This is a genomic window from Paenibacillus septentrionalis, from assembly GCF_042659865.1.
GTDB classification, from domain to species: Bacteria; Bacillota; Bacilli; order Paenibacillales; family Paenibacillaceae; genus Pristimantibacillus; species Pristimantibacillus septentrionalis.
Genome location: NZ_JBHSTE010000003.1, coordinates 485,370 through 600,712 on the forward strand (window position 1 = coordinate 485,370; position 115,343 = coordinate 600,712).

The 115,343-nt window shown below is 40.8% G+C and carries 123 protein-coding genes and 3 pseudogenes (2 of these 126 cut by a window edge); 24 read left to right on the forward strand and 102 right to left on the reverse strand.

Going from position 1 to position 115,343, the window contains the following annotated elements:
* From ACFP56_RS10695 to ACFP56_RS10740, 10 genes and pseudogenes are all read right to left on the reverse strand, one after another.
* Positions 1-387, reverse strand: the 5' portion of a protein-coding gene (locus ACFP56_RS10695; RefSeq protein WP_379234190.1) for a histidine phosphatase family protein. The gene continues 234 nt to the left of window position 1, outside the view; the window shows 387 of its 621 coding nt (coding positions 1-387); the start codon lies at positions 385-387; the stop codon falls past the left edge of the window.
* Between the two features lie 160 nt (positions 388-547).
* Complete coding sequence (locus ACFP56_RS10700; RefSeq protein ID WP_379234192.1) at positions 548-1,015, reverse strand: SRPBCC family protein; 468 nt, start codon at positions 1,013-1,015, stop codon at positions 548-550.
* Positions 1,016-1,204: 189 nt separating this feature from the next.
* A complete protein-coding gene (locus ACFP56_RS10705) occupies positions 1,205-1,768 on the reverse strand; it encodes a 2'-5' RNA ligase family protein (RefSeq protein WP_379234193.1) in 564 nt (187 codons plus the stop codon).
* Between the two features lie 96 nt (positions 1,769-1,864).
* Positions 1,865-2,368 (reverse strand): DinB family protein, encoded by a 504-nt coding sequence (locus ACFP56_RS10710; RefSeq protein ID WP_379234195.1) that lies wholly within the window; start codon positions 2,366-2,368, stop codon positions 1,865-1,867.
* Between the two features lie 238 nt (positions 2,369-2,606).
* On the reverse strand, positions 2,607-3,137 hold the full coding sequence (locus tag ACFP56_RS10715; RefSeq protein WP_379234197.1) for a phosphotransferase-like protein: 531 nt from the start codon (positions 3,135-3,137) through the stop codon (positions 2,607-2,609).
* 129 nt (positions 3,138-3,266) lie between these two features.
* Positions 3,267-3,596 (reverse strand): annotated as a pseudogene (locus ACFP56_RS10720) (NUDIX hydrolase); the annotation flags it as partial.
* A gap of 136 nt (positions 3,597-3,732) precedes the next feature.
* Positions 3,733-4,245, reverse strand: a complete 513-nt coding sequence (locus tag ACFP56_RS10725) for an NUDIX hydrolase (protein ID WP_379234199.1) — start codon at positions 4,243-4,245, stop codon at positions 3,733-3,735.
* 17 nt (positions 4,246-4,262) lie between these two features.
* Positions 4,263-4,685 carry an NUDIX hydrolase gene (locus ACFP56_RS10730; protein ID WP_379234201.1) on the reverse strand — a complete coding sequence of 141 codons (423 nt, stop codon included), beginning with the start codon at positions 4,683-4,685 and terminating at the stop codon, positions 4,263-4,265.
* 432 nt (positions 4,686-5,117) lie between these two features.
* Positions 5,118-5,894 carry a class I SAM-dependent methyltransferase gene (locus ACFP56_RS10735; protein ID WP_379234203.1) on the reverse strand — a complete coding sequence of 259 codons (777 nt, stop codon included), beginning with the start codon at positions 5,892-5,894 and terminating at the stop codon, positions 5,118-5,120.
* A 299-nt stretch (positions 5,895-6,193) separates the two neighbouring features.
* Positions 6,194-6,655 (reverse strand): DinB family protein, encoded by a 462-nt coding sequence (locus ACFP56_RS10740; protein ID WP_379234205.1) that lies wholly within the window; start codon positions 6,653-6,655, stop codon positions 6,194-6,196.
* 204 nt (positions 6,656-6,859) lie between these two features.
* Here ACFP56_RS10740 and ACFP56_RS10745 point away from each other — a divergent pair, with 204 nt between their 5' ends.
* The gene (locus ACFP56_RS10745) at positions 6,860-7,087 is read left to right on the forward strand and encodes a DoxX family protein (protein ID WP_379234207.1); all 228 of its coding nucleotides are present in this window, start codon (positions 6,860-6,862) and stop codon (positions 7,085-7,087) included.
* A 147-nt stretch (positions 7,088-7,234) separates the two neighbouring features.
* Here the strand turns inward: ACFP56_RS10745 and ACFP56_RS10750 are convergent, their stop codons facing one another.
* The 5 genes from ACFP56_RS10750 to ACFP56_RS10770 all read right to left on the reverse strand — a co-directional run bounded on the left by ACFP56_RS10750 (position 7,235) and on the right by ACFP56_RS10770 (position 10,545).
* Positions 7,235-7,630 carry an SRPBCC family protein gene (locus ACFP56_RS10750; RefSeq protein WP_379234209.1) on the reverse strand — a complete coding sequence of 132 codons (396 nt, stop codon included), beginning with the start codon at positions 7,628-7,630 and terminating at the stop codon, positions 7,235-7,237.
* The gene (locus ACFP56_RS10755) at positions 7,627-7,956 is read right to left on the reverse strand and encodes an ArsR/SmtB family transcription factor (protein WP_379234211.1); all 330 of its coding nucleotides are present in this window, start codon (positions 7,954-7,956) and stop codon (positions 7,627-7,629) included. Before ACFP56_RS10755 ends, ACFP56_RS10750 begins: the two co-directional genes overlap by 4 nt.
* 426 nt (positions 7,957-8,382) lie before the next feature.
* Positions 8,383-8,745 (reverse strand): iron chaperone, encoded by a 363-nt coding sequence (locus tag ACFP56_RS10760; RefSeq protein ID WP_379234213.1) that lies wholly within the window; start codon positions 8,743-8,745, stop codon positions 8,383-8,385.
* Positions 8,746-8,822: 77 nt separating this feature from the next.
* Entirely contained in the window at positions 8,823-9,362 is a 540-nt protein-coding gene (locus ACFP56_RS10765; RefSeq protein ID WP_379234215.1) for a DUF4865 family protein, read from the reverse strand.
* A gap of 220 nt (positions 9,363-9,582) precedes the next feature.
* Positions 9,583-10,545 (reverse strand): helix-turn-helix transcriptional regulator, encoded by a 963-nt coding sequence (locus ACFP56_RS10770; protein WP_379234667.1) that lies wholly within the window; start codon positions 10,543-10,545, stop codon positions 9,583-9,585.
* Between the two features lie 162 nt (positions 10,546-10,707).
* Between ACFP56_RS10770 and ACFP56_RS10775 the strand changes: the two genes are divergently transcribed.
* Positions 10,708-11,094, forward strand: a complete 387-nt coding sequence (locus tag ACFP56_RS10775) for an ACT domain-containing protein (protein WP_379234217.1) — start codon at positions 10,708-10,710, stop codon at positions 11,092-11,094.
* A gap of 97 nt (positions 11,095-11,191) precedes the next feature.
* Here ACFP56_RS10775 and ACFP56_RS10780 read toward each other — a convergent pair whose 3' ends face one another.
* The 32 genes and pseudogenes from ACFP56_RS10780 to ACFP56_RS10935 all read right to left on the reverse strand — a co-directional run bounded on the left by ACFP56_RS10780 (position 11,192) and on the right by ACFP56_RS10935 (position 37,510).
* A complete protein-coding gene (locus ACFP56_RS10780; RefSeq protein ID WP_379234218.1) occupies positions 11,192-13,468 on the reverse strand; it encodes an ATP-binding cassette domain-containing protein in 2,277 nt (758 codons plus the stop codon).
* Positions 13,455-14,024, reverse strand: coding sequence for a dihydrofolate reductase family protein (locus ACFP56_RS10785; RefSeq protein WP_379234220.1), 570 nt, complete (start codon positions 14,022-14,024; stop codon positions 13,455-13,457). Before ACFP56_RS10785 ends, ACFP56_RS10780 begins: the two co-directional genes overlap by 14 nt.
* 769 nt (positions 14,025-14,793) lie before the next feature.
* A complete protein-coding gene (locus ACFP56_RS10790) occupies positions 14,794-15,348 on the reverse strand; it encodes a GNAT family N-acetyltransferase (RefSeq protein ID WP_379234222.1) in 555 nt (184 codons plus the stop codon).
* 406 nt (positions 15,349-15,754) lie between these two features.
* A complete protein-coding gene (locus ACFP56_RS10795; protein ID WP_379234224.1) occupies positions 15,755-16,333 on the reverse strand; it encodes a GNAT family N-acetyltransferase in 579 nt (192 codons plus the stop codon).
* 316 nt (positions 16,334-16,649) lie between these two features.
* Positions 16,650-18,143 (reverse strand): serine hydrolase domain-containing protein, encoded by a 1,494-nt coding sequence (locus ACFP56_RS10800; RefSeq protein ID WP_379234226.1) that lies wholly within the window; start codon positions 18,141-18,143, stop codon positions 16,650-16,652.
* A gap of 114 nt (positions 18,144-18,257) precedes the next feature.
* A complete protein-coding gene (locus ACFP56_RS10805; RefSeq protein WP_379234228.1) occupies positions 18,258-18,866 on the reverse strand; it encodes a hypothetical protein in 609 nt (202 codons plus the stop codon).
* A 171-nt stretch (positions 18,867-19,037) separates the two neighbouring features.
* Positions 19,038-20,063: a phosphotransferase enzyme family protein gene (locus ACFP56_RS10810; protein ID WP_379234230.1), complete on the reverse strand. Its 1,026-nt coding sequence runs from the start codon at positions 20,061-20,063 to the stop codon at positions 19,038-19,040.
* Between the two features lie 177 nt (positions 20,064-20,240).
* On the reverse strand, positions 20,241-20,690 hold the full coding sequence (locus ACFP56_RS10815; RefSeq protein ID WP_379234232.1) for a GNAT family N-acetyltransferase: 450 nt from the start codon (positions 20,688-20,690) through the stop codon (positions 20,241-20,243).
* A 47-nt stretch (positions 20,691-20,737) separates the two neighbouring features.
* Positions 20,738-21,160 carry an NUDIX hydrolase gene (locus ACFP56_RS10820; protein ID WP_379234234.1) on the reverse strand — a complete coding sequence of 141 codons (423 nt, stop codon included), beginning with the start codon at positions 21,158-21,160 and terminating at the stop codon, positions 20,738-20,740.
* 178 nt (positions 21,161-21,338) lie between these two features.
* A complete protein-coding gene (locus tag ACFP56_RS10825) occupies positions 21,339-21,518 on the reverse strand; it encodes a GNAT family N-acetyltransferase (protein WP_379234236.1) in 180 nt (59 codons plus the stop codon).
* A 77-nt stretch (positions 21,519-21,595) separates the two neighbouring features.
* On the reverse strand, positions 21,596-22,531 hold the full coding sequence (locus ACFP56_RS10830) for an acetamidase/formamidase family protein (RefSeq protein WP_379234238.1): 936 nt from the start codon (positions 22,529-22,531) through the stop codon (positions 21,596-21,598).
* 64 nt (positions 22,532-22,595) lie between these two features.
* A complete protein-coding gene (locus tag ACFP56_RS10835) occupies positions 22,596-23,051 on the reverse strand; it encodes an NUDIX domain-containing protein (protein WP_379234240.1) in 456 nt (151 codons plus the stop codon).
* 233 nt (positions 23,052-23,284) lie between these two features.
* The gene (locus tag ACFP56_RS10840; RefSeq protein ID WP_379234242.1) at positions 23,285-23,821 is read right to left on the reverse strand and encodes a hypothetical protein; all 537 of its coding nucleotides are present in this window, start codon (positions 23,819-23,821) and stop codon (positions 23,285-23,287) included.
* A gap of 74 nt (positions 23,822-23,895) precedes the next feature.
* Entirely contained in the window at positions 23,896-24,354 is a 459-nt protein-coding gene (locus tag ACFP56_RS10845; RefSeq protein WP_379234244.1) for a GNAT family N-acetyltransferase, read from the reverse strand.
* Positions 24,355-24,544: 190 nt separating this feature from the next.
* Positions 24,545-24,979: a hypothetical protein gene (locus ACFP56_RS10850; protein WP_379234246.1), complete on the reverse strand. Its 435-nt coding sequence runs from the start codon at positions 24,977-24,979 to the stop codon at positions 24,545-24,547.
* Between the two features lie 224 nt (positions 24,980-25,203).
* Positions 25,204-25,827, reverse strand: a complete 624-nt coding sequence (gene yqeK / locus ACFP56_RS10855; protein ID WP_379234248.1) for a bis(5'-nucleosyl)-tetraphosphatase (symmetrical) YqeK — start codon at positions 25,825-25,827, stop codon at positions 25,204-25,206.
* A gap of 226 nt (positions 25,828-26,053) precedes the next feature.
* Positions 26,054-26,431 (reverse strand): hypothetical protein, encoded by a 378-nt coding sequence (locus tag ACFP56_RS10860; protein ID WP_379234251.1) that lies wholly within the window; start codon positions 26,429-26,431, stop codon positions 26,054-26,056.
* 251 nt (positions 26,432-26,682) lie between these two features.
* Positions 26,683-27,111, reverse strand: a complete 429-nt coding sequence (locus ACFP56_RS10865) for a GNAT family N-acetyltransferase (RefSeq protein WP_379234253.1) — start codon at positions 27,109-27,111, stop codon at positions 26,683-26,685.
* Between the two features lie 312 nt (positions 27,112-27,423).
* The gene (locus ACFP56_RS10870) at positions 27,424-27,756 is read right to left on the reverse strand and encodes an NIPSNAP family protein (RefSeq protein WP_379234255.1); all 333 of its coding nucleotides are present in this window, start codon (positions 27,754-27,756) and stop codon (positions 27,424-27,426) included.
* A gap of 672 nt (positions 27,757-28,428) precedes the next feature.
* Positions 28,429-29,019 carry a VOC family protein gene (locus ACFP56_RS10875; RefSeq protein WP_379234257.1) on the reverse strand — a complete coding sequence of 197 codons (591 nt, stop codon included), beginning with the start codon at positions 29,017-29,019 and terminating at the stop codon, positions 28,429-28,431.
* 194 nt (positions 29,020-29,213) lie between these two features.
* Positions 29,214-29,723 (reverse strand): DUF6886 family protein, encoded by a 510-nt coding sequence (locus ACFP56_RS10880; protein ID WP_379234260.1) that lies wholly within the window; start codon positions 29,721-29,723, stop codon positions 29,214-29,216.
* A 156-nt stretch (positions 29,724-29,879) separates the two neighbouring features.
* Positions 29,880-30,401 carry a GNAT family N-acetyltransferase gene (locus ACFP56_RS10885; protein ID WP_379234262.1) on the reverse strand — a complete coding sequence of 174 codons (522 nt, stop codon included), beginning with the start codon at positions 30,399-30,401 and terminating at the stop codon, positions 29,880-29,882.
* Positions 30,402-30,627: 226 nt separating this feature from the next.
* Positions 30,628-31,050: a hypothetical protein gene (locus tag ACFP56_RS10890; RefSeq protein ID WP_379234264.1), complete on the reverse strand. Its 423-nt coding sequence runs from the start codon at positions 31,048-31,050 to the stop codon at positions 30,628-30,630.
* 184 nt (positions 31,051-31,234) lie between these two features.
* Complete coding sequence (locus ACFP56_RS10895) at positions 31,235-32,140, reverse strand: serine hydrolase domain-containing protein (protein WP_379234266.1); 906 nt, start codon at positions 32,138-32,140, stop codon at positions 31,235-31,237.
* 178 nt (positions 32,141-32,318) lie between these two features.
* Complete coding sequence (locus ACFP56_RS10900) at positions 32,319-32,852, reverse strand: VanZ family protein (RefSeq protein WP_379234268.1); 534 nt, start codon at positions 32,850-32,852, stop codon at positions 32,319-32,321.
* 223 nt (positions 32,853-33,075) lie between these two features.
* Positions 33,076-33,534: a hypothetical protein gene (locus tag ACFP56_RS10905; RefSeq protein WP_379234270.1), complete on the reverse strand. Its 459-nt coding sequence runs from the start codon at positions 33,532-33,534 to the stop codon at positions 33,076-33,078.
* A 210-nt stretch (positions 33,535-33,744) separates the two neighbouring features.
* Positions 33,745-34,287 carry a GrpB family protein gene (locus ACFP56_RS10910; RefSeq protein WP_379234272.1) on the reverse strand — a complete coding sequence of 181 codons (543 nt, stop codon included), beginning with the start codon at positions 34,285-34,287 and terminating at the stop codon, positions 33,745-33,747.
* 41 nt (positions 34,288-34,328) lie between these two features.
* Positions 34,329-34,796 carry an NUDIX hydrolase gene (locus ACFP56_RS10915; RefSeq protein ID WP_379234274.1) on the reverse strand — a complete coding sequence of 156 codons (468 nt, stop codon included), beginning with the start codon at positions 34,794-34,796 and terminating at the stop codon, positions 34,329-34,331.
* A 132-nt stretch (positions 34,797-34,928) separates the two neighbouring features.
* Positions 34,929-35,480 (reverse strand): DUF402 domain-containing protein, encoded by a 552-nt coding sequence (locus ACFP56_RS10920; RefSeq protein ID WP_379234276.1) that lies wholly within the window; start codon positions 35,478-35,480, stop codon positions 34,929-34,931.
* A 226-nt stretch (positions 35,481-35,706) separates the two neighbouring features.
* A pseudogene (locus ACFP56_RS10925) lies at positions 35,707-36,201 on the reverse strand (GNAT family N-acetyltransferase); the annotation flags it as partial.
* A 313-nt stretch (positions 36,202-36,514) separates the two neighbouring features.
* Positions 36,515-36,997: a GyrI-like domain-containing protein gene (locus tag ACFP56_RS10930; RefSeq protein WP_379234278.1), complete on the reverse strand. Its 483-nt coding sequence runs from the start codon at positions 36,995-36,997 to the stop codon at positions 36,515-36,517.
* A gap of 81 nt (positions 36,998-37,078) precedes the next feature.
* A complete protein-coding gene (locus ACFP56_RS10935; protein ID WP_379234280.1) occupies positions 37,079-37,510 on the reverse strand; it encodes an NUDIX domain-containing protein in 432 nt (143 codons plus the stop codon).
* 298 nt (positions 37,511-37,808) lie between these two features.
* On the opposite strand from ACFP56_RS10935, the gene ACFP56_RS10940 reads away from it, so the two are divergent.
* Both ACFP56_RS10940 and ACFP56_RS10945 read left to right on the forward strand, forming a co-directional pair.
* Positions 37,809-38,060, forward strand: a complete 252-nt coding sequence (locus tag ACFP56_RS10940) for a hypothetical protein (RefSeq protein ID WP_379234282.1) — start codon at positions 37,809-37,811, stop codon at positions 38,058-38,060.
* Positions 38,057-38,263 (forward strand): IS110 family transposase, encoded by a 207-nt coding sequence (locus tag ACFP56_RS10945; RefSeq protein ID WP_379234284.1) that lies wholly within the window; start codon positions 38,057-38,059, stop codon positions 38,261-38,263. Before ACFP56_RS10940 ends, ACFP56_RS10945 begins: the two co-directional genes overlap by 4 nt.
* 251 nt (positions 38,264-38,514) lie before the next feature.
* Here the strand turns inward: ACFP56_RS10945 and ACFP56_RS10950 are convergent, their stop codons facing one another.
* The 8 genes and pseudogenes from ACFP56_RS10950 to ACFP56_RS10985 all read right to left on the reverse strand — a co-directional run bounded on the left by ACFP56_RS10950 (position 38,515) and on the right by ACFP56_RS10985 (position 43,909).
* On the reverse strand, positions 38,515-38,880 hold the full coding sequence (locus ACFP56_RS10950; protein ID WP_379234286.1) for a DUF4180 domain-containing protein: 366 nt from the start codon (positions 38,878-38,880) through the stop codon (positions 38,515-38,517).
* Between the two features lie 249 nt (positions 38,881-39,129).
* Positions 39,130-39,696 (reverse strand): GNAT family N-acetyltransferase, encoded by a 567-nt coding sequence (locus ACFP56_RS10955; protein WP_379234288.1) that lies wholly within the window; start codon positions 39,694-39,696, stop codon positions 39,130-39,132.
* A gap of 137 nt (positions 39,697-39,833) precedes the next feature.
* Positions 39,834-40,239, reverse strand: a pseudogene (locus tag ACFP56_RS10960) (NUDIX hydrolase).
* A 234-nt stretch (positions 40,240-40,473) separates the two neighbouring features.
* Complete coding sequence (locus tag ACFP56_RS10965; RefSeq protein ID WP_379234290.1) at positions 40,474-41,076, reverse strand: methyltransferase domain-containing protein; 603 nt, start codon at positions 41,074-41,076, stop codon at positions 40,474-40,476.
* Between the two features lie 211 nt (positions 41,077-41,287).
* Positions 41,288-41,731: a hypothetical protein gene (locus tag ACFP56_RS10970; protein ID WP_379234292.1), complete on the reverse strand. Its 444-nt coding sequence runs from the start codon at positions 41,729-41,731 to the stop codon at positions 41,288-41,290.
* A gap of 248 nt (positions 41,732-41,979) precedes the next feature.
* Entirely contained in the window at positions 41,980-42,444 is a 465-nt protein-coding gene (locus ACFP56_RS10975) for a GNAT family N-acetyltransferase (RefSeq protein WP_379234294.1), read from the reverse strand.
* Positions 42,445-42,639: 195 nt separating this feature from the next.
* Complete coding sequence (locus ACFP56_RS10980; protein WP_379234296.1) at positions 42,640-43,149, reverse strand: GNAT family N-acetyltransferase; 510 nt, start codon at positions 43,147-43,149, stop codon at positions 42,640-42,642.
* A gap of 223 nt (positions 43,150-43,372) precedes the next feature.
* Positions 43,373-43,909 (reverse strand): M23 family metallopeptidase, encoded by a 537-nt coding sequence (locus ACFP56_RS10985; RefSeq protein WP_379234298.1) that lies wholly within the window; start codon positions 43,907-43,909, stop codon positions 43,373-43,375.
* 331 nt (positions 43,910-44,240) lie between these two features.
* On the opposite strand from ACFP56_RS10985, the gene ACFP56_RS10990 reads away from it, so the two are divergent.
* Positions 44,241-44,876 (forward strand): DUF4760 domain-containing protein, encoded by a 636-nt coding sequence (locus ACFP56_RS10990; RefSeq protein ID WP_379234300.1) that lies wholly within the window; start codon positions 44,241-44,243, stop codon positions 44,874-44,876.
* A gap of 137 nt (positions 44,877-45,013) precedes the next feature.
* Here ACFP56_RS10990 and ACFP56_RS10995 read toward each other — a convergent pair whose 3' ends face one another.
* From ACFP56_RS10995 to ACFP56_RS11040, 10 genes are all read right to left on the reverse strand, one after another.
* Positions 45,014-45,841 carry a hypothetical protein gene (locus ACFP56_RS10995; protein WP_379234302.1) on the reverse strand — a complete coding sequence of 276 codons (828 nt, stop codon included), beginning with the start codon at positions 45,839-45,841 and terminating at the stop codon, positions 45,014-45,016.
* 259 nt (positions 45,842-46,100) lie between these two features.
* Complete coding sequence (locus tag ACFP56_RS11000) at positions 46,101-46,682, reverse strand: hypothetical protein (protein ID WP_379234304.1); 582 nt, start codon at positions 46,680-46,682, stop codon at positions 46,101-46,103.
* Between the two features lie 182 nt (positions 46,683-46,864).
* A complete protein-coding gene (locus ACFP56_RS11005) occupies positions 46,865-47,461 on the reverse strand; it encodes a hypothetical protein (protein ID WP_379234306.1) in 597 nt (198 codons plus the stop codon).
* 162 nt (positions 47,462-47,623) lie between these two features.
* Positions 47,624-48,151: a DUF4275 family protein gene (locus ACFP56_RS11010; RefSeq protein WP_379234308.1), complete on the reverse strand. Its 528-nt coding sequence runs from the start codon at positions 48,149-48,151 to the stop codon at positions 47,624-47,626.
* A gap of 262 nt (positions 48,152-48,413) precedes the next feature.
* Positions 48,414-49,577 (reverse strand): tyrosine-type recombinase/integrase, encoded by a 1,164-nt coding sequence (locus ACFP56_RS11015; RefSeq protein ID WP_379234310.1) that lies wholly within the window; start codon positions 49,575-49,577, stop codon positions 48,414-48,416.
* A 270-nt stretch (positions 49,578-49,847) separates the two neighbouring features.
* A complete protein-coding gene (locus tag ACFP56_RS11020; RefSeq protein ID WP_379234312.1) occupies positions 49,848-50,249 on the reverse strand; it encodes an RDD family protein in 402 nt (133 codons plus the stop codon).
* Positions 50,250-50,644: 395 nt separating this feature from the next.
* The gene (locus ACFP56_RS11025) at positions 50,645-51,325 is read right to left on the reverse strand and encodes a hypothetical protein (RefSeq protein WP_379234314.1); all 681 of its coding nucleotides are present in this window, start codon (positions 51,323-51,325) and stop codon (positions 50,645-50,647) included.
* A gap of 654 nt (positions 51,326-51,979) precedes the next feature.
* Positions 51,980-53,119, reverse strand: coding sequence for a toxic anion resistance protein (locus ACFP56_RS11030; RefSeq protein ID WP_379234316.1), 1,140 nt, complete (start codon positions 53,117-53,119; stop codon positions 51,980-51,982).
* 53 nt (positions 53,120-53,172) lie between these two features.
* Positions 53,173-54,852 (reverse strand): vWA domain-containing protein, encoded by a 1,680-nt coding sequence (locus ACFP56_RS11035; protein ID WP_379234318.1) that lies wholly within the window; start codon positions 54,850-54,852, stop codon positions 53,173-53,175.
* 12 nt (positions 54,853-54,864) lie between these two features.
* Positions 54,865-55,602: a hypothetical protein gene (locus tag ACFP56_RS11040; RefSeq protein ID WP_379234320.1), complete on the reverse strand. Its 738-nt coding sequence runs from the start codon at positions 55,600-55,602 to the stop codon at positions 54,865-54,867.
* Positions 55,603-55,840: 238 nt separating this feature from the next.
* Here ACFP56_RS11040 and ACFP56_RS11045 point away from each other — a divergent pair, with 238 nt between their 5' ends.
* Both ACFP56_RS11045 and ACFP56_RS11050 read left to right on the forward strand, forming a co-directional pair.
* A complete protein-coding gene (locus tag ACFP56_RS11045; protein ID WP_379234322.1) occupies positions 55,841-56,635 on the forward strand; it encodes a Nif3-like dinuclear metal center hexameric protein in 795 nt (264 codons plus the stop codon).
* Between the two features lie 73 nt (positions 56,636-56,708).
* On the forward strand, positions 56,709-56,894 hold the full coding sequence (locus tag ACFP56_RS11050; RefSeq protein ID WP_379234325.1) for a hypothetical protein: 186 nt from the start codon (positions 56,709-56,711) through the stop codon (positions 56,892-56,894).
* A gap of 83 nt (positions 56,895-56,977) precedes the next feature.
* Here the strand turns inward: ACFP56_RS11050 and ACFP56_RS11055 are convergent, their stop codons facing one another.
* The 8 genes from ACFP56_RS11055 to ACFP56_RS11090 all read right to left on the reverse strand — a co-directional run bounded on the left by ACFP56_RS11055 (position 56,978) and on the right by ACFP56_RS11090 (position 63,811).
* On the reverse strand, positions 56,978-57,715 hold the full coding sequence (locus ACFP56_RS11055) for a LytR/AlgR family response regulator transcription factor (RefSeq protein ID WP_379234327.1): 738 nt from the start codon (positions 57,713-57,715) through the stop codon (positions 56,978-56,980).
* 60 nt (positions 57,716-57,775) lie between these two features.
* Positions 57,776-59,071 (reverse strand): sensor histidine kinase, encoded by a 1,296-nt coding sequence (locus tag ACFP56_RS11060; protein WP_379234329.1) that lies wholly within the window; start codon positions 59,069-59,071, stop codon positions 57,776-57,778.
* A 184-nt stretch (positions 59,072-59,255) separates the two neighbouring features.
* On the reverse strand, positions 59,256-59,426 hold the full coding sequence (locus tag ACFP56_RS11065) for a cyclic lactone autoinducer peptide (protein ID WP_379234331.1): 171 nt from the start codon (positions 59,424-59,426) through the stop codon (positions 59,256-59,258).
* Complete coding sequence (locus ACFP56_RS11070) at positions 59,392-60,033, reverse strand: accessory gene regulator B family protein (RefSeq protein WP_379234333.1); 642 nt, start codon at positions 60,031-60,033, stop codon at positions 59,392-59,394. The genes ACFP56_RS11065 and ACFP56_RS11070 overlap by 35 nt, the downstream gene beginning before the upstream one ends.
* A 148-nt stretch (positions 60,034-60,181) precedes the next feature.
* The gene (locus tag ACFP56_RS11075; protein ID WP_379234335.1) at positions 60,182-61,363 is read right to left on the reverse strand and encodes a hypothetical protein; all 1,182 of its coding nucleotides are present in this window, start codon (positions 61,361-61,363) and stop codon (positions 60,182-60,184) included.
* Positions 61,364-61,416: 53 nt separating this feature from the next.
* Positions 61,417-62,142, reverse strand: coding sequence for an ABC transporter permease (locus tag ACFP56_RS11080; protein WP_379234337.1), 726 nt, complete (start codon positions 62,140-62,142; stop codon positions 61,417-61,419).
* Between the two features lie 27 nt (positions 62,143-62,169).
* Complete coding sequence (locus ACFP56_RS11085; protein ID WP_379234339.1) at positions 62,170-63,096, reverse strand: ABC transporter ATP-binding protein; 927 nt, start codon at positions 63,094-63,096, stop codon at positions 62,170-62,172.
* Between the two features lie 277 nt (positions 63,097-63,373).
* Positions 63,374-63,811 (reverse strand): MarR family winged helix-turn-helix transcriptional regulator, encoded by a 438-nt coding sequence (locus ACFP56_RS11090; RefSeq protein WP_379234342.1) that lies wholly within the window; start codon positions 63,809-63,811, stop codon positions 63,374-63,376.
* Positions 63,812-63,912: 101 nt separating this feature from the next.
* Between ACFP56_RS11090 and ACFP56_RS11095 the strand changes: the two genes are divergently transcribed.
* Positions 63,913-64,500 (forward strand): NAD(P)H-dependent oxidoreductase, encoded by a 588-nt coding sequence (locus ACFP56_RS11095; RefSeq protein ID WP_379234344.1) that lies wholly within the window; start codon positions 63,913-63,915, stop codon positions 64,498-64,500.
* A gap of 218 nt (positions 64,501-64,718) precedes the next feature.
* Here ACFP56_RS11095 and norA read toward each other — a convergent pair whose 3' ends face one another.
* From norA to ACFP56_RS11160, 13 genes are all read right to left on the reverse strand, one after another.
* A complete protein-coding gene (gene norA, locus ACFP56_RS11100) occupies positions 64,719-65,900 on the reverse strand; it encodes a multidrug efflux MFS transporter NorA (RefSeq protein ID WP_379234347.1) in 1,182 nt (393 codons plus the stop codon).
* Between the two features lie 80 nt (positions 65,901-65,980).
* Positions 65,981-66,826, reverse strand: a complete 846-nt coding sequence (locus ACFP56_RS11105) for a MerR family transcriptional regulator (RefSeq protein WP_379234349.1) — start codon at positions 66,824-66,826, stop codon at positions 65,981-65,983.
* Positions 66,827-66,859: 33 nt separating this feature from the next.
* A complete protein-coding gene (rnhA, locus tag ACFP56_RS11110) occupies positions 66,860-67,528 on the reverse strand; it encodes a ribonuclease H (protein WP_379234351.1) in 669 nt (222 codons plus the stop codon).
* A 350-nt stretch (positions 67,529-67,878) separates the two neighbouring features.
* Positions 67,879-69,435: an MFS transporter gene (locus tag ACFP56_RS11115; protein WP_379234353.1), complete on the reverse strand. Its 1,557-nt coding sequence runs from the start codon at positions 69,433-69,435 to the stop codon at positions 67,879-67,881.
* A 25-nt stretch (positions 69,436-69,460) separates the two neighbouring features.
* Complete coding sequence (locus ACFP56_RS11120; protein ID WP_379234355.1) at positions 69,461-70,555, reverse strand: TetR/AcrR family transcriptional regulator; 1,095 nt, start codon at positions 70,553-70,555, stop codon at positions 69,461-69,463.
* Positions 70,556-70,622: 67 nt separating this feature from the next.
* Positions 70,623-71,135, reverse strand: coding sequence for an NAD(P)H-dependent oxidoreductase (locus ACFP56_RS11125; RefSeq protein WP_379234357.1), 513 nt, complete (start codon positions 71,133-71,135; stop codon positions 70,623-70,625).
* Positions 71,132-71,632 (reverse strand): flavin reductase family protein, encoded by a 501-nt coding sequence (locus ACFP56_RS11130; RefSeq protein WP_379234359.1) that lies wholly within the window; start codon positions 71,630-71,632, stop codon positions 71,132-71,134. The genes ACFP56_RS11125 and ACFP56_RS11130 overlap by 4 nt, the downstream gene beginning before the upstream one ends.
* Complete coding sequence (locus ACFP56_RS11135; RefSeq protein ID WP_379234361.1) at positions 71,629-72,945, reverse strand: hypothetical protein; 1,317 nt, start codon at positions 72,943-72,945, stop codon at positions 71,629-71,631. The genes ACFP56_RS11130 and ACFP56_RS11135 overlap by 4 nt, the downstream gene beginning before the upstream one ends.
* A 2-nt stretch (positions 72,946-72,947) precedes the next feature.
* Positions 72,948-73,568 (reverse strand): cysteine hydrolase family protein, encoded by a 621-nt coding sequence (locus tag ACFP56_RS11140; protein ID WP_379234363.1) that lies wholly within the window; start codon positions 73,566-73,568, stop codon positions 72,948-72,950.
* 21 nt (positions 73,569-73,589) lie between these two features.
* Complete coding sequence (locus ACFP56_RS11145; RefSeq protein WP_379234367.1) at positions 73,590-74,666, reverse strand: LLM class flavin-dependent oxidoreductase; 1,077 nt, start codon at positions 74,664-74,666, stop codon at positions 73,590-73,592.
* Positions 74,667-74,689: 23 nt separating this feature from the next.
* On the reverse strand, positions 74,690-75,835 hold the full coding sequence (locus ACFP56_RS11150; RefSeq protein WP_379234369.1) for an ABC transporter substrate-binding protein: 1,146 nt from the start codon (positions 75,833-75,835) through the stop codon (positions 74,690-74,692).
* A 42-nt stretch (positions 75,836-75,877) separates the two neighbouring features.
* Positions 75,878-76,735, reverse strand: coding sequence for an ABC transporter permease (locus tag ACFP56_RS11155; protein ID WP_379234371.1), 858 nt, complete (start codon positions 76,733-76,735; stop codon positions 75,878-75,880).
* A 28-nt stretch (positions 76,736-76,763) separates the two neighbouring features.
* Positions 76,764-77,540: an ABC transporter ATP-binding protein gene (locus tag ACFP56_RS11160; protein WP_379234373.1), complete on the reverse strand. Its 777-nt coding sequence runs from the start codon at positions 77,538-77,540 to the stop codon at positions 76,764-76,766.
* A 426-nt stretch (positions 77,541-77,966) separates the two neighbouring features.
* Between ACFP56_RS11160 and ACFP56_RS11165 the strand changes: the two genes are divergently transcribed.
* Positions 77,967-78,956, forward strand: a complete 990-nt coding sequence (locus ACFP56_RS11165) for a DNA-methyltransferase (protein WP_379234375.1) — start codon at positions 77,967-77,969, stop codon at positions 78,954-78,956.
* Positions 78,957-79,138: 182 nt separating this feature from the next.
* Here ACFP56_RS11165 and ACFP56_RS11170 read toward each other — a convergent pair whose 3' ends face one another.
* The 5 genes from ACFP56_RS11170 to wsfD form a co-directional block, all read right to left on the reverse strand.
* Entirely contained in the window at positions 79,139-80,281 is a 1,143-nt protein-coding gene (locus ACFP56_RS11170) for a hypothetical protein (RefSeq protein ID WP_379234377.1), read from the reverse strand.
* A gap of 35 nt (positions 80,282-80,316) precedes the next feature.
* The gene (locus ACFP56_RS11175) at positions 80,317-80,856 is read right to left on the reverse strand and encodes a hypothetical protein (RefSeq protein ID WP_379234379.1); all 540 of its coding nucleotides are present in this window, start codon (positions 80,854-80,856) and stop codon (positions 80,317-80,319) included.
* Between the two features lies 1 nt (position 80,857).
* Positions 80,858-81,358 carry a hypothetical protein gene (locus ACFP56_RS11180; protein WP_379234381.1) on the reverse strand — a complete coding sequence of 167 codons (501 nt, stop codon included), beginning with the start codon at positions 81,356-81,358 and terminating at the stop codon, positions 80,858-80,860.
* A 28-nt stretch (positions 81,359-81,386) separates the two neighbouring features.
* Positions 81,387-81,509 carry a hypothetical protein gene (locus tag ACFP56_RS11185; RefSeq protein ID WP_379234382.1) on the reverse strand — a complete coding sequence of 41 codons (123 nt, stop codon included), beginning with the start codon at positions 81,507-81,509 and terminating at the stop codon, positions 81,387-81,389.
* Between the two features lie 180 nt (positions 81,510-81,689).
* Positions 81,690-83,111 carry a glycan biosynthesis hexose transferase WsfD gene (wsfD, locus tag ACFP56_RS11190; RefSeq protein WP_379234384.1) on the reverse strand — a complete coding sequence of 474 codons (1,422 nt, stop codon included), beginning with the start codon at positions 83,109-83,111 and terminating at the stop codon, positions 81,690-81,692.
* A 344-nt stretch (positions 83,112-83,455) separates the two neighbouring features.
* On the opposite strand from wsfD, the gene ACFP56_RS11195 reads away from it, so the two are divergent.
* The 3 genes from ACFP56_RS11195 to ACFP56_RS11205 are packed head-to-tail and all read left to right on the forward strand — an operon-like array spanning position 83,456 to position 84,137.
* Positions 83,456-83,797, forward strand: coding sequence for a hypothetical protein (locus ACFP56_RS11195; protein WP_379234386.1), 342 nt, complete (start codon positions 83,456-83,458; stop codon positions 83,795-83,797).
* Entirely contained in the window at positions 83,794-83,973 is a 180-nt protein-coding gene (locus ACFP56_RS11200; protein WP_379234388.1) for a hypothetical protein, read from the forward strand. Before ACFP56_RS11195 ends, ACFP56_RS11200 begins: the two co-directional genes overlap by 4 nt.
* Before the next feature lie 23 nt (positions 83,974-83,996).
* On the forward strand, positions 83,997-84,137 hold the full coding sequence (locus tag ACFP56_RS11205; RefSeq protein WP_379234390.1) for a small acid-soluble spore protein P: 141 nt from the start codon (positions 83,997-83,999) through the stop codon (positions 84,135-84,137).
* Positions 84,138-84,244: 107 nt separating this feature from the next.
* Here ACFP56_RS11205 and arsC read toward each other — a convergent pair whose 3' ends face one another.
* From arsC to chrA, 4 genes are all read right to left on the reverse strand, one after another.
* Positions 84,245-84,670, reverse strand: a complete 426-nt coding sequence (gene arsC / locus ACFP56_RS11210) for an arsenate reductase (thioredoxin) (protein WP_379234392.1) — start codon at positions 84,668-84,670, stop codon at positions 84,245-84,247.
* 1 nt (position 84,671) lies between these two features.
* Positions 84,672-86,084, reverse strand: a complete 1,413-nt coding sequence (locus tag ACFP56_RS11215) for an arsenic transporter (protein WP_379234395.1) — start codon at positions 86,082-86,084, stop codon at positions 84,672-84,674.
* A 19-nt stretch (positions 86,085-86,103) separates the two neighbouring features.
* Positions 86,104-86,463, reverse strand: a complete 360-nt coding sequence (locus ACFP56_RS11220; protein ID WP_379234397.1) for an ArsR/SmtB family transcription factor — start codon at positions 86,461-86,463, stop codon at positions 86,104-86,106.
* 139 nt (positions 86,464-86,602) lie between these two features.
* Positions 86,603-87,817: a chromate efflux transporter gene (gene chrA / locus ACFP56_RS11225; protein WP_379234399.1), complete on the reverse strand. Its 1,215-nt coding sequence runs from the start codon at positions 87,815-87,817 to the stop codon at positions 86,603-86,605.
* A gap of 284 nt (positions 87,818-88,101) precedes the next feature.
* Between chrA and ACFP56_RS11230 the strand changes: the two genes are divergently transcribed.
* From ACFP56_RS11230 to ACFP56_RS11255, 6 genes are all read left to right on the forward strand, one after another.
* Positions 88,102-88,728 carry a TrkA C-terminal domain-containing protein gene (locus tag ACFP56_RS11230; protein ID WP_379234401.1) on the forward strand — a complete coding sequence of 209 codons (627 nt, stop codon included), beginning with the start codon at positions 88,102-88,104 and terminating at the stop codon, positions 88,726-88,728.
* A gap of 352 nt (positions 88,729-89,080) precedes the next feature.
* A complete protein-coding gene (locus tag ACFP56_RS11235) occupies positions 89,081-90,238 on the forward strand; it encodes an ABC transporter ATP-binding protein (RefSeq protein WP_379234403.1) in 1,158 nt (385 codons plus the stop codon).
* A complete protein-coding gene (locus ACFP56_RS11240; RefSeq protein WP_379234405.1) occupies positions 90,225-90,887 on the forward strand; it encodes an ABC transporter permease in 663 nt (220 codons plus the stop codon). Before ACFP56_RS11235 ends, ACFP56_RS11240 begins: the two co-directional genes overlap by 14 nt.
* A gap of 61 nt (positions 90,888-90,948) precedes the next feature.
* Positions 90,949-91,857, forward strand: coding sequence for a glycine betaine ABC transporter substrate-binding protein (locus tag ACFP56_RS11245; protein ID WP_379234408.1), 909 nt, complete (start codon positions 90,949-90,951; stop codon positions 91,855-91,857).
* Positions 91,858-91,870: 13 nt separating this feature from the next.
* Complete coding sequence (locus tag ACFP56_RS11250; protein ID WP_379234410.1) at positions 91,871-92,575, forward strand: ABC transporter permease; 705 nt, start codon at positions 91,871-91,873, stop codon at positions 92,573-92,575.
* A 173-nt stretch (positions 92,576-92,748) separates the two neighbouring features.
* Positions 92,749-93,444 (forward strand): DUF421 domain-containing protein, encoded by a 696-nt coding sequence (locus ACFP56_RS11255; protein ID WP_379234412.1) that lies wholly within the window; start codon positions 92,749-92,751, stop codon positions 93,442-93,444.
* 37 nt (positions 93,445-93,481) lie between these two features.
* On the opposite strand, the gene ACFP56_RS11260 is transcribed toward ACFP56_RS11255, so the two are convergent.
* The 5 genes from ACFP56_RS11260 to ACFP56_RS11280 all read right to left on the reverse strand — a co-directional run bounded on the left by ACFP56_RS11260 (position 93,482) and on the right by ACFP56_RS11280 (position 99,331).
* The gene (locus ACFP56_RS11260; RefSeq protein ID WP_379234415.1) at positions 93,482-94,348 is read right to left on the reverse strand and encodes a carbohydrate ABC transporter permease; all 867 of its coding nucleotides are present in this window, start codon (positions 94,346-94,348) and stop codon (positions 93,482-93,484) included.
* A gap of 12 nt (positions 94,349-94,360) precedes the next feature.
* Complete coding sequence (locus tag ACFP56_RS11265; protein ID WP_379234417.1) at positions 94,361-95,242, reverse strand: carbohydrate ABC transporter permease; 882 nt, start codon at positions 95,240-95,242, stop codon at positions 94,361-94,363.
* A 127-nt stretch (positions 95,243-95,369) separates the two neighbouring features.
* Entirely contained in the window at positions 95,370-96,707 is a 1,338-nt protein-coding gene (locus ACFP56_RS11270) for an extracellular solute-binding protein (protein WP_379234419.1), read from the reverse strand.
* A 99-nt stretch (positions 96,708-96,806) separates the two neighbouring features.
* A complete protein-coding gene (locus tag ACFP56_RS11275) occupies positions 96,807-97,568 on the reverse strand; it encodes a response regulator (RefSeq protein WP_379234421.1) in 762 nt (253 codons plus the stop codon).
* On the reverse strand, positions 97,565-99,331 hold the full coding sequence (locus ACFP56_RS11280) for a sensor histidine kinase (RefSeq protein ID WP_379234423.1): 1,767 nt from the start codon (positions 99,329-99,331) through the stop codon (positions 97,565-97,567). Before ACFP56_RS11280 ends, ACFP56_RS11275 begins: the two co-directional genes overlap by 4 nt.
* A 238-nt stretch (positions 99,332-99,569) precedes the next feature.
* Between ACFP56_RS11280 and ACFP56_RS11285 the strand changes: the two genes are divergently transcribed.
* From ACFP56_RS11285 to ACFP56_RS11300, 4 genes are all read left to right on the forward strand, one after another.
* Complete coding sequence (locus tag ACFP56_RS11285; RefSeq protein ID WP_379234425.1) at positions 99,570-103,706, forward strand: AAA family ATPase; 4,137 nt, start codon at positions 99,570-99,572, stop codon at positions 103,704-103,706.
* Positions 103,707-103,903: 197 nt separating this feature from the next.
* Positions 103,904-104,293 carry a GntR family transcriptional regulator gene (locus ACFP56_RS11290; RefSeq protein ID WP_379234427.1) on the forward strand — a complete coding sequence of 130 codons (390 nt, stop codon included), beginning with the start codon at positions 103,904-103,906 and terminating at the stop codon, positions 104,291-104,293.
* A 6-nt stretch (positions 104,294-104,299) separates the two neighbouring features.
* The gene (locus tag ACFP56_RS11295) at positions 104,300-105,688 is read left to right on the forward strand and encodes a DUF5808 domain-containing protein (protein ID WP_379234429.1); all 1,389 of its coding nucleotides are present in this window, start codon (positions 104,300-104,302) and stop codon (positions 105,686-105,688) included.
* 308 nt (positions 105,689-105,996) lie between these two features.
* Positions 105,997-110,568: an endo-1,4-beta-xylanase gene (locus tag ACFP56_RS11300; RefSeq protein ID WP_379234431.1), complete on the forward strand. Its 4,572-nt coding sequence runs from the start codon at positions 105,997-105,999 to the stop codon at positions 110,566-110,568.
* A gap of 203 nt (positions 110,569-110,771) precedes the next feature.
* Here the strand turns inward: ACFP56_RS11300 and ACFP56_RS11305 are convergent, their stop codons facing one another.
* Positions 110,772-112,148 carry an ABC transporter substrate-binding protein gene (locus ACFP56_RS11305; RefSeq protein WP_379234433.1) on the reverse strand — a complete coding sequence of 459 codons (1,377 nt, stop codon included), beginning with the start codon at positions 112,146-112,148 and terminating at the stop codon, positions 110,772-110,774.
* Between the two features lie 440 nt (positions 112,149-112,588).
* Here ACFP56_RS11305 and ACFP56_RS11310 point away from each other — a divergent pair, with 440 nt between their 5' ends.
* Entirely contained in the window at positions 112,589-113,377 is a 789-nt protein-coding gene (locus ACFP56_RS11310) for an AraC family transcriptional regulator (protein WP_379234435.1), read from the forward strand.
* Between the two features lie 458 nt (positions 113,378-113,835).
* Positions 113,836-114,300, forward strand: coding sequence for an ion transporter (locus tag ACFP56_RS11315; RefSeq protein WP_379234437.1), 465 nt, complete (start codon positions 113,836-113,838; stop codon positions 114,298-114,300).
* A gap of 90 nt (positions 114,301-114,390) precedes the next feature.
* On the opposite strand, the gene ACFP56_RS11320 is transcribed toward ACFP56_RS11315, so the two are convergent.
* Positions 114,391-115,343, reverse strand: partial view of an acyltransferase domain-containing protein gene (locus ACFP56_RS11320; RefSeq protein WP_379234439.1) — the 3' portion only. 199 nt of this gene lie beyond the right edge of the window; the window shows 953 of its 1,152 coding nt (coding positions 200-1,152); its start codon lies off the right edge, out of view; the stop codon is at positions 114,391-114,393.

The following is a 115,343-nucleotide window of genomic DNA, read 5'->3' on the forward strand; positions in this document are numbered from 1 at the left end:
CTTTTCTGCCCTAGCTCTAACCTCGATTTCAGTTTCCGCATCTTGCACTGACTCATGTCGTTTCCAACCATTTGCCGGAACCGGAAACTTAATATTGGCTTCTTCTTTCAACATCCCAGCAATAATTCCATTACTTCTTTCTACAAGATCATTATCAAAAATGATATCCACAATGTTAACCGATTGTATTATCTCTGCAGTTTCTTTTGCTCGTTTCAACGTGCTACTAAAAATTACGTCTGGAGTGTATTGACACTGCACCCACTCTGCCAGTAATTTCGCTTGGCTTTTACCTAGTTTAGTTAATGGATAATCAGCTTGACCTTCAAATCGATTTTCAATGTCTGCAACCGATTGTCCGTGTCTTATGACAACTAACTCTACCAATGTATTCTCCCCTACTATAATGTATTTAAGGTGCTTATGTTTTCTTATATTTTATGAATTCTTTTGGTTTCATTTATCTGATTAATGTGATGCACTATTTCTCGGATGCTCCATTTTCCGGTGTTATAGAATATCTCAGCCTTCGAAGACTTACTTGAAACTATTTATTTACATGGGCATCAGGCGCTTTGTCCATGACAAGATTTAGTTTGATGTTATATTCTAAAAATGCTTTTAGTCCACATAGAACTATCGTATATCCCCCCATTGAGTCCATACATTGATTCAATATTTCATCAGTATTGCCAACGAATCCATAGTTTTCAATGGAAACAAATGTTTCATTATCAGTTATTGGAGTAAAGCTCCATTCAATTTTAGTGCCGTCTGAGGAATCAATGACGATCCGCTTATTATTCTCTATATCTTTCACATAGATTTCATCCGAAACACCATACATCTCCCACTCCCAAAGAACTCGTTTTCCAACTTCTAGTTTTCCGCTGCTTTTTGTGAACCAAAAGTTCGTGGTAATCTCAGGGTTAATAAAGGCTTCAAATACTTCTTCGACAGGTTTTCTAATAAGCATTTCAGATTTTACAACAGGTTCTTGGTTTAACAATTTCATAAAATATTCCCCTTTCTTAGAAAAAGATATTTTAACTCTGATTTCTTTATTGAGATAACGAACCTGCGTTTTGCAGGGTTGTCACTTGAATTTACTTGTGCGGAAAGCTTCACCAGTGACCGAGGAGCGTACGCGACGATGCGTTAATGTTATAGGATGTATCCGCCATCTTCAACGCCCCTACTTACACTACAATCTTTCTTCTAATTCCTTGCTACCAATATTCCTACAAATTACATTCCCATCTATATATTCAATTTCTACTAAAACCAATCTTTTAACTTTTGCCTTCTGCGGATTAAATCGTTCTATTATAAATTCAATTGTTCCCTTTAATTCATCCGATGTATTATTCTTTGCTACTGTAACATGTGGAAACCATCGTTCCGGTGAGTAATACAAGTTAGTTTGGTTCTTAAAATCTTGGAAATACTCATGTACTTGCATCATCAAGTCAGTAAATTCCATTTTTACATTAGGTTGTAAGAAGGTCACGTTTGAAGTCTGAAAAATTCCTACTGCATCGAATACTAATTCGAAACTAAATAGATCCTGATTAATAAATTCATTAAAGCGAGTTTTCACCTTCTCCAAATCAATACTTTCATATACTGCAAGTGCTATATGTGGTTCAGTCCCTTTTACCTGGTTCATAAATGAAGACACATTATTAATATCGCATTGCCTCCATAGATCGCGAACGTATTCATCGAACTCTTGATTAAATAACACTTCAATTGCATAGCTCTTCATTCTTTCACCTCTAATTTTATGTTTTAATGTCTTTGCGAGGATTTCTTATAAACGGCTGTGTTACAGGATGTATCCGCCTTCTTCGAATTTGCAAACTTACTTTAATCCTTTTATTATTTCATTAATTTGTTTAATATGTCTTTGTTCATGTAAGTACAGTGTTTTAACCCAATCAATTAATAACATTTCTTTAAAGACTGGGTGTATATATTGTTTTTTATTCAGTATTGTTGGGTCTTCTATTGAACTTAATATTTCATTTAATTTAGCTCTTGATTTTTTTAGTTTTTCGATTATTTCATTATATTCTATGACTTCATCAGTTGGTTTTGCGATGTCTGGAGCTGCAATCTTTTCACTTCTATCAAGAAGAAATTCTAATGACTTTTTCTCTATAAATGAATCTTCTTTGCTTAATCCTTTTCTAATTGCTAAAACAAATAATTCTTCTGTCTTTATCAGGTGTTGACATATCTGACCAATACTCCAAGTGTCTACATCTTTCTTCATATATAACTGAATTTGATCGACTCTTTTAAGGATTGCTAGTAATTTATCTCTAGTTTCCTTCAAATTGTGATTGATTTCTTGAATCTCCATAACATACTTCCTTTCATTATTTTTTTTGCAGCAATTTCTTATAATGTTTTGCATTAACGAACCCGAAAAGCTTAAGTGAAGCGCATCGCGACTGGTAGAAGATTTAGCCTTGCAGGGTTGTCTGCCTGAATACTCTACTCTTCCTCGAAATGCTTCTGCAGACTTATTGGCGATAGTCGTAAAGCATGGAACACGTTGTTATCCGATGCCCTGCTGTATCGCTGTCAATAATATTCATTTACGATTGTTTATCATTCTTTTTGAATAGGGATGTAGTTATAATTTCTGCACATTCTTCTGGTGTATTCAAACTCGTGTCGACTGAGCAGCTATAGCGAATGTTTTGAGACATTATTTTATTTTGCTCATCCGATTGTCCTTCTCTTCTGTCACCACGTTCAATATTTCGCTTACGACAAAGATCTAGAGGACAGTATACCTCGACTATTTCCAAAGGGTACCCCTTAAAAATATCTTTCACTTTATCATAATGTGGCTTTAACTCAGGCCTTTCAACAAGTATCCCGTCAATTAATACATGCTTTCCACTATCCGAAAATAATTTAGCTGTTTGATACATTATAATTATTACTTCACTTAAATATTTCCAGTAATCTGTCTGCAGATGTTTATCACCTATCGTATTTTCAAAAAGATCATTGGCAACTACATAAAAAAATGGTTCAGAGTAAGATTGCATAGCTTCTACTATTGAAGTTTTACCTGAACTTGTTACGCCATTCAAAAATATAATTCTCCCTTTATCCATATTTCTTATCTTCCTTTGCATGGGTTTATTGTACAAATACTATTCCTTATGTTTAGAATAATTTCGAAAATTTCGGATAACATTCAGGTATTCACGAACTTCCGCAGGAAGTGGCCACTGATGCAACTTCTATGCCAAAAGCATCAAAATTACTTCAATTAATTCATCTGAATCTAACGACTGTGTTGTTCTAGTAATATTATTGTTTGTAAAATATAATGTTAAATCCTCATATGCGTATGTAATTTGGGCAAGCTCATCAATCGAAAACCATGCCACACTGTGTATATCATCATCAGGATCATCTACTCTGACTTTTCCACCAATTAGCCTTACTTCATAATAAAAAGTTTCAACTTCAATTCCGTTGCTTGTTGTTTTTCGTTTCACATAAAGCTGTTTAACAACTTCTACTTGATATCCTGTTTCTTCTTTTGTTTCTCTTATGCAACATTCTTCTGTGGTTTCATTTACTCAACTGATACGTCACTTGTGGGTAATAAGAAAAGTAATTAATGTGTTTTATATGTTTGAGGATTCTTTTGAGGTTTGGTTTTATTCTATCAAATATTACTTTCAAATCTATGCTTCTTAATTATCTTGTTTTTATGTGTGTTATTAATTGTTGATTTAAACTTCCTTGGTCAGCTAAGAACTCTATTAAGCCATCAGGTACTAACTTAATATCTTCTTCTGGTTCAATAAATTCGTGTATTGATTTCCAAATTGCCTTATACTGTTCATTTCCCTCTATTCCTTCAATCTCTCCGCAATGATATACCCTCTTATCCTTAAATTCAGCTTCATAAATAAAATCAATTTCATGACCTATCTCTTCTAATCCAAAAATGTTTTCAATTACAGCTACTAAACTAGGTTCTTCAATTTCTTGATTCAATTCTTCTTTTAATTCTCTTATAAGTGTTGTTTTACTATTTTCCCCCAGTTCGACAGTCCCGCCTATAGGGCGATAATAGATTGTTGAGTGACCAGGAAATGTTATTTTCTGTACAAGTATTTCATCTCTATTTCTTCTTAGAATTGCTAAAGCAACTGAGCGTATTTGCATGGTAACTCCTTTCACTTTTTGATTTTGATATGTCTTCATAGAAATCCTCACAAAGATTACTGGTTTCCTTGATTTGTATATGTTATTTCAATTCCTTCAATTAATTTTCTAAGTCCATCTTTATAATACGGCATCAATTCCTCAGCCTTATTAATATCTATCCAAGAAATATTTGAGATTTCATCAGGTCTAACAATCTCTTCGCGACCTCCGACGATTTCAGCCCTAAAAGTAAAAAATATAGCATGTTCATTTATCTTTTCAAACTTGCATTCATTTAGTGCTACTAATCCAAATATTTTTATATCTAACCCCGTTTCTTCCTTTGCTTCTCTTATAACTGCTTGCTCTAACGTTTCATTGGGTTCAACGGCTCCTCCTGGTAGGGACCAACTATCATGATCTATATTGTGTACCATGAGAACTTTAGATTTTGAGTTATTAGTTATTAAAGAATAAGTAACATCCACTCGTTTCAATTGATAACATCCCTTCTATTTTAAATCTACATGTCTTTCATATAACTTTTTCGGATTAACGAACCTGCCTCTAGCAGGTTGTCACGTGAATCGGCTTCTCATGATTCTTCTGTTGGAGACGTGCGGGAGTATCAAACCCGCCTAAGTAACAACTCTCCCAATCTTCATCCTGAATCGCTCCCAATCTAACGTTGTTATCTTGCAAAAGTAATTATAATAGTCTATCTCTATCATGGTAACCTCCTAGAATATTGATGTTTGGCGCTGATTTCCTATAACGTCCTTGCATGAACGAACCCGAAAGGATTAAGTGTGCGCAAGCAGAACAGGTCGAAAACTTAGCCTCGCGAGGTTATTCGCTCTCCAGCTTAATAATCTCGGGCCCCGCAGCGTGAACACTATGTTATCACATGTAATCGACTCCGAATCAGATTACGTTAATTTCTTTCCTAAAAATAGAGCAACTCTATGATCTTTATAAATATATCCACCAGATCTATCAATTGAATTCTTGATTCTATTTAATAATGAGTATCTGACTGACTCTGAAAGTTGTCTATGCTTTGAATTCGTATTGAGCAGTGAAATATAATCACCACTTGTATACGAGAGAACTTGATTATATTCCTTAACTATTATGTTTGAAAATAAACCTGAATTCTCAGTTAAGGTTCTTCTTTCATTTATTGCTTCTTCAGGTGTTTGAAGTTTTGAGTCATCTAATTGTGGAGCAAGTTCTTTATAATGTGTTCTTATTTCATTATGTATCTCATCATATTTTGGAACGTGTATCGTCCAGAAAAAACCGATAGAACCTGAATCCTCTAGAAGTTCCCACACCCTCCGGTAACCAAATTTCGGATTAATAAAGTGAAATGCGGTACCTGAGACAGCTAATTTGAACGGGCTTCCTTCGCCGTTCCAATCTTCAAAAGATGAATTGATCACTTTAATAGAAGCATAGGATTTAAATTTTTCAGCTGTGAAGTGAGCTAATTTATCACCTAACTCAATACAAGTAATGTTTCGATAATCTTTGCTAACTAAGCCACCCGTCGCTTGTCCAGTTCCACAACCAATCTCAAGAATGCTATCTTTCTTTTCAGCATTTGAATAATAGAAAATATCATCAAACATTTCATCAGGATATGTAGGTCTAAATCTTTCGTATTCATTAGCGATAAAATTAAATGTCTCTTTATTCTCCATTGCATACACTCCCCATTATTATGATCATCAATGTGGAATTCGGCTTCACTACAACCTCATGAACTTATTAAGGATTAGAAACAAAAAAACATGTTCTTCATAGGTTTTTACTAAATGAGATAGCAACCTTACTTTTCGAACATGCTGGGGGATCAATTTTTATTTATTCTATTTTAACACGTGTTTCCATTTTTGGATGCACTTAATTAATCTTTCTCTTTTCTACTTCTCTGCTAAAAAGCATCACCAGTGAAGAAGGAGCGCATGCGACGATGATATACAATAAAATCCAAATCCCTTCAAATTAAATCTCTTCCTATAAAATTACTTGATACTACAGGTATACCAATTTCTTTTGACCATATTGACAGTTGACCAGTATGATGAATTTCATGAACTATAATATGTCTTAATATCTCACCTTTATAATAAGTTCTATCCATCCAGGACGGTGTTACAACTTCAAATTCTAAATTACTAGACCAATTATCAATATACTCCTTTACCTCTATTCTTAGCTCGTCAGATAATACATTTAAAGAATTAATATCTTTATAATCGTTAATATCAAAAATTAAATCCTCTTTATTCTGTAATGCTCTTATCCAACTGTATTCGACATCAATGATATGGAACAATGTTCTAAAAATCGATCCAACTCCAGCATTACGGTCTTTTAACAATTCAGTGATTGGTACTAATTTAAGACATTGAAACCATTCATCTCTGATTTGCCAATTATATTGAAAAAGTGACTTCAATAAGTAGCACCCCCCTACTAAATCAATGATCGATCTTTCATATAACATTTTTGCATAAACGAACTCCTGAAGAGAATTATCGTAGCCTCTGAAGTTCAGTTCTACAATAACTCTATTTTCAAGATCGGCTTTATTCTGTTATTCTCGAATGCATGTCCAAATACCTTTCACCTTACACTTCGTTTTTATCAAGTTTCTAAAATCTTGGGCGTAATGACCATTCTTATTCCAAAATTTCCGCTCCTTAAAGAATGGGCCTATGCAGGTTTTTTCTTTACTTTGGCAGGGGCGCTCATATCCCACATAATATTGGGACAACCCTTTGACAGCATATTGCTTCCCTTGATATTTCTCATTCTAACCGCTGTTTCGTGGTATTTCAGACCTGCCAGCAGAAAAATCGTTTCAAACCGTTCCAATTCGTCATATTAAATTTTACCTTTTATCGATTACCCCACATGGATGATTTACATATCATTCAGTAATTAATGGAGTTAAACTGCACATCTAGAATAACTATGGTTAAGCAAATACAAACCGGCTGCATTTAGCTTGCAGCCGGTTTGTATTTTTCCATATTTAGTCTAGGGCAATTTCGAACTTTCCGAACCATTCACCCCAGCCATATTTGGCGCCTTCGAGACCATGTACATTAGAGAAACCTGTTTGATCGAGATGTAGGTTTACCTTACCTTCACCTAAATCTTCAATAGTCCAAGTCACTGTGTGCCTCTCGTCTCCAGTTGCCCACGAATAAGACAATTTATTTGGCGGTTCTACAGATAGCACTTCGCCGTCAACAATTCCATCCCAATATTCAGACGGTTCATGGCGAAACTGAAAACGATGCCCTACGATGGGCTGAAAATCATTCTCTGTAATCCATTTTGCTAACTTTTTTGAATCAGTTAATGCGGCCCAAGCTTTTTCAATCGTTGTATTGAATTGGAAATCCATTGATAATGATAGACTCATTTTTCTTCCTCCTCTAATAATTGGCTCAAGCGAAACATATTCGCTCTCCAGAACTTGCTGTAAAATACTACCCAGTCTTGAATTTCTTTAAGCGGAGAGGCATTCAGTCGGAATCTAGTTTCTCTGCCGACTTTACGATCAACTACCAAACCAGCCTCTTTCAATATAGTCAAATGTTTTGAAATCGCAGTACGGCCAATCGAAAATTGTGACGTCAATTGATGAAGTGGAAGTTCATCCGCCTCTGACAGCAATCGAATCAGTTTACGCCTCGTCGGATCTGCAATTGCGTCAAACACATCCCGCAAGTTGTTGTTGTCGCTCACGACACCCCCTCCAATAATCATATTTTTACAAAAGTTGTTTCAAATACATGATATAGCGCTTGCTGAGACGACCATACAACTAGACACCTTTTGGTGTCTAGTTAACTATACGACACCAAAAGGTGTCTTGTCAATATGTCAGATGGCTCCACAATTTCATCAAGTTTTTTTTAATATAAATGACTTTTGGCTATCTACCTAAAGCAGATGAACTTTATTTCCAGACGTAGCTTTTTTGTCCTCTATAATAATCAAATCTCCTCTTTCGAAAAATCTGTGACTCAATTATCGTACATGCTATCCCAACGAATAACGGCAGCCGATCATAGGATCGGCTGCCGTCAACAGCTAGTGTAATTAAGTATTTGTGCATGACTCTTATGTACATTTCTTCATCGTCACGAACAGGCGTATCTTTACGTACTTCTATTCTCTCCAAAAAGTGGAACAATCAGCCTTTGACACAATATTGAAATCGATCATTTTCTCAAGTAGTGCGTAATCAATCGGGCTCTTCCATGGGAAACGAACTAACTCTTTAGTATAGTCAAATCCGGCCTTCACAATATCATCCTCTAAATGAGTTATTGTATAACTTTCAGGTGATACTGCTAAATGCTTTTTAGAAGCACTAAATCCAATAATAAAAGTACCGTGATCCGTAAACATCGGCTGTTTCCACTTTATCACTTCGTCTAGTTGGGGGTACTTTTGTCTAATCCAAGTAAACATTTCCTCCATTTTTTCTCTGTGGTTAGGATCATCAATTCCACCTAAAAAATCTTCCATTATGGTTCCTCCTAAAATTTATTGTTGGTGAAAGAAGTTTTGTTATAAACACAATTTAATTCTTAAGCGGTGAGATTTTATGTTGAGACATGAAGCACGGTATACGTTACTCCATTTATTTCTGCAAATTTATTAACGTCTTTATCAAAATAAAACACACTATATTGCCATTTATCTGGGTTATATATTATTGCGTACTCTGTATGATCTAGCATTGGAATTTCGTTTAGAATTTTATTTGTTAAGTTATTTAAACTTTCTTGTGGTTGTATTGTTTTTGAAATTTCACATACGTATTTGCTTTCTTTAATTTTATCAGTAGTTGTGTCGATCAAAGGAATCCCTACATTGACATGTTGCCATCCAAACGATTTTAGTATGTTGTCATAATAACCGTTAAACAAGAATTTATTTAAACCGTTATTACTCTTCCACAGATAGAGCGGGCAATAACTATTTTGTATACAGTTATTGTTTCCTATTTCCGTTATAAGATATAGTTTTGACTTTAAATCCTCAAAACCATCTGTTTTGTAACCATTACTTTGTACTCTATCTCTGATGATCCCCATATCATAATTACTTGGTAATGTGATCTTATATTGAATTGCTATCATCTTTCTTGATCCTCCTTCAATTTTTTCACAAACTTCTCCGTATTTCAAATAACGTTCTTGTATTTTGGTTAAAACTGGACTGAACTTGTCATCCTCTTCCTTAAGGCGTATCTGAAAACTGATTCACGAGCATCTTTTCCCTTGTATTGTTACTACACTTGACGAACCTGTGGTATGCCATCGTAAAAACGTTTTGTGTCATCCGTTCGACTACCGATCGTCACGATTTCGCCGTATAGTTCGCCAAGGTTGCTTTCACTTCGGACACCACTTTCGCCCGTAATTCATCCGGCGCCAGCACTTCCACAAGAGAGCCGTAGCTGAGTAGGATTTCACAAGCAGAGTTGAGAGTCTGAAACTCGATGTCCAGCTCTGACCACTCACTGCCATCACCAGCTTCCTCGGTGCGCAGTATCTTGGCATACCGCTCTTGGTCAATGCGTGAGTGCAACTTCTGATGAACCCTCAGCCGTGCAGGGTACCGGGGCAGATTCTTTTTGAATTGCTGTGTCGATTGTTCCCAATACTGTTCCAGATCGAAGTCTTCGGGTCGCTGGAACGTTTCTTCCAACATACGGGCGCCCGTCAGGCGAGAGATGCGATAGGTACGCATGTCTCCGCTTGATTCTGCGATCAAATACCAGACGTTTCGTTTAGCGACAATACCGAGCGGATTGACGATCCTCTCCACGATCTCTTCTTCCCTGCGGTACTGTATGTTCAGCTGCCGCTCTTCCCAGACCGCTTCCTGAACAATCAACAAATGATCGAACGATTCCTTCGACTGATGCCAACCAGCCCCATCAACAAGCATCCGCTGACGCACCATTTCGGCATTCTTTTTGATTGCCGTTGGGGAGGCAGCCAACAATTTTTGAAATGCGGCATCAAAATGCTCTTTAACGCCCAGATCATCCAGCAAATTGGACGGATTGGTGAGCAGCAGGGATAAGATCTCCTCTGTTTTCATCCCCGTCAAATTAGTTCGGTACCCTTCCGATAACGACCATCCGCCTCCGGAACCGCGCTCGGCGTAGACGGGGATGCCCGCTGCGCTTAACGCCTCCATATCGCGAAAGATGGTGCGCTCCGACACCTCCAGTTTGTCCGCTAGCTCCCGCGATGTCATTCTTCCCTGGTTCTGCAGCAATAACAAAATGGTCAGCAGCCGATCCGCTCTCAGAATGATCCCTCCTTACTGAGTCTGTATCTCATTATAATACCATAAAATGTAAAGTAGTTGTCATATTGCATTTGTAGAACCTCAGCTGAACTTGCATTGGAGCTTCAAAGGTGAGATGCTTAGCGAAATGTAGAAATTAACAGTAAGGAGTAATGATATTAGATGAAACTACATATTCTTTCCCTCAACCTCTCTGTTATCAAGTTAGAGCCGCATCAACCCATACCCGAAGTCCTCAGTTCGCAAGAATGGTTTTCTGTGACTCGTACCCGGGACGAACTATCTATTGTGTGTCCAACGTCAGCAACCCATAACCTGGAAAAGGGCGAATCCGAGCATGGCTGGCGCTGCATTCAGGTGGCAGGTGTGTTGGATTTCGGACTAACAGGGATTCTATATGCCCTGACTAAGCCTTTGGCGGAGCACAAGATCCCTGTTTTTGCAGTCTCTACTTATAACACTGACTATTTGCTGGTCAAAGACGCTCAGCTTGAGAAAGCCCGCGAGGTGTTAACGTTAGCCGGTTATACGTTCGATGACAGTAATTAAATTACAAATCATATTCTCCAGCTATCTTCAAATGAACAAAAAATGACGGCACTCCATCGGTCATTTTACGCAGAATCACGGACAATTCGTTGTACCCTCAGGAAAATGCTTTCTGGCTGGCCTCTGCCTTGCGCAGATACGTCCCCGTTATCGAATGCTCGGCAGTAGCAAGCTGGGCAGGCGTGCCTTCGAATACAATCTGGCCTCCCCGGTGCCCGCCCTCTGGACCTACATCAATGATCCAATCTGCGCTCCTGATCACATCCAGATTGTGTTCGATGACCACCACCGTGTTGCCCCCGTCGACCAAGCGGTTTATAATGTCCATCAGACGAGAGATATCGGACATATGCAGTCCAGTTGTCGGCTCGTCCATGACATAGAGGCTGCCCTCCTTGTGTAGTTCCTCAGCCAGTTTGATGCGTTGGCATTCCCCGCCCGATAATGTGCTCAGAGGCTGGCCAAGCGTTACGTATCCGAGTCCCACATCCTCCAGCGTCTGCAATTGACGAAGCAGTTCCTTCTTGCTGAAGAACTCCGAAGCCTCCCGTACCGTCATGGCGAGGACGTCACTGATAGATTTTCCGTTCAGTTTGTACGCTAACACTTCATCGCTGAACCGCCTGCCCGCACATACTTCACAAGTCGTCCTTATTGGCTCAAGAAAAGCCAAATCCGTGTAGATCATACCAAGACCATGACAGTTGGCACACGCCCCCTTGGAATTGAAGCTGAACAGGGAAGCGCTCACCTTGTTGGCGGCTGCGAACAGCCGGCGGATCTCGTCCATTATCCCCGTGTAGGTAGCAGGAATGGAGCGGATGGATGTGCCCACGGCCGACTGATCAATAACAACCGCTTCCGGATGCGAGGCAAGGAATGCTCCGTTAATCAGCGTACTTTTGCCTGAGCCAGCTACTCCCGTTACCACGGTCAGCACACCGACGGGTATATCGACGGTCACATCCTTAAGATTGTGTAGGCTGGCGCCGGCTACAGTCATCCGACCCTTGGGCACCCGGGTTGATGTTTTCAAAGGCAGACTTTGCTTCAAGTATCGCCCTGTCAACGTATCCGCACGGAGCAAGCCTGCAAAATCGCCTTCATAGACAATTTCACCGCCGCGGATTCCCGCATGGGGTCCAACATCTATGATGTAATCTGCGATCTCCATCACTTCGCGGTCATGTTCCACGACAAGCACGGTATTCCCCTTATCCCGGAGCTGACGCAGCATGCCGTTCAGACGATGGACATCTCGCGGATGCAGTCCAACGCTCGGCTCATCGAAAATATAGATCATATCGGTCAGACTGCTGCTCAGATGACGGACCATCTTGATGCGCTGCGACTCTCCGCCCGACAAAGTTGAAGTTTGTCGGTCAAGACTCAGATACTCCAGCCCGATCGATACCAGATGATTGAGCCGGGTCAGAATCCCGTCGATCATAGGGCCAGCAACGGGATCCTGAATGGCTTCGATCATACGAATAAGCTCGCCAATCTCCATAGCTGCGCATTGGGCGATGTTGTAACCGTTAATCCGGCAGCCCAAGGCCTCTTGATTAAGTCGGCTTCCCTTGCACATGCTGCATTCGCTGTAGGACAAGAACCGGTCAATCGATTCGCGTTTGGCTTCGGACATCTCGCTGCTGTCCCGCTTCAGATACAGGCGGGTGAATTTGGGCAGTAGACCTTCGTAATCTGATTCGATGGCGCCGCCTTTGGTATTGTATACGATCTTGCTTTCTTTGCCGTGCAGGAGGATATCCCACTCTTCCGGCGTGTAATCGGCGAGCCGCTTATCGTTGTCAAATAGCCCGGAATGGGCATATGTATTCCATAACCAGCCCCCCACTTTAAAAGCCGGAAACAGGATCGCGCCTTCATTCAGCGACTTGGACCTGTCAAGCAGCTTCTCCACATCGAACTGCACCACCTGTCCGACTCCGGAGCATTCCGGGCACATACCGGCCGGGTCGTTAAAGGAGAAAACATGCGAATTACCGACGAACGGTTTGCCGATTCTGGAGAACAGCAGCCGAAGCATCGCATAGATATCCGTGATCGTGCCGACCGTCGAACGAGAGTTGCCGCCGAGTCTCTTCTGATCGATGACAACTGCCGTAGATAAGTTCTCGATGAGATCGGCAACCGGTTGACTAAACCGAGGCAACCGGTTGCGGATAAATGCGGAAAACGTCTCATTCAGCTGCCGCTGAGCTTCGACACTGATGGTGTCAAAGACCAGCGAAGATTTGCCAGAACCCGAGACGCCGGTAAAGATCGTGATCTTCCGCTTCGGGATGCGGACATTCACGTTTTTCAGGTTATTCTCACGTGCGCCTTTAATGACGATATCATGGACGTTCATGGCCCCCACCGTCCCAATGGTAAATGAGCTGTACAAGGCCTGAGGAGAACGTTCTTGTATGAGCCAACTTGAGATTCAATCGTTTTTTTATATCTGCAAACAGCGGTTTTCCTTCTCCCAACACAACAGGATGAACGGATAATCTGAATTCATCCACAAGTCCTAATTGGATAAACGTTGTAATCAGACTTGCTCCACCATATAGCCAGATGTCTTTACCAGGCTTCTGCTTGATTTTATTTACTTCCTCAAGGATATAATCGTTTATAAATACGGCCTTATGACCCGTCCCCTGCTGCGACCTGGAAAACACATATTTCTCTTTACTATGCACCAAAGCCCAAAATTGTTTGTCCGCATCTGAATCTTCATGCTTCGGAGTGAATTGTCCCCATTCGTCATAGCTTTTTCTTCCATAAAAGATAGTATCAACTTGATCTAAAAATTGATTGAACTCCAGCTCGGGATCCATAATGCACCAATCCACCTCACCATTTTTCCCCTCAATGAAACCATCCAAAGTAACTGCCAGGTCTAAAATGATTCGTCTGCTCATGATTTATTGCTCCTTTCTTTGATCTAATGTCATTATAAAACTTCATTATGTCACCTTGTGTCATATTTAAAACACACTTGCTAATACAACATTTTAGCTCTGTACTCAAGTTAGAATGATGCTGCAATCATGGCTGTTTCCTTCAAACCAGTCTCAATAATTTATTTCGCTCGAACTGGATACAAAAATTTTGACAGACTTGTTGCGAGTCAGATGAAATAAATTTGGCACCGATGCCTCATCCTGTATATGGAACTATTTCTCAAAAAAATATCGACAAAGGGGAGAAAGGTGAAAAAGCGATATGAAAATCTAAATGGTATAGCCAAGGAGATTAGGCTAAAGAAGATTTGGAAATTGATAAAAGAACGGAGAGGAAAAATCAAGAATTACACAATTACAGCATAGTATTCCCACTCGACCATGAGCTCTAGGCGAAATTTTATTTTAATCATTGTTGGATGAGAACACCATGCTAAAGTCATGGCAGGCCGTCAGAATTCGGAGACATATAGCTCGTCGGACTCCAATTCGCCCGAATAAATAAATCCGTTACACCGATTAGACGAAGCAAAATAACAGGATAAGCATTCGATTCATTGTTCGCGTGTTGCTGCCCAATCGATACTTGGTCGTATTGAGGTTCCCAATTTGAAACTCAAAATGAAAAGGTTAGTAGCAGCTCTTATTTTTAATCTATTAAAAAAGAATGGGGTTTCCCTTCTTCGGGTGGTCTGAATTTATTACGCTTTGCTTTTGGGCGAATTCCTTATCTTTTAGTCATTCTCGCAAACCGCTGACCTGATTGAAACCCTGCTTTCTTATAAAGTAGTTCGGCATAATTACCAACAGTAACGCATAATTTCACAACCTCTGTATAGGTGTTAGCTGCTTCTCTTGTATAATTAAGCATGAATTCTGCAATGCCGTTGTTCCTATATCGAGGAACAACGCATAATTCTCCAATTTCTGCGAATCCTAATGGCATTTTTTCGCTTATACCAGCTATACAAAGACCAACGATTTCTTTATTCTGTTCATTTACAACATATATAGAAAGATTCCTATGTTTATACACTTGCAAAAGATACGATAGATCCTCTATTAATTTCTCATCACTGGGCACACCAAAGATCTCGTAATCAATACCTCCTTGGTATCCTTCCTTCATAACATTTTTAATTTTTGAAATGTCAACAGAATCGTCCAGCAGATGAATGGACAATCCTTCTGGAGTTACTGACTTTTTACTTCCACCAGTAGGACAGCACATTACCTGTCGAATTACATTTACTTGAAAGCCTAATGACAGTAGTATATTCAAATCATCTTGTAGAACTCCGTTGATATTTCTTATATCGTCGCAACAATTTAATACGATCCTCCACATATGTTGTCGATCTGAAAATGGAGGAATTATAAAAGGATACATTATAGTATCATTAAGCTTTACAACTCCGCCAATTCGATCATCGTTACACATTATCCAAAAACACTGATCTGTAAACTTCGTATCATTCAGTCGAGTGTCCCAGTCATACCACATTTAAATATCAGAGTTAGAATATATAACTTGATAAACAGCAAATAAATCTTTTTCTGCCTGCTCTAATCTATATTGGTTCATAATGTTACATACCTCACACATTCAATTTTATTTTACCTTGCATTAACGATTTCGAATGGCTTACGTGATGTATAGGCGGCGATGCGCTAATGCGCGCTTTCAGTCACGACGTCCTTGCTTCAGCAAGAAAACCTTCAAGCCTGCTTTTAATATCTTTCCATTCGATATCAATAATGCTATACACTACATAATCTAAGTTATTGTATTTCTTTCTTAGAATACCTTCTTTGACCGCTCCTAATCGTTCTATGGCTTTCTGAGATCTTATATTTGTTGTGGTAGTTATGATTTCAATCCGATTTACATGTAGACTTTCAAATGCATACTTGATTAATAAATACTTTGTTTCAGTGTTTACTCTTGTACGCCACACGCTAGGCGAATACCATGTTGACCCAATATTTAGATTATTATTTTCTTTTGATATTCTGAGGTATCTTGTCGTTCCTATTATTTCATTAGTTTCTTTGTCTAGAACAACAAACGGGAACTGTTCACGTCGTTCGCGCATTACTAATGCTTTACGGACAAATTGATCCATATCTTCTATAGTTTTTATATGTATCGGATAGTGCTCCCAAATCCCTGGATCCCTAGAGCATTTATAAAGATCACGGCTATGTTCTAGCTCCATCCGTATAAGTTTTACACGTTTGCCTTCCAACTCAACAAATTCATACATAATAATGTTACATCTCCTTCCGATCTTGAGATATGACAGATAACATTGCATGAACGAACCCTTGAGGGGCTAGAGTGAAAGCGGTATTAATTACCCTAGCATTTCTTGTTTTTATCTCAATCCCCCCATATCATATAACGGCGTCGCATTCCTGATGACCAAGCAGCTTAAGTGACTGTAGGAAACGTCAGACTTAGCTGATTGAATGGATTGCTTGAATAAAATCCGTAGCGAATCAGGACGAATACCCGTTGTAGGAATGCAGTGTTATCGGATGTCAGCGATTTCTTGGAAATATAGCTTTCACCTCTAATTTTTATTCACTGCTTCTAATTATTCTTATTTTTTTACTATTAATTATGATCGATAACATGCAATTGATAGCCGTAAGACCCATCCACAGATATACTGAATATGACATCCACACCCCTATCATTGAATAATTATAGTTCAATAGATAAGGCCAGATCATTACTAATACCAAAAGCATAATGCTTAAGATTAGTGCGATACTACTTCCTATTAGTTTTCTGAATCTTGTCTTTTCATCTTTAATATTTAATTTTATTCTAACGAGTTTAATTGCTTGGACACATAAGATAACGATTGCTGTTATTACCAAGAATGAAAATACCAAATCGATTAAGTGATACACGTCATCATAATTAAATTTATTCATGTGATTTCCATTCATATTCTCATATATGTTATTAGCAATTAGAGATGGTGTTGAGGAATTCAAATTAGCCAGGACAAATATGGCCTGCTGCTTTTCTAAATCAATAATAACTTGAGAGGAGTAATTAGGATTAGATCCATTATGACTAACAACTCTTTTTTTCGTATCATTACTCCACCCAAATGAATAGTATTGATTTTCAGCTTCGTATCCCGCCGTTTTGATGTCGACTTGATGAGATTGTTGTATCGCTTTCAATAAATGATCTGGTATGTCGCCTATCCCCATTTGGGCATTGATCCAGCGTTCTAAATCTTTTGAATTCGTTACCAAATATCCTGCAGCGATATTCCCATAATATCTAGGGGCATCATATTCTAAGCTTTTCCCAAAAAATCTACGATATCCTTTGGCAAGTTTATCAGATTCCTTTTCCTGACCTGTTGAAAAATAACTATCAGTCATTCCTAAAGGAATCAGTATGTTTTCAGTTACATAGTCTTGATAACGTTTGCCTGTAACTTTTTCAATAATCAACGCCAAAACATCATAATTAACGGTAGCATAATTATATGCTGTCCCAGGATACGTATCTAATACTATATCTGACACATTATGTATCGTTTTTTCAAGCATATCATCCGTAGTACCTTCAGGAATTAACCGAATACTCCATGGTGGAATTCCACTTGTATGAGCTAATAACTGATGAATCGTAATATTAACTTTCTCACCCTTAATGGTGGGCTCAAACGATGGAATATAATCTGTAATAGAATCAGAAAGAGAGAAGTAGCCCTCATTTTCTAATAAAATAGCAGCCAAAGCCGTAAATGCCTTTGTCGTCGATCCCAACTCAAATAATGACTCTTCAGTTACCCTCTTCTGATTGTTAACATCTGCATATCCGTAATTCTTATATTCCGTCTTTCCCCGCTCTGATACTACCATAGCAACCCCTGGAGTCGCTGATTTGGCCATTATGGTTTCTACCATATTATCCGTACTATCATATTTCCCTACTTTAAACAAAGTTCCAAGTTGATTCAAACAAACAATAGTGGTAATGATCACGATAAACAGGATGGCACATGCTATATATGAACCTGTTTTACTTAGTATTTTCTTCACCTGCTTTGTGCCGATATGGCTTATATAACTATAGTTATTGAAGCTATTTAATCCATAAAATTATCTTCAGTTGGCTATGTAAGTTATTAAGATGATTTAATTTTTTCCTTTAAGTTACTTTCTCGGTTGTATTGTACTTGTTTTTATAAACTTACTTGGAATTATTAATCCAGAACCTTGCCTAACAACCTGAACAAGTGGTGCATGGTGTTGATTGACGTATTCGTTGATATTAAGATAGGAATTTACGTAAGCTTGCGTACACTCTCGGCCATTACTACAATCGTAACCAAATCCGATTCCTGGCCCTTTGCTTTTTTCTATCGTTTTACAATCAAGAATATGAGAGTAATCAGCAATATATATATTAAATTGAGATACTGGAACAGATACCTCTAGTAAAATATTCCCAATATGTTCATTTGTAAGTTCAATACCTAAATCATTAAAATACACACTTGTTGTTAGCCAACTAGGCAATGGTTCAACGAAGCCCTCTACCAGATAACATCCCTTTAATTCTTCAGGAGGAGTCGGGCATGCGACTTCTCTATAAGCCCACAATCCTTTGGTCATTATATCTTTAACCTTATTCTCGTGAGTGTAATGATAAAAAGTGAAATACCTATCTGAATTTATATTAATTTTTGTTTTATCAGTAATAAAATGAAGTTCTTTTAACGATTTTTTTCTGTTATCTAAGAAGTTTTGACCCAATCTCAAACGCTTTCCTCCTTTTTAGTGGATTTCAGCTAACGTTCCCGTATTAGCGAACCTCCGAAGGAGGTTGTAGCAGCAGCCGCTTCTTCAAATCCACGTTTGCGACCGAGGGCATGCGACGATGCGTGAATGCGCTGGTATCATATTAGTGCCTTTCTCGAATTCGCTAACAGACTATAATTCTTCAGGAACTATAGGTTCAATCACTTTAAATAAGAATGACTCGTCATTTATATATTCTGTAATATAAGCCAGAGCATATTTTTGTTCTTCAATTAAACTGGGAGTCTCTCTAACATCCGACGAGTGGTGACAATAGTTTTCTATCATGAACATGATGAAAAAACACTCTAGATCGCGAATATAATCCTTATCAAGTTTGACAATACTCTCATAACCTTGCATTAATAACCATCGGTGTTTTGGATAAAGCTCCAACAATGCCGCTGCCATATCATACAAAAAGTATCCATAACCACATCTTCCAAAATCAATCGGGTATGGGAGTGTGTTGTTAAACACGATGTTCCCGGAATGCAAATCCGCATGAATTAGACCGTAGTTTCGAGCATCAGGTTGCATGCTTCCCAACTGATGGATGATCTTATCTATCGCTTTTTCATATAGCTTCCATGATCCGCTCGATAGAAATCGTGGATAATATTGCCCTAGTTTGGTTACCTCTTGCCTGAAACTAGGAATCCCCCAGCGAGGTCGAACAAAATTATGTGGTACATCTATATTGGCAGAAGCTTTATGAAGTTTCCCCATCATAACGCCAATGTTATATACATGACTATCTGTGAATTCACCTCTCCAGTGCTCTCCCTCGACCCATTTCATTATAGATACGCAGGGATTTCGATACCCCTCCTCCGTTTCACATTCCAAAACATAAGAGCCATTCCGGCTAATAATTCCTTCAGGGACTACTAAATCTTCTATTTTCCTTAATTCATTAAGGAACACAATCTCAGAAATGATCTCTTCTTTATTTACCCTTTCTGAATGTATGCGAAGTAAATAATTTCCCATTGTATTGGTTTCGATTTTGTAAGTAATGGTATCTGACAATTGAATGAAGCGTATACAATTCCAATCAATTTCATACTGTTGAATTGCCCAAAGCGCAACATTCCTTGCTCTCGCGAGTAAACTTTGTCTTGCTTCTTCTGTATCAAAGTGAAAAAAAGGCTTCAAGACGTCACCTCCTTGTTTTTGCTTCTTGCCTCAATTTCTGATGATTCCGTCATTATTCCTTGATTCCAGTAATCCTTTGAAAGATAGTAGGCTATATCAGCCATCGAACTTCTAACAAAGTTAGTACACTCTATTGCACGAGTGACGGCCATCTTCATGCTCCATACGAAATATTAATTAGTTTCTTGGTATCTTAAGAACATAATGAAGTAAATTATTATCTTCCGGATCTTGATTTTGTCTAGTAAATCCTGATTGCTCCAAACACTTAATGCTAGGATAATTATCTGAATCAACCCATGCATCGAAGTATTCTATATACGACAGTTCTTTCAAATTTATCATTTCTCTCAACATTCTTAAACAATAACCCCGGTTTCTCTTACTTGGATTAATGATATAGGAGATAGCAGCTCTCCTATAACTAGTAAGTTCCACACAGAGTTCACCGACTAGCTCACCGTTATCGCTTACAACCCAGATAAAATAATCCAGTCTACTCTTCACATATGAATAAAATTCGTCAATATCATCAATTCCAATTCTCTTGTTTGTTTCCTCATCCTCATGCCAAAGCTTAATGTGGTTTATTAATTCTTGAGTAATATATGTAAAATTGAGTTCCATGAAAATCACACCTTTGTTAATCATTAATCTAACGTTGTTAATGCATGTTATGTAAGGTTCGGGCCTGCTTCGATTTTACTTAACATATCCATTATTGGTTTTGTATAAGTATCAAATTTATCTGAATCATCAAGTGATATCCACCTTACTTCTAAAATGTCTTCATTGTCCCTATTCGTTGTATCAAGTATTACACTGCCCTTAATATTCTTTATTAAATAAGTGTACTTCTCGTCTTGTAAATGAATTAATATAAGATCAGTGACTTCTAACCCTGTTTCCTCTTTGACTTCTCTAATACAAGCTTCTTCTGGGGTTTCATTTTCTTCAATCCCCCCGCCTGGAAAATTCCAGACAATATCTCCTCTTTGAACATATTGACGAACCATCAAAACTTTCTTGTCTTTTATAATTACTGCTTGAGATATGATACCAAACATCTCCCGACTGAAATTATTATGTTCTTGCATTAACGAAACCGAGGCCTTAGTATGTGCAGCGAATGGGGCGGCAGACTTAGCCTTGCAGGGTTGTCACGTGATTCACCTACACTGCCAAGCATCACCAGTGACCAGGGAACGATGCGACGACGCATTAAGCGGTATTATGCTGTTGGGGCTCTCTACGAGTTAGCTTATAAACGTTCAGCTATGTTAAATTATACCAAAATATCTTGTAGTCAAAACTTGAAGACAACCCTATTGTTTTTGCTACTCCAATAGATCCTGTATTATCGGGACTACAATCCCAGTAAGGAGAAATTCCTTTTTCTACACATCTCTTGCACAAATGAATAACCAAGGGAGGTGAGCGCGGCAACTGACTCATTGAAATTGCTTCCTGCGGACCGAGGGCGTAAGCCTGAAGCGTGAATAAGTATTATAAGATGTTGGCGACTTTTCGAGTTACTTAAGAATCCCATGCGGTAAGCATGCATGAACGCCTTTGACGCCATTAACAATTTGAGTAATTCTTAGGTCAACTATTGAACTTCCTAGTGCAATTGCTTCTACTCGATTCAATCCGAATAAATCTCCCATTAAATTAAGCATTCCATCAAGAGCTTGAACTGTTGCTTCGTTCAAGTCTTCGTGGAATCCAAACGTAATCCATCCAGCTGGAGTATTCGCTCTTGGGTTTGACAAACTCATGTTTTCAATTAGATTCACTGTTATATCAACAACTTCCATCGGGCATTCAATAGCTTGGCAGCTCACTTCACCATCGCCTTGCAAGGCATGGCCATCACCAATCGCTAAATATCCACCATCAACCGATATTGGTAAGTACAATTTACTGCCTTTAACTAACTCCTTACAATCTATGTTACCTCCACAATAACGTGGTGGCCATGTCGAATGAACCCCTCCTGACTCTGGCGGCATTCCAATTACGCCCATGAACGGTTTTAAAGATACTGAAAATGTTCTTCCATTTATCTCGCACTTTCCATTCATTAATTTGCTATCAAGTTTCCAGTCCAGAATTATTTCCTGATATTCTGTTAAGTGTAATTTTTGGTTTTGCCAATTAGGGTACTGCCCCGCAGCCGTAAAACCATAATGACCAATAATAATGTCGTTAAATTCTATCTCAAGTACCATTCCCCGCTTTGCATTTTCTACATAAATAGGTCCGATTAACGCATGACCCCCATCTATTTTTTCTCTTCTTGTAAATGGTTTCCTCCGATCAGAGTTATTCGTTCCTGTTCCCCAACCGGCATCCAGCGTTTCAAAACGGATAGAATCCCCCGAATTCACTTTGATAATTGGGGTTACTTCATTAGTAAATGATCCAATTAGATTTTCTTGAACTAATTCAATTTTATGTACTGCCATGAAATCGCCCCCAGTGATTTTTAATTTATGCCAATAAATAATATTCAAAACTTCTTTAATGATATTAATAATATTTTAATAGTTCTTTATCGATCTCATTAATGTATCCTATGTCGTTTGTACCATTCCAAAAAATAATACTATTCGCTTCATTATTCTTTATAAATGGTCTTTCCGTATCAATATCTGCACTAAATAATCCACCGTATTCAGTCTTTCCATTCTTTAAGACAAACTTCATCAACCCTTTAAACTCAATTCTGGCTGGAATCTGGTTTGTTTCTTCTAGCATTTCACGTAAAGCACATTCCCTTAACGTTTCACCAGGCTCAAGTATCCCACCCGTCACTTCCCACTGTTGCCTCCAGCTATTAAACAATAGCAAAAAACCATCCCGACTTTTTGCAACAACTAACGAATGTGTAATTGGAAATTCCAAATCGACTTGATCGACCTGATCCTCGTTAATGTTTATTAACTCTACAAATATATCTCCATTTTTGTTAATACATATCGACATCCTGAAATTACACCTCAATTAATTTTTATTTTTCGTCACTTTCATCTAACTTCTTGTATTCACGACATCGACAATCTTAAGGCCCACGGGTGGCTCCGCCACTTAGGTTCGCAGATGTGTCTGCCTCATTCAGTTCTCCTGGTTACTGCTTACCACTTCGGGCGGACCGGGGGGTAAGCCCCGATGCGTGAATACGGCGGTGTTACACGACGTCATTCGGCCCTCATTTCTGATCACAAGTATTTGTTTATTACTTTATCATCCCAGATTTGCACTTCAATATATCTTTCGGGTCCCATGTTACCATTTCGATTCCAAATTTGAGGCCAACCAATTTCTTTAACTAATTCTATAATTTCATGTTTCAGATAGAGCCTTTCCCTATACGGCTTCCCATCCTTGTATCTCATTGTTGGAAACAGATCTCCATAAGTAAAACTAATAGTCCTTGAATCAAATTCTTCTATAGGTATTCTTAGTTCTTTACCATCCCTATACCATTCTTTCAGCCAGTCACATGCCCCAAAAGTCATATAGTGAGGATAAGCTTTGGTTGGCTTTCCACCCTTGCTGATAAACAGTTCTCTTGCTAATTCTTCTAATTGCCTTCTAACGAGTAAATAATTATCAGACCGCTTACTTGCAAAAACTCCCCCATCTTGCTTCAAGGTATCTTGCACTCTTAGAGCTTCTTCATACGATAAAGAGGAAAGGTTCTTAAAAGGACCTGTCCCTGCTTCATAGTAATGAAATAAATAGTTCTCATCCATGATTATCACCTTCAAACGTTACTTTCGAAAGTTGTCGTCTACGTTCTTGCATTAACGAACCTGCCTAATCAACTTCATAATCTTTTTTCCATACATATGCTTGAAGGACAATCAACATATTCACCAAATCTATCAATCTCGACATATCCATTCTTTCTATAAAAACTAATGGCCTCTACTTGCTGATCTCCAGTTTCTAATTTCATTAAATAATAATTTTGATTTTTTGCTTTCTTTTCTAGGTTTTTTAATATTTCCCCTGCAACTCCCTGATTCCTATAATCATCTCGTACAAAAAAACGCTTTAATTCAATTTCATCTTTATTTATTTCCTTGATAGCCCCACACCCAACTGCTTGCTCATCCAAATAAGCAATTACAAATTGAACATCTCTTATACTGAGAGTTTCTAAATCAATAGTAAATACTTCTTCAGTTGGATATAGTGTATACAAATAGTCATCCAGTTTTTGAAGTAACTTATTCAAATCAGGATGACCTGACTTTACATCCATTAAAATGATAGGATTCATTATCGCTCTCTCTTTCCATATTTTTTTCAGCAGTTTCAGATAACGTTTTTGCATTAACGAACTCAAAAGGCTTAAGTGAAGCGCAGCGCAACGGGTTGAAGACTTGCCTTGCAGGATTGTCACATGGATCGAAAACATCGCCAATGACCGAGGAGCGTATGCGACGAAGCGGTTGCTAGGTGAAGTTGTTTCATCTATGAAAAGCTATCAAACTTTCTAGATCTTTCACAATTTTTCTGAACCTTTGATTAGAGACACCGTAACCACCAGTATTAAGAGTAAGGACACCTAGTTTAACATCAAGTTCTTCCGTTGAATTATCTAATAATGAATAATCTGACAAATCTTCCTCCAATGTAATAAAGATATTAGACAATAATGATCTTTTCATCTCTGTAATTTCATGATCAGATAACTTTCCAGAAAATTCTTTTTTCAACTGTCCCCTGTTACTTATTAATTCAAGAGAATAGTCGCCATTCTGATTCAATATCAATACGGCATGATACCCAGAATACGCATTAAAGACTTCATATTTAAGTTGTGGCTTAACAATCCCAATATAAAAAACAATCATTAAAATCAATATTATTCCAGAAAGCACAACTATTGATCTTTTCTTCATAGTTTGATCCTTCTTTCACTCGCTTCAATCAATTTCGCCTAACGTTTTAGCATTAACTAACCCGAAAGGCTTAAGTGGAGCGCAGCGAAACGCGTCGTAGACTTAGCCTTTCGGGGGTGTCACATGAATTTGCTTCTCTGCCAAAAGCATCACGAGTGACCGAGGAGCGTATGCGATGATACGCTAATGCGGTGTTAGCAGAGGTCAATACCTTCTTCGAGTTACTATACTAATCGTACTTTATCTTTCAACTCCTCATATGCATCTCTTAACCATGGATGAATTACCTTCAATGTATCTTTCCGTTCCCATAAAAAATTGATATAAGCAAATACCCCATGTGTTAAAGATTCCTCAAGATTTCTATTAAGTTCATTAATATAGGGCGGAGCCCCACTCTGATCCCAAGATATCTTATCAGCTACAAACAACACTTGATCAAGTAACGTTGAGCTCGATTTTAATGTAGTGTGGCAGCCAATTGCATTTAATATTTCTTGATCATTAATATTAAAAATTTCTTGTGCCATTACCTTCGATATCTTTTGGTGAATTATCATTGGGAATCTCTCTTCTTCGGGAAGCACCTCGATCTGTAATTCTCTTGCAACCTCTATTCTTTCGTTATTTGGAAATACTGCACTGATATCATGTAGCAGGCCTGCCGTTTCCGCTGCTAATACATTAGCATTGAACAACATAGCAATTCTTCTTGATTCAGACCCAACTTCTATACAATGCTTTGATGTCATAGGACATTCATTCGATATTAAAAACAACGGAACGTCTGTTTTCAACTCACCTGTAAAACTAACATGTTTTGTTAAAGGCTTAAAAATTGAATGCATTATTAGATCCTCCTACAGAATAGACGTTGCATTAATTTCCTATAACGTTTCTGTATTCACCTACCCTCACTCCTTAAGGGCAACAGCCCTGGTCCAACGGACTTAGCCAGTGCAGAGTTGTCCCGCTACTCCTGTCTTCCCGAAATTTCCCTGTCGGACCGAGGGCCGGATGGCCCGATGCATGAATATATTGTTACGCAGTACTCTTCTGCGAACAAGCTATAAGCTATCTGTTATTTAGCTTTTCCAATAATTCTATCTCCTCTTCCTCTGAAAGTTGTTCTTCCGCTCTTATTCTCGTCTCATCTATCTTTCGTACTTTTAATCCTCTTTTTATCAGCCATTCTTCACCAGGTTTCATGGTAGTTGCTGGATGTGGATATACATCTTCACTTATAATTTCCTCATCAATTATGTAAATGTATCCACATAACTTACCATTATGAAATCTTGCGCCATTCTCATCAAAAGCAACAATAGATGGTTTGTGTGAAAAGATTCTTGCTAACTCTCGATCCTGAGTTATTGTGCTTCCGACTAGTAGTTCATTTAGACATAATGGAGAGCCATGGAACCAAGGCTTACTGTAGTCCCATTCTTTCATAATTATCACCTTCAATTAAGTTTTATTATGTTTCTTCTTGTTATTGTTCTTTAGTTTCTTCTTCTTGACTTTAGGGTATTGCGTATAACGTTTTTGCATTAACGAACCCGATAGGCTTGTCGTAGACTTAGCCTTGCAGGGTTGTCACATGAATTTAATTCTTGCCAAAAGCGTCACCATTGACCAAGGAGCGTTATGCGACGATACGTTAATGCGATGTTATATGATGCCTACGTCTACTTCGATTATTCTCAATAATTGCTTAAAGTTTTTTTCAAATAATAATGTGTATGCCCGCCTGCATTGTCAATCAATCCATATACTTCAAAACCATGTTTTCTATAAAAATCTAAAGCTTGAAAGCTTAATGTATCCGTTTTTATAAAATCACACTGTTTCTGCCTAGCAATTCCCTCTACCTCACTTAATAGTTTCGTTCCGTAACCTGACTTTCTAAACTCTTGTTCTATATACAAATAATGTATTTCTAACCAATTCCAACAGATTTCTCCCAATATTCCACCGTAAACTTGTTCCTTATCATCTTTCAGAAAATAATGTACTTCTTGATATCTTCCTATTAAATCCTTTGGAAAGTGTTTCTTATTGTATTCATACATGTTATTTCTAACATAGTTTTTCCACTCATTATTATTATCATCAGTAATCATTAATAACATTTCAATTTCTCCTATTTTATTCGTTTTTTAGTTTGTGTCTTTTCTCTTTGCGTCGGTTTCATATGACGTTCTTGCATTAACGATAAACACCCACCTTAGATCGCTCTTATCTTAGGTGGGTGTCTGTGTTGATGAGCATGCTTCAAATACTTGTTTCAACCAAGGAGCGCATGCGATGATGTGCTAATGCAGTGTAATCCGAAGGATTCGGCTTCTTGATTATACTTACTGCTTTCAAATACATCTTTCCGTACTTGTTTCATAGATTAACTTACAGACCAATGATTTCGTTATTGTACTTGCACTGCAAGGTTATATCGTCGAAATTATTTCTGAATCCTTCACTTGGAAGACGCAATCTTTATATACACGTTCTCTACCACCTTGACTGTCATACCACGCATTGACCTTCTTTGCTTGTTCAGGGGATCGAACATTCCTTTCGATTTCTTCATATTTTTCTTTACTATCATATTCCCAAATTGCAAAAATCTCAGTTGTTGTTTCCGAATACGGAGCCATCCATCTTCCAACTAATCTTGCTCCATTTTTCAATTGATTAGGCAAATTGTTTTCAATGAAATGCTTGTTAAAAACTTCAACAAATTCATTGTTGACTACATAGTACTTCCTTCTATAAAACATGTATATAACCTCCTAAGATCAATATGTTTTTTAATTTATCTGTATTTCGGACTTTTCGGATAACGTTTTTTGCATTAACGGACTTGCATATAGCAGGTTGTCACATGAATCTGCTTCTCTGCCGATTACACGACCAGTGACCGAGGAGCTCATGCAACGATGCTCTCTAATGGTATCCGAAGACTTCAACTCTCAGCATTACTTACTAAAACCATGCTTTTTTCCGAGTGTTGCCATGCTGACTTCTCGAGCTGTTTTCTAAACAATATGTTATGGTTTGTTGAATCTTGTTTGGTTATTCTCGACTAAGAGTTGGATCTCCAACTGGTGTGTCTCTTGTGGGTAATGAGAAAAGTGATTACTGTGTTTTATATGTTGAGGATTCTTTTGAGGTTTGATCTTATTCTATCAGATTTAGATGGTCTTAACTTTTTTTCTTATGTTTTGGATAACATTCCTGCGTTAGCGAACCCGAAAGGCTTAAGTACAGCGTATGCGGAACGGGCCGTGACTGGGCCTTGCAGGGTTTTCACGTGAATTAGCTTCTCTGTCAACTGCTTCACCGTGACCGAGGTACTTGCGACGATACGTTAATGCGGTATTATCTGCTGGTCGTGCCTTCTTCAAGTGACTTTCAAAAGTAACTAGTTTGTAAAATACAACTTATATATCTTATCTAGAACATTTAATCTCTGAAATGATTGAACTAAGGAACCTCTGCTGTTCAACATTAGTTTTCTCACATAATCCCCAAAGTAATTGCTGCTCATGTTCACTCAGATCTCGTTTTAGGGCTGAACTCATTCTTCGTTTTAATTCAAAATATACACCTCTTTCTTCAACTGCCCGAAAGAAATGCCCATCTGGATCAAAGAAGGTGAAATATCCAAACTCTTTAGTAAAAATGGGCCCTTTATCAATTTGAACTCCAGTTTCTTTAATTTTTTCATGCAGAGAAAGAAGATCATTCGTTAACATTTCTATCATTGTTACCTGACCTGTGCTGCTCGTTACGAAGAATGATCGAGGGAAATTGAACTTCATTTGTGTAAAATCATCAGGATTTGTTTCCATTAAAAAAATTCCCGGACCATTTCCGTTTTTCAAGCCAATATGTGCTTCTCCAAACTCATAATCTGCCGAATTCAATTCATAGCCCAATACATTGCAATAAAAATCTACCGACTTTTTTAAATCAGATACTGGAATTCTCATGCAACAGTACCCGATAACATCCGCGTTATTCGTTTTCTTGCTCAACATATTCAACATCCTCCTTTGGTCGAAAGTTTTAAGGTTTCACAAGGTTGTGCACGTATTGCAGATAACGTTCTTGCATTACCGGACCTGCCTAGAATCCGCTTCTCTGTCAACTGCTTCACACCAGTGACCGAGGTGCTTGCGACGATGCGTTAATGCGGTGTTAGACGAAGTTGCTTCTTCATCGCACCTTCTATTTATTTCTTTGCATTATTAAATCTATGTATTCCAAAGTCTTTGAAATCTGAGTTTATAATTGCATCTCTAAGTGGATATAAATTGGGTGTAATTCTTAATTCAATTCCTTTACTTAAAAGTCTTTCTACCAAGTTATCAATTTTTTCTATACTAATGGGTTTCACTGCTTGATACGAGATATAATAACCAGCTGTCTTATCAAAAAGTTCAAAACTATCTTCTTCAAAATGGTATTTATATAATGATTGTCCAATAATCCTTGCATACCACTCACTCTCTACAGTAACAATAATGTCAGCATTAGTGTTTTTGAAAAACATATCAACATTCTTTTCGCTAATATCTTCTGTTCTTCTACATACAATTCGCGGGCAATCTCTAGGAAAGTAATACGTGAATTCATGTTCCTCATCAATTGCCCATACGACTGCTGGAAAATTTGTTCTATTCTGTTTTTCTTTTGGAATAAAGATCTCTATATTACCTTGTTCACTAAAATGAAATAGCATTTTGCACCTCATTTTTCAGATATATTTTTCAAGCAATTTCGTCTAACGTTTCCGTGTTCCCCTGACTTATCTCACGGGACCGAGGTGGCTTGTCCGCCGATGCGTGCACACACATTGTTATACGCTTCCCTTGCCTTCTTGAATACTTTCCATGCACTAGAATTTGTAATACCAAATAATTGCTTTTTCATTTGCATTCGGGAAATTTGTGTACAACAAAGTATCCACTGCACCAATAACAAAATTGTTCTTCGAATAAAATCGGCAAGCTGATAAATTAACATCCTGAGTTTCAAGCATAAGACCTATTTGATTATTCTGCTTTGCCCACTCTTTCGCTTTCAATAATAATTCGGTACCAACACCTCGTTTTCTACTAGTGCTGGCAACAGCGATATCCTCAACTAATGCAAAACCATTCCAATTTGTTCGTAGCCTTATCTGACCGATACAATTATTACCCTCATAATAGAAAAAGACGGCCTTATTCTTATCTTCGATGTAACTTACATCAATATCATCATTATCATATTTTTTTATATATTGTTCTGAGAATATCTCCTCAGTATATGACCAGTTTCCGTTGTCATATCTCGGAATTAATCGTCCGAATACAACTAAACTCTCATTAGATTTGTTATAGTCATTTATGTTCTCATGAGTCATTCTAATAATCATATAAACACCCCCTATTATGGAGTTTCGATTTGTTGGTTGAATGTTTTTATAACTGCAAGGGTTGCATATAACGTTCTTGCATTCACGAAACAGAAAGCCTTAAATTAAGCGTAGCGAAACGGGGCGACAGACTTAGCCTCCCAGGGTTGTCTGTGAGAAATCATCCGAGGAGCGCATGCGACGATGCGTTAACTGAAGTCGAGGTCTCCCTGTAATACTTGATAAATTACTCTATAATGTATATTTCTAATACTTCTATATGATAGTCTGATAAATGATGAGGTTTTATCCAAACTTCTAATCGGTTCGAATTCTCAATATTAATTATTGGAACTTCCTTTCTTTCATTATCATCAAGCTCATATACTTTTGTTCTCTTAGTGATTTCCACGTGTTTGTATGCCTCCTCACTTCCGTGTTGGAATTGATTATGATATACACTGAATACTGTTTCTTTAGGACTAAAGTTTTTCAATTGTAAAGTGTAGTTTATTTTCATCTCTTTACCGAACGGTTCTTTTCGTTGATCTACTAAACTAACAAATTCACCTAAATATCTATAAGCTACTTCATTCTCAGTGTTTTTTTCCTGTTTTGTACATGCTGCACTTAACAGAATTACTACTAATAATATTAATAATTTTTTCATTAAATTGTCCTTTCGATTTGCCTCGATTTCAGATAACGTTCTTGCATTAACGAACCTGCGTATAGCAGGTTGTCACATGAATTCACATCTCTGCCAATTGCATCGCCAGTGACCGAGGAACGAATGTGACGTAGCGTTAATACTGTGTTATATGAAGGTTGACTTCATTAACACTTACAATATCTTATTCTTGAAGGCAACTATAAAATATCTCATTAAATGATTTTTGATCCTCCGTGTAGTTTTCTGTATATCTATTCAACATTCGTACTCCTACCGCATTAAATTCGGGTACAATAATACAGTGACAACCTGCTGCACCTGATGAATAATAGTACTTATCCTGATAGTACCACCCAAATATTCGATTCTTATCTTTGGTATCAGTTCTCAATTGTTCACTGAGCGTAAATACTTCTTCTGGTATTAACTGACTAGTATTAAATAAACCTTTATTGAGATGTACATTTCCCCAATACGCAAGATCTCTCGCACTTGAATACAGATTTCTTTCATGACCTTCATTTGATTCAATTCTAATCGAAGCATAGCCACCTGAAGCTTGAAAATCACAAACCAATTTTTCTTTAGGAACCGAAATCCACTCAGTATCAGTTAACTGCATTGGTTTAAATATTCGTTTTGTGATTAGATCAGCAATATTACATCCAGTAAGTTCTTTAACAAGGTCACATGCTACTTTTTCGCGTTCTATACTATTAGATCCAAAATACTTAGGACCTGTTTTTATAGCTAAATCTCTTATTGTAATATTTCCGAGGTCATATTCAGTTTTAGTTAGAATATTGGAAACATTACAGTCAACAGACAATTTGCTTTCTACTACTGCAATTGCAGTTGCTAATCCTACATAAGTCTTCCTTAATGAATATAAATTAAACATAGAATCGGCTTTAACTTCGAGTGATCCATTCTTAAAGTGATGTTTTCCAGAATACCATTCAGTCAAAATTCTGTTGTCTTGAATTATAACGATAGAGGCAGCCGAAGCCCCATACTTCTCTTTGACTTCTTCTGTATAAGTTTTCAAAGAATTAAATTTATTAGCAGTTAGTGTTAGTGCATCCATGATTTTTTTCACCTCCATTAGATTTTCGGAACTAACGTTTCACATTAACGAACCCGAAAGGCTTAAGTGAAGCACAGGGCAGCGTAGAGTTAGCCTTGCAGGGTTGTCACATGAGTCTACTACTCTGCCGAAACATCACCAGTGACCGAGGTCCGCATGCGAAGATGTTAATGCTGTGTTATGCGTAGCTATTGACTTCTTTGTTCATAACCTTCAGATATAATTTTGACAATATTATCCCAATAACAGCTCCAACTGAATTCAAAATAACATCATTCAAAGTAGTAATTCTTCCCAATGGCAGAACGTATTGGGATACTTCAATTAATAACGAAAATATAACGAAACATAAAACTAAGTAATATTTAGACAAAAACTTTATTCTAAGACTACAGAAATAAGCTAATGGCAAAAATAATAAGAGATTTATAAAACTTTCAGTTCCTTGAGACATCATGCTACTAATTGATAATCTTAGATCTATAATATGATTTTCCTTCATCCCAGTAGGATAAAGCGTGACAAAGCATATACTAATTACATTAAGACTGATTAATAACTCCAATACTGTTCTTTTGAGAATATCTACTTGTTTTTTCTTTATTCTTATGAAAAAGATTAGAATAAATATCAATAATATAATTACAAGACTTATAACTAACATCGGGATTATATGATTATAAATTCTCCAATATTGAATAAGCTGATCCATCTCTTCTTTATTACTCCTTTCTATTCAATAATTAAGCATAACGTTCTTGCATTAACGTACCCGAAAGGTTTAAGTGTGTATCGGGTCGTAGACTTAGCCTTGCAGGGTTGTTACATGGATCAACTTCTCTGTCATATGCATCACCACTGACCGAGGAGCATATGCGGATTCGTTAATGTAGTGTTATGTGATTTCCCTGCCCTCCTGAATGTCACTTAAAGATTTATTTTTCTAATTGTAAAATACTTACTCCATTCTTATCAAAATCTACGAGATAGCTGACGCTTTGACCATATGAATTATAACTTGATTCGATCCTTATTAAATATTTACTAAATTCTATCAGTTTAATTTCATCTGTGATACTTTTCTTAACATATAAATCAACAGCATTGTCCAGTAATTTCTTATTTATTAACTCCTCTTGTGTGTTGTCGATTGTTTTAAAGACGGTATAATTTAGTTTCAAATTATCATGATACTCATAGTTTCTACTTACAGTCATTAACAATTTCAAAGTAGTGCTTTGTTCCTTCACATTAACATCAAAAACGCTTAACCTCGAAGATAATTCAACTGGAAACGGATCTGGAGCTTTTGGTTCGGCCTTTATGCTTGAATTCGAACAGGCAACGACTAAAATTAACATACAAAGGAGTATTAAATATTGAGTTTTTTTCATTATTTGTCCTCTTTTCTCTTATGCAGGGGTTTCACATAACGTCTTTGTATTCACGTCGTCGCTCCCCCTTAGATAGCTCTTATCTTAGGGGAGCGGTGTGTCGCCTGTTCCAACTCCCTTTCAACACTCGGGGCGGACCAAGGCGCGAACGCGCCGCAGCGTGAATACATACAGTGTTATCTGATGCATGCAACTTCTTTGTAAATACCCTCAAAGATCTGTAATACCAGGTTTCCAACCCACTACCTGACTCCACTTACTAGCCTTATTCATGATCTTCCATATGATTGGATCTTTCTCTTCAACATATCGTTCTCGATCATCTCCATATAATCCCATTAGATGATATTTTACTTCCGCATACTCTTTGCAATCTTCAGGGTGAGATCTTAAATAATCTCTAAATAATAAAGCAAACTGTTCTGACCAACTTCCTAATTCTCTTACATGAATATGAGTCCTTCTTATACCACTACTCTCACGAAAATATCTCTTTGTTTTATCTGGGTTTTGATACCGGTAGACATAACCAATACTCTCCAGCATCGATTTATACACCATTGGTTCAAATAATTTTACAGAGATTTGTATATCAATTACCGGTTTTGAATCGAGTCCTGGTACTGATGTCGAGCCAATATGATCAATTCTAATTGCTACCTCACCTAATGCATCTCGAATGCGCTCTCCGATCTGAACAAATTCATATTGCCAAGATGGATTATATGGCACCACAATTATTGGATCTGCCATGTATGACCTCCAGAATGTCTTTAATCAGATGTTGGGGGCTTCTATGAGTTACTCACATAAGATTTAATTAGGTTTCCGTATTGATGAATTTGAGTTTTGATAAATGCATTCGTCTCTTCAGGAAGCTCATTAATTTTAAAGAATCTTGCATCGATTACTTCAATACCATCAGGGTTCAATTCTCCTTCAAAATCATTGCAAATATATCCAATCACGACGTTGTAATACTCGTCTCCGTTTCTTAGCTTTGTATACATTTGCTGCCCTGATACTACATTGATCAGCTTTAGATTCTTCACTTCGATTCCGATTTCTTCTTTCAATTCACGCTTTGCACATTCTTCTACGGACTCACCTAGTTCCATTAGTCCTCCTGGGATTCCCCATGATCTATCTTGGTATTGTACTAACAAGATTTCACCAAATTTATTTATTACAGCAACACTTGGTCTCACCAAAATTAACGGTTGATGACCAATTTCCTTTCTTAGGTTTTCAATATATCCCACAGTTATGACCTCCATGATCAAATTTGTATTTCCCCGATTTCATATAACGTTCTTGCATTTAACGAACCCGAAAGGCTTAAGTGAAGCGCAGCGCACGCATGCGATAATGCGATAATGCGGTGTTATCGGATGTCAATGCCTTCTATGAGATTCGTTCAAAATATAATTAAAGTGCTTCATACTGTTATTAATTATTTTATTCTCTTTATTCTTAATTTCTTTAACTAGTTCACTTGTGATATTTTTTACCAATCTGTAATCTTCTTCTTGGATCTGTCTATTATCCAGAGCTTCTCTCAGTTCATCTTCATCTTTAATATAGAAATCACCGCTGGGTAATACAACTACATCTAAATAAAGATCATCCCAATAAGGAATTCCGTGTTCATTAACTCCAATGCTTTTAGATATATCTAAATACCATTGAACAACTTCAAACTTTTCATTAATCATAGTAGTAACACAATAATTCAAATCTACTGGAAAGTGCTGCATCCAGTAATAACCTACATCGGCTAAACTTATATCTTGTCCTTGTATTGTTATGATTATTGGTTCCTTTATTTTCTCAATACTAATTAATGTGATATATCCCCTAAATTCAACATCATCGTAAACACTACATATAAATTTCCTCTCCAATACCCGATGCCAATCTATACGGTCTGCATGTTTTCTCTTCATTTCACACCCCAGATTTGCTATACAAGATATAAAATCTTTGCATTGATTTCCGATAACGTTCTGGCATTAACGACGGATGCCCACCTTAGATAGCTCTTATCTTAGGTGGGCGTCTGTGTTGGTGAGCTTGCTTTTCTGTAAATGCCTTTCAACCGAGGAGCGCATGCGACGATGAGTTAATGTGGTGTTATGAGATGTGAGGGCCATCGAAGCATTGCTTACGAAATTAGGTATCCTTACTTATCGAATAGAACAATTCCCCGTTATAAAATTCAAATTCTTCCGGCAATTCTGAAACTGTATATTCATAACTAAATCCTAATTTCTTTAGTACTTTCTTAGATGATATGTTTTCTGGCTTCACTACTGCGGTCAGTTTATTCAGTCTAAGATTATTAAAACAAAAATCAATTAGCCCTTGTATTGCTTCTGTCGCATAACCTCGACCCCAGTAATTCTTACCAATTAGATAAAACACTTCTTTATAATTGTGGTTAAAATCTAAGCTTCCGACTCCACACCATCCAATATGACATCCAGTGTCTCTATCCGTAATTACAAATGAATACTTAAACCAATCTGCTGTAAAGTTAACTTCATAGCAACTAATCAACCAACTAAAAAGATCCTTGTATTCTTCCAAAGGCATAACATCCATTGGCAAAAATTGAAATAACTCTTTATCTTGCATCAAGCGAAAGGCTTCCAAGAGATCACTCTCTTGATATGCTCTATAATTAGTCTATCAGTTTGTATATTAGTCTCTTTGATCATGCTTTACTACCTCCTAAAATATTATCAATTCTTGTGGAGGTTATTCTATTGGTTTCAATCGCATTGCCCCCATTTCTTATAACGTTTCTATATTCACGAACCCGAGAAGCCTTAGTAACTGGAGGGAACGGGTTGCCAGACTTAGCCTCGCAGAGTTGTCTGCCTGAATCACTTCTTCGAAATGCCACGGGCAGACCAAGCAGCCTTCAGTTATGACGCGTGAATACAGTGTTAGATGATGTCATCGCCTTCTTCTCAATTTAATCATTCAATTTGCTTATTGGAATTAGTATTTCGACAGGCTCCTCATCTACTTCATCATTAATATAAAATATCTCGATTTGGCAAGCACCATAAAATTTATGTTCATATCTATTTTGTTTCATCCAATCAAATAGCTTATTGTAACCTTCCCCTATTGTTTTATTTGTACATGATACTTTTACATACTCTGTGTCTGGCAGTGTAAAAGCAATCATTCCTTCAGGAACATTATCGACTTCTGTAACCTCTATACACGCAAAATAAGTAGCAAGAATGCCATTACACATTCCAGGACTGAATAGAGTTTCGTAATCCTTTGAGTTTTTGATTTCTTTTCTTCTTTCCCAAAATTCTCTTTGAACAGTGACAGCGACTTCAGGGAATGACTCTGGAAAATTTCCAGTGATATACATTCCAACAAACTTATATTCTCTGTTAACAACTTCAATTTCAAATGATGCCAACAGTAGTTTATTCATAATGGTTCATCTCCTAACATGTTTATATTGGTATTGGTATTCGATGATTTCATCTAACGTTCTTGCATTAACGAACCTGCGCTATTTAAGTGTTGTATAATCTTTAATATTCTGATCCTTAAATACTGGTTTACTATTTTCGATTGCATCTCGTATTCTTTCAACTGTAAAATTCGTGATTGGTCTAGGTAAGTTATCTATATCAAAAAATCCATACTCATTTATTTCTTTTCCATCTACCTTTAATTCTCCAGAAAACTCTCTTGTTTTAAATACATATATATAACCATTTCTATGTGACATATAGTAAATTCCTGACAGCTCGATATCTCCAGCCTCTACACTAATTTCTTCCTTAAGTTCTCTCCTTGCAGCATCCCAGACTGATTCATTGTCTTCAACTATTCCACCAGGTAATGACCAGTGCTTATCCTTATAATTTTGATGAACCAATAAGATTCTGTTTTGATCATCAATTATTGCTATTCCTGATGCATCATGTGTTCTTGGCATAATAAACCCTCCTGACTTTTTGTTTTATTAACACAAATTCGTTCAAGGTTTTCGTATAACGTCTTGTGTTCACGATGCTCGGCGAATGCCGAGTGTGTCCGGCTGAATTGACTTCATCGAATTATCTGCTGCCGAACCGAGGAGCGAATGCGACGATCGACGAATGTGGTGTTGGGACTAAGATCTCTTCGCATAAAGTGTTTAAGCCCCGCAGTGTTCATACCCCGATAAGCCCGTATCACCGTGCCAACCTGTGGAGAGTAACTGTTTTGGGTCCTAGTGTTATTAAGGAGATCATATGAATCAAACTGTTTCAAGTATTGATATTGCTATAGGAAAAAGTGTTGCCGCTGCTTTTACTTCTTATGGAATTCAAGTGAGAAAGCCCTATTCTTTTTCTCATTCACCTGAAGATGTTTCATCTCTTCTTTCTTTGCTAACTAGCTTCCCTTCGCCTTCTGCTCTTATCACGACTGATCAAGAAGAAGTAATAGATATTCTTATGCAAAACCGCAGCAAGCTAGAATTTCAGCTCTTGAACAGAAAATGAAGGAACTCGCTTTACAATCTCCTGCTTACCATCTATTATGTTCAATCCCTGTAGTTGGGCCTATTACAGCCGCTAAGATTCACGCTGAAATTGGAGATATAAAAAGGTTCCCTTCCGTAAAACAGCTGACCGCTTTTGCAGGGCTAGATTCATCTGTTTACGAGTCAGGAACCTTTAAGGCAAACCTGCTAAGGTTGCGATAGTAGCAAGTTCAAATAAGCTTTTACGCATGATCTTCGGAATTCAGAGCAATGGAACACCTTTTCAAATGGAGTAACTGATAATGTTAGGTATATTTTACCATAAGTTCATTCTTTTGGAGTAGGTTTATTTAAGTCTGCTTTCTTGGAAGGTATGAAATATCTGATCAGACAAAACTTGACTTTGATTAGCTGGTTTATGAGATGTGGCCGGCTTCATCGAATCAGCATGAAAAATTCAGTATAAATGTAATTTATAGCTTGCTCAGCTTATCAATAGCTTGAGCTTCATCGGATAAGAAGAATATTTCCCTTCCATTATTACTCTCGTATATAAAATCCTTAAGGCTCTTACTTGAATAGGTTGAGAAGTCACCAATTATTGCAATTTTTGTTTGATAATTAATAAATTTTTGAAGGATTTCTCCCGCAAGTCGTGTCTTCAAGTCAAAGAAATCTTCACATATTGCTGTTTTATTTAAAATGATTCGATTGCAACCAGATTCATAGTTAACTGTTGCCATAAGATCCAGTGCAGACTGGACATCACTGATTATTTCCTCATCGCTTACGACAATCGCAAGGTCTATATTATTCTTTTTAACTATTCTAATGTTCATATTCATCCTCCAATTAATTCTAAATTAATGTTTTATTGTTACTGATTTTTGTTTCGGCCATTTCTTATAACGTCTTGTGTTCACGACGCTCGGTGAATGCCCCCTTCGATTTATTTCACAATTCACTACATTAGTTAGTTCATATCTCTTCATACTTTTGATTTTTTTATAAAATTCTTCACCGAATGTGGGTTATCCCCGTTTATTAATTAAAAAGGACTTAGAAATAAGATAATGTGAAGAAAATGCTTATTTTATATTGTCTGACTGGAGTAATGAATACATAACTAAATCAACAACTCCTCTTCCCTTCCAGATATATCCTTGACGTACTATTCCCTCTTGAGTAAATTTATTACGTTGTAACACATTTTTCGATTTTGTATTTTCTGGCAATACGAATGCCTGTATGCGATTAACCCCAACACGATTGAACAGATAAGCTGTCATAGCATTAACTGCCATCGTGGCAATACCTTTACCCCAGAATTGTTCGTGAAGTCTGTAGCCAATAGTTATCATCTTTACGTCACTATTATAATCAAACATCTCGGCTATACCAACGATACTGTCAGGCGAATTGCTCTGGCAAATTCCAAGAAAAATCCCTTTGCGTTTATTGAAATCTCTTTCAAAGTGGCTGATCATATTCTTAACAGTTTCCTTATTTTTTTTCAACATGACAGGAGAATATTGAAAAAGATTTTCGTTACTGTATATCTCAAAGAGTCGATCTAAATCTGTTTCAACAATTTTTCTTAGTGTTACTTCTGATGTTATAATATGAGGAAATTCTTCATACGGGCTTCTACTCACGACACACATCCCCAATGCAAATAAATGTTGTAGATTAATTATCGCTCTTAAAATCAAGGTTTTAAAATATGGCTTTTATAATTGTATTGAAATCATTCTTATAACGTTCTCGTGTTCACGAACCTGCCTATAGCCGGTTAAAATTCAATATATTCTGGAGATTCATTGATCTTTAAGCAGGTTTCATCTTTCTCTAAAATTCATGTATGTAACCATCTTTAACGCATCTTCAATTGGAAAAAATCCACTTTCTAAACTTTCATTAGTAGCAATAGGTTCTCCACCAATCTGTTTTGCCAAAAACAATGTATTACAAATTGATTGTTTTACATTCTGATAAATCCCACAGAACCTAATAATTTCAATATCTACACCAGACTCTTCTTTTGTCTCCCTAATTGCAGCTTGAGATAATGATTCACCTTCTTCAACGACGCCACCGGGCATTTCCCAACCTCTATCTGGACCCTTAATAAGTAATAGTTCATTTTTATCATTCAAAACAATTGCTGCTGCTGAAACAAAATGTTTTGAGTGACTCATACAATCCTCCTTAAATTTAGAATTTGTTATTTGATATTATGGGTTTGCAGAAATTACGTATAACGTTTTCGCATTAACGAACCTGAAAGGCTTAGGTCGGCAGACTTAGCCTTCCAGGGGTGTCACATGAATCAACTGCTTGCTCTGCCAAATGCATCACCCGTGACCAAGGAGCGGATGCGACAATGCGTTAATGCGATGTAATACGACGCATGCCGCCTCTTCGAGTTAGCGTTAAATCTTATCTAGTCTTCTGATCTTCATACAATAGAATCTAGTATTCGAAAACCGATTATATTCTTCAATCTCTTCAACTTCCATACATAGTTCATGTAATATTTCTTGCAATTTTTCTTTATTATTGTATTTATCAAAATCCATATACATTAAATAACCATTGGGTTTTAAGATATAACATATCTTCTCAAATACTTCACGATAAGCCCCTATCTCTTGGAGAGCAGAGCCAATCATTGTTACCAAATCATAATCCATTCTTGGGAGCTTACAAGTTAAGAAGTCTTCGCAAATTATGTTTGAGGAATTCGGATGTCCTTCCCTTTTCTGCCTGTATCTAAATATGTTACATATATCTTGGTCAATATCTATACTCGTTAGCCGACCTAATCCGTTCATAATATACCCTAAGTAATCATCCCATTCTCCAACACCAATACCAATATTAATAGCGTTGATTCCGTCAAACACTTTAAAATTTCTTGAAAAAAAATCTCTTGTCTCAAATTCCAAATATAAACTTCTAGGAGAGAGGTTCCATTGATATGCTTCCGGTTCGCGCATACTTAGATAGAAATCCAAAAGTTTTTGATCATTCATTCTTATCCCCCTGACTCTTGAATTGATTTTATGGATTTTGGTATGTGTCGTATAACGTTTTTGCATTAACGAACCTGCCTATAGCAGGTTGTCACATGAATTAACTTCTCTGTCAAAAGCTTCGCCAGTGACCGAGGAGCGCATGCGACAATGCGTTAATGCGGTGTTAGGCGGTGCCCTGTCTTCTTTGAAATACCTCAAAAACGATTCTTTATTCCAATCTATCTTTTAGGCTTTCATCAGACAAAATAAATAAAAATGATAAATCATTTATTGATTTAATCTCCACTATTTTTTCATTCCCTAGTTCCTCACCAATTCCTGTTACATGTATTTTCCCTTTAGCACTAGAATCACTTGGATCATATATGAATGAAACCTCATAATCAGAAGATCCTTTCCGATAGACATAAGAATTCATATATCTTTTGTCTTTATTAGCAAATTGATAAATAAAATATTGTCCTTCTTCTCCTGACATACGTGCATTAATTAACCATTTATTAACGTCATCTGATAAATCTGCTCCGACATCATATAACTTATAATCAATTATATGAGCCATCTTAACATCTAAATTGACTGCTCCCTGTGTTGCGCATCCGGAAATTATTAATATAAAAGAAATAATAAGAGCCTTAAGCAAATATCGCATATCTTTATTTTTTTCTCCTTGTATCAGGATTTATTTTTATCAAGATTTACAGGGTTTCTCCTAACGTTCCCGCATTCACGAACCCTCACTGGCTTAAGGGCGCCAGCCCGGGACCGACGGACTTAGCGAGTGCAGGGTTGTCCGCCTGATCCACTCCCTCGAAAATCCTCGGGCGGACCAAGGGGCGTAGCCCCGCAGCGTGAATGCGGTGTTATTTGATGCCGACTCATCTTCGAATATTCCCAAGACTATAGTTCTTTAACCAATAACGAAACTTTCTTCGTATTGTAATAATAATCATATACTTTGTCTTTCTCTGTCCATCCATCTATATCATGATTAACAATATATCCATGTCTTCCATAGTACCCTATATTCTCTTGCTTCCCTGTAAGTAATGATGCGAGGTTACAACCGGCATTTCTTAAGCCCTCCTCGAAAAGAATTAGTAAATGTGCACCGATTCCTAATCCTCTGTACTCAGATTTCACAAAAAGGTAATTCAAGTATCCATGTGTTTCTTTTGATTGGTCTACAAAACCTAGTGCAAACCCGATTACTTCATTGTTTTTTTCAGCTACCCAGCAAGTATTGCGGAAAAATCGGTAGAAAGATAGATATATTGAGTCCCTTTCATTCGGCAAAGGCGAACAATCCATATGCATGATTTGAATGATTGAATGGTCATTCAGTTTACTGTATTTAACATCCATGTTCATCACCCTGTTTAAATAATATATTCGGTTTCAGATAACGTTCTTGCATTAACGAACCTTCCTATGCAGGTTGTCACGTGAATCATCTTCTCTGCCAGAAACATCACCAGTGACCGAAGAGCGCATGCGACGATGCGTTAATGCTCTGTTATATGATTTAGGTGCCTTCCTTGAATATTCTTGGACATGTTTTCATATCTCTTTATAATAAAAAACTGTAGTATCTAAGTTACCATTAGATGACTTCGCATACTTTGGAATCTGACCTGCTTCTATATATTCCATAGACCTATATAAATAATTTGAGTGATCGCCTGATCTTGTATCTAATACGAGTAAGCTTCGCCCTGCTAACCTCGCTATTTCTTCTATAGCTGCCATAAGTAATTTTGCAATTCCGTTTCTCCGATAAGTTGTTTCTACCATTAACTTAGCAACTTCTGCCCTATGTGACCCATTTTCCTTCATTTCCATCTGTAATTGTATTGTTCCAACAATTTTTCCATTAACCTTTGCTATCAACACAATTACCCCGGGGGCAATTGCCTCTTTCCAGTATTCTCTAGCATCGTCTTTTGACAATGGAGATAAAAAACCAATTGAAGCCCCGTCCTCGACCACATTGATCAACAATTCTGCTAATTCTTCAAGAATTTGTGGCTCCATTGCTTTTACTTCTTGCAATTGAACTTCATTTTTCATGTTTTTGGTCCTTCCGTATTTTTATTATTTGCACCTATTTCACCTAACGTTCTTGCGTTAACGAACCCTCACCACCTTAAGGAAGTCCGGCCGCGATGCGGTTAGGTGGTGCAGGGTTGTCCGCCTGAGTTTTCTTCCCCGAAATCATCCCTTGGTGCGGACCGAGGGGCGTTAGCCCCGATGCGTGAATGCGGTGTTATATGCAGTTGGGGCCATCTTCGATTTAACATAAATACCCTATCTCTCCAAGTTGTTTTAATTGTTCTCCCATTACCTTCAAATCAAATCTGATTTGTAATGGGGTATCATTAATCCATGCTCCGACATGTATATGAGGATGTCGGGAATAACCATTATTTCCAGCTTTGGCAACGACTTGACCGGCTGTAACGGTCTCTCCCTCGGAAACTGAAATGTCCATTACATGAGCATAGGTAACATGAACATTATCCTCCCTAATAAAGACTATTGAACTAGCTCTTCCAGGTATCAGTGACCCCGGCGTGTTTGTAACCGGATTTATGTAAGTTGACTTCACCATGCCATTAAATGGAGCTAAAACATTAGCTCCCCACGTATACCAATCCTCATTCCGAGTACCATCACCTTCGTACATGCGCATCCAACCGTCTTTATACCTACTGATCATACAGTCTCTACCCAACTGATCACCTAAATATTCATACATACCTTCAGGGTGTTCAATACTGGAGAATATTTGATTAAAAACGGGATACAAGATCACCTCGTTGACACTCAAGGTTTTTCACCCTCTCCATTGAATTTATTCACTATCGCCCCAATTGCATATAACGTTCTTGCATTAACGAACCCGAAAGGCTTAAGTGAGCGAAGCGATCAGGTCGATAGACTTAGCCTTACAGGGTTGTCACATGAATTCACTTCCCTCTCAAAAGCATCACCAGTGACCGAGGAGCGTATGCGACGATGCGCTAATGCGGTGTTATCGGAAGTAACTATCATCTATGATTAAGCTAATTTATCTACCAAGAAATATTTTGAAAATATTGAAGGAATTTCTTTTATTTTGTCGAATATTATATCATAAAAAATTAGGTGGAGGTACACCGATGATAGAAACTATTCGTCCCTACTTTGAAATCTTGTATTTTTTTAGTGGTATCTTACTTGTTGGAACACTCATTATCGGTATTTACCAGTTTAAAACATTAAAAGAAGATATCAGACTAAGAAATACAAGGCAATCTGTAGAAAAAAGCATAGAGTATATGGGCTGGTTTGCAATAGAATATCTTCCGGCATCGGAGAAACTATCTGATATTATGAGAGAGAATAATGTTCCGAAATATCAAGGTAAAATAAACCCTAGTTTTTTGTTCGACGAGAACTATACAGAAGAAAATTTTATAAACAACATGGCGGATACTGTTCTCAAAGGAAATGCCCACGAACTTGTAAATCAACTTGAATACTTTAGTGCAGCAATGATAAGCGGTCTAGCAGATGAAAAACTTTCATATGCACCACTTTCAAGAGCCTTCTGTAATCATATTGAAAAATTATATTACGGTTTAATCTGTTTTTCGCGTCAAGATAATGAGACAGAAATATATTCAAATATAATACAGTTATACTTATTGTGGAAAAATCGAATGGAGAAACAAGACTTATTAAATCAACGAAGAGAAATAGATTCTAGAATTAATACTATTCCCGATAACAGTATTAAACCAATTGGTATGTAATTAATAATACAGTTATTTCCGATAACGTTCCTGTATTCACGACTCAGCGCATGCTGAGTGTCCGGCGAATGCCGGACCGAGGACGAATGTCCGCAGCGTGAATATTATGTTAGGCGAAGTTGACAACGTTAGCTTTACTAAAATGTTGTAAGTATTGCTACTTGGTTTTTAATAGAGTACAATTCCATTTGATAACCATAATCCGTCTTTGATGCAATACCATAGCAAACTATCAAGGATTTTTTCATTGAGTCAATTTTATCTTCATTCTTCTCAACGAAATCATAATTCATATACAATTTAAAATTTTTAGAATTGCCATACTTAGCATTTTGCGCTTTTGTCATGTCAAATATATAACTACCTCTAATCTCTGTGATCTTACTGACTGTCGCTTTCAAAATGCAAATGAAGCTTTCTCCACCATTTGCATCAAGTGATTCTATTATTTGGTCTTGAGTTAATATTATATCTGTGACGCAAACTTCATCATTATCTTCTGTTAAAAATTTTAAATCTCTGTAATCATTCAGTACTTCAAATTTATTGTAAGGATCAAGTATATTCTTAATATCATATATAAATTTACGAGTTTGTTTGCCTACATATTTTTTTTCTTTATCCTTATAGGTTTTGACACTAGGTGAAATTGTTTTATTAGAACTCATGGCTCTGGGAAGAATAGTTGAAACCAAAGTTTCTAACTCAACCTCTTTCTTCTTCCCATCTAATTGTTTTATAGCATTGGGAACTTTACAATGACTCTCATGGTTCTTCGAAGGCCAATTCTTAAAGTGGGGATCATCATGAGATCTCCCTCTAGAAAATTGAATTTGTGTATTGCAAAAAAAACATCTAAATTCTCTTCTATCATTATCTGTAAATGAATCATAATTATCATCTACGTCAAAAGCACTCATCGGCTCACTTTCATTTCTGTATCTTGCATGACTCATTCTTGACATTACTCTCACCCATTCATAAATTTTTTTTTGAATATTACGCACTCTTTGATATCAGTTGTCAATTTTGCCTAACGTTCCTATATCCACGACGTCCCACCGACTTCAGGCTCCGTCAGGAGCCGGCCGCGATGCGGTTAGTCGGTGCGGATGTGTCCGCTGAAATGCTTCCCTGCCGATCGCTTCTCGCGGACCAAGGAGCCGACAGGCTCCGATGCGTGGATATAATGTTAGATGATGTTAATGCCCTCCTGATATGCTATCACCTTTTTATATCTCTTAATTGATTTATTAACTTTATTGATAGTTCATAATATTTTACTGCTTCTTTATATGTGATTTGCTCTCCTTCACTGTGTGCATGGGTTACTTTATTTCTTAGATGTCTAAATTCATTAAGTAATTCATACGTAATTGTATCAATGTATTTGTTGTCCTTTAATAGATTTATATTCTTCAGTGTAGAGTTATAAGGCGGATAATCTGGAGAAATAGCCAATCTTTTAATTGTATTTGCAATTTCCTTTTCTATCATTGTCCAGACGACCGAGATTGCTGCACTTGGGTGAATCTCAGCAAGAGATAAAACTTCATTCTCTTTCTCTTTGTTTATCGTTGATATTGTATTATTTAAAGTCGTCTGTTCAATACTCTGCTTCTCTAGTGTTTCCTCAATCTTATTAAGTTCCTTTCCAAAATCCATCTCCAAATTGTTATATTTGAATTTCGAGATGCTTAATAATAGCTGAGTAATTGGTTTCTTTAATAAAAACACAATTACCAATACAATAATTGGCCAAGCTAGTGTTTTTACTATTGACGATGTGAATTCTAGTGCATCCATTGTATCTTCCCTCTCTAAAAAAGTTCTGCATTAATTTCATCTAACGTTTTTGCATTAACGAACCTGCCTATAGCAGGTTGTCACATGATTTACTTCTATGCAAAAGCATCACTAGTGACCGAGGAGCGCACGCGACGATGCGTTAATGCTGTGTTATCTGATGTACCGGACATCTCTGAATTTCAATCATAAAATATCCTCTTTTCTATTAATCCTTCATTATTCCAACATATCGCGATAAAGCTCTTTAGATCAAATTGCTCCGAAATTAAGTTAGATGAAAAGTTTTTATAACTATAAACGATATCAGGACGAATACTATTACTTGCATAAACTGTTAGTATGTCTTCTTCATAGGCGACGGCACCTGCAATCCCATTAAAGTCGTTTATTAATTCCACTAGAAAATCAACAAAGTACTTATAATCTTTATCTTTTATACCTAGTTGTCCCCATTCAGGCGCGTCATGCTCAGCCCCATAAAAACATAAATTTAGTAATTGGGTCTCGTCAGCGACTCTTTCAATAAAGACAATTGATTTTCTTTCTCCGAGCAATTCAACTATTAGATTAATACTAGTTGAATGAATCATTACTGAATCAAGATCATCTTCATCATATAAATAACCTATTATATAAGAGTCTATCTTTTCGTTGAGATTGTCATCAATGATTTTAATTCTTTGGTTTTCGAATAACTTATCTACTAAATCATTTATATCAACTTCTTTGAGTAAAATACTCAATTCAAAAAAGGGCCCTCCTCGTAACCAATCCATGTTCAGTCTCCTTAGTATCTTTTCGGGTGTTTCACATAACGTTCAGGTATTCACGAACTTCCGCAGGAAGTTGTCACTGAATCTACTACTCTGTCAAAAGCATCAAAGTGACCAAGGCATAGCCGCTTCGTGAATACTGTGTTATAAGAAGTTGCTGCCATCTTAGATGCTACTAACACTATTCTTTTTATTAAGCCTTGAAAAATAGGGTCCACACATTGATTCATGCGTTTGAACATAAGTCCAAGTAAAGCTACTATCAAAAATATATACATCTTGTTCATTATCAAAATCTTCTGCAATTATTTCGTTTGCGTTTCTTAATAACGTTATATATGGAGAATTTTGATTCATTACATATACTTCATTTTTGTTTGTTGTATTAAATGCACTTCTTGCAGCATGCTCAGTTAAACAAGCTTGTTTTTTATAACTGAAAATGTGCCATTTAAATTGGTTATAATTAATTTCATTTTTTATTTCCTCACTTATATGACCTGCAAATGTGGCATCCCATAACGCAACAATTTTTTCTGATTCTTCGAATTGATTCGTTATTTTTACCCCCTTACCAAATAAATTCCAATTGAATAAGTATTTTTTCTCAATATGTTTAACTGCCCAATAGACATTTTCTAGCTCTTCATCCGGTAATTTTTCTAGTATTTCAATTATTTTATCTTTAATCAATAAATAACCCCCAAACCATATTGTAGAAGAAAATCATTTTGCAGCAATTTCTTATAACTACCTACTTGCTGTTGTTGATAAAATTCCTAATTACTGCGGGATTTTACGCCTTTGTTCGTAAAATACCTGCATAATAGGAGTTGTGCGGTTTGAGCTATCTTGATGCTCTCACGCGCTATTTCCCCCTACTATCCTGCTTCTCTCGCAAGCGTCCCCGCTCCATACTCGTACCTATCATCCATCCCCTCCATTACAGCCTAACTCACTGATCGAGCGGGCTTTTTATTCTTGCTATGTTCTTGGTGCTTACATGTGTATAGCGCTGCGTAGTTTTAGCGCTTTTATGACCGAGCAGCTCCTGAATATAACGAATATCGATGCCGCTTTCCAGCAAATGAGTCGCGAATGAATGCCGCAAAGAATGAATACTCGCATCCTTCTGCACGCCAGCAATCAACAGCGCACGCTCGAACAGCTTTTGCACGCTTCTTTCATTGATATGCCTTTGCGGATTTTGTCCGGGGAATAACCAGATCTGTGGAAGCTGCTCAGTGATATAGCGTTCAAGCACTTGCCATGCTGCATCTGAAAGAAGTGTCTGCCGGTCTTTTTTCCCCTTTCCTTGCTTTACAATCAGCAATCCTCTTTCTCGATCGATATGCTCGATTCTCAGTCTGACCACTTCACTCACTCTTAGCCCAGCGCTATATGTCATATACAGCAACGCCTGATGCTTGAGATTAGGCAACGCTTTCAACACCCGCTTCACTTCCTCTATAGAAAGCACAACTGGAAGCTTCTGCTCCTTTTTCATCCGAACATACTGCTGATCGTCACGCTCCTTAAGCACCTTTACAAAATAAAACTTAGCTGCACTGACACTTTGATTGATATAAGATGACGATAGCTGCTGCTCTGCAAGTCGCAGTGTATAACCTGATAGGTAAGTGCTGCTCCATTCTACGCCCTTCTCTTGTATGTACCTGTTGTATAATTCCAAATGATTCAGATAGACACGTATCGTCTTCCGACTGTATCCACGGAGCTGCAACGCATCAGTTAACCGCCGACGCTCTGTATCATTCCAGCTTCTCTTCCGTTCGATTTCTTTTATAATTCGCTTTTTCTGCTCTGATTGCACCTGAATATAAGCAGATAATCTTTGCTTAACAGCAGCGTTTAGTTTTTCGTACCCATTCAGCTGTTGCAGTTCAAGAAGTAATTCATCATCGAACCGCAAATTAAGATCGGCTACATATTGCAGCATGTAACATATAACGTTAATATTGTACGGAACATACCAGCATCTTAACTCTGTCATCCACTTTCTTCCAGGTATGCAACGTATCTTATTGAGTGCTTTCTCCGAATATGGGAAGCTTAACGATAACCATTGCTCGTTAACCTTAGTTATGTCAATCGTCATATGATTACCTCCTTATTATACCTTCAATTTCCAGTTTTGTAATATAAAAATAGCCTGCAGGAAGTTCCTGCAGGCCAATGCTTTCGGTCTGATCGTTCGCTATTATTTGATTAAAACGGGCTATTAATTATAAGTCATACTTAAAGCAGTCAAACGACATTCATACAAATGAGTAACGAGATGATATCCTTTAAAATACATTCACACATTTAATGTCTTCGTATCGTAACATCACCATAGCGATTATCACTCACCCTATATTAAGCAGATTTAATGGTCATATACGACCTCCGTGCCTGCGATCAGGTCATGCAATGAGCGCTTATCTTCACGTAAACCAACCATAAATGCACTTACAATTGCAGCAATACCGCATGTTAATCCATATACCAAGCCCGCAATAATATTTCTTTTGATCATTGTCCATAAGGTTGGGGGCAGAAAGTCATCTACTTTTCTAATTTTCACGCCACAAATTCGTTTGCCTACTGTATAACCATTCCAAAATACAGGCACTAGCAAGGAATAGAGTGCTGACAAAACATCTGTTACGTAGTTTCGATCCGCATCTCCACTTATTACCAAAGATATAATTGCAAGAGGCACGCCTATAATTAACCCATCGAGCAGCAACGCACCTAGCCTAATCCAAAATCCCGCTTCTCTTGCCAATACATGAAGCCTCCTTATGAAGATGATCCTATATCATCTTATGCCACAGATTAGTAAATTAGTTACAATTATATAGTGCAATTTCCATTCTGTACACACATTCTACAGCATTTGTTTTCTAGGCTCAATAGACATCTAATACAACGGCTAATTTATGCCTAAATCTGCCTAAATATGAACGTTGTCTCTTCTTCGGTTTCAAAAGGTCGCTCCAATATAGGTAGCTTATTCTTCTCAAAACTTCATTAAAACTAATTTGGCACAATGAATACTCACGTATTGTCATTTCTAGCGGTCACATGACATCCTTCTGCTTTACTCCAGCGCCTCCCGCTCTTCCCTCGCATTATTTCAATCGAACTCTAGCAGAGCCCACGATTTCACGTTCAATCCTGCTAAGCTCCTGCCGCTCCCGCTATCACTGACAGCTTATCTGCTGCAGGATCGTAGTGAAACTCGATTCTATCCCACATCAGCTCTACATAACGCTGTGGTTCATAGATATCCCACGAATTCATATTCAGCGCATCCTCATACTGCAGCACATAATCCGCTGGGAACCTTGATGGTTCCTTAGCATCTCCTTTGCACCACCAATGCGCAATCAGCTTCTGCCAAGACTCGTTTCGCTTCGCATATGGCGCCGCTTCATCGTTTGCCTTACTAATAACAACCAGCTCTTCACGGTATACTTGCCCTTGATGCCAGGTAACCGCAGCTTCAACCATTTCTGTCAGCTCCAGCTGCTGCGCCAGCTTAGCCAGTTCCTTGACTTCTGTCTCAGCAATACATACAACTGGGGCTTGCGTCCATACTAATGCATAACCCATATCATTCATATAAATATCGCTTTTTCCTGCTGCTAATCGTTTCTTCACGCCTATCTGCTCAGATAGTGCAATTAACTGCTCGTCTGTCTGCTCGCCAAGGGTGTATACCCCCATCTCCTCAGGCATTTCTCCGTATTCTCGTATGTAACCAACACTTCTTACCTGTCCTTGCTTCGCTCTTCGATCCCGCATGAGGACAAGCATAAGCTTCATTACCAGCATTTGTCTTTCTAACAGCTCCATCATATATTGCGCCTCCCCTTAACGTTGAATCTATTCTAGCATATCGAGCCGGCTTTCTCTGCAACTACTCAACGCTCATTAGCCTCCACCTATGCCGTGTCCATCCATTTTTATCGTTTCTCACACTTATCCACAGGCCATTGAATTCAGCATTCGAGATCATCTACATCGGCCCACATTATGCTGCAAAGTTCTACTTTATTCCATTCATTATGCAACATGATTACGACTAAATATACAGCGTTCGACACGTTCCTGCCCCAATATATGCACTTATCCACTATATGTGGATATGTTGTGCATAATCAAACACAATTTCTTGATATTTATCTATAAAGCGATATATATCCACATGTGTACAAAAAATATATCAGCAAATATATCTATGATCCACCTCTATGTACCTCTTTATTCTCTTTTTCGCTACCAAGTGACGCTATCCATTTCAGTATAGAACAACGTAGCGAAGCATTTTTATCTCTGGCAACACCACGGTTCCATCATATGCCCTTTCTTATGCACCTTCTTACGACTTGCGGACCTAAGCGAAACAAAAAAACCGAACTATCATGAACTGCCTCAATTGTTAGACAACAACTAACAATAGGGGGACAGTTTCTATAGTTCGGTCTTCTTTATAAAAGATAATCTAAAATTCTACAGCCCAAGCTTTTGTCCTTTTTCCAAACGCAAAATTTGCTTCTCACCTTGATCGGCAAGCTCACGGAACTGTGTAATCGTGTCACGCATTTTAGGAAGCGCATCCTGCTTATACGTGCTGATTGAATCAAGTGCCGACAAAACATCGGAAAATGCGCTTTTTAGCGTATCAACGGAAATACTCGCCTCCAGAGCCTGCTTATGGATAGCAGCTCCCTGTTCCTTCAGCATTCTTGAAGTGCCGCTGATCAGATTGTTTGTCGTTTCATTAAGCAGCTCAATTTTTTTCAATACGATTTTTTGATTATATAGCGCGCTTGCTACGGTTACTGCGATTTTCAGAGCGGATACGGTCACGTTACGCGCGCGGTCAACCCCGCGTATAAGCTCCTTGTTATTGCGAATTACTACCTCCATCGCCATTATCCCCTGCTGATTCACAACAAGCATTTGCTGCAAATCCATAATGCGCTGACGCAGTGGGAACAAAACCTCTTCTGTTATAAAGCGAATTTTCTCCTCGTCTTCTCCTCGTTGCTTGGCAAGCTCAATTTGGCTTTCGATTTCGACATCCATTAAAGCGCCAAGCTGGATTTCCTTCTGTAGCCTCTTCGTCAAATCACGCAGTGCTTGCTGCTCCAGCTCCAATGTCGTATTGTCATTGCGCAATACAACCTTCCCTTTATCCAGTGATTCAATAATATCTGAGATGACGATATCTGCCTTTTGGAATCGCGCAAAATAATGACGCATCGGATTGAACAATTTGCCTAAAAAGCCTGTTTTCGCAAAATCAACGGCGCTTGGATCAAGATCCTTTAGCTGCAAGTGCAGCTCCGTCAAGCCTTTCGCGACTTGGCCGCCTTCATCCCCTGACTTGGATAACCGCCCTACCGTTACCTGCAACAATTGATTTTTCTCTGAGGATGAACGCATTGTTGATAGACCGAATTTATCAATAGATTGCAGGATCTGACTTCGTTGATCGAAAGACTCCATATCAAGACCTATAATCGTGCTTACATTATTTTTGGCTAGCTCTCGTAGCTGTGTTACCTCTTCCGGCTCTGGCTTTACTTCCTCTTCGATAACCGCCTTAATGACTTCTGGCTCTACAACTTCCATACTAAATGACATGCAAACCCCTCCCAGGTTATATTATTGTGCATCGTCATGCTGCGAAAGCTAAGCTACATCTGGACATTAAGCAGATTGCTGATTTTATACACAACATCATCGGTGTCTGCATTAATGCTGGCAGCCTCATTTATGCTTGATATTTGATGAAGCGCATCAATATTGGCGTTGTAACCAATCGTATAGATCGGTATTTTGTACGCTTCGATTAGCTTTGTTATCTGCTTTAAGGAATGTCCTTCGTTCGTTTCCCCGTCACTTAATACGAAAATAAGCGGCTTAATCGATGGGTTAACGGCCATTTCATCCTGCAGCATTTTAATTGCAACCGCAATGCCGTCGAAGGTAGCCGTTCCGCCCCCTGCCTGCAAGCTCTCTACAGCCCCGACAAACATAGATTGATGATTCGTATCGTATGCACCAAGCGGCAAGTTGATTTCAACATTGCTGGCATAAGAAACTAGACCAATACTATTGTCGCGCCCAAGATACTTTTGACCGCTTAGCAGAGACTGCTTTAGACGGTTCAGCGGCTCACCATCCATGCTGCCTGATACATCCGCTACAAAGACTGCTGCAACAGGACGATTCGCATTTTTCTTCTCTTTCCATACACGCTGCGCAGCTGTTAGTGTTGCCCCATCAATTGCCCCTAGCTCTGATTGATAGTCTTCCAGGGCATTAAAGCCGTTCTTCTTGCCCAGCTCCTGGTATTGATCCTGCTGCACGAATTGAACAAATGCTTCAAGGATGCTCAGCTTCTCCTGCGGCAAATCTCCAAGTGCGTACAAAGGACTGTCATGTCTTGCACCGAACGGTGTAAATTCGTAGCCCGCTTTAAAGTCTGTTGCATTTGTGAAGGTCTGGTATTCCAGTACGAAAGCATCAAGCATGCCTGTTTTCGCCGCCTCACGCATTTGCAAGGTTGTTGACGCGATGAACGGAACATTCGCCTGGAAGCGTTCGAAGCCTGATACGGCAGTCGAGCTTAGCACATCGCTGGAATCGAAGTTTTGCAATGCCGTTACTAAGAAATTAAGTCCCGTGGAGCTTGCAAATGGATCTGTATATCCCATGGACAATACATTGTCTGCAATTGCATCTGTAATCGTCTTAACACTAATCTCACCATAGGCTTCAATAAGCTCATCATGCTTTTGTTTCGTTGTCACAATTCCCGTTACATTGCCGACTAGCCGATCTGCAATCATCGTCGTCTTAACGCCCGAAGCCTTTACCATCTCGCCCCACAGCTCATTGGAAGGCGTGAATCCGTCTGGTATGTATTTGCCTGAACGAATATAATCGGTTGCTGTACCCGATGCGATATTGCGAATTTTGACGGACACTTTCTTCCCGTTTACTTCGGTCCCGCTTTTATTAAATGCTTCCGCTACTTCATTAAGCCACCCATCTACACCAGTACCCGACTTTTCTGTCGAGGAGAAAATCTCCACAAATGTAGAGGTAGACGGCTCTACGGAGATCGGAAACTTTTCAATTTCCGGCAGCGTATCGATTAGAGATACCGGATCGAGATCAACTTGACCTTTTATTGGCGCTGCTGTTGTAACTGAAATGTTCTTAACCATCTTCTCCAAGCTTTTATTAGCCTCGTCGAGCGTAATTTCCTTTTCCGTTTTACCAACGTTGGTCGTTAGCGCAACTCCGATATACACGATAAGGAAAACCCCGAGCACAATACTAATTAAGGTAATAAACTTTTTCTTCACACACTCTCCCCCTTAGTGCTTATAAAATTTCGTTTGTTTAATGAGCAGTTCAATCTCCTGCATGCAAGGCATCTCCTCAAGCTCACGAAAATCAGAACTGCTCAGCAGTGTCGTTTCCAGCAGCAGCTGATCGAGCTTGATCAGAATCTCTTCATTGGAGCTGACATAGCCCTGTACGTAGGTGGTATACTCCTGATGCAGCTGGTGCTTTTGCTGCATGACCCGCTGCGAAAACATACGCTGCTGACGCTGATCGACCGCTGAAAGACTAGATATTTCACTTCCTCTTAGCTTATTCAGCAATCCTTGAATATTTCGATTAAAAAACTGCTCAACATCAGTAATAACACCTAAAAAACGATTGTAGCTTAACTCATTTGGCTGAAACCGCTGCCTTAGCAGATCAAGCAGTGCGCTCTTCTTCACCTTCATACGATTTACTTGATCCAGTGCCAGATCTACTTCTACCGGAAACAATCTGTGGTGACGATAATGCAAAAGCGCTTCTTCAAAATTCATCTCCTCATACTCAGGCTCTCGCAGCAGTATATTAGCTTGAGGCATCGTGAATACAAAACGAAAGCTTGCATAAATCACAACGATCCCGCTTATAATAAGCAGCGTAAGTGCGACAGATTTTTCAAATACCGAATCACTTCTCACACTAACGCCTAGTAAGCCTGGAGACAGAACTACAATATTAATAATGATGACGCCTAGCAACAACCCTATTAATTTTAACTGCCTCATCCAGCTAACCTCCCCCGTATCGGTGTATCTCCTAACTAGTTTATCATATAAATTATTACAGTTAATTATAAATTTTCTAAGTCTGATTCTTTATTCAAATGATACGCACATTTGACATCTACGTTTCATCATATGATTCAACTCCTTCATCTAGTAACGATATAAGAGCATTTACTTCAACTTGTACGTTCGCTATGATGGTGCTAACAGTACATATTAAGAGAATGAGGGATATCAGATGAATGTAACGATCAAACAAATTATTGAGCTGCTGCCTAGCGCGCCTGCTCCGCTTGAGCAAACGGTGGATCAGCTGCTATATGGAGATGAACAGCAGGTGGTAAGCAAGGTAGGCATTGCCTTCATGGCGAATCAGGAAGTGTTGGAGCAAGCTGTGGCACTGGATATTTCATTAATCATCTCTCATGAGGGGCTCTATTACAGTCATCATCAAGCTTATCCTGCTGCAAACGATCCAGAGCTTTACAAGCAACGCGAACGCTATATTAAGGAGCACAAGCTTGCGATTTATCGCTATCATGATCACTGCCATCGGCATGTGCCAGATTACATTACACGCGCACTCGTTCAAAAGCTGAATTGGCAATCTGCTATCACAGACGAAACAGCGAATGCTGCAATACTAAAGCTTCCTCCTCTGAAGCTAGAAGCCTTAATCAAGCATGTAAAACAACGGCTGCAGCTGCCATATATACGCTATCGGGGCGATCTGGATGCTACCTGTGTTCATGTTGGGGTGCTTGTAGGATTTCGCGGCAATGGTTCAACAGTTATACCTTTAATTGCGGAGCATCAGCTGGATGCCATCATAATTGGAGAAGGATTGGAGTGGGAAGCACCTGAATACGTCAGGGATGCGGCCATGCTTGGCAAGCCGTGTGCACTTATCGTGCTTGGACATGCAGAAAGTGAACAGCCTGCAATGGAGCTACTCGCCACGCAGCTAAGCCTAGCTTGTCCTCAGCTTACTGTGCAGCATCTGGCTGCGAAGCCGCTTTATACAATAGGCTAAATGAATAGCTCCTGTTGAACGAGACATACTAAGATCGTAATACAATCCATTTCGTTCATAAAGGAGAACTCCTATGTCGAAGCAAAACAGCAAGCAGCCGTCTAAAGCACAAGTGCAAACAACGAAGCTGAATCGTGTTGTTGATACTGAAAGTGAATTTGCAACCGAATTTGGCGAAGGGCTTTATGGTCAGCATGTACGTGAAGCATACAAGCAAAAGCAAAACCATAAGCAAAACAACAAAAACAACCAACAATAACACAAATCGCCATGCAGCGTATGCATGGCGTATTTTTATAAACAAGCTATGACTGAACATGACTTATTTTACGTTAGTCGACATCACGTTTTAAGCGCGACTCCCTTCAGGCCCTTTAGATATCGATTAGAGACAAAGCACTTTTGACCGTTAATCATAATGATTTCCCGTTTGGCAATATCGACCTCGGCAATATTATCCTTATTCACAACGAAGGAATTGTGACAACGATAAAACCGCGAATCCATACTGAGCACGTCCTTCAGCTTATAATAGAACTCTACCTGACGATTCACAGCATGAAGAATAAGCTTATGTGGCTGAACAGCCGTTTCAAAAAATAGAATATCGTTATAGTCGATACTAATCATCTTCTCGCCAGACTTTACCTGGAACAGCTTACGATTGGTATAACTATTTTTTACATAGCGTTGATAAGCCGTATTAATGCATTCAATAACGCGTTTCTGAATATCCGTGTACTGATCCTTCGATATGTAATCCATGGCTTCTACTTTATAGGTAAAAGTTAAATAGGTTAGCTCTGAATGCGTAGTGACAAATACAATCGATCCCTGATGATCGTATTCACGTATTTCTGCAGCGATCAAAATACCATTCTTCTCTTCTTTCAAGTCTACATCCATAAAATAAAGACCTACTACGTTGTTAGCTTTCACATAATCCAGTATTTCTTTAGAATGAGCAGTCGAAAGGGTAATTTTCATGTCCAAGTTTTCCATCATGATGTAATCGGAGATGTATTTGGTCAACTGCCGACGCTGCTCATCATTATCTTCACAAATAAATACCTCTAGCACGAATGCTTCCTCCTATCAAAATCTTGTTAATCCTTTATGCGAATGAAATTGCATGTACGATTACTCTGCTATATCTAAAACTTGCGTAAACTTTCCATCTAATATTTGTGTATCGAGCGTAACATTGTTGCAGCTTGCAACGATCTCTCGCAAATTGTTCAGACCCAAGCCTCGGTTTTCACCTTTAGTAGAAAAGCCCTTTTCAAAAATTTTATGCAGCTCAGGCGTTGTTGGACGACTGCTATTCGACACTACAATAAGAATAGATCCTCCTTTTTTCACTAAAGCAACATGAACAAAAGGCTGCTCGCAATGCACCGCTTCTTCTATTGCATTGTCTAATATAATGCCGACACTGCGGCATAAGCTAACAGGCTCCATATTGATGGAATCAACAGGCTCGACAACTTCGACATTCGCATCAATATTCATCTCTTGGGCCTTAATGATTTTTGAAGAGATTATCCCTTTCAACTCTTGGATTTTCAAGTTATGCAAGGAACCAAGCTTATACGTATTCGACTTCATATTCATACTAATCGGCATGATGTTGTTATTAAAGTATTGCTCAAGCTTATCAATGTCTCTTGAACGAATATACTCAGACATCGACAACAGAATATTAATGTAGTCGTGACGAAACTTCTGCATGTTCGTATACATTTGCTCAAGATTTTCTGTGTATTCCGTCAGGCGTTCATACTGAATCTGTTGGTTGCGCATATTCGTTTCTTTTACAATCATTCTTGTAAGTAAGATACAGACCCCAATTAGAATCGTAAAATAGAAAATAAATAGTACACTGTTCGCACGAATATTTTCATCCGAAAAACCCGACTGCTTTCCTATTAAAATATTTATGTAGAAAATAATTAACGTGACAACACTGAGGATTGTAAAAACTGTGCTGTAGCTGCGCATAAAGCTATCCTGCTTGAAAAAGCTGGATAGTAAATAGGAGACGATGAAACTTAGTACAAGTGTGACAATACAAGTGAAAACATTAATAATATCAATATACAGAGCAGATTCTAAGTATTCAACCGGCATATCAGTAAAAAATATTAATGCGGCCTTAACAATATAATTACTAATTACTAAATTGATCAAAGAGATTACTGGATATACAACACTAGGAAACAACATTTTATGTAGAATAATAAGAGATACAACCCAGAATATAAGTAAGATAAATACTCCTATAACTCCTTGCCACATAAATAGTGGATATCCGAGCAATACAGAGCCAGTAAGCAAAATTGATAGTAATTTTTTACTAAGTTGATACTGAAATAGAATATAAATCGATAATGATATCGTTATAGTCTGCAACGAGATATTAATAATATCGGCCATACGGTAACCTCTTATCTTTTCTAAGATTTACAGGGATGATCAGCTGTACTATATTATATCATATCCTGATCTAGATTTTAGATGGTTAATATTTAGTCCGTATAAACAAATAGACTTTTCCATGTCAGAGTTTATCCAACCTGGAAAAGTCTATTATATCCATTTTGATTACGTCTGAATGTGATTACTTCGATTGCTTAAGAAGCTCCATCGGAATTTTCGGCTCGTGTGCAAAATATGAACATGCACTTTCCAAAGCTTGCTCGCCGCTTTTCATAGCGACATTACCCATAAATTTGGAAGCCATACCCTTCATACCGTTAAGCAGACCTTGATTCTGTTTCGTATTGTTCATAATTTTTAACACTCCTTTTTAATAATTTATATGTGAGTGGTAGGATCATGACGAGTTGTATCGCCATGCCCAACATAAGAAGACTCTTAATGAATGGGTCTGGATACAGTAAAGCAATTCCTGTAATCACAGCGCACGCGACTACTGATTTGTTACGTAGTGCACGTCTTCTTTCCGCTCCCAATATAGGAGACTTGTCTGTATCTGCTGGTGCATATCGATACAGAAGAACGATAAACAATAGTCCACATCCGATAACCATCAAGTGAGTAAACGGGATGTACTGGCTTAGAACAGGTGTGCCGATAAATAAGACGATACTGACGATACTGCAAACTGTACTTGAGTTTGCATGCAAGCCGTAGGAGTATCTTCTCAATACCGCATATGTCAGATGAAGAATTAACGTTTGAAGAAAAAGTCCCAAGATTGCAGCTACGCCATACACAATAACTGCTTTTGATAGATTCGTGAGAATCGTCTCAATTCCTAGCTTCATCTTCAGATAGTCGATGTGATCACCTTCACGCTCCCTATTCATCCATAGAGCCATGCGACTGGCAAGCGATTCAATGATTCCCATCTGCTGTACGCTTTCTTCCTGCATGTGCATCACCTCTCTATGTCCTAATCATAGCGAGTTGGACAAGCTGTGCACGAAATTGTCTTATTATTGCGAAAATTCATCCTATCTGTTGAAAATTAGTTCGTTCTATCATCCTAAATGCGTCCAAAAGACTCATAAGCTATAAGACTTATGAAGCACAATCGGCGAGCAGTTGTTGTCGTAAAAGCTCAATAATGCTAATCATACGGAAGTAAAGCTGTTGAGCTTGTTCCTTGGAGCAATGCTCAACACTATATTCAAATCGCACCGTAGTACCTGCTTGTCCACGGCGTATACGGATAAACATCTCATACGTGCAGTATTGATCAGCAAACACCTCTTGCAGATGCTGGCAGAGCGATTCTTCAAAGCTATATACTACCGATAGATCAGGACGCTTTCTTCTACCTGCAAAATCGCCCTCCTTGCGTTTTTGACGTTGATGCTGCAACGCCATTAATCTGCTGCGCATAGTCCCAAGTCCTTGAACTGCCTCTGCGTTCATATAATAGAAACAGCCTACCTCATCATAATTACGCAGCGTTGAACGCCAATTATCGATCATTCCATACAGCTTGCCCTCACAGCGATAGCCCAGCATGTGCTCAACGATAAGCTGATAGACAACGGGCAAGTCAATTTGATAGCTATGAGCAACCTGTTCGACTAAAGCCACTTGCTCTTGTGTTAGCTCGAATGGAATCGCCATCATTTTCATGCTGCGTTTTTTGCCAGTTGACAAGCTCTCAGACTCTCGTCGTTCCAATCGTTGTTTGGACGTAATAATCTCCATATTGTGCAGCAGCCGATAGGAGGACAAGTTACCAGCAGGCAGCTGATATCCACTCGAAAAAGCTCGAAACAAAGTATCCTCAAAGCACTTGATCCCATAATCATCTATGCAGATACTATGGAATTCCAAATACAAATATCGTTTGCCCTCAAACTCCATAAATTTAACGCGCCACGGATAGCCCTCTAATAATAGAACACTATGCTCCTGAGTAATAATATGCATCTCTGGATGCATCGAAAGCGCGACAACGGGAATCTGCCACTCACTAAGTGGCGGCAGCGGCACAAGATACTGAACATATCTTGCAAGTTTCCGCTCGTATTTCAGCCATACCTGAAGAGAAGCGTGGCTGCTAATCGCGCGATACAGAGCGGTTCGAAGCTGGGCATAGGTCATCGTTGCCGGAAGCTCATAAAGATAGGGTTTGCGATGAATCGCCTTGCCACTGCAATGAACCATATATGCTTGCATCATTGTTAGCTCTGTGGTCAAATCCTCAGGGTCGTCAGATAGATATCGACTATAAAACAGCAAATGAATTCTCCTTCCTGTTTCTTAACTCTCGGCAATACCTTCCCTGAATGTTTCTATATGTTTTCAGTCTTTGTACGAGACAGCATCAACATGATGAAACTAGCACATAGCGTTAAGCAAGTCATATACATAAGCAGCTGCGTCATATTGCGGCTTACACCATCCAATAGAATTGAAATGACTTTCGTCAGCCAATAGGTTGGCAATACTGCAGCAGCATGCTTGAAAAAAGCAGGCGGCTCTCCTCCCGCCCAAAACATTCCGCTCAACAAGACTAACAAGCAAACGATAGCTGTTAACTTCAACCCTCCCCCGTGCTTCGAGCGAGATTGATTCATAACAAGCAGTCCCACGCCCGCCGCAATAATATTAAACAAGCCATAGGCTAGAAAAAATATAATGTTTTCCATAAGCGACAACGGGAAGCCTCCAGGCAATAAAACACCTGAACATATCTCCATTGCCACTAATTGAACAGCACTTATCGTTAAGAACACGGCAACCATCTGACAATAATAGCTGAATTTGCTATGGATGCTTAACAGCACACGTTGCGCTGTCATATGCTGCTTGTCTCCGTAAAACAACATCGAGTTCATTAACGTTAATATCATGAGAATGCCAACCATACTGTTAAGCATGTCTACGTATTCCATATTAGCGTAAGGCTCATATAGGCTTGCAAGCAGCACTGCGAACAGAACTGGCAGCATAATCATGCTGCCTAACAGTATTTTGCGTTTTGCCAATCGCCTAATGTACAACTCAAAAACTTGCATACCTTCTTCTCCTCCAGTTAACCAGCTTTACAAGGAATGGTGATCGATACGCGGTCTGCGAACCAGACGGTCATATACATTCGCCAACCGGGGTTCGACAGGCGAAATACGTCGCAGCTTTTTGCCCAGTACTGAGCGAATTTTCTGAAAATCATGCTGCTGATCCATCGCTTCAAGTAAAAGTGTGTTTGCCTCAGAATACAAAATGGAATAGTGCGAGAGCTGAGTAGTTAATTCCTCAACATATTCTTCCAGCTCCAGCTTGGCTACTGGGTTTTTGAAATATTGTGCAATAAGTGAATCAAGTCTACCTTCAGCAATCATACATCCATCCTTAAGAACACCAACATGCGTGCACAGCTGCTCAATTTCAGCAATGTTCTGCGACAAATATATAATCGTCATGCCCAGATCATGCAACTGACGAACGATGGCATGAATAAATGGGATCGCTTCCACTTCAATGCCTGAGGTAGCTTCATCAAAAATAATGACATCCGGCCGATGTACCATGCCGCATGCAATATTCAAGCGCTGCAGCTGTTCATCTGTCAAGCTTAAAGCATCCTGCCTTCTTTCCTCCCATAGGCCTACTAGCTGGAGTGCCTGCTCTACCTGCTGCTTTAACCGTGCTCCCCGGTGACGGTAAAGCTTGCCGAAGAGCATGACATTCTCATAAACCGTCAAGTCATAAAACAATGCTTTCTTATGCGGTACATAGCCAACTCTACGATTGGTGCTATGATTAATACGCTCATTAAACCACGTCAATGTTCCGCGATCCGGCTTTTCCAGGCCAAGCATCACTTTAGCTAATGTTGTTTTTCCCGAGCCTGCTGGACCGACTAGACCATATATGCTCTGATCCTCAATCGTTATTGCGATGTCCTTTAATACGGGATGGTGTTTATCATATCCGAAGCGGATGGAATCTCCTCTAAAAACCGTACGCACCACAAAACTCCTCCTATACCTATACAACAGCCTATCCAAAAATAGTGTAGCATGATGCCTTCAAAATCTTATCGACCTGTCCTAAAAGAGCGCTACAATATAATAACTGTATAGAAAGTTTAAATTCCCTTATCATAGCATGTCCTTTTCGCTCTATAACGCATTAAAACAAACAAAAACCGTATCCTGCAATAAGGAAACGGTTCAAAGAGCTATTCGATTACATGCTGCGGCACAATGATACGATTATAATTTGGAGTCCTGTCATTGCTTGAAGTTACTTCCCACGGAACACCTTCTCCTGCAAAAGCGCCATCGCTTCAGCAATCTGCTCCAACCCACTATCATCTACATCCTCAAGCTGTCTCCACAGCTCAGCCTGCATATGTGCAAAGGCATCTGCCATATACTTCTCGCCTGATGCAGTCAAACGGATATACTGCTTTCTGCGATCTGTCGCATCGGATAGCCTTTCACATAGTCCCATTTCGGTCAGCTTCCTTAGCTCGCGACTGGTATTAGGCATGGATATTCCCTTGCATTCGCTTATTCGACTTGGTGTTAATGGCTGCTCAACAGCGAGAAATTCCAACAGCTCATATTGCAGCGATGTCAGCCCATGCAAAGGCATTGTTTTCGTCATCTCATAATGCATGCTATGAACGGATGCGATAAATGCCACCGTTTGCTGAAAAAAAGCTTGTTTGGATTTCATACGTTCACCCCATAAATTGATTATCTAAAGATAATTATCTATTGACAACTATCTAGTTAACATATAAATTTATTATCAAATGATAACAAAGAAGGTGACAAATGAAAACCCTCATTATTTTTACTCACCCTAATCATCAAAGCCTCAGCTATGCTTTTTTACAGCAAACAATAAGAGGTCTTGAGGAAAATCCTCATTCCAGCGAGGTTCAGATTTTGGACTTATACGAGGAATCGTTTGATCCTAAGCTCGTTTTTAATGAGCAGAAGCGCAGAAGAGATATGCATATCGACCCGGAGCTGGAGCCCTATCGACAGCAGCTGCTCTGGGCCGAAAAAATTGTATTCATCTATCCGATATGGTGGGGACGACCTCCAGCCATGCTGCTTGGCTATATTGACCGGCTGTTTGCTTCCAATTTCGCTTATCGCGATAATGGCAAGCTGTTGCCGGAAGGCTTGCTGAAGGGCAAATCAGTCGTCTGTATTTCCAGCATGAAAGGACCTGCCTTATATCCATTTTACTGGCTTCATAACGCGCATAAGGTACTCATGAAACGGGCTTTGTGCCAATTTGTAGGCATTAATAAGGTGAAATTTTTTGAGTTTGGCGGGATGGAAAAGAAAGATGGCAAGCAGAGGCAGAAGCTCAATCGTATTTATCGCTATTTCAAGTCGATCTCAGCTTAACCTATAGCCTTATTGAAAAGCTTTGTGAGAAGCTCGCTGTAAGCTGTAGTTATAACGCACATTTGTAACGTAGCGGTCGGGTATATAATCTCGCCGATCAATGTTCAACCGTGCACACATGCGTTTATTATTGATTGTAAATAAAGGGAGCCCAGACTGCATCCCAGGCCCCCTCCCTTCACCTCATAAACACAAGAGGCTCGTATTCGATTGATCAATTAGTTTTCTGTGGCTGTTTCTTTCTGCTTCCAGAACATCGCCAGGAATAAGCCGACTAATAGTAGGATGACGGCAAAGTAATACGGATAATCTATATCAATATCGAACAGCATGCCACCGATAATGGGACCTAGCACGTTTGCTAATGAAGTGAACATCGAGTTCATTCCCGCTACAAAGCCTTGCTCATCCCCTGCAACATTTGATAAATAATTAGTAATCGCCGGGCGAATAAGATCAAAGCCAACAAATACGATAAAGGTTAACAGGATAATCGTAAGATAGGAATTGGCTACCGTTACAAGAAACACCGTTACAGCTGAGAATACTAAACAATAACGTACTAAGCCTATCTCCCCAAGCTTAACGGTTAGTCGGTTAAATAAAGCGATTTGCGCAATTGCACCGATAAGCGCTCCTCCCGTAATCGAGATCGCGATATCCTTTGGTGTGAAATTAAACTTATGATCGACAAACAAGCTAAAGAAGGATTCGAAGGCCGCCAAGCCAAACGAAGAAACAAATATCATAATAAAAGCGATGAAAAACATCGGCAAAAATATCTTTTTCAAGCCGACCTTTCCTGCTGTCACTTGATCACTTGAAGCCGCAGCCTTTCGTCTAACTGGCTCTGATAGGAACAATATCGACAAAACCGCAGCAATAATGCCAAGACCAGCTGCGGTAAAAAACGGTACTCGTGTTCCCAGCTCAGCTAAAAATCCACCGATACCAGGACCAATAATAAAGCCTGTGCTGATCGCAGCAGACATATAGCCAAAAGCCTTAGGACGATTCTCGACCGACGTAATATCGGTAATAAATGCAGTGACTGCCGGCATAATAAACGCTGCGCTTACGCCACCTAAAATTCGGGATAAAAACAACACTTCAACTGATTTACCGATACCAAAAAGCAATTCAGATATACCAAATATAATTAATCCAATCACGACAATAATTTTTCTGCCATATCGATCAACTGCTTTTCCGGTAAACGGTGATAGAATGAGCTGCGTTAAAGCAAAGGCAGCCGTCAGATTACCAACAACCGTACCGCTAATTTGAAGCTCGTTCATAATCGTTGGCAAGATCGGAATCACGAGCCCAATTCCTAAAAAGGCAATAAACAAATTGCCCAGCAAAATTGCCAACGTTGAATTTTCTCTTAATTTGTTCATATAGAACGCTCCATTCTTGCTCCAATGTATAAGTGTGTGAAGACGCTCTATCTACAATAATGCCTATAGTTACTATAGAGTCAACTACCTCCATCAATAATTTTGACCTTTAATTGAACAATAAATTCAGGCTTCTGATTAGATGAAAACGTAGTAGGCAAATAAAATTCATACACATCTGATGCTACATGACATTGCTGCTTCTCAATATAATGAAGCAGCTGATTGTAATGCTCTACATAATTATCTATAGAAGATAAAAAGGATATACATAGGTAGCGACTGCCGCTCATATTAGCAATAGTCATACCATAATCGAGGTTTTCAATATCGCGCTCCGTTAATAGTGGCGTAAAAAGGTAATCATACTGGATCTCCTGCAGATGCCGATAAGCCTTTAGCGGATAGATCGCGCCAAATTTTGTGGCAATGCCTCCGGCTTCATTTTCGACTGTTTTAATTAAGGATATAAAATACTCGTCAGGCACGTACTCAGGCGTTGAATGTTGCACCTCAATACGGAGCAGCCGCAGCTCATCCTCAGTGGATTCATATACCTCATTCATTACTGGGATCGCAAGCTGATCCGAAATTTGCTTTTTCGTCTTCAATAGCGTGTTCTGCACTTCATGAAGCCGCTTAATTCTTGAATCAATCACGGTTTCCTGTTCTGCTAAAAACGCCACCAGCTCATCCAGCGTGTAATCCAGCACTTGCCTAATCGTTGCCAAGGGGATTTCAAGATATCGTAATGCCTTAATAAGATCGAGGCTATGCAGCTGCGAATCGTCATAGTATCGATAATTCGAATTCGGATCAGTACGGATTGGTTTAAACAGATCAATCTGATCATAATAGCGTAATGTCTGGATTGGTAAATTGGATAGCTTGGACATTTCTCCAATTGTATAGGTTTTCGTTTTCATGGAATACATCCTTCTACTTCTGAGCTAGCAACATTATTTACGACCATAGTCCGCCTTAATCTCTCCCCAGCGATCGGTTTGCCACTTCATAATTTTCGTTGTATACGTATTGCTGTTGAGCCACTCTGTTGCGCGATCTACCAAGCTCCACATCTCCTTCGTCGCTTCATTGCGCGGGAGATTCGTATTCGGTGACTTTTGCTTCACCCACTTCATAGCAGTCATGGAATCACTGTATATGTTGCGCGTATCACCGGTTTTAGCAATATAAGCAAGCGCGTGAACAATCGCAAGATATTCCCCCAAGTTATTCGTACCGTTCGGAATGGGTCCTACAGAAAACAGCACCTCACCTGTCGCGGTATCCACACCCTTGTACTCGATCGGACCAGGATTGCCAGCTGTGCCTACGTCAACCGAGATAGTATGATAGTCAATTTCAGCCTGCTCATGTGCAGCAGCTCCCGTTAGCTTGGCTGATTTCGCAGTCATTTTGTTGCTGCGAGCAGCAGCAGAATTGCCTTTATTGCCCCAATATGACTTCCAGCCCTGAGCGTAGGCCTGCTCGGCAGCATCTCGCGTTTCAAATGCTTTATACTTTGCACCCTCAAAGCCATTCACCTGCTGCTGGCATTCGTTCCAATTCGTATAGATGCCCGGTTGAGCTCCTACCCATACGACATAATATTTTTGCTTTGCCATGCTACACCTCTCACGCTAATCTGCTTATCATTAATAGGTTAATATTTCCATATATCTGCAATATGCAGTTTTTGAGTCTCTGATCTTAATGCTTACCTTCGGTACGCTGATCGTGTTGATGCTGTTTTCTAAAGACAAATAGACTGCCCTCGTGCAAAGGTCGCAGTCTATTTGATCTGTTGTCCTTGTATTGTTGAAGCCTGTAAAAGTAGCTAATACATCTGGGTCGTGTTAGCAGCACGGCTCCTTCTACATTATACGTAAATGCGCCAAGTTCATATACATGAAGCATGTTTACGAGCATTATAGCATGTGCAACTTCGCAGGTTCAAGGTTCATTTCCCTATTTCTTAATGTGCCGAGGCTGGGTCAATCTTGGCCGCAATGAGTTCATGATTCGCCTGTTGCCGAGCAGATCCTGCCCAGAATGATACAACAAAGCCGATGACAGCGGCAATAGCGAGAAACCAAAAGCCGTATTGCACGCTTTCTCCTAATATGCTTTGCAGCAGCTCCTGCTGATGGGGCGGCAAGTTCGTGTTACTCTCCAATAGAGCAAGTGGATCTGTAACTACTCCCACCTCATCTGCTGGCAAAGAAAGCTCGCCTTCATGCAGCAGCATTAATCGACTAAGCTTATGATTGACCAGAGTGGTCAGTACAGCAGTGCCAAGTACACCACCAATCGATCGAAAAAAACTGACCGATGAGGTCGCAGCTCCGCGAATTGACTCATCAACACTCATGCTGACAGCCGTCTGCCCAATCATCATCATCATGCCGATGCCCAGACCAAGCAGCATCATAATGATACAGACCCATAGGAAGGAAACCTGATCAGGCAGGTAGATCATCAGCAGCAGGGAGACCGTGCAAAGCATCATAGACAGCGCCATGCTGAAACGCCACGTATATCGCTGAATGAGCATGCCACACAGCGTCGCACCAAACATCACACATAGCATCAATGGTGTTAAAGCACCACCTGTATAAGCAACATCACCGCCAAGGCTGCCTTGCACAAACATCGGCACATACACAAGCGCTGAGAACATGATGATTCCTTGCACGAAGGTCGTAATATACGTACTAGCAATGACGCGATCGCGAAACAAATGGAACGGAATAACAGGCTCTCCCGCTCTAATCTGCTGCATAACAAAGCTGGTTAACGTTATTATTCCTACAACGAGCAGGCTCATTATCTCCAGTGAGCCCCAAGCATACTGTACACCGCCAAGCTTTAAAGCAAGCAGCGTGCACAAGGTCCCCGTTATCAGTAAAATCGGAGCCAGATAGCCAATCGACTTCGTTGGATATGAGCTCGAACCTTCATCTCTAGGGAGTAACTTTAGAAAAGCAGCAAACACAATGAGTCCAAGTGGAAGATTAATATAGAAGATATAGCGCCAGTCAAGCAGTGTTGTAATTAGTGCACCGATGGTCGGTCCCACAACTGAGGATAAAGCGAACACGCTCATATAGAGAGATTGATACTTGTTATTGCCTCTAGGCATAACCGAAAATACGACAGTAAAGGTAATCGGCATAAGGAAGCCTGCACCTATCCCTTTCAGCCCCCGAAACACAATAAGCTGCGTCATGGTCTGGGCCATGCCACACAATAAGGAGCCGCCTACAAATAAAATGAGACCCATCAGCAAAAATAATCTTCTACCGTATAAATCAGACAGCTTTCCCGCAATCGGCATCATTGCCGTCGAAGCTAGCATATAAATCGTAAACACCCATGACATACTGGAAAAACCATTCAATTCAGTCGCTATCGTCGGCAATGCAGTAGACACGATTGTCTGATCCAGCTGCGTTAAAAAGATGCTGCACAGCAAGGCCGCAAACAAGCAATTGTACTGCAACCTTGATAGACCGTAAGCGTTCCCTTCCATCTCATTTCACCTACATTCTCGTTACTTACAGCCTGGACATTTTGGCACAACGGTTTAAATATCCATGCAGTGTAAGGGTTGGTGTTCTTGCTACTGAGAAGCCGCCAAGACGATTCACGGTTTCCTCAAGTTGTCGCTGCAGAGCATCAGCTGCCGCCGTGCCTTTTTTCGTCCATATGCCAACATACCGCTCCACTATCGCAGCATGCTGCTGCTCGACCAGCTGCAGCCAACTCAGAAGTGCCGGGGACAGCTCTCCGACTTGCGTGGAGGTTATAATGAACGTTAAATGAGAGGTCGATATCTGCTCTAATGCTTCAATCATATCGGCATCAGATGCAACGAGCTGAAGCTCGCACTCCTTCCAGTCTCGAAGCACCTCTTCCATGTGCTCAACCTCATCCTTCAGCGGGTCAAGATCACTTGGAAATACGAGAAGCTGAATACGTTTTAACTGACCATCAACCGCTTCTACTTGATTACGTTTCGTGTGGGTCAGAATCCCATGCTTGGCGAGCGCAACCATCTGCTCAACGATTTCACGCTGAAGCTCCTCCTTCGTGCCAGTCAGCCCAGTAATCATTTGCAGAGCTTGTAGATCCCGATAATAAAATTGATTCATCATCCCCCACAAGCAAAACAGAACAACCTGCTCATTGGCCTGTGGTTCGATAATGCCTGCCAGCTTCCAGCGCTTAAACATCTCACTTTTGTCCTTATAATCATTCAACCATTGCTTAGAGGCGTATTTCGAAAACATCTCCCCGCCATCTATGCTTTCTTTATGAAAAATTTTGTATAAATTAGGGACCTGGCATTTGATTTCGAAATGCGCTTCAATATACTGCTGCAGCATATGCTCAGGTCGAACATCCTCCCAGCTCTGCTTGAGCAGGTAGGATTCCCACTGCTGAAACAACCGTTCCAGCACCGCTTCATACAAACGCTCCTTAGTGCTAAAATAATAGTGAACCAACGCCTGATTAACCCCCGCCTTGGCAGCAATATCACTTATTCTCGTTGCAGAGTAGCTGCTGCTGGCAAATAACTCTTCGGCTGCGTTCAATATCCTGTCCTGCATATTTTGTTTTCCTTCCTCGAGTGTAGTAGCATTGGCCACTTGATCTCCACCCTTCTGGCAATCCAGTCATGCCAAATGTTACAGCAGTGGCAATCTGCAATCTTCTCTACAGAAAGGCCTTAACTGCCAACTCATTGCTCGTCAACCACTGTCTTAACTCTTCCTCACAGTGCTCAGCCTTAGATTCCAGCATATATAACCCTTGACTGATAAAGGTTGCACCAAGCTCAGAAAGCACTGGTTTAAGTTGATACTCCACAGCAAGACGATGACTATCGCCCGCTCCTATCATAATAGGCAGCACAAGCTTATGCTGCAGCGCCTTCATCGGCAGTATATCCAAAAACAGCTTTAGCAGCCCGGTATATGATGCCTTATACGTAGGACTAGCCACAACGATATAGCTTGCTTGATCGATTTTTTCCACAAGCGGAGCAATGACCTGCTGATCCCATTGTACCAACCCAGTCCCAATATGCGCCAGCTCGATCATTTCATTTTCTATCGGCTCGTCACTGTGCAAGGAAAGCAGATTGCTTAGAGCTGCAGCTGCCTGCTCTGCGATATGATAGGTTTTCGATAAAGGCTTGGGATTGCCTACAATCGTGATAATCTTCATGGTGCAGTAGCCTCCATCTCAACCAGGCTGCGATACTTTCCTTCGTAGAAAATTAGCGGCTCAGCAGGGTACGGGGCTTGGTAAATATGCAACGCTGAACCAAGCAAAATCATATGATCGCCGCCCTCATAACGCTCGCTCAGCTCGCACTCAACGCTTGTTAAACAGCCTTCAAGCACAGGAAGCCCCAGCAATCCTGATGAATAGCTCACTCCCTCGAACTTTTCTGGACCACCTTTTTTTGCAAATTGGCGAGAAATCGCCTCCTGGTCAGAGCTCAGTATATTAACACAGAACTTTCTGCTTCCAATAAGCTGAGCAAGTGTCGTACTAGAATTGTCAACGCATATTAAAACCATTGGGGGAGTAAGCGATAGCGATGTAAAGGCATTGGCTGTCATCCCCAGTGGATTGCCATCAGCATCAAGCGTCGTAATTACTGTCACTCCCGTAGCAAATTTCCCCATTGTTTGGCGCCACACAGTAGCTTCAATCATAAATTTTCCTCCTCACTATTGCATATTTTCCAAGCTGTAAATGCATAGATAGCAGTCGCATCCAGCATATCGTCAAGCGACGGCTGAAACCGTGAAGGTCCGAATGTGGCTGCTGGAATACGATACATATTAAACACATTATGGTCGCGCCACATACTAGAGTACGCGTGGTGGGCCAGCAGCAACTCGCCGCGGTCAGTTCCAAGCGTCCCTGCACTGATTGCCTCAACAAGCGGCATTATATGCTCATCTCTTGCTTCATATCCATTTCGGTAAACAAGCGGAAGCACTTGCCCCTGCATACCCGCTTGAGACAGCAACACCTCCAATTGACGCTGGATAGGAGCAATGGTCTGCTGTGCCGTCAAGTTGACCTCAATATAGACCGAGCATACCTCACTTCCTGCCCCCATAATATGAGGATCGCCGCCTCTAATGGCTGATAGCTGCACCTTCGGTATCGAACAACCTCCGGCAGATTCATAGCTGTTTTCCTGCTCATATTGCCGAGCCCATCTCTGAATATGGTCAATAAGTACAGCAACCTGGACAAGAGGACTCGGATGATCGCCAAGCGAGAGGGGATGGCTGATCATTGGTGTGAATATTTCCTCTCCATAAAGATCAATACGAATCAGCGCATGTCCACAGCTAAGCCATGTCATGCCAAAATCCGTTCCCTCCGCAGCAATCGCATAATCAGGCGCAACTCCGCCATGCGATAGCAAATACTGCGCGCCCAGCTCCTTTCCAAGATACTGACTGCCGCGAAACTCCTCGACCTGCTCAGGTCCGATCTCACCAGGGCATGCTGTAATATACAGCTTTCCCTTGAGAGAAATCCCTGCAGCTTTGAGCGCCTTGGCCGCCATCAAGGTGCACGTCATTGGACCGCGATCATTTTCCACTGGACGCCCTGAGAATATTCCATCGCGGAAAGCAGCCTCCAGCCATTCTGAGCGCTCAACCGTCTCTGGACGATAGCGCCAGGCGTCACGTTCATTGTATTGTGGCGACTCCGTGTCCAGATGGCTCGTCAGCAACAAATTTTTCCCTTCTCCAGGGGCCTCTCCTCCGTATGTGCCTATGACATTGAAGCGTTCCTCAACCATGCCGACCTTGCGCGGGGTAAACCCTTCCTTTTTCATCCAGTTGTAGACGTATTCTCCTGCCTCCTTCTCATAGCCGGCAAGACTGCGAATATTTCCAAGCTCTAATAGCACATCAATGAGCTCCTGCGGATCGATATGAGCCCGAATTAATTGAAACATCGCCTTATCCTGCTCGGTCAACTCGACATTCGTCAGCTTCATCGCTATTCCACTCCATTCCAGCTTGTCAACACCTGCTCAGTTGACATAATCGTTGCAAAATTGAGCCCTATTATTTTTATGCTCATCGCGTGCATTTCCAGCTCATACGCTGCACATGCATCCTCCACGACAAACATCTCATAATCCTTCATAAACCCGTCTCGCACAGTCGAATCTACACAGCATTCCGTTGTAACGCCAGTCACAATCAACCGCTTAATTTGAAGCTGCTGAAGCAACAGCTCCAAATTAGTTGCCACAAATGCACTATAGCGTTGCTTCTCCACGATATAATCTTCAGCAGCTGGCTTTACGCGATACCACTCAGCACCAGGACTTCCATCTCGGCATAACGCTACGGCCTGCTCCCCATCCATTCCTTGCCTGGCATACCAAGCTTTCATTGCTCTTGAATCGGTCTGGGGCCGTGTCACGAGCGAGACATAGATAACGGGAATACGCTGAGCGTGCGCATGGTCTGTGAGCAGCTCGATCCGATCCACAGCACCATCTATCATGCTTAAATCTGCATTGTAGTGTGCCATTAATCCTGTTGGACCACAAAAGTCCTGCTGAACATCGATAATGAGCAGCGCGGAATGCTCCTTTAGACTTTTATCCATCTTCTCACTCCTACTACCGTCTTATGATACGATCGATGTATCCTTCAGCATCGGCAAAATATCTCTCCCGAAAATCGTCAAGTCCTCCACATAATCAGGGAAGGTCAGCATCATGCCATCAATGTGCGTCACTTCCAATATCTCATGAATACGCGCTCGTATGCTCTCGATGCTCCCAGAGATCGTCTCTGTCATAAATGCGCTTTTGGCACGTGCCACCATGGAATTTTCTCGGCCATCAGGCTCTAGTCCATAACTGCGCAGCATCCCCTTAATCGCTTCAATATCTGCACCCTCCTGATAATGCTTCACACGCGCTTCTGCCTCATCGTCTGTTGCTCCAGGAATAATCGTAAACATTGCATACGTTTTAATTGTTTTATTACGCTCTGCAGCCATCTCCTTGGCTTTTTTGCTTATCGCAGCCAACTCCTCCAAATCCCGACCGCCAATAAAGCAAGCATCACCCTCATCAATCGTAAAGCCCATGCCCTTTTCCGACTGGCCTGCGCATATAATTTCCGGTCTTGGCTGCTGTAATGGTTTAGGCAGCGATTGACAATCCTCCAGCGTAAAATACTGTCCATGATGGGTCACCGATTCCTCACTCCACAGGCGCTTTACTACCTGCATCCATTCCTTCGCGAGATCATATCGTTCCCCATGACCAAGATGCTCTGGCCACATACCCATTTGCCGGAATTCACCTGCGTAGGAGCCCGAAACTACATTCATGCCTACTCGGCCTCCACTAATATGATCAAGCGTCGCAAACATTTTTGCAGCGACAGCTGGATTGAACAGCAGTGTGTGCACCGTTGCATATATTTTTACGCGTGACGTTGCTTCAGCCAGCCCAGCCATCATCGTCATCGATTCCAGAGAAACGCCCCAGTGATTTGTACTGCCTCCATAGCCCTTCCACTTTGCCATCGACATAATAAAATCAAGTCCATATTGTTCAGCAATCAATGCAGCCTTCTTGTTAATTTCGTAGCCGCCATCTAAAGCAGGTGTATGCTCAGAAATAATCCACCCACCATTCGTAATCGGTAAAAACACGCCAAAATCAATTTTACTGTAGTCTACACTAGTCATCGTTATCGCTCTCCTTATTAAAATTATTCGGGCCAAATAAGCTGCTCGCCGTCATAGATGCTGTCAATAAAGCTATTGTTCATTACGACATCAAGATCCAGTTCATCACGAATGACGCTAGCCTGAAACAACATATCAATTTCACGCTGCCACTGTTCCTCTGTTTGCCACGCTACACCGTGTCCAGCAACGCGAGAGCTCTCGATCAGTTCCCGCTCTACTGCCCAGCGATTACTTTCAGCTGGAATATCATAGATGGAATCGGAACGAGCTGCAAGCACCTTAATCGATTCATCTGGGTTCTCAACCGCATAGTCATGTGCCTTCGACACTGCTCTTAGAAAGTCCTCTACAGCAGTTGGATGCTTTTCTGCAAAGCTATTGTTGACCGCCAGAACACCAAATGAGGTCTCTGCTCCAAATTGACCTGGATCAATGATAGTAACATCTTCTCCCATTTGTTCCAACTGATACGGCTCATTGGATTTGTATACGGTTAGAGCATCAACCTTTCCTGTGCTAAGCACCGTTGGATCGTAGCCTACAGAAACCCCATTTACAGTGGCAGGATCAACGCCCGATTTTTTGAGCATAGCAAGTAAATTCGCCGGCATTGCACCGTGGAAGCCTACCATTTTACCAACAAGATCCTTAGGCTCAGTCAATCCAGAATCACTCATCACAAGCAATGCACTTGTGCCCACTCCACTGAATGTCGCTATTCCACTTATCGCTGCGCCGTTGGCAACAGATTGGATGACAAGGCTCGGTGTTCCTGCAGAAGCAATTTGCGCCTGACCAGCAGCCAAAAACTTCATACCTTCTGAATCAAGGCCAGGCATAATCTTCACCTTTAAGCCAAACTCTTCGAAATAGCCCAGTTCATCCGCCATAACAACCTGCACGTCAGGCGGAGAGGCAGCATAATAATAGCCAGTCATATAGGTGATTTCACCAGCCTCCTCATTTAAAGCCTTGCGAGAAGACCAGTCCATAATGTCGATTGCTGAATCGGGATCATGCCCATTTTCAGGAACCGATTCATTCATACTTATGGAAGGCGGCGACGCTTCGGACGTACCCTCATTCGAATTGGCATTACCACACGCAGCAAGCACCAACATTACACACAACAGCACCATAACGAACCCTAAATTTCTTCTCTTCATCTCCAAACCCTCCAATTATATTTATCTATTCTGCGAATCGCCCTAGTGCTGCTCTCCATTAGATACATGCCAAGATAACAGCTTTCGTTCAATAAAGCGGACGGTATTCGTCAGACATATCCCCATAATAGCCAGCATGAATATGGCCGAAAACATACGATCGGTTTGCATATAATTGCTCGACATCATAATGACATTGCCCAGCCCCTCTGTGGAACCACTCCATTCACCTACTACAGCTCCCATTACGCTAAGACTGACACAAGTTCGTGCTGCACTGAATAAATAAGGCAAACTGTTGGGTAGACGAAGCTTAAAAAAGATTTCAGACTTGCTTGCATGAAGCGATCTCATGTATTCCAGATGATTTTCGTCAATCGAACGAAAACCAGTAATCGAATTAATCAGCATTGGGAAAAACGTAATAATGGAAGCAATTAATATTTTCGGCAAAGCATCAAAGCCAAACCACAAGATAAAGAGAGGAGCAATCGCCATAATCGGTGTGACATTTGCGAGCACAGCAATCGGAAATAAGGTTCGTTCGAGTAATCGGGAGTGCGCCATAAAAACTCCAGCAAATACCGCAACGCTCATTCCAAGAAAAAAACCGAGCAATGCTTCACACAAGGTAACCCATGCATGTGGCAAATAAAATGAAATGGAGCCAATAAGCTCTCGCAATACAGCAGAAGGAGCTGGAAGCGTGACAGGATTAATGGCAAACATCCTGACTGCTAGCTCCCATACAATAAAAAGCGTCACAAAGGCAAAAAGTGGAGGTAAGTAAACCGATTCCATATACCTTGCCTTCAGCCGCAAATATAGCGGCTCCTCCTTGCTGCCGCTCATACTTCCTGTTCGAGCCATTACCGTTGTTTCTCTAACTGCACTTCGCATGGTGCTCACTTCCTTTCTACTCATCATGTTATTTCCAGCGTTCACGCAGTGATGCGCGTATTTCTGAAACATAATAATGAAATTGTTCGCTATCCTCAATTTCCGCCTGACGAGGTCGTGGAAGATTGATGTCAATAACCTTTGCCACTTGCCCCGGCCTAGCCGACATGACCACAACCTTGTCGGACAGCAGTACAGCTTCACGCAAGCTATGAGTAACAAACAGGACTGTCTTCTGATGACTTTCCCATATATCTAGCAGTTGGTAGCTAATTCTCTCACGTGTAATTTCATCAAGAGCGGAAAATGGCTCATCCATTAATAAGATCGGTGCGCCAGAACCAAATGCTCGTGCGATGCCAACACGCTGCTGCATCCCTCCAGACAGCTCCTTGGCATAAGAATGCACAAAATCACCAAGCCCTACAGATTGCAGCAGTTCTATTGGATCCTCACGATTCTCAGACTCTGCATCGCCCCCTTTGCGATTGACCTCAAACGGCACATTCATATTTTCGAGCACTGTTCGCCACGGAAACAATGCAGGGGATTGCGGAACAAAACCAAACTGCTTTTGTCGTTGAGCTCCGCCAGGCGACAAGCCCCCTATCGTCACCTCACCTTGGTCAATTTCTGTCAGGCCGCCTACAATTCTCAGCAGCGTTGATTTTCCGCAGCCACTAGGACCAATCAAGCTGACAAATGTGCCCTGTTGAAATTCCAGATTAATATCACGCAGCGCTTCTGTAACCTGTCCCCTTCGCTTAAAAAACTTGCTAACCTGTTGGATCTTGATATACGTCACATTCGCTCACCACACTCGCTATTAAGTATTTAGTTAAATATTTTTAACTACTTAGTTAAATCGTTAATAGAATCGTAGCACCGCCCCCAACATAATGTCAACTTATATAACATAAATTGAATGATTTTTGTTTTTTTGCATGAATATCCAAAAGAAAAGTCAGGAAACATTACATAATTATTGTGAAAAACCCTAACGAAAATATTGGTCCACTTCTCAAAATCCTATTATTCGAACAAAACATTACATAATCTAACTTACATATCAAACATATATAACATGAATATTCAAGAAAAATAGCACGGTATCAGGAAACAATAGTCCTACGTCGTGCCTCTTGGTGATAATGGCAAAATAGATGAAAGACAGCACGAATTCTAGTATACTTATTCGAGGAATGAAATTAGAGTAGGCGGTGCATTCTTTTTGACAGAACTTCAACCTAAAAAACGAGCACAACGCAATCGTACCATTACGCTCACAGAAGAAGAGCTTCAATATTATAAACAGCGTTTAATTACACTAAAGCAGCCGGCCAAGGCTGAGGAGCTTACGAATAAAACGATTCATCAGGACTTATTTGAAGCGATTGACCATTTGCCAGATCAATTTGTCGATCTTATGTTTATTGATCCGCCTTATAACTTGACGAAAAGCTTCAACGGAAAAACCTTTTCAAAAATGACAAGTGAAGCATACACCGAATGGCTTGATTCCTGGTTTTCCAAGCTTATCCGTGTGCTGAAGCCTGATGCTTCCGTCTACATATGCGGAGACTGGCGCTCCAGTCACTCGATTTTCGAGGTTGCTTCAAAATACTTGAACATATTGAACCGCATTACATGGGAACGCGAAAAAGGAAGAGGCTCACTGTCCAATTGGAAAAATGCATCGGAGGATATATGGTTTTGCACCAACTCCAGCAGCTACAAGTTTTATGTCGATCGCGTGAAAATGAAGCGCAAGGTCATTGCACCGTATCGCAATGCTGAGGGCAAGCCGAAGGATTGGGACGAGCAGTCTGGCGGCAAGTTCCGCCTAACGCACCCATCCAACCTATGGACAGACCTTACTGTTCCGTTCTGGTCGATGCCTGAGAATACCGATCATCCTACACAAAAGCCGGAAAAGCTGCTCGCTAAAATTATTTTAGCCAGCTCCGATGAGCAGGACGTCGTGTTCGATCCATTCTCAGGCGCAGGTACAACCTCCGTTGTCGCGAAAAAGCTCAATCGTCGCTATGTCGGGGTTGAGCTTGATGAAATCTATGCGTGCTTAACGGAAAAGCGTCTTAAGCTGGCTGAGGACGACGCTTCGATCCAAGGCTACTCAGAAGGCGTATTCTGGGAAAGAAACTCGCTGAACGAGCAGTCGCGCTCGAAAAGCGCACAGCTCGAAGACGAGAGCATGGAGTAAGGCTATCGTGTAAGCGGAAAGGCAGCTGCATGGAAAGCATTCGCTTCACAATGCTTATCAAGTACAAATCTAGCGTTGTATACCGTACGAACAGAAAAGTAAGCCATGATGATCTTGATCACCACAACAAAAAAGCCCGCAATTGGTGCTGCACCAATTGCGGGCTTTCACATTTTCAACCATTAATTCTTATCATTGCCCATCGCAATCAACCCATCAATAAAGGCAAGCGCGCGCTCCTTATTCAATCGCGGCTGGCGATTGCCAGCAGACAGCGCTTGAAACACGCGTGCGTGCAGCTGACTGCTGCCTCTAGCATTGCGACCTGACCAATGATGCTGAACCAGCATCTGATCAAGCAGATCCTCATCGAAGCTATTGAGCATATACGTTTCAATCCGCTGCTTTTCCGTGTTCATATGAAGCAGATAAACCGCACACACCGTTCGACCATCGGACAGCGCTTCAAGCTGTTTGTCGATATTGTACAGCTTGGCATTGGCAGTGGCTGATCCAATACTCGTTTTAATATCGATCAGCAATCTGCCGCCATCCTCCAGCAGTCTGATTTCATCAGCAAGTCCGTGCTGATTCAAGCCTTCCTTCGTCAGCAGCTGTTCAATCCGATTGCCTCTTAGATTCACATTAGCCGCTTCTTCAGTCGCAATTCGCAAAATCTGCTCGTGATGCTGTGCGACAAGCTGATCAAGCTCACGCTTCACTCGCTGCAGTTCCTCCTCCTTCGTAAAGGAGTAAAGCAGACTCTGATGAATGCGTGCTTGTGTCGCAGCATCAATGATATAAGCGGAACGCTGAGAGCTGATCTGAGACGTTTCCTCTACTAGACGAGTGATATTTTCGTCTGTGTCTATGCCTTGATGAAAAGCAAATAATTCCGAAAAATGCTCAGGCGTATTCAGAAACAGGCGATCAGGCGCCAGCTCTATCTCCCGCATAATATCATGTCCAAGAAAGGAACCTCGAATATTCGTCTCTGTCAATGCCTTGGAGCTATGTGATATCTTTTTCAGGAAGGTTGTATTAACAAGCATAAATTCATACGATAACGGCTTAAGCAAACACAAAATAACCGGGATATGGTCGTATTTCAATACGTTTTTCAAGGCAAGCACCGTATTGGCAAAGCTATCCTTCGTGCTATATGAAAAGCGCACAGCATATTGCTCGTCCATTGCAATATACAGCTTTCCTTTTTTCACGAATGACAGCTGAGACGTCAACTCATCGACTGCCCTGCTCTTTTCAATCGGTGTATGCTGCTTATAATAAGCTCGTACGGCGAGCTGCAATTCTTCTGCAATCAATGTTGTTCATCCTCCAGTAGCTTACTCACCTACTATTATAGCTTACTTTTATGTATCTTTAATGTATACGTATTCGAACTCCCTACATTGGCTATATTGAAGTACGCGCTATTATCTAGGCTGCCTTGAAATTTGACGCCATAAGTAATACCGCCTCCACCATCCTGAACCCCTACAACTTCAACGACACTTGGTGAACGAACCTCGATAGGCACCGGTTTATTGGTAATCATAATATTGTCCGCCACCACATCGTCATTAACCTTTATCGTCACAACATCTCCATCCTCAGCTGCAAAATCCCAAATCAGCATTCGAATAGGAGTCGTCTCTCCCTTCATCTCAATAGTAAAATCGCGCGAGAGTAATAAGAGGTCCTCTTCCAGGTGAGTTAATTTTGTTCCAGCATCAAAGCCTTTCCCAATCCCGGTAGGCTGTACATCCTTTAAAGTATGACTACCGCTACCCAAAACACTTTCAAGAACAAATAAAGCGACTATTGTAATGCCTAACCATAAACGATGTTTTCTGAACCAATCATCTAATCTAGATTCTCTACTCGCCCCATTGTTCATCTTAAAACCATCTTTCAACATAATTTTTGCTTGTGTGTTGTGCTGTATCTCGTGCTTTAGCTCCTGGAACGGCTATAGGATATTTCCAATAAAGGAAAGACACAAGCAGACGTATACCTACAATTGATAGGATTGCCAACATAATAGCTGTTCCTTTAGAATAAGCTCCCGTTTCCGCCCATCTATTCAAGATTAAAAGTGCAATTTGAAGAGCAATCGTCAAATAAACACACATTTGCAATAGTGGCAAAAGCATCGTAATCTTTCTATAAATCAAACCGAGCACTCTGTTGCTCATCGCAATTAATATAAAAATACATGAGACTGCCAGTACAGAGAATGTGGAGGTTCCACTAATTGGAATTTCATACTTAATGACGTCAATGATTTCTTCCAGCAGTTGAAACGGCGCTATCATTAAGGTGAGCAAAAACAGCAACATCAACGGATGATAAAAGATTGAAGCCAGTACGATCAAAATCCATCGTATTAGTTTATCCATGCTCCTCCTCCTGTTCTATCATTACTTCCTACCTTTTCTTCTTCACCCCAATAGGGTCTCGTTTTCTAATAAAGCCTTCTTGTTGTACCAGTTGAATAAGCTGGATCTCTGGTACTAGAAATTTCACAACCTTTTTCCATGATATCAACATACATATTCCCCTTCTCTGGCAAGCCGAAATCCTATATTTTCCTAAATTATATCATGTTTTTCCTGAACTGGATTGACTTATGTATTCTAGTTTTTTATAAATATAGGATTTATTTATGATAAGCAAAAAGGCATAGCCGCATTGCACTATACCTCTCTGGTCCTATTCTTATGCACGAGGTTATGACCTATAGCTGAACCTACTCAGCTTGACGATTACCCACATCACACTAGCGACCAACATCATATCAAACACCACATTGAACATGAACAAATGCTTGCTCAGATCCGCCATGCCATCTCCAACAATCGGTACGAAATAGCCAATTAGTCCGACCAAGCCAAGCACCATAAACAGCTCAGATTGAAGCTTGCTTCGCAAACTTCTTGCGGCTATCCACTCGTATAACGCTCCACCATAATACAAGACATACACGAACACGATAAACCACAGCTGATTAGGAAGAATGTTTCTCTTAAATTCGCTCCAGGCACTGTATTGAAACGTCACTGTACCAGGAGGCTTGCCCTCTGATTTTTCATAATTGCCCAAGTAATAAGGACGAATGTTCATGCTGTGCTCTGCTGCATAAGCCGCATTAGCAAGCAAGCGCCCTGGATGCTTAAGGTAAAACAAAGCGACATCAGCATGTGAAATTCGGTTGTAAAACGCATCCTGAAGCATGGGATCATCCTGCTTGATGGCAGTATCAGTTTGAAAATAGTTCGTTCCAGCCAGCACGCTTAGCTCACCCGGCAAACCAAGCTCCTCCAGATCTCCCTCCACATCTGGAGATTGATGCAGAATGCCGAAAAACACCGTCTGATACAAATTAATTTGCTTAAAATCCTTCGGTGCAAAGATGTATGAAGCAGCCGATATGACAACTAATGCAATGCCAAGGGAAAGCGCAAGCCGTCGCCATTCGCGATTCTCCTTATGTAGAGCCGCATATCGCCAAAAAAGAAAAGCAAAGCCTAACCCAATTGGCGCATTTTGTGTTTTGGAGCATACGAGAAACAGACAGGCTGCGAAAACCCAGACCAACATAGCTTTAGTTGGCTTCTCCTTATGAAGAAGCAGCAGAGACAGCGCCATCGTCAGCAATAAGAAAATAAACGAAACAGGCTCGCCATACAATGAATTGAAATAGGCCAAGTATCCGATGTCGTGGAATACTACTAGCAGCAAAGCAGTTAATACGATAGAAGCTAGCAATCCCTTATATCGATAAGCCTTAATAAGCAGCACGTTCGCTGTTATGAGCAGCAGACCATAGATGGCGCCTAAAAAGCGTATATCAAAGTATGATGAATTGAACAATCCTGCTATCATTCGCGCAATCACAACAATAATAAGCTGTGTTGACGGATAGAAGCCTCGAAAAAATGTATCATAGGCAAACGTTGAATGTGCAAAATAAAAATACCGATCTTCATACGATTCCTGCGGATCGTAATCGTTTAGCCCGATTGAGCCCATAATTCTCAAAAAATCACCGTTATCTGCCACGCCAATAAAAACACCTGTTAGCAGCAAGGAAATGATTAAGCCAGCTGCTGCCAATATATAAATCAGCTCAAAACGTATCTTATATTTCATAGTCACCCTCTACTAAAATGTTTAATATGTACTCTGCTAGACAAGCCGAATTAATTATAGCCAAATTTAAACAGAAATACCACATAAAACGTTAGTTCTGCAATTCCATTAATCATTAATTAGGCTAAGCATCAACACGTTCAGTTAGCATGTATTTTCTTCTAAACCAGCTATGGAAAAGCTCAGAACAGAATTTTTGACCCTTCGCAAGTAGCTTTATCAATTTGTCCTTATACTCATTGCCTCTGTCCAAAAAGATGACCAAATTGGTTCATTTTAGTCTAGACTCAAGGGATGTATAGCAAGCCATTGACGAGCCATACTAAGCTTCGGAGGTGATCACTTTGTCCAACGTACTGCCGATAGATAAACAAACACTTGCTCAAGCATGGCAAGAAACGTTACCGACTTTTCTTAATACGGCTGATGAATGCAATGTCCAGCCAGATGCCAAATTCGATGATACGCTGCTTATTCATATTGCCAACAATGGCCGCAGCCATTATTCTGCCGATTTCCGACTAAGCTACGTCGATCAGCGTGAAGTAAAGGTCGAGCTGCTTGATGTCGAGAAAGGCAACGCGGCTGCCGATGATCACACGATAGCTGCACAAAACTTGGTCGAGGACTATGTCCGCAACATTCATGAATGTGCGCAAAGCTTGAAAGGACTGACGAACCAATGACGAAAGCGAAGCCAGGCGTAGATAAAAATCTGCAAAACGTTGTGCAGGAGCTGGAAACAACACCAGATCTAACTGCTCATACGAACCAGCAAACCAATCAAAAGCATATGGATCAACGTCATGCGGATATGCTTCATTTCCGCAAAAAGTATTATGAGGACGAGAACCAAGAATAATGACCGCTTAGGAGGTTACACTTATGGCAAAGGGTACTGACCGCAATCATTCTAATAAAGATCATCGCGCCAATACGAATCATCAACCAAACGAGCCGCTATCCGGATCTAAAAAGGTTAAAAACCGTAATCATTCCCGCAACAACCACGGTGAAGGCTCATAAAATCAAGCTTCTTGCTTTATAATAAAAACAACAAAATCCCGAGGAGATCATCTCTTCGGGATTAACCATTCATTTATACATCCATCTATACTTTCATTTGCTGTAGGCTATTGGCCGTGCTCCAAAAACTGCTCAATGCGGTTTTTTATTGCGTCACGTACACTGCGAAATTGCTGCATAACCTCCTCTTCGGCTCCAACCGCCTTGGCAGGATCATCAAAACCCCAGTGCCACTTGACCACATTTTGATTTGAAATGACCGGACAATGCTCATCTGCATGCCCGCATAACGTAATAACATAAGAGGCCTCATTCAACAGAACGGGATCAATAACATCAGAACTGTTGCGGCTAATATCTATACCCGCTTCCTCCATGACTTGAACTGCACGCGGATTTAACCCATGTGCTTCTAGGCCAGCGCTTTTTACCTCATATCGATCTCCACCCAAGGCCTTCAAAAATCCGTCAGCCATCTGACTTCTGCAAGAATTTCCGGTACATAAAAAATAAACAAGCGTTTTTTTGTTCATGTTAGGCACTTCCTTTTATTTTATTTGTAGATGTATGCACTTGATTGTTATATCGCAATATTCGCCAAAGCATAATGCCTACAGCAAGAAAGATGGCAGCAATCAAGATCCACGCATATCCCCCAACTACCTGCAGCACCCCCAGCCATAACGCTAGGCTTAGCAGAGTAATGACAAGCGTAGGGATCGTCAGCAAAATTCCCACCTTAAAGTAATAGCCCCAGCTAATCTTTACGCGCTTTGACGCAAGCACGTGCAGCCACAGCAGCGTGGCTAGTGAACCAATAGGTGTAATTTTCGGTCCAAGATCCGAACCGATCACATTAGCATAAATCAACGCCTCGCGAATAACACCTTCGGTATTCGTGCTGTCAATTGCAATCGCATCAATCATCACCGTTGGCATATTATTCATAACAGATGATAGTATAGCTGCTATAAAGCCCATCCCCATCGTTGCGGCGAGCAATCCTTGATCCGCAATCACTTGAATCAATTGACCCAACGCATCCGTTAACCCTGCATTGCGCAAGCCATATACGACGACATACATACCGATCGAGAAAACTACGACGCTCCACGGCGCACCCTTTACGAGCTTCCACGTATCAACAGCAGCACTTCTTCGGGCTGCCATTAGCAGCACGAATGCGGCTATTCCTGAAATAACCGAAAGCGGAAGTGCAATGAACTCACTTAAAAAATATGCAATCAACAGCGCTGCAAGCAGATACCAGGAAAGCTTGAACAATCTGGCATCCTTGATCGCTTCCTTCGGCTCCATCACATGCGCCAGCCAATAGTTGGACGGAATGCTTTTGCGATAAAACAGATACAGAACCAGCAAGCTTGCCCCGATCGAGAATAAGTTTGGCACGAGCATTCGGCTCGCATATTCGGCAAATCCAATACCAAAATAATCTGCCGACACAATATTAACGAGATTGCTAATTAACAACGGTAATGAAGCGGTATCTGCAATAAATCCGCTAGCCATAATAAACGGCAAAACGAACAGATCATTGAGCTTTAGCGCGCGTACCATAGCAAGCACAATTGGCGTCATAATAAGTGCTGCGCCATCATTGGCAAAAAACGCCGATACCGCTGCGCCTAGCAGCACAATGTAGACAAACATTAAGGTGCCGCTGCCGTGCGCCAGCCTCGCCATATGTAAAGCAGCCCATTCAAAAAATCCGATTTCATCAAGCACCAGCGAAATAATAATAATACCGACAAACGCGAGCGTTGCGTTCCATACGATACCTGTTACCGTTACGACATCAGAAAAGCTCACAACCGAAAATAATAGCGCAACAATCGCGCCAATACTTGCAGACCAGCCAATGCTTAAGCCTCTTGGCTGCCAAATGACAAATACTAGAGTAATTAAAAATATAATAAATGCGACCAACGCTTATGTCTCCTTCTTGCTACTCGCAAGCACTCTGATTAATTGAAGCACCGATAGACGGCAGCTCAGCTAATATGGCCTGCAAATACAACGTATTTTGCTCACAAATAGAATAATAGATCCACTGTCCCTTTCGATGTTCCTCCAATAAGCCTGCTGCTTTCATTTTCTTCAAATGCTGACTAACATTCGGCTGTGAGGTGCCAAGTGCTGCAGCAATATCACATACACAAAGCGGGCTCTGCTTAAGCAAAGCAATGATCGTTAATCGCGTTCGATCACCTAGCAGCTTCAAGCATGCAGCCATATCATCAATGCTTGCTCCATCCATCGAATCACAAGCAGCATCCTCAGCCAATATCTGAATCGGCTTTTTCATCATGTTCACCTCGTTCACCAATTCATGATCTGTAAACAATTATATAACCGCCCACTTATATAATCAATTACTTATTTGATAAATACGCAAAACAAAAATGCCGTACTGCCTGTAAGCAGCACAGCATACGAACTGTCCTCTAGAGCTTATCTATAAAAGAAATCAACAAGCCTCCAAGCATGCCAGCTACTACAACAACCCAAGGCGGGAGCTTCCAAAAGACGAGCATGACAAACAATATCGCCGTAAGTACAAAATCAACAGGCGCAATGACTGCCGTCGTCCATATCGGATGGTAAAGGGCTGCTAGTAATATGCCAACCACGGCTGCATTAATGCCAATTAACGCTCCCTGCATCTTTAGATTGGCGCGAATTTGATTCCAAAACGGCAATGCGCCAAGCACCAATAAAAATGCAGGCAGGAAGATCGCAACAGTCGCAATGATCGCACCAGTAATTCCGTTCATCATGGCACCTAAGTATGCTGCAAATGTAAACAGTGGTCCAGGCACAGCCTGAGCCGCTCCATAGCCTGCAAGAAAGTCCTCCTTGCTAATCGCTCCATGCGGTACAAACTCCTGCTCCAATAGCGGCAGCACGACATGACCGCCTCCGAACACAAGTGATCCAGCACGATAAAAGCTGTCGAACATTGCAAGCCAGTCCCAACCGAGATAATGGCTCGCCAGCGGCAATAACAGAAGCAATGCCCCAAACATCACCAGGCAAACAATAGCTAGTGTACGGCTAATCGGAATCAACAACGGCGCATGCTGATCTTCTGAAGGCTTGCGAAACAGCAGCACACCAACTAATGCCGATGCGGCAATAACCAGCACCTGAGCAGCAGCCGACTGCCACAACAGAACGGTTGCTGCAGCTGCAACAGCAATCGTTGCTCTAATTCGGTCAGATGCAAGCTTCTGTCCCATGCCTAGCACTGCTTGCGCAACAATTGCTACCGCAACAAGCTTTAACCCATGCAGCCAGCCGACATCGCCCAGATTAAAGCTTTGCAGCAGCATGGCAAAAAGAACGAGTGCGATCACAGACGGAAGCGTAAAGCCAAGCCAAGCCACAACACCGCCCACCAAGCCTGCTCGTATAACACCTATCCCGATACCGACCTGACTGCTTGCTGGACCGGGAAGAAATTGACACAATGCCACTAAATCAGCATAGGTTCGCTCATCGAGCCATTTTCTCCGTTCAATATACTCATTATGAAAGTATCCCAAATGTGCGATCGGTCCGCCAAATGAAGTTAGTCCCAGCTTGAATGAAACGGTCAGCACCTCAAGCAAGCTGCCTGGCCTCGAAGCTTGCTTGTGCTCGGCATCACTATAACTCATGAGCTTCCTCCTTATTCCATGTATATATATCCGCGCATTTGCACGAAATTCCATTTTATCATAGGGGAATGTGCCTCAGCATTCAATACATACCATGTAAAGTTACTGTAAATGTTAAGCTTGTCCATTAACAAACACTGAACATGCATAAGCCGTTCATAGACCTTCCCCTCACTTGTCTCCCCTTAATCCGCTTCACCCATATTGTGTTGCATAGTTTGTATGCTATAATACAGTGAAAATTTATAGATTATATTGCATAGCAAGAAAGACGAGGGAGCAGCATGCAAGAAATTACAGGGTACAAATCCATTGCCCTAGATATTGCCCAGCGCATAGTTAGCGGAGAGTTTCCGGTTAACAGCAAAATTTCTGGACGATCACTGCTTGCGAGTCAATATCATGTTTCTCCAGAAACGATTCGCAAAGCGATCGCACTTCTTAAGGACGAACATATTGTACTCGTATCACAAGGAAAAGAGATTGTCATTCTATCCGACCAGAACGCCTACAATTACATTACTAAGCATAATTATCTGAAGTCCGTTTACTCGTTGAAAAAGGATTTGCAGCAGCTGCTTAAGATGAAAAAAGATATTGATCAACGCTTTGAGACGGTGCTAAGCGACATTATTGACGCATCAGATCGACTGCAAAGTCTTAAGCCCTATCAACCGGTCGAGATTAAAGTTCCAGAGCATTCACAAGTTGTAGGCAAAACAATTTCTGATTTGCAGTTTTGGCAGCATACTCGCGCCACCATCATTGCGCTTCGACGAGGTACTGATGTATCCATCTCTCCAGGGCCGCATGTAATTATCATTGCTAATGATATCCTTGTTGTAGTGGGCGATGGTCAAGTGCAAGAGCGGACGGAAGCCTTCCTCAACGATACGATTACAAACAAATAATGTGCATAATAACCGACGGTTTATTTCACGGGCCCAGCCCAATGGAATAAACCTTTTTTTGTGTTTTTCTACCTATCCTTTTCGCGTTCAACAAACAACTTGTACAGTATTTAAAGGTTGTTTGTTAGAAAAAGGTATGTTATAGTACTAACTATCTTATAAACGCCGCGTTTATTGGTGCAAAGTTATATTTGTACTATCTTCATACTCTCCAGCTTACAAGGCTGCGTAGCGGTGTGCCCCAAGCACTAAAGCAGCAAGCCTTTCACCAGTTTTATCTATTCTTCACTCTGCAATGCAAGGTTTGCTGTCGAAGTGCAACATATCATCATGAATCTAAAGGAGGTCAGCTATGATTGAATTCAAAGCCGTAAACAAAAGATACGATGATGGTCACATGGTTTTAAAGAATCTGAATTTTACAATTAATGAAGGTGAGATTACTGTTCTCATTGGCCCAAGCGGCTGTGGCAAGACGACAACAATGAAGTTGATCAACAGACTGATCACCCCGTCAACAGGAGAAATCTTGCTGCAAAATCAAGACATTTCACACATGGATCCAATCCAGCTTAGAAGAAAAATTGGTTATGTCATACAGAACATTGGCCTGTTCCCACACATGACTATTGCCCAAAATATCGGAGTTGTCCCACGATTGCTTAAATGGGATAAACAAAAAATCGCTGCAAGAGTAGATGAATTGCTGAATCTAGTCGGACTGGATCCTGACATCTATCGAAATCGATATCCTTCCGAGCTAAGTGGAGGACAGCAGCAAAGGGTTGGTGTTGTTCGCGCGCTAGCTGCTAATCCAGTACTCATTTTGATGGATGAACCGTTTAGTGCACTTGATCCAATAAGTCGTGAGCAGCTCCAGGACGAATTAGTGCGACTACAGCAGGAAATTAAAACAACAATCGTATTCGTTACCCATGATATGGATGAAGCGATCAAAATCGCCGATACGATTGTCATTATGAAAGACGGCGAGGTTGTGCAAGCAGGTGCTCCTGAGCACATTCTGCGACATCCGGCCGATGCCTTTGTGAAAAGCTTTATCGGTCCTAAACGATTACACGCGGCACAGATGTCACAGGAGCCTACGGTTGACGATGTCATGGCCGATCAACCGGCAGTTGTCCATCCATCACGCGGTCTTGCCTATGCGGTGAAGCTGATGGAAAAACGCAAGGTCGATTCTCTCTTTGTCGTAGATAAAAACAATAAGCTGCTAGGCAGTGTCTCCATCTATCAAATTCTCGATCAATATAAGGATGAGACGAAGCTGGTAGCAGATGTTATGAAGCCCGTCGGATACACTGTATCGACTGGTACCACACTTTCAGCCGCACTTAATCTAATGAATGAGCATCAGCTTTCTAATGTGCCAGTTGTAAAACATGAACATGAGTTTGTCGGTCTGATTACGAAAGGCTCGGTAATAAGTCATATGATAGAGCTTTATGCATCAGAGCAAATCGGAGGCGAGATCCATGCCGTTCACTAATACAATCAGCAATTTCTTTCAATTTCTTCAGGAGCGCTACCCCGACATTTTAGTCGCTACGCGCGAGCATTTAACGATCGCAGCTATCTCGATTCTGCTAAGTACACTGGTCGCTGTACCGGTTGGCATGTACTTGGCAAAAAACAAAAAGAAATGGCTTCATAATGCTGTATTCTCTATAGCCAATCTCTTTCAGACGATTCCAAGCCTTGCGCTGCTAGCGATATTAATCCCGCTTCTTGGAATTGGAATTAAGCCTGCGATATTCGCACTTTTCCTATATGCTTTATTGCCAATTTTGCGCAACACGCATGCAGGCTTCCAATCGGTAGACCCGGCGATTATCGAAGCGGCAAAAGGGATGGGCTATAGTGCATCACAGCGGCTGTTCTCGATCCAGCTGCCACTGGCCTTTCCGTATATCATGTCCGGACTTCGCATGACGACCGTCTATATTATTAGCTGGACGACGTTGGCGGCTTTAATTGGAGCTGGAGGGCTGGGCCAGCTTATCGTATCTGGTATCGGTGTGAATAAGAGAGAGCTTGTACTAGCCGGTGCATTAGCCGCTATTTTATTAACGATATTAACCGATCAAATTCTTGGACTCGTTGAAAAACGAGTGTTTCGTAAAGCCAAAACTAGCTAACCTTCGTGAGCTATGATCTATATTATCCTGCTTATCTGAACAAAAAATAAGGAGTGTTTATATGAAAAGAACAGGCTTAAAACTAATGACTGCAGTATTGCTAACTTCTCTTGCGCTAGCAGGCTGCAGTAACGGCAGCAGCTCAGACAAAATTAAAATTGGTACACAAACGTACTCTGAGCCTAAAATCATCGCCGAAATGTATAAAGCACTAATTGAAAAAAATACCGATATCTCCGTTGATATCGTTGCGGATTTGGCAGCAAGTCCAATTGTCATCCAGTCAATGGAGAAAAACGATATTCAAATGGCTACCCTATATTCTGGTGAAATTTTTAACGGTTATTTTGACATTGAAGATACGAAGGATCGTCAGAAAGTGCTGGAGCAAGCTCAACAAGGCTTCGATGAAACCTTTGGCTTCAGCTGGTTTGATGGATACGGCTTTGAAAACACGTACGCATTTACCGTTCGTCAGGAGCTGGCGGATCAATATGGGCTTAATACGATCTCGGATCTGAAGGAGCATGCCGATTCATTGAAGCTTGGCGTCGATACGACTTGGCTTGAGCGTGACAACGATGGTTATCGCGCCTTCCAGGAACACTATGGCTTCAAGTTCAACGAAAGCTTCCCAATGGAAATTTCACTCGTCTATCAAGCAGTTGCTGATCAGCAGGTCGATGTCGTGCTTGCCTATACGACAGACCCGGGCATTAAGGAGTTCAACCTGAAAACACTAGAGGATGACTTGCAGTTCTTCCCTCCTTACGATGCGTCTCCTGTATTGCGCAAGGACACGCTGGAAAAGCATCCTGAGCTAGAGGGAATTGTAAATACGCTGGTTGGAAAAATTGATGCTGAGACGATGACCGCACTTAACTACGAGGTAGATGTGAACAAACGCAGTCCTCAAGAAGTTGCCGTTGAGTTTCTAAAGGCGAACAACCTCTTGCAGGACGAAGCCTAAGGATGTGATCGCTATGATAGTACAGGCAACTGGAATTGGCGGGCTCATGCAATATATGAGCGACAACGCCTCCACCCTGCTAAGCCTAACACTTGAGCATATCGTAATGGTCGTCTGTGGTCTCGCACTAGCCTTGCTTGTCGGTATTCCATTAGGTATTGTATGTGCGCGTCATGAGAGATTCGCATCGGTTATATTGGCTGCAGCCAACGTCATTCAGGTTGTTCCGAGTCTTGCTTTACTAGCTATATTAATGATGTTTCTTGGATTGGGCTTCAAAACCATCGTCGTTGGTTTGTTCTTCTACTCCTTGCTGCCAATTATACGAAACACTTACGTTGGCTTGAAGGAGATTGACGCCAATCTCAATGAAGCAGGCATAGGACTTGGCATGAACAACTGGCAGCTGCTTCTTAAAGTTCAGCTCCCCCTTGCACTTCCATTTTTAATGGCTGGCTTCCGTGTCGCAGCGATTATTGCAATTGGAGTTGCAACACTCGCTCCTTTAATTGGTGGCGATGGACTAGGGCGAGAAATCTATGCCGGATTGAACATGAGAAACAGCTTAAAAATCTATGCTGGCGCTATACCTGCCGCCTTGCTGGCTATTATTACAGATGTAGTGCTTGGCAAGCTTCAAGATAAGCTGAAAAACAAGCATGAACCAGCACCGCAGAAAAAGGCATCTGATCAAAAAACATCGGCCTTATCTGCTTAGCTTATACAGGTTTTTCTTAATAAGATCACAAAAAAAAGTTGGACGTGAAAATGCACCATTTTCCGTCCAACTTTTGTGTTGTGCTAGATTTTCGCATAATTATCCAGCACTGCGAGACAATATTGAATATCTCCAGCCATATCTTGCGTACCGGCAGAAAGGAAGTCAATGCGATGATGGAAATGCTCAAGGATCTGTCCATTGTTTTTCTTAGAATTGTAACCATTTTCCCGCTAATGCTGTTCGTTACATTGTTTATGGGGCGAAGAACAATCGGAGAAATGCCCGTATTTGATTTCTTAGTTATTATCGCATTAGGCGCTGTTGTTGGCGCTGATATCGCCGATCCCAGCATCCACCACTTACCAACAGCATTTGCAATTCTAATAATCGCCTTGCTGCAAAAGACATTTTCTATCGGGACAATCCGATATCGCTGGTTCGGCAAAATCATTACCTTTGAGCCTGTCATCCTTATCTATCAAGGGAAAATCGTACATAAAAACTTAAAAAAGGTTCAGTACTCAGTAGATAATGTGCTGCAACTGCTCCGAGAGCAGCAGATTTTCGATGTTAATGAGGTTCATCTTGGCATATTAGAAGCGAACGGAAAAATTAGCGTTATAGAACAAACTGAGCCGCCGCAGCCTGAAGCATCAATCACGTTCCCTGTTATTAAGGAGGGAAACATCGACACGGATACGTTATCCAAGCTTGGATTGAAGCAAGCTTGGATAGAGCAGCAATTAGCAGCTCAGCGAGTCGAGCTCTCCTCCATCTTTCTGGCTATGGTTGATCAAAATAACAACTTGACGATTACGCAATATGAAGAAGATATCCATCAAAGCTTGCCGCCTGTTATTCATTAGCTACTATGGTACTCCTTGATCACAATCACTTTTCACTTTAACCCTTAATAGAGCCAGCAGCCAGTCCCTCAACGATCTGATCGCTCAAAAACAGAAAAGCAAGCAGGATTGGAAGGATGCTGATCATAAGTGTTGCGCCAATTGCCCCCCAGTCGGTTGTGTACTGACCGATGAAGTTTTGAACGCCCACCGTCAACGTTTTCAGCTCATTAGAGCTAATAAAGGTATTCACGAATATAAACTCATTCCAGTTGTAGATCATATTGACGATACCTGTCGTCGCCACCACAGAGCCTGTCATCGGGAAAATAATCGTCAGCACTAAGCGATTAACCGAGCTGCCGTCCATGATTGCGGCTTCTTCAATTTCTCTTGGAATTGTATAGTAGAAGCCGAGCATTATAAGCACCGTTATCGGCAGATTAAAAGCAATATACGATAACAGGATCGAGAACGGATTATCGATTAAGTTCACAGCGTTAAACATGCTGTAAAGCGGAATTAATGTGGAATGAACAGGAATCATCATCGCCACCATAATGACGCCAAGCACAAGCTTGCTGCCCTTCCAGTTCATTCGAGTGATCGCATACGTTGCAAACGAAGCAATTAGCAGCGTCACAACGGTTGCGACAACAGTAATCCATACACTATTGAGAAAATACGTGCCGATGTTCCCTACATTCCATACCTTTTCGTAGTTCTCCCATCTTGGCTGAAATGGAAAAGATAAAGGATGAGAGCTGAAAATTTGCTGATTGTTCTTTAAGGAAAAGGTCAGCAGCCAATAAAGCGGAAATAACTGAACGAGCGCGATGACGATTAATACGGCATAGAGCGCTACGGTAGTTATTGACCACTGTCTGGCTCGCCCGGTCGCTGAACGAATAGATAAGCTTGGCATTCTGCTTTCCTCCTATGAATATTGAATCTGCTCTTTCGTAGCAGTTAATGTGCGAATCAACCACGTCACAACTAGGCAAATAAGCAGAAGGAAGAAGCTTACTGCGCTTGCATAGCCAAAATCGAACGACTTAAAGGCAATACGATACATATATGAAGCCATAACCTCACTAGCACCGTTTGGTCCCCCACCCGTCATAACATAGATTAGATCGAAATACTTCAGGGAGCCTACCATTGCGAGTACGAGAGTAACCTTCATGACCTCTACTATAAGCGGTACTTTAATGCGAAACGCAATCTGCCAACCAGTGGCCCCATCAATCGTTGCAGCTTCTTCGATTTCCTTGGGCACACCCTTAAGCGCTGCATAATAGATCAAAATATAAAAGCCAGCATATTGCCATAGTATTGGCAGAAATATTGCAAACAGCACTAGATCCGTATTGGCTAGCCATTCTGGTGTATTCGCTACTCCAAGCTTTTCCAGAAAAATATTAATAAGTCCATTCGACGGATGGTAAATTTTTAGCCAGAGTTGCGCAATCGCAACAGAGGAAAGCAGCATTGGGATCAGATAGATTTTTCGCAGCACATTTGAGCCTTTTATTTTAGACGCAAGCACAAGCGAAATAACTAAATAAATAATTAGGCTTAAGCAGGAAAATACAGCAAGCAGCAATGAGTGATAGGCACTGCTCCAAAACGCCTTGTCACTTAGCAGCTTGGTATAGTTTTCTAGTCCAATAAATTCCATCGCTTTAATCCCGTTCCATTGATTAAGACCATAATAGCCAGTTAGCACGATTGGAATATAAATGAGCAGCGCTAAAAAGAGCATGGCAGGAAAGATATACAGTGAAATCAACCATTTGTTGGACATCATCTTATTCATGTAGTCGATACTCCTCTCTAAGCAATAGGGCTGTCCTAGAGCTCCAATGCATTGGAGTCAGGAAAGCCCTTCGCGACCTCGTTAAACGTATGGACTGCAATCAGGTAGTCCATTCGCTTCTAAATTGTTATTGATTAATCGCTTGCTCATGCGCTTCAGAGAACTGCTCCGGTGTTGCAGCGTTGCCGAACAACGCTTGAATTTGATTCAAATGAATTTCAGCCGCTTCCGCCTCAAGCTGCACATCGGCATATAGCGTTATGCTGCTTGCATTGTTCATCTCGTTAAATAACTCAACATATAAATCAGCCAGCTCTACGCTGCCAGTATCGACTTTCGTCGCTGGAATGACACCTGCATCGGTAACTGCCTGCTCGCCCCACTTCTCTACAAAGTAAGCGACAAATGCTTTCGCTTCTTCCTTAACAGGAGAGTTTTCAGCAACAAACAGCCCAACGCCAGGACCGCCAACCCAGCTATTGATATCGCCAGCACCACCCTCGACTACAGGGAATTTGAAGAAGCCTACTTTATCCTTGAATTCCTGTGGAGTTTCTTCATTAGCCGTAAAATTAGCCAGCTCCCACGTTCCCATCAGATACATCGCTGCGATCTCATTGTAGAAATCGGCTTTTCCTTCATCGTTAGACAAGCCGTTAAAGCCTTTATTGAATGCATTCAAATTAACCAGGTTTTGCACCTCACCCGCTGCTTTCAACAAGCTTTCCTGCATATAAGACGTATTGCCTGCCAGTGCATTCGAGAATACTTCCTGACCTGCAATGCGATCAGCCAGATACATATACCATAGCGAGCCAGTCCAGCGATCCTTGTTACCGAGCGCAATTGGCGTTACACCGTTGTCTACTAGCGTCTGAACCACTTGAAGGAACTGATCATACGTAGTCGGGACCTCCAAATTGTAGGTAGCGAAAATCTCTTTATTGTAATAAATAGGGGCAATATTAAACTCTAACGGAACGCCATACGTGTTGCCGTCAATCTGAAATGCATCAGTCGTTCCTGCTACGAATTGCTCGCCTAAGCCATCGCCAAGCAAATCATCAAGCGATGCGAATAATCCACCTTCAACATACGGCTGAAGGAATCCAGCCGACCACGTTACGCCTACATCAGGCAGCGTATTCGAAGTAGACAATACTTTCAGCTTGTTTTTGTACTGCTCGTTATCCAGCACATCCAGCTTAATTGTGACATTAGGATTGTCGTTTTGATATTGAGCGATAATGTCGTTTACCACTTTGTTTTGTGCGGTAGACACACCGTCCGGCCATAGATGCATAAAGTTAATTGTTACTTTTTCCCCAGAATTGTTTGAAGCGTTTTCACCTTGAGGCTGACTTGTGGCATTTGTGCCGCCTGTGCCTCCAGAATTAGAGCTGCATCCAGCCAGTACTACCGCCAAGCACAACACAAGCAGCAGCATCAATTTTTGTGCCTTCATCTTATTCTCCCCTTTTATCTGAAATCGTTTACACCTATTATTCTAGCTGGATTACCGTTTTCTGTAAGGTCACATTCATTAGGAAAAACTCCACTATTATTAGCTTTTTTGCTTGCGAAATTGGGCAGGGCTTATTTGCTCATGCGCGCGAAATACGCGTATGAAATAACGATCCGTTTGATAGCCAACCCGTTCAGCGATATCCTGAATGGACAGATTAGTCGTCAGCAGCAGACGTTTTGCCAGCTGGAGCCGCTGTCTCGCCAAATACTCGGAAAAGCTGATGCCTGTCTGCTCCTTAAACAACTGGCTAAAGTAGCTTGCATTCATATGGAGCATATCCGCAAGCTGCTTAACCGATATCGCTTCTGCCAAATGTGCGCGTACATATTGAATGGCCTTGTTGACCTCCTCATGTGACGTTTCCTGCTCCAGCTCCACGAGCTCGACATCGACCATCTTCTTCATTCGCTGCTTTTCCAGCCTTTCGTCTCTTCGCAGCAGCGCACGCTGTACCGCCTCAACAATCGTCTTCTTCTCAATCGGCTTCAGCAAGTAATCTACCGCTTCATATTGAATGGCTTTCTGCGCATAAGTAAATTCCGAATATCCTGATATAAAAATACAGATCGGCTTGAGGTTTATCCTATCAAGACGCTCGACCAGCTCCAGCCCTGAAAGCCCCGGCATCCGAATATCGGAAATCAACACATCTATATCGTGCTGCTCCAGCAGCTCCAATGCTTGAAGGCCATTTTCTGCAAGAAACAGCTGATAGTCTTCTGTCAGCCAGCCTTCCAATGATCGCTTAATTCCCTCCCTAGTTCTTGGCTCATCATCAGCAATTAGCAGCTTAATCATGAAAACATCCCCTTCGTTTGAATTGGTATATGAAAGCCCACCTCTGTACCTTGCTGTGAGCTTTTAATGGATAGACCGTCTGTTTCTTCTCCAAATGACAGCTTCAAGCGCTGATGTGTATTTTTCAAGCCCACACCCAAGTGCTTGTCTTGCGCTTCCTGTGTCTGAAATGCGCTTTGCGTGAGATCATGATTGATTTTATGCAGCTGCTCGCTTGTCAGACCAGGACCATTATCCTTTACCGTAATCGCAATTCGACTTGGAGAGACAGCCGCCACATCAATCGTAAGCTTGCCTCGGTGCAAGCTGCGTTCGATGCCATGCTCAATCGCATTTTCAATAATCGGCTGTATCATCAGCTTCGGAATCGGGGTATATCTCAGCTGCTCCTCACAGTGAATGTCCCATTCAAAACGATCCATTAGCCGCATTTTCATAATGAGCAAATACCGCTCAGCATGCTCCAGCTCATCTCCAACCGTCACCCACTGATCACTATCCTGCTTTGATATGACATAGCGAAACACACCGCTCATGGCAACAACAACCTCCGCAAGCTCGGCTTGCCCCTTCTCCTCAAGCTCCCAGTAAAACGCTTCCAGCGTATTGAATAGAAAATGCGGATTAATTTGTGCCTGCAGCGCCTTCAGCTCTGTTTTGCTCTGCAAAATCTCTTTCTCGTACACCACTTGTATGAGGGCTTGCAAGGAATCAACCATTTGATTGTAGGTAATGTTCAGCTCATTTATTTCAATTAGGCTGCTCTTTTCATCAATATGCTTCAGGCCTCCCCCGCCAAGCCTCGCACCTCGCATTGCACGGATTAGCTTCAAGATTGGCCGGCTAATGCGATCCGCTGTAAAGTAGCTTAAAATAAGGAACAGTATGCTGCTGACAATTAGAGAAATGATAATGGTCGAGCGCAGCAGCGCCAGACCTTCTGTTGCCTTCGTCACAGGCGTCAAAATGCTGAGCTCCCAGTCGGCGATAGAAATGCTTCGCTTCACATTAAAGTAATCACGATCATTAATCTCGACAACATCCATTTCGCCTGTTGCTTCCGGTAAGGAAAGCGCCGTGTTCGCATTAGTAAAAATTACATTGCCCAGCTGGTCTGTCAGCCACATATAATCCTGATTGGCGCCCTGCTCCATATCCGCTACAGAAGACAGATCGAACAAGGAGGGATCGACATGAATAGCCAAATAGCCCACATGCTGGAATGACAGATTCATTAATCGTATATTGCGAATCGTTACAATACTGTTGCCGTATCGTTCACTGTAATTCGTCCATACGAGCTTGCCCTGCGCATCATTAGACTGCGAAATCCATTGCTGGATATAGCGATCATCAAGACTTTCATTGCTGATTGGCAGGTAGCTCTCACGATGCAGCGTATAAATTTCGATGGCTTTGATTCCAGTCTGATATGCTTCCATCTTACGAACCTCCTGCTGAAGCAACTGCAACTGGTCAAAACTGGCCTCTCTGCCATTGTAGCTATCCTGCATAATAGACTGAACGAGCGCATTGGTCGCGACCTGTGAGGAAAATGTATCAATTTGCTGCATTAACAGCTCGACATTGGCGATTGATTGTACCGCTGTATTGTTCATATGCTTTTCTGCATTTGTTTGTAAAAGCTGACTAACCTGGACATTGATATAGATGCCTACCGTTAATAGAATCACAAGCATCATACTCGTATATACGATAAACATCTGCTTGCGAAACGTATTGAGCTTTATCCACTGCCACATCTGTTTCCCTCATCTCTTTCGTTTTCATCGAAATCTAGCAATCGACTATCTAAAATTTAGTAAAAAATGATATAAAATACAACTCCCTTATATCAACTGCCTCTATTATGTTAATTGCAAGCAAATTATTTTATTAATAAATATTCGACTTATTAAATTTAATAGTATAATGGTTACCGTACTCTTTTATTAACTATTTTTCCATTATTACTTATATCGCATGATTAGGAGATCATACATGGAGTTGGCAACTGAATATCAACTATTATCCGATTGGCGTAAAGATATCGACATAAGACCAAGCATATACATAAAAATAGCAATCCAGTTGGCTAGCGTATTGTCACAGGAACATATGCAGTATGGCGCAATTGGAAACTTGAATACATCGCAAATCACGATTTCACCTGATGAGACGAATATCGTATGGTATTTTCACTCAAGTGAAAAGAAACTTGCCTACATGGCACCTGAGCAATTTGGCATTATTCAGCGCAGACCTGATATTCGCAGTGATCTTTATTCACTTGGCGTTATATTCTATGAATTATTATTTAACCATTTGCCCTATGAAACAGAGTCCGAGCAGCATTGGCCGCATGTCCATCTGTATGCTTCGCCAAAGCAAACCATACAGGAATCAGACAATAAATACGCGATGATCTATCGTGTTATCGAAAAGCTGCTGCAAAAATCACCTGAAGATCGTTATCAATCGGCATATGGCGTACTGTATGACTTGAATCATATCAGCAATGTGTTGCTGCTCAGCAACAATGCTATCCTTGGTGCTTATGTTCTAGGCGAAGGAGATCGCAAGCAGAGTCTGCATCTATATGATTATGTCCTCTCACGAAATATTTGCTTTTCTGATTTGGAAGTGGTACGCAAGAGCTTATCAGAATCGCCGCGAGTACATCTTCAGCTTTTGACAGGTGAGCCAGGCATCGGCAAAACGACTATACTGGAGCAATACTCTCGCTTGTTGGATCAACATGCTGCGACAGTGATCAGCATCACCTGCCAGCCGTCGGCGCAAGGCCCATTTGCGTTCCTTCAGCAGCTGCAGCAGGAGCTGCTTAGACACCTAATAGTAAAAGACATGCAAACTCTCCATGCTTGTCGAGCGCAGCTGGAAGTGGCGCTCGGAGACACACTTCCAGCATGGTTGCAGATGTTTCCAGTTGCCTCTTGGCTATGGAAGCAGACACTTCATCCCGTAGAGTCTTTTCCGAAGGAGGTGCTCCAGCAGGCCTTGCGCAAAAGCTTGCAGGTTGTTTTCGGACTTCTCAAGCCGGACGTGCTGCTGTTGGATGACAGCGATGAAATCGATGACGAAAGCCTGCACATTATGCTTGAATGGCTACAAACGGACCCTTACTCGATTATGGTTATTGCATGCAGCTCCTTAAGTCACCCAAGATGTATCGAGAACAGACTGAAGCAGCGTACTAATCGACTGTATATTAAGCGAATCGAGCTAGAACCTCTTCAATTAGGCGACATCAGACAATGGCTTAGCCATGCAATGCGTGAGCAGTCGACTCGTATCAGTCGAATCAGTCATATAATCTATCATTGGACTGGTGGCAATCCAAAGCATATTATCGCCCTGCTAGAAAGCTGGATGAGCAAACAAGCCCTTTATTATGACAGGAAAAAACATAGATGGAGCTGGGAATTACATCGCATTTCCAATGACCCAGATGATACGGATAGCATTTCGCTATTGCGAGCTAGCTTGAAAAAGCTACAGACAGAAACGAAGCGATTGCTCTCTTATGCTTCAGTTTTCGGTATGCAATTTTCAGCTGAACGGCTGGCAACGATACTCGAATCAGATGTGAGGCATATTCAGCAGCAGCTTGCCGATGCGATCGAACTAGGATTACTTGCACTCTATGATGATAGTATTGTGGAGCACCCAGGCGAGGAGCGGTCGCATTACTTATTTCTTAATTGCTTGCATCAGAAGCATTTGTATCAATCGCTATCCAGGAAAGTGCGCGCTACTCTTCATCTCAAAATTGGCAACATGGTGCTAAACGATAACATTGAATTAGCGAGATATCATTGGAATAAAGCCGTTCCGGTTATGAAGGATAGTATCAAACAACGGCTGGTACAGCTAAATTATGCGAAGGCAATACATGCTTATCAGCTGCACAATTATCAAGAAGCTGCACATCAATTCAAACAAATTCTGTATATACTGCTTGATGAAGTGTCGCCTGATCCGGATTCGCTTATTTCATATTTTCACAGAAAGAAGCAGGAGCCTGATACGTTTGTGCTTCATATTTTTGTCCATCTATCGATTGCGCTTAGCTATGGACAGGATGAACAAGGAAGGCGTTACTTCGAGCTTGTCGAGCAATATCAACACCATATGGACTCTTTAGATCACTTGAAGATGTATCTTATACAGATTGAGCAAAGCTCCTTTATCGATAATGAAAAAGCGGTTGAGCTCTCCATTGCTGGGCTGCAGCGCTTTGGCTATCAGGTGAATGTAAGCTCACAGCCTTCAATTGCAATACTTGAAGTGCTGCGAACAATCCGAGAGGTATGTGTGTATGCTAAGTATCTCTTCCGAACTCATGTATGTGAGGAGAAAGCATATGTTGCACAGTGTCAATTAATGGGGGGGCTTCTGTTTCCCTATTTGATTCACGACGTTAACGGTTTATTAATACAGTTATCGAGGTTTATACGATATGGCTTAAAACAGGGCATGCATCAATCCTTTCTTCATATTCTTTCGGCTTATGAAGTATTGATTCAACGCTGCTTTCCTACTCTGTACAGGACCTGGCCCAAATCACTCATATCTCAGCTAACGCTCTATATTAAGCATACTGCTGAACAAACCGTGCCACCCAATACGCTATATGCGAACACGTTGCTACGTCAGCTGGAACAGCCGCTTGAGGCAGAGAAGGAATTGTTGCACATTAATCGAGTAGCCAATGAAACCTCGAACACATTGATGCAGAATATTTCTGCGATGACAGCCATTGTCGTATCGCAAGGTCATCCCGTACAGTTAGCTGAGATTTTGCAGCGAATCGAATCTGACAACATGCAGCCGTATATGGCTAGCATTCAGTTTTATAAGACATATATACGAGATTATTATGAAGCATGGCACTCACGAGAAAAGCTGAAAGCTTTCATTCAATTGAATGAGCGGCAAGAGGCTGATCCAATCGACAATTACATCGCGATTCAACGTGCAGAGCAAGCATATTTGGCGGGAGAATTTGAAGTTGGTATGAAATGGATTCGGATTGCTCGTGAAAATGAGCTGCGGATCGATTGGATTCGCAATCGCAGAATGCGTGTATTCGAAGCATTGTTAGCTGCGCAGCTTTATTTCATTGCTCCTTCACCAGAAAAAGCACGCTATAGAAAACTTGTATTGCGTCGTTTAAAGCGGATAAAAAATTGGTCCGGGGCATTTGGCTGTGGAAGTTCAGCGCATTTACTTCTTCGTGCTGAAGCAACACGCATAGAAGGAGACAATATCCACGCAATCCCGATCTACGAGCAGGCTGCTGAACAAGCAAGAATCGAAACATACACCTTACTGGAAGGGATTGCTTACGAGCAGCTGGCATATACGTGTCGAGACATCGGGTGCTCAACAGACTTTTATCTTGCAATCGTCGATGCAATTGCTGCCTATCATGCATGGGGTGCAAAGGTAAAAGCGCAAATGCTGACGGATCGCTATCTCGAGCATAACGATACGAGCCTGACAGCAACCAGCCTACTTGAGAAATCAGCAGATGTTACCTGTCAGAGTGAAGCGGTGTTGCGTCTAAACGATAAGTTTACTGCTGCAAGCTCCCGCTGGACATGTTCAGAGAACGATACTGATATTGAAATGTCAAGTGCTCAGGAGGATTTCCTCCGTACCATTACATTGAAAACTGGGGCTGAACGCTCGCTGCTTGTGCGATTGTGCCGTGACGATGTTGAAGTATTAGACAGTTATAGCGTGGATAACAATTTTAGTAGAATCTCCAGCAATCACGGATCAACACAGCCGTTCAATCATCTGGCACTGACTTTGCTGCGCTATGTGCACCGGACAAATGAACATATTTTACTGGATCATGCTGCTGAAAGTAAATACAGAAATGATCCTTATATTCAGCTCAATCAAGTCAAATCTATATTGTGCATGCCTTTAACCCTTCCGGGAGAGAATGCGCCATTCATTCTGTATGTTGAGAGTCGATCGATATCACGCATTTTTTCTTCCAAAACGATAGAAACCATTGAACTGCTCAGTACTAAATTGCGTTACCTGCAACTGATGCAGCCTGCAATTGTTGCTGAATTTGAACCTCAGCAGCTATCCAACTAACTATTGCCTGACACCTAACGTCATAACTTAAACAACTAGTGGTTCTTGCACGCGGCCAGTTCTCGATTGATACATCGAGGATTGGCCGTGTTGTTGTTATCCGCTCTTATTGGCCTTTGCATAAATATCGACTTGAAACTAAGTATTATTTGTATTATTATATATAATACAAATAATACTTAGACGGGAGGCTGCTAATGGTTATTTCTTTAAAGCTTGACAGCGATACCCCCTTATATGAGCAGCTGCGCAACCAAATCGTAATCGGTATTGCAACAGGAAAACTATTACCGCAAGAAAAGCTGCCCACCGTCCGGCAGCTTGCAGAGGATCTGGGGATCAATACAATGACGGTAAATAAAGCATATGCCTTATTGAAGCAGGAAGGCTATATTGTGATCGACCGAAGACATGGTGCCAAGGTCAACTGGCAGCCTGCCGACCTCACTGATTCTACAGAGCACACCGCGAAGCTTGAACAAAAGCTGGAGCTAATTATAGCAGAAGCCGTTATTCATGGAATAGACAATGAACACTTTCATAAGCTCTGCGAGCAAACCTACGAGAAAATGAACGACTATCATTAGGACGAGGTGATTGAGATATTCAGCATTATTATTACAATTCCAACCACGATTTTATTTTTGGTACTCGTGATAACCTATCGTTCTATCTCTACTTATAAGAACGGGATGATGTTTGCTGTAACCTTGCCGGCACATGCCACGGAGCATCCTAAGCTGCAAAGCATCCAGCACCAGTATAATAAACAATTCAAACGGTGCTGGCTCTCTATGCTGCTTGCCTATTTCCCTATTTTCATTATGTATAATTGGCCTGCCTATCAAATCTCTTATTATTTATTTTGGACTTGCGCATTCGTCATTATCATCGTTATTCCTCATCGTAAAGCGTTTCGTGCAACTTTACAGCTTAAACGGGAAGAGGATTGGTTCGTAGGGAAAAAACATGTCATTCAAGCAGACCTGCGTGCCGCTCAATTGAAAAACAAACGTACCGCACCGCTTGAGCTTTTCATTCTGCCTCTGGCATTAGGGGCATGGCTGACCTGGTGGTTGAACAGCAAGGATATACAGCTAACTGCACTTGGCATTAGCGCTATTGCCACTACTGTGCTCTTTCTTGGCATTTCATTGTTAATTCGCCGCAGCAGGTCTACGGTTTACAGTGAGAACTCAGAGGTTAATATCGCGTTAAATCAGAACAAAAGAAGATCGCTGTCGTATCTGTTTTTCTTGCTCGCATTAGTGGAAATCGTTCACTTTTACTTTATCGCGCAGCTTCTATTACAAGAACAGCCAGCAATGTCGCAGCTATGGCTCATCCTTTCGATTTTATATACATTGATCCCGCTCCTGCTCATCATTGCGGTCTATTCCAGCATTCGCTCCGTCCAGCGCAATATGCTAAGTCTTGATGGGTCGCCTGTATACAGTGACGATGATGAATATTGGGCGAATGGATTTACGTATCATAATCCCTATGACAAAAGTATATTGGTTCCCAAGCGTGTTGGCATCGGTGAAACAATAAACACTGGAACAATGGCTGGCAAAATCATTATGGGTGGAACGATTGGCTTGCTAATCGCTGTTGTGCTTGGCGTATCGTTTATGCTTATTCGCTCAGAATTGATCTCCCCTACTATGTTGATTAGTAGTGAGCAGGAGATTACCATTGATTACCCGATGTATTCCTTTACGTTCAATGTTGAAGACATTGAAGAGGCCACGCTCGTTGATTCCATTCCTACTGGAGTAAAAACCAATGGCGAGGCGACTGGAAAATACTCACGCGGACATTTCCGCTTGCAGGAGATCGGCAAAGCGAGATTGTATGTATTCCGAAACAATCCGCCATATATTAAGCTGACACTAAAGGATCAGGTTGTATACTACAATGAGGAAAACCCGGAAATGACGGAAGAAAGATATAAGGAGATTGTTAATGCTATGAAATAATGTATAGTTACAGTAGTTGGCCCCCGAGATATTCTTCGGGGGTTATTTTCATATCAAACGTTATACAAAATCGGGTTTGTAATTCCACTATGTAGTTGATTTGCAGAATTTATCCGTTGACGATTCTCTGTCTAATTCGTTATTAAACCTAACTCATTTAAATTTTAACTTTAAAAATTGCAGTAAATTGTAAAGTTATTCGGGTAAAAAGGAAAATAATGTACAGCTATAATTTAGAATAGGGAAATAAAGCGCTTTCAAAATAACGCGTGTTTATGTCCCATATCAATATAGGGGGAATGACTTAGATGAAAGGTAAACACACGAGATGGCTTGCTATTTTGCTAGCCCTCACTCTGCTGCTGCCATCAGGCTTGCTTACTCCAATTGCAAAGGCTGAGACGCAAGCAAACGGAAACATCGTATACCACGAGACTTTTGAAAGCGGTTTAGGCGTGGCTGTACCAGCTGGAACGGTTAATTTGACAGCAGCTTGCGTTGTTTTTGAGGGAAATGAAGATGGATACGCTGTTCATATCAAGGAAAGATCAGCTAGTTGGCATGGTATGGATATTCCCTTCAGTAGCGTCGGAATGGAAAACGGTAAGACCTACACCATTACCGTAAAAGGCTACGTTGCTAGTGGTGTTGACGTTCCAGATGGTGCTATCGCACTAGTGCAAAACGTTGATAGCTATAATGGTCTATATCTCAATAGTAGCCTTGAGGCAGGCAAAACATTCACATTAAGTGGAACGCACACGGTAGATACAAGCAAGGATCGTGCGTTGCGTATTCAAACGAATGATGCAGGTAAGGATGTTCCTTTCTACATCGGAGATATTTTAATTACAGCTGAAATAGAAGAGCCTCAAGAAATCATTACTTATCACGAGACTTTTGATAATGGTTTGGGGTTGATCACAAGTGCAGGCAACTCTAAACTGACTCCTGTTTCTGATGTTAAATTCGAAGGAAATGATGACGGATATGCAGTTCATGTCACGGAAAGAACTCTAGACTACGATGGTATTGATATTTCATTCAGCAGCGTTGGAATGGAAAATGGCAAAACCTACAACATTACAGTGGTAGGCTACGTCGCTGAAGACGTAGATGTTAATGAGGGTGCTGCGGCATTGGTTCAAAACGTTGATAGCTATAGCGGTTTGTATCTCAATACTAGCCTTGAAGCTGGCAAAGCATTCACATTAAAAGGAACTCACATCGTAGATACAAGCAAGGATCGTGCGTTGCGTATTCAAACGAATGATGCAGGTAAGGATGTTCCTTTCTACATCGGAGATATTTTAATTACGACGCCCAAAAGTTCCGGTGAAGAAGAACCAGGTGAAGAACGTCCTCCAGCCAAAGAATTCGTACCTATTACTTTTGAAAATCAAGAGTTAGGTGGTTTTGAAGGTAGACATGGTGACGAAATACTTACGATAACAAATGAAGCGAATCGTACAGAAGGTGGACAGTATTCCCTCAAGGTAGAAAACCGCCAGAACACTTGGCATGGTCCTTCCTTACGTGTTGAGCAATATGTAGATAAAGGCCATGAATACAAAATATCTGCTTGGGTGAAATTAATCTCTCCACAATCTGCACAGCTTCAATTATCTACTCAAGTTGGCAACGGTGATGGTGCAAGCTACAATAACCTGCAAGGAAAAACAATTAGCGTAGACGACGGTTGGGTGAAGCTTGAAGGAACCTATCGCTACAGCAGTGTAGGCAATGAGTTTCTATCCATTTACGTGGAAAGCTCCAACAATAGCACCGCTTCATTTTACATTGATGATATTACGTTCGAGCCTACTGGTACCGGTGTAGTTGATATTGAACGAGATTTGACTCCGTTAAAAGAAGCCTATGAGGACTATTTCCTAATCGGAAATGCGGTATCGCTAGGTGAATTTGAAGGAACTCGACTAGAGCTACTGAAAATGCATCATAATCTTATATCTGCGGAAAATGCAATGAAGCCAAGCTATGCATACGATGAGCAAGGGAATTTCGATTTTACCGCTGAGGATCAGCTTGTTCAAAGGGCACTGGATGAAGGCTTCAAGATCCATGGTCACGTACTAGTATGGCATCAGCAATCACGTGAGGAACTTCATACCGATGCAAGCGGCAATCCATTATCACGTGAAGAAGCATTAGAAAACTTGGAAACACACGTAAAAACAGTTGTTGAGCATTTTGGTGATTCAGTGATTTCATGGGATGTCGTCAATGAAGCCATGATCGATAACCCACCTACTCCATCAAATTGGGAAGCTTCGTTGCGCCAATCTGGTTGGTTGAAAGCAATTGGGACTGATTATATTGAATACGCTTACCGATTTGCCAAGGAAGTCATTGACGAAAACAATTGGGATATTAAGCTTTATTACAATGATTACAATGATGATAACCAACGTAAAGCAGAAGCCATTTATAACATGGTGAAAGAAATAAACGAGAAGTACGCTGCCGAAAACAATGGTGAATTACTCATTGACGGGATTGGAATGCAGGGGCATTATAACCTAAACACCAATCCGGAAAATGTTAAACTTTCTTTAGAAAGATTTATTTCTCTAGGTGTTGAAGTAGGGATAACAGAACTTGACATTACAGCAGGCGCTGACAATGTATTAACTGAACAACAAGCTCAACAGCAAGCGTTTTTATATGCTCAACTGTTCAAGCTTTACAAAGAAAATGCTGAACATATTTCTCGCGTAACGCTCTGGGGTTTAAATGATGCAACAAGCTGGAGAGCTGCTCAAAGTCCCCTTTTATTCGATAGAGACTTGAAAGCAAAGCCCGCATACTATGCAGTTATTGACCCTGAGAAGTTTATTGAGGAGTACGATGGTGGTGGAGAAGTAATTGAGGCAAACCGCGGAAATGCGCTATACGGAACACCAACAGTTGATGCCGAAATTGATCCAATTTGGAATGACGCTCCTACATTACCGATTAATCGCTATCAGATGGCTTGGCAAGGAGCAAATGGTTTCGCTAAAGCACTTTGGGATGAAGAAAATCTATATGTTCTATTCCAGGTAAGCGATTCCGCACTTGATGATTCAAGTCAAAATCCTTGGGAACAAGATTCAGTCGAGATATTTGTAGATGAAAACAATGCCAAAACAACTTTTTATCAGGATGATGATGGTCAATATCGAGTAAACTTTAATAATATTACATCCTTCAATCCAGAGGGCATAGAAGTAGGTTTTGAATCTGCAACGAAAGTCAGTGGATCTGGATATACGGTAGAAGTGAAAATTCCATTTAAAACGATAACACCTGAACACAATACACAAATTGGCTTCGACCTGCAAATTAATGATGGTAACAATGGTGCACGACAAAGTATTGCAACATGGAATGATCTAACAGGCCGTGGTTTCGAGAGCACGTCTGTATTCGGTGTACTTACTTTAGTTCAGGAGCTAGACGATACCGTTGATAACGAGAATGATAATGAAAACATTAATGACAACGGTGAAAATAGTAATCACAACCATTTAATCAGCGTTGAAGGTAGTACCAATGCCATGTCTCTAGCTCATAATTACAAAATTTTAGCTAATCTTAACTCCAGCAAGAACAGTGAACTTATGACTGTATCCAATGCCTGCGGCGGTAATGGCGGCAACCCTCCTAGACCTCCTGGTCCAGGATCGGATTCAAACAATAACAATGATACTGAAAGTGGAAACAATGGTACAATCGTTCCTGAAGTTACAACTGCAAACAATCAGGTTACAGGCAAGGTAACAGCGGAGCAAATCACTCAAGCACTAGCTAACGCAGGCACGGGTCAAAATGGCAAAAAGCAAATTGTCATCGAGCTTGCCAAGCGAGCAAATGCGCAATCCTATGAAGTGCAGCTTCCGGCTAAGAGTTTGCAAGAGTTGAAGCAAGCGGAGCTAGCTATTAAAACAGAATTTGCAACGATCATTATACCAAGTGACGAACTGCAGGGTATTCCTGCTAACGCAGAGCAGATCTCTATTCGCGTCTCCCCTGCTGCTACTGATCATGTAGATGCATCAGCTCGTGAAAAAATCGGCAGCCGTCCAGCTGTAACAGTTAATATTCTAACAGATAATTTAACAGCAGCTAGCATCAGCGAAGGGGCAGCACTAAGCATCTCTATTCCATATACAATCAGCACTACGGAGCAAGATGATGCAGAAAGCCTAGTTGTATGGCATATTGATGAGAATGGTCAACCAACAACAATTATTAACGGTCGTTATGACGAAAAAACAGGCACTGTAACGTTCCAAGCGCCTCAATCCGGCAGCTTTGCAGTAGCATTTGTCACGAATTCCTTCGAGGACACGGCTGCATTACCGTGGGCGAAGAAGGCTATTGATGCTATGGCAGCACGCGATGTGATAAAAGGCGTTTCATCAAGCAGCTATGCACCACAGCAATCTATTAATAGAGCAGACTTCATCACCTTGCTAGTTAGAGCGCTGGAATTGAATGCTGAAGCTGGCAGTGAAGCAGCCTTCAACGATGTGCAGCCATCTGCTTATTATTACAACGAGCTGGCTATCGCCAGATCACTAGGCATCGCTTCTGGTTACAGTGACAACAGCTTTAGACCAGGAGAGCAAATCTCACGTCAGGATATGATGGTTCTTACAGTACGTGCACTTGCAGCTGCTGGAGTAAAATTAGATACTGACGGTTCTCTAGCTGCTTTCACTGATTCTGATAGCTTGAATAATTATGCACAGGATCAAGCAGCAGCACTAGTAAAAGCAGGTATTATTAACGGTAAAAATGGCAAGATCGCACCACAAGATTCATTAACTCGTGCTGAGGCAGCCGTTATTCTCTACCGCATCTGGAAGCTATAACATTATTCATCAGAATTAACGATCAACATGCCCACTGCTCAAGCAGTGGGCATGTTGATCAATAGGAAGCGAAAAGCTCCTGCCTTTCTCCCTCATTCGGCTGAGATTGGGATCGCTCCAGGTATAAGTAAAAAGCAAGCTTAGAGGCATCTGAATGACCTCTAAGCTTGCTTTTATCATGTCTAATTATTAATCTCTATTGCTTATTTCCACAGCTCATCTGCTGCTGATTGGAAGGTTTCCTTATACTTCTCGATTACAGTTGAAACTGAAACGCCGTCTGTAAGCTCTCCAAGGAACTCGTAATATGGCATTGAAGGATACGCATCAGGACCTTCAATAACTCGAATACTGCTGCTAGCTAATCTTGCATTCTCAACGTCTGCTTCATCGCTGAACCATTTTTCCAAATCTGCTTGTCGAGGATAGTCATACATAGATTCAATGTCATAAATTTTTTCCCATAAATAAACAATTTGCTCTGGATTCTCAACAGCTTTTGGAATTGTGTAATAGTTAGGAATTGTATTATAAGAATGATAGGTTGAGCCGCTTGGACCTTTCGGGAACGGCAGATAACCGATATCATATTCTGCCATATCTGTTTTTAAGGAATCCATATCATAATCTGGACCTGGCCACATTAAAGTATTGCCCTGAATGAAAAATTGCTTAGGCTCAGTCCAATCTCCACCTTCAGTAGGTCTTGCGACAGCTTCTGTAGCCATACGGTTAAGGAAGTTCAGTACCTCTAGTGTTTTAGGATCCTCAAGATTTTGCTGTCCTTCAAGGAATAAATTCGTTTCATTCGCTGCCAATGCTGGAATTAGAAGATTACCATTTGTTAATCCCCACGTATCAATCTTACCATCGTTATTCGTATCTCTATTGGCATCTTTTGCAACCTGAATAAATGTATCCCAATTCCAGTTATCCTCATCAATATATTCCTGTAGCGGCTTAATTCCTAATTGGTCCATTAGCGTACGGTTATAGAAAACACCGTGACCCGCTCCAGCTACACCAATACGGAAGCCATAACCTTCTCCATTAAATTGGGAAAGCTCAGTTGTATATTGAACAACAAACGCATTATCATTAATAACGTATTCATCAAGCGGCCAGAATAAATCCTGCTTAACAAGCGTTGGAATCATCCATGGTCTAGCTAATCGAATAATGTCACCGATAGGTTCTCCAGCCATCAATGAGGCTTTAACTTTATCTTGATATTCGCCGTAATCTACGACAACATATTCAACATTAAAGTTGTGCTTCTCCATAAGTGCTTCTAAATTTTGTTTCAATTTGATTGTATCTGGACTGTTCTCTGGAATAGATTCATCGTACCAAGAGGCAATCTTAATTGTTCTGCCGCCCATATCGAAATCCATTTCCGGTGTTACATTTGGATTGACAGTCTCCTCAGGAACATCTTCTTCACCATTGTCCGTATCAGTCGGACTATTCGTCTCTTGAACAACCTCGCTATTGCTTGGTGTTGTTCCACCATTACTGCTGCAAGCCACCATAAAAACCAACATCATACAACATAATACCATCATTAACTTGCGTACCATCGTGAAGCCCCCCTTTTATTGAATAGACAGCGCTTTCATGATTGTGATCTATCGCTTGGGCAGCGCTTTCATGATTGCTGTTTAACACGTATTGTTTAAGATCCGTATCGCTGCGTCCAGCATACAGAATTGACAATTTGTTTTAAGCAACGTGCAATCACATACAAATTATATAAATGCTTCTATACACTAACCATAGAGTTTCTAAAGATTATTTGTATTATTTCAATATGTTTTTATGTTGGATGCTCTTACTGCAATAAACAATTAAGCGCGCTAACTCGTTTTTGTTCGTCATCCTCATAAGAAATTCATTTTTTCTGAAATGACCTAGTCTTTCACAGGTTGTAACCTTTTATCGTCATTGTACAATGATAATAGATGATTTACGTTAAGCTTTCTCTCGTTGCATGTATGCCTTAATAAGGAGGTCATCATTCATGGATTTTGAAAGATATGAGTTTCTAAATCCAAATCTTTTTCATTTTGTTGAGAGAAAAGACATGCCTGATTGGAAAATAGCGCATAGAGAGAACCACTTCCACGAGCTTTATTTCATGCTGGGAGGAAAAACTGTATTTCATGTGAATGGTCAAAAGTATATCGCTCAAAAAGATGATATCGTCTATATACCAGGGGGGAGTGTTCGCCAAGCCTACACCGTAAAGGATAATCCAATGCATGGCTTTGCGATTAATTTCCACTGGTTGAACGATAACCATATCCTGCTTCCCTTTGATATTGTCATGAAAAATAGAATGAACAATGACATTCTTTCTTACCTTAAAGAAATCCAGTACCTGCAATTCAATAAAACATCGTTCTGCACCTTTAAAGAGCGAGCGCTGTTTATGCTGTTGCTTAATCAGTTGTTTCATCTGTATTACTATAAAACACAAACGAATATCGACCCAAGAATTAAAAAAATCGTTGATTATATCCACCTGCATTTTGCTGAAACGGTAGAGATCGAAATGCTCGCAGATATGGCGAACCTTCATGCTGTTTATTTGGGCAAACTATTCAAGGACAATACAGGCTTTACCATAAAAGCATACTTGAATAGAGTTCGAGTAAACCATGCCGAGCAGCTGCTCGCTGGAGGGAAATCAAGCGTTTCTGAAGTTGCGGAGCAATGCGGCTTTCGGGATATTTTCTACTTCAGTAAAGTATTTAAAAAGACGAAAGGCTATGCCCCTTCTGTCGTTACGAAAAAAAAGATTATATAACAGCTAGTTTACATTCGTTATAAATGAAAAGCGTCCTTCCTCTGCAAGGGAAAAGACGCTCTTTTTCTGTTTATAACTGCTTGTCAAAGCTTGCTATTACCAATCTCCGTAGCTCGCGCAACGATCTACGGAATGCCGATCGAAATCGCTCCAATCGCGAATAGAATACCTATAATAACGCCAATGACCGCCATTCCTATACCAATATACTGAAGGGAAGTACCACTCTTCTCTACTGCATCTGGGATACATAGCTAACCTACCTCCTCAAACTCGCCTCTTTTTACACTCTATGCTTGTGCCCACTGAATCGCGCCTTTTTTCTATAAAATAGTATAAAATAGGCTTAATTCAACAGCATGTTTATCTGTCTCATCAGTCGTTTACATTCGACACTTCTAGTCGACCGCATTCAAACGTGGTACACTATTAATTATTTCAGCATGGAGGCGCATTTCGTGGAACGGTTGTATCTAAAAAAATGGTATCTTATCTTCTCCTTTTTATTGTCGTTGTACTTAGTCGTCGTTACGATTCTAGGCTTTACCTCAATTTCAAAAGAAGCCTTGAAGCCGCTTGAGCAAATTGCCCATTATATATTGTGGTTCTTTGTTATTGAGCTTGTCGTTATCTTTATTAAGACGAAAAACATGCGCAAGTTTTTCAAGGAACAGTGGCTTAGCATTATTGCCGTGGTCTCAACCATTTCTGTTACGTATTTGATTAATGCTGTCGCTGGCATTGGTTCATTAACTGGTCTAAAGGCATTAAAAGGCGTAAAAAGCATGAAATCAATTAAAGCAATGAAGTCGATCAAGCTATTCAAAGCGACTAAAGGCACAAAGCTTGCCAAATCGTATAAAATCGGCAAAAAGGCATCCAAAGCTGCCAAAGAAGCAGAAAGTGCAAAGCATACTACATAAGTAACCACTTCCGCACATAGAGAAATAGGGCAGTTGTCTGGCTTATCGCCAACAGCTGCCCTTTCCATATCCTTACATGATTAACTCTGCTTATTGGATCTTCTGCGTATAGCTGACCTCGCCAAATGATCCACATCGATCAAGAAATACGCCTCTCATATCGAAGATTTCTTTCTCCTCATGAACGTATTCAAGCACTTTTCTTCTTAAAGAAGTATCAGGCTTCGCATCCTTTACTTCCAGCATTTCATTAAACACAAAATTCCAAAGGAAGTTAATTGAGCCCGCAGTAGGATATAAGTAAAATTGCTCCTGAAACTTCACAATATTGCTTGATGGAGGAAGCATATCACGAAGCTGTGGTGTGAAGAGCCATGTGTGACAGACCATTCCTTTTGTTTTGGCCTCAGGAAAATGCTCTGCAAAAAATTGCTTAGCCTGTTTGTAGGATGCTTTGACGCTCTCCATATCGAAGGACGTATCTCTTGGAATGTGAATTTCAAACAACAGATCATCCTTATCCAATATCTTTTCCCATTCATTGCGTGAAAGCCTTACCTGCTCACTCTTGGCTTTTCCTTCCGGTGTAATGGGATGCCCAATGTACTCCGAATTTGTTTCTATATAGGTCGTAACAAAGCCATCGTTCGTCTTTTCTTTTTTGCAGACGCCTTGCATATCTCCGCTTGCTCGAAGCTCCATACCGTCACCGCATAATAAGAGAAAGGACTTTTCCTTTTCATTATAAAAGCCTTTCACCTCTCCAGAGAAAGGAACTGCCAAATACTGCATACTTCCCAATCTAAACATTCGAGCTTCAAGATGACGCCATATCCAGCTAAAATTTCTTAATGCATAATAGCCTACCAGGTTATAGGCATTCTGTACCCAGACGCCAATATCTCTTAATGTATCCACGAAAAGCTCATCACTTAAGCCAAGTTCAGCATATTTTTGTTCCGTGAATGGCAGCTTTTGCAAAGCGGCGTGAAGATATAACAAGGATGCATGATTGCCCAGCACCTCTTCAACATAAGGATCGA

Bases quoted from the DNA above. Each gene is read 5' to 3' on its own strand.
- ACFP56_RS11030 (WP_379234316.1), bottom strand. From the start codon at position 53,119: ATGTCATTTAGTATGGAAGTTGTAGAGCCAGAAGTCATTAAGGCGGTT.
- ACFP56_RS11290 (WP_379234427.1), top strand. From the start codon at position 103,904: ATGGTTATTTCTTTAAAGCTTGACAGCGATACCCCCTTATATGAGCAG.
- ACFP56_RS10795 (WP_379234224.1), bottom strand. From the start codon at position 16,333: ATGTATGAATTTGTTGAGTTGGAAGGCAAACGTGTAAAACTTATACGG.
- ACFP56_RS11005 (WP_379234306.1), bottom strand. From the start codon at position 47,461: ATGGATTGGTTACGAGGAGGGCCCTTTTTTGAATTGAGTATTTTACTC.
- ACFP56_RS11025 (WP_379234314.1), bottom strand. From the start codon at position 51,325: ATGATGGAGCTGTTAGAAAGACAAATGCTGGTAATGAAGCTTATGCTT.
- ACFP56_RS10885 (WP_379234262.1), bottom strand. From the start codon at position 30,401: ATGATTATTAGAATGACTCATGAGAACATAAATGACTATAACAAATCT.
- ACFP56_RS10775 (WP_379234217.1), top strand. From the start codon at position 10,708: ATGAAACTACATATTCTTTCCCTCAACCTCTCTGTTATCAAGTTAGAG.
- ACFP56_RS11130 (WP_379234359.1), bottom strand. From the start codon at position 71,632: ATGATTGAAGCTACTGTGTGGCGCCAAACAATGGGGAAATTTGCTACG.
- ACFP56_RS10865 (WP_379234253.1), bottom strand. From the start codon at position 27,111: ATGTTATTAATGATTACTGATGATAATAATAATGAGTGGAAAAACTAT.
- ACFP56_RS10935 (WP_379234280.1), bottom strand. From the start codon at position 37,510: ATGCCAAGAACACATGATGCATCAGGAATAGCAATAATTGATGATCAA.
- ACFP56_RS11260 (WP_379234415.1), bottom strand. From the start codon at position 94,348: ATGCCAAGCTTATCTATTCGTTCAGCGACCGGGCGAGCCAGACAGTGG.
- ACFP56_RS10900 (WP_379234268.1), bottom strand. From the start codon at position 32,852: ATGGATCAGCTTATTCAATATTGGAGAATTTATAATCATATAATCCCG.
- ACFP56_RS11045 (WP_379234322.1), top strand. From the start codon at position 55,841: ATGAATGTAACGATCAAACAAATTATTGAGCTGCTGCCTAGCGCGCCT.
- ACFP56_RS11090 (WP_379234342.1), bottom strand. From the start codon at position 63,811: ATGAAATCCAAACAAGCTTTTTTTCAGCAAACGGTGGCATTTATCGCA.
- ACFP56_RS10860 (WP_379234251.1), bottom strand. From the start codon at position 26,431: ATGAAAGAATGGGACTACAGTAAGCCTTGGTTCCATGGCTCTCCATTA.
- ACFP56_RS10990 (WP_379234300.1), top strand. From the start codon at position 44,241: ATGATAGAAACTATTCGTCCCTACTTTGAAATCTTGTATTTTTTTAGT.
- ACFP56_RS11230 (WP_379234401.1), top strand. From the start codon at position 88,102: ATGCAAGAAATTACAGGGTACAAATCCATTGCCCTAGATATTGCCCAG.
- ACFP56_RS11240 (WP_379234405.1), top strand. From the start codon at position 90,225: ATGCCGTTCACTAATACAATCAGCAATTTCTTTCAATTTCTTCAGGAG.
- ACFP56_RS11060 (WP_379234329.1), bottom strand. From the start codon at position 59,071: ATGGCCGATATTATTAATATCTCGTTGCAGACTATAACGATATCATTA.
- ACFP56_RS11150 (WP_379234369.1), bottom strand. From the start codon at position 75,835: ATGAAGAGAAGAAATTTAGGGTTCGTTATGGTGCTGTTGTGTGTAATG.
- ACFP56_RS11080 (WP_379234337.1), bottom strand. From the start codon at position 62,142: ATGCAAGTTTTTGAGTTGTACATTAGGCGATTGGCAAAACGCAAAATA.
- ACFP56_RS10995 (WP_379234302.1), bottom strand. From the start codon at position 45,841: ATGTCAAGAATGAGTCATGCAAGATACAGAAATGAAAGTGAGCCGATG.
- ACFP56_RS10780 (WP_379234218.1), bottom strand. From the start codon at position 13,468: ATGAACGTCCATGATATCGTCATTAAAGGCGCACGTGAGAATAACCTG.
- ACFP56_RS11050 (WP_379234325.1), top strand. From the start codon at position 56,709: ATGTCGAAGCAAAACAGCAAGCAGCCGTCTAAAGCACAAGTGCAAACA.
- ACFP56_RS10980 (WP_379234296.1), bottom strand. From the start codon at position 43,149: ATGAAAAATGAAGTTCAATTGCAAGAAGTAAAAGCAATGGAGCCACAA.
- ACFP56_RS10975 (WP_379234294.1), bottom strand. From the start codon at position 42,444: ATGGATGTTAAATACAGTAAACTGAATGACCATTCAATCATTCAAATC.
- ACFP56_RS10875 (WP_379234257.1), bottom strand. From the start codon at position 29,019: ATGTTGAGCAAGAAAACGAATAACGCGGATGTTATCGGGTACTGTTGC.
- ACFP56_RS11235 (WP_379234403.1), top strand. From the start codon at position 89,081: ATGATTGAATTCAAAGCCGTAAACAAAAGATACGATGATGGTCACATG.
- norA (WP_379234347.1), bottom strand. From the start codon at position 65,900: ATGAACAAATTAAGAGAAAATTCAACGTTGGCAATTTTGCTGGGCAAT.
- ACFP56_RS11270 (WP_379234419.1), bottom strand. From the start codon at position 96,707: ATGAAGGCACAAAAATTGATGCTGCTGCTTGTGTTGTGCTTGGCGGTA.
- ACFP56_RS11065 (WP_379234331.1), bottom strand. From the start codon at position 59,426: ATGAACAATACGAAACAGAATCAAGGTCTGCTTAACGGTATGAAGGGT.
- ACFP56_RS10700 (WP_379234192.1), bottom strand. From the start codon at position 1,015: ATGAAATTGTTAAACCAAGAACCTGTTGTAAAATCTGAAATGCTTATT.
- ACFP56_RS10945 (WP_379234284.1), top strand. From the start codon at position 38,057: ATGAAGGAACTCGCTTTACAATCTCCTGCTTACCATCTATTATGTTCA.
- wsfD (WP_379234384.1), bottom strand. From the start codon at position 83,111: ATGAAATATAAGATACGTTTTGAGCTGATTTATATATTGGCAGCAGCT.
- ACFP56_RS10870 (WP_379234255.1), bottom strand. From the start codon at position 27,756: ATGTTTTATAGAAGGAAGTACTATGTAGTCAACAATGAATTTGTTGAA.
- ACFP56_RS10850 (WP_379234246.1), bottom strand. From the start codon at position 24,979: ATGAAGAAAAGATCAATAGTTGTGCTTTCTGGAATAATATTGATTTTA.
- ACFP56_RS10785 (WP_379234220.1), bottom strand. From the start codon at position 14,024: ATGAGCAGACGAATCATTTTAGACCTGGCAGTTACTTTGGATGGTTTC.
- ACFP56_RS10970 (WP_379234292.1), bottom strand. From the start codon at position 41,731: ATGCGATATTTGCTTAAGGCTCTTATTATTTCTTTTATATTAATAATT.
- ACFP56_RS10705 (WP_379234193.1), bottom strand. From the start codon at position 1,768: ATGAAGAGCTATGCAATTGAAGTGTTATTTAATCAAGAGTTCGATGAA.
- ACFP56_RS11305 (WP_379234433.1), bottom strand. From the start codon at position 112,148: ATGGTACGCAAGTTAATGATGGTATTATGTTGTATGATGTTGGTTTTT.
- ACFP56_RS11265 (WP_379234417.1), bottom strand. From the start codon at position 95,242: ATGAATAAGATGATGTCCAACAAATGGTTGATTTCACTGTATATCTTT.
- ACFP56_RS10895 (WP_379234266.1), bottom strand. From the start codon at position 32,140: ATGGATGCACTAACACTAACTGCTAATAAATTTAATTCTTTGAAAACT.
- ACFP56_RS11185 (WP_379234382.1), bottom strand. From the start codon at position 81,509: ATGTTGATATCATGGAAAAAGGTTGTGAAATTTCTAGTACCAGAGATC.
- ACFP56_RS10880 (WP_379234260.1), bottom strand. From the start codon at position 29,723: ATGCTATTTCATTTTAGTGAACAAGGTAATATAGAGATCTTTATTCCA.
- ACFP56_RS11245 (WP_379234408.1), top strand. From the start codon at position 90,949: ATGAAAAGAACAGGCTTAAAACTAATGACTGCAGTATTGCTAACTTCT.
- ACFP56_RS11285 (WP_379234425.1), top strand. From the start codon at position 99,570: ATGGAGTTGGCAACTGAATATCAACTATTATCCGATTGGCGTAAAGAT.
- ACFP56_RS10950 (WP_379234286.1), bottom strand. From the start codon at position 38,880: ATGAACATTAGAATAGTTAAAAAGAATAATATAGACCTTGCGATTGTC.
- ACFP56_RS11275 (WP_379234421.1), bottom strand. From the start codon at position 97,568: ATGATTAAGCTGCTAATTGCTGATGATGAGCCAAGAACTAGGGAGGGA.
- ACFP56_RS10940 (WP_379234282.1), top strand. From the start codon at position 37,809: ATGAATCAAACTGTTTCAAGTATTGATATTGCTATAGGAAAAAGTGTT.
- ACFP56_RS10725 (WP_379234199.1), bottom strand. From the start codon at position 4,245: ATGAAGACATATCAAAATCAAAAAGTGAAAGGAGTTACCATGCAAATA.
- ACFP56_RS11280 (WP_379234423.1), bottom strand. From the start codon at position 99,331: ATGTGGCAGTGGATAAAGCTCAATACGTTTCGCAAGCAGATGTTTATC.
- ACFP56_RS11105 (WP_379234349.1), bottom strand. From the start codon at position 66,826: ATGAAAACGAAAACCTATACAATTGGAGAAATGTCCAAGCTATCCAAT.
- ACFP56_RS10835 (WP_379234240.1), bottom strand. From the start codon at position 23,051: ATGTCGATATGTATTAACAAAAATGGAGATATATTTGTAGAGTTAATA.
- ACFP56_RS11125 (WP_379234357.1), bottom strand. From the start codon at position 71,135: ATGAAGATTATCACGATTGTAGGCAATCCCAAGCCTTTATCGAAAACC.
- ACFP56_RS10760 (WP_379234213.1), bottom strand. From the start codon at position 8,745: ATGGAAGATTTTTTAGGTGGAATTGATGATCCTAACCACAGAGAAAAA.
- ACFP56_RS10965 (WP_379234290.1), bottom strand. From the start codon at position 41,076: ATGAATGATCAAAAACTTTTGGATTTCTATCTAAGTATGCGCGAACCG.
- ACFP56_RS10890 (WP_379234264.1), bottom strand. From the start codon at position 31,050: ATGAAAAAATTATTAATATTATTAGTAGTAATTCTGTTAAGTGCAGCA.
- ACFP56_RS11205 (WP_379234390.1), top strand. From the start codon at position 83,997: ATGGCAAAGGGTACTGACCGCAATCATTCTAATAAAGATCATCGCGCC.
- rnhA (WP_379234351.1), bottom strand. From the start codon at position 67,528: ATGGCAAAGCAAAAATATTATGTCGTATGGGTAGGAGCTCAACCGGGC.
- ACFP56_RS10830 (WP_379234238.1), bottom strand. From the start codon at position 22,531: ATGGCAGTACATAAAATTGAATTAGTTCAAGAAAATCTAATTGGATCA.
- ACFP56_RS11070 (WP_379234333.1), bottom strand. From the start codon at position 60,033: ATGCAGGAAGAAAGCGTACAGCAGATGGGAATCATTGAATCGCTTGCC.
- ACFP56_RS11040 (WP_379234320.1), bottom strand. From the start codon at position 55,602: ATGAGGCAGTTAAAATTAATAGGGTTGTTGCTAGGCGTCATCATTATT.
- ACFP56_RS10840 (WP_379234242.1), bottom strand. From the start codon at position 23,821: ATGGATGAGAACTATTTATTTCATTACTATGAAGCAGGGACAGGTCCT.
- ACFP56_RS10820 (WP_379234234.1), bottom strand. From the start codon at position 21,160: ATGCAAGAACATAATAATTTCAGTCGGGAGATGTTTGGTATCATATCT.
- ACFP56_RS11095 (WP_379234344.1), top strand. From the start codon at position 63,913: ATGAAAACCCTCATTATTTTTACTCACCCTAATCATCAAAGCCTCAGC.
- ACFP56_RS11310 (WP_379234435.1), top strand. From the start codon at position 112,589: ATGGATTTTGAAAGATATGAGTTTCTAAATCCAAATCTTTTTCATTTT.
- ACFP56_RS11180 (WP_379234381.1), bottom strand. From the start codon at position 81,358: ATGGATAAACTAATACGATGGATTTTGATCGTACTGGCTTCAATCTTT.
- ACFP56_RS11250 (WP_379234410.1), top strand. From the start codon at position 91,871: ATGATAGTACAGGCAACTGGAATTGGCGGGCTCATGCAATATATGAGC.
- ACFP56_RS11300 (WP_379234431.1), top strand. From the start codon at position 105,997: ATGAAAGGTAAACACACGAGATGGCTTGCTATTTTGCTAGCCCTCACT.
- ACFP56_RS10920 (WP_379234276.1), bottom strand. From the start codon at position 35,480: ATGAAGAGAAAACATGCAGACCGTATAGATTGGCATCGGGTATTGGAG.
- ACFP56_RS10825 (WP_379234236.1), bottom strand. From the start codon at position 21,518: ATGAGTCAGTTGCCGCGCTCACCTCCCTTGGTTATTCATTTGTGCAAG.
- arsC (WP_379234392.1), bottom strand. From the start codon at position 84,670: ATGAACAAAAAAACGCTTGTTTATTTTTTATGTACCGGAAATTCTTGC.
- ACFP56_RS10905 (WP_379234270.1), bottom strand. From the start codon at position 33,534: ATGAAAAAAACTCAATATTTAATACTCCTTTGTATGTTAATTTTAGTC.
- ACFP56_RS11155 (WP_379234371.1), bottom strand. From the start codon at position 76,735: ATGCGAAGTGCAGTTAGAGAAACAACGGTAATGGCTCGAACAGGAAGT.
- ACFP56_RS11140 (WP_379234363.1), bottom strand. From the start codon at position 73,568: ATGGATAAAAGTCTAAAGGAGCATTCCGCGCTGCTCATTATCGATGTT.
- ACFP56_RS11115 (WP_379234353.1), bottom strand. From the start codon at position 69,435: ATGGAAGGGAACGCTTACGGTCTATCAAGGTTGCAGTACAATTGCTTG.
- ACFP56_RS10765 (WP_379234215.1), bottom strand. From the start codon at position 9,362: ATGATAGCAATTCAATATAAGATCACATTACCAAGTAATTATGATATG.
- ACFP56_RS10715 (WP_379234197.1), bottom strand. From the start codon at position 3,137: ATGGATAAAGGGAGAATTATATTTTTGAATGGCGTAACAAGTTCAGGT.
- ACFP56_RS11000 (WP_379234304.1), bottom strand. From the start codon at position 46,682: ATGGATGCACTAGAATTCACATCGTCAATAGTAAAAACACTAGCTTGG.
- ACFP56_RS11255 (WP_379234412.1), top strand. From the start codon at position 92,749: ATGATGGAAATGCTCAAGGATCTGTCCATTGTTTTTCTTAGAATTGTA.
- ACFP56_RS10735 (WP_379234203.1), bottom strand. From the start codon at position 5,894: ATGGAGAATAAAGAGACATTTAATTTTATCGCTAATGAATACGAAAGA.
- ACFP56_RS11135 (WP_379234361.1), bottom strand. From the start codon at position 72,945: ATGAAGCTGACGAATGTCGAGTTGACCGAGCAGGATAAGGCGATGTTT.
- ACFP56_RS11015 (WP_379234310.1), bottom strand. From the start codon at position 49,577: ATGACGATTGACATAACTAAGGTTAACGAGCAATGGTTATCGTTAAGC.
- chrA (WP_379234399.1), bottom strand. From the start codon at position 87,817: ATGAGTTATAGTGATGCCGAGCACAAGCAAGCTTCGAGGCCAGGCAGC.
- ACFP56_RS10845 (WP_379234244.1), bottom strand. From the start codon at position 24,354: ATGAATCCTATCATTTTAATGGATGTAAAGTCAGGTCATCCTGATTTG.
- yqeK (WP_379234248.1), bottom strand. From the start codon at position 25,827: ATGCATTCAATTTTTAAGCCTTTAACAAAACATGTTAGTTTTACAGGT.
- ACFP56_RS11145 (WP_379234367.1), bottom strand. From the start codon at position 74,666: ATGACTAGTGTAGACTACAGTAAAATTGATTTTGGCGTGTTTTTACCG.
- ACFP56_RS11220 (WP_379234397.1), bottom strand. From the start codon at position 86,463: ATGAAAAAGCCGATTCAGATATTGGCTGAGGATGCTGCTTGTGATTCG.
- ACFP56_RS10710 (WP_379234195.1), bottom strand. From the start codon at position 2,368: ATGGAGATTCAAGAAATCAATCACAATTTGAAGGAAACTAGAGATAAA.
- ACFP56_RS10930 (WP_379234278.1), bottom strand. From the start codon at position 36,997: ATGAATAAACTACTGTTGGCATCATTTGAAATTGAAGTTGTTAACAGA.
- ACFP56_RS11200 (WP_379234388.1), top strand. From the start codon at position 83,794: ATGACGAAAGCGAAGCCAGGCGTAGATAAAAATCTGCAAAACGTTGTG.
- ACFP56_RS10910 (WP_379234272.1), bottom strand. From the start codon at position 34,287: ATGGCAGATCCAATAATTGTGGTGCCATATAATCCATCTTGGCAATAT.
- ACFP56_RS11175 (WP_379234379.1), bottom strand. From the start codon at position 80,856: ATGAACAATGGGGCGAGTAGAGAATCTAGATTAGATGATTGGTTCAGA.
- ACFP56_RS10815 (WP_379234232.1), bottom strand. From the start codon at position 20,690: ATGGAACTCAATTTTACATATATTACTCAAGAATTAATAAACCACATT.
- ACFP56_RS10750 (WP_379234209.1), bottom strand. From the start codon at position 7,630: ATGAGTCTATCATTATCAATGGATTTCCAATTCAATACAACGATTGAA.